General features: G+C 65.5%; 103 protein-coding genes, 1 other RNA gene and 1 pseudogene (1 of these 105 cut by a window edge). 69 read left to right on the forward strand and 36 right to left on the reverse strand.

The features are described from left to right. Nucleotides 1-695, forward strand: a pseudogene (locus PMI15_RS04805) (mannitol dehydrogenase family protein); the annotation flags it as partial. A 22-nt stretch (nt 696-717) separates the two neighbouring features. Then, nucleotides 718-1,473 (forward strand): SDR family NAD(P)-dependent oxidoreductase, encoded by a 756-nt coding sequence (locus PMI15_RS04810; protein WP_007864533.1) that lies wholly within the window; start codon nt 718-720, stop codon nt 1,471-1,473. Here the strand turns inward: PMI15_RS04810 and PMI15_RS04815 are convergent. From PMI15_RS04815 to PMI15_RS04845, 7 genes are all read right to left on the reverse strand, one after another. Then, entirely contained in the window at nt 1,470-2,525 is a 1,056-nt protein-coding gene (locus PMI15_RS04815; RefSeq protein WP_007864534.1) for a malate/lactate/ureidoglycolate dehydrogenase, read from the reverse strand. The two genes, PMI15_RS04810 and PMI15_RS04815, sit on opposite strands and share 4 nt — an antisense overlap. 25 nt (nt 2,526-2,550) lie before the next feature. Further along, on the reverse strand, nt 2,551-4,086 hold the full coding sequence (locus tag PMI15_RS04820; protein WP_007864535.1) for a UxaA family hydrolase: 1,536 nt from the start codon (nt 4,084-4,086) through the stop codon (nt 2,551-2,553). Nucleotides 4,087-4,135: 49 nt separating this feature from the next. Beyond that, the gene (locus PMI15_RS04825) at nt 4,136-5,530 is read right to left on the reverse strand and encodes a TRAP transporter large permease (protein ID WP_007864536.1); all 1,395 of its coding nucleotides are present in this window, start codon (nt 5,528-5,530) and stop codon (nt 4,136-4,138) included. A 21-nt stretch (nt 5,531-5,551) separates the two neighbouring features. Next, the gene (locus tag PMI15_RS04830) at nt 5,552-6,106 is read right to left on the reverse strand and encodes a TRAP transporter small permease (RefSeq protein WP_007864537.1); all 555 of its coding nucleotides are present in this window, start codon (nt 6,104-6,106) and stop codon (nt 5,552-5,554) included. 148 nt (nt 6,107-6,254) lie between these two features. Beyond that, complete coding sequence (locus tag PMI15_RS04835) at nt 6,255-7,259, reverse strand: sialic acid TRAP transporter substrate-binding protein SiaP (RefSeq protein ID WP_007864538.1); 1,005 nt, start codon at nt 7,257-7,259, stop codon at nt 6,255-6,257. Nucleotides 7,260-7,364: 105 nt separating this feature from the next. Continuing rightward, nucleotides 7,365-8,330 carry a tripartite tricarboxylate transporter substrate binding protein gene (locus PMI15_RS04840; RefSeq protein WP_007864539.1) on the reverse strand — a complete coding sequence of 322 codons (966 nt, stop codon included), beginning with the start codon at nt 8,328-8,330 and terminating at the stop codon, nt 7,365-7,367. 74 nt (nt 8,331-8,404) lie between these two features. After that, the gene (locus PMI15_RS04845; RefSeq protein WP_007864541.1) at nt 8,405-9,145 is read right to left on the reverse strand and encodes a FadR/GntR family transcriptional regulator; all 741 of its coding nucleotides are present in this window, start codon (nt 9,143-9,145) and stop codon (nt 8,405-8,407) included. Nucleotides 9,146-9,282: 137 nt separating this feature from the next. Between PMI15_RS04845 and PMI15_RS04850 the strand changes: the two genes are divergently transcribed. The 13 genes from PMI15_RS04850 to PMI15_RS04910 all read left to right on the forward strand — a co-directional run bounded on the left by PMI15_RS04850 (nt 9,283) and on the right by PMI15_RS04910 (nt 23,036). Then, nucleotides 9,283-10,017 (forward strand): SDR family oxidoreductase, encoded by a 735-nt coding sequence (locus PMI15_RS04850; protein ID WP_007864542.1) that lies wholly within the window; start codon nt 9,283-9,285, stop codon nt 10,015-10,017. After that, complete coding sequence (locus PMI15_RS04855) at nt 10,014-10,760, forward strand: SDR family NAD(P)-dependent oxidoreductase (RefSeq protein ID WP_007864544.1); 747 nt, start codon at nt 10,014-10,016, stop codon at nt 10,758-10,760. Before PMI15_RS04850 ends, PMI15_RS04855 begins: the two co-directional genes overlap by 4 nt. A 174-nt stretch (nt 10,761-10,934) precedes the next feature. Next, nucleotides 10,935-11,789, forward strand: coding sequence for a fumarylacetoacetate hydrolase family protein (locus PMI15_RS04860; RefSeq protein ID WP_007864546.1), 855 nt, complete (start codon nt 10,935-10,937; stop codon nt 11,787-11,789). Nucleotides 11,790-12,290: 501 nt separating this feature from the next. Further along, complete coding sequence (locus PMI15_RS04865; RefSeq protein WP_007864547.1) at nt 12,291-13,028, forward strand: TetR/AcrR family transcriptional regulator; 738 nt, start codon at nt 12,291-12,293, stop codon at nt 13,026-13,028. Nucleotides 13,029-13,048: 20 nt separating this feature from the next. Beyond that, nucleotides 13,049-14,845, forward strand: a complete 1,797-nt coding sequence (locus PMI15_RS04870; protein WP_007864549.1) for an acyl-CoA dehydrogenase C-terminal domain-containing protein — start codon at nt 13,049-13,051, stop codon at nt 14,843-14,845. A 29-nt stretch (nt 14,846-14,874) separates the two neighbouring features. Then, nucleotides 14,875-15,309, forward strand: coding sequence for a DUF2147 domain-containing protein (locus PMI15_RS04875; RefSeq protein ID WP_007864551.1), 435 nt, complete (start codon nt 14,875-14,877; stop codon nt 15,307-15,309). Nucleotides 15,310-15,333: 24 nt separating this feature from the next. After that, a complete protein-coding gene (locus PMI15_RS04880; RefSeq protein ID WP_007864554.1) occupies nt 15,334-16,218 on the forward strand; it encodes an alpha/beta hydrolase in 885 nt (294 codons plus the stop codon). A gap of 2 nt (nt 16,219-16,220) precedes the next feature. Then, nucleotides 16,221-18,635 (forward strand): 3-hydroxyacyl-CoA dehydrogenase/enoyl-CoA hydratase family protein, encoded by a 2,415-nt coding sequence (locus PMI15_RS04885; protein WP_007864557.1) that lies wholly within the window; start codon nt 16,221-16,223, stop codon nt 18,633-18,635. Next, nucleotides 18,635-19,141 carry a DUF4442 domain-containing protein gene (locus PMI15_RS04890; protein ID WP_007864559.1) on the forward strand — a complete coding sequence of 169 codons (507 nt, stop codon included), beginning with the start codon at nt 18,635-18,637 and terminating at the stop codon, nt 19,139-19,141. Before PMI15_RS04885 ends, PMI15_RS04890 begins: the two co-directional genes overlap by 1 nt. Before the next feature lie 23 nt (nt 19,142-19,164). After that, nucleotides 19,165-20,364: an acetyl-CoA C-acyltransferase gene (locus PMI15_RS04895; RefSeq protein ID WP_007864561.1), complete on the forward strand. Its 1,200-nt coding sequence runs from the start codon at nt 19,165-19,167 to the stop codon at nt 20,362-20,364. A 101-nt stretch (nt 20,365-20,465) separates the two neighbouring features. Continuing rightward, a complete protein-coding gene (locus PMI15_RS04900; RefSeq protein ID WP_007864563.1) occupies nt 20,466-21,344 on the forward strand; it encodes an alpha/beta fold hydrolase in 879 nt (292 codons plus the stop codon). A gap of 28 nt (nt 21,345-21,372) precedes the next feature. Beyond that, nucleotides 21,373-22,191 (forward strand): acyl-CoA thioesterase II, encoded by an 819-nt coding sequence (locus PMI15_RS04905; protein ID WP_007864565.1) that lies wholly within the window; start codon nt 21,373-21,375, stop codon nt 22,189-22,191. A gap of 47 nt (nt 22,192-22,238) precedes the next feature. After that, nucleotides 22,239-23,036: an enoyl-CoA hydratase gene (locus tag PMI15_RS04910; RefSeq protein ID WP_007864567.1), complete on the forward strand. Its 798-nt coding sequence runs from the start codon at nt 22,239-22,241 to the stop codon at nt 23,034-23,036. Nucleotides 23,037-23,097: 61 nt separating this feature from the next. Here the strand turns inward: PMI15_RS04910 and PMI15_RS04915 are convergent, their stop codons facing one another. Then, nucleotides 23,098-24,099 carry a LysR substrate-binding domain-containing protein gene (locus PMI15_RS04915; RefSeq protein ID WP_007864570.1) on the reverse strand — a complete coding sequence of 334 codons (1,002 nt, stop codon included), beginning with the start codon at nt 24,097-24,099 and terminating at the stop codon, nt 23,098-23,100. Between the two features lie 157 nt (nt 24,100-24,256). Between PMI15_RS04915 and PMI15_RS04920 the strand changes: the two genes are divergently transcribed. The 5 genes from PMI15_RS04920 to hpaI all read left to right on the forward strand — a co-directional run bounded on the left by PMI15_RS04920 (nt 24,257) and on the right by hpaI (nt 29,845). Further along, complete coding sequence (locus PMI15_RS04920) at nt 24,257-25,291, forward strand: tripartite tricarboxylate transporter substrate binding protein (RefSeq protein ID WP_007864573.1); 1,035 nt, start codon at nt 24,257-24,259, stop codon at nt 25,289-25,291. A 29-nt stretch (nt 25,292-25,320) separates the two neighbouring features. Next, a complete protein-coding gene (locus PMI15_RS04925; protein WP_007864576.1) occupies nt 25,321-26,880 on the forward strand; it encodes a UxaA family hydrolase in 1,560 nt (519 codons plus the stop codon). A gap of 154 nt (nt 26,881-27,034) precedes the next feature. Beyond that, nucleotides 27,035-28,036, forward strand: coding sequence for a tripartite tricarboxylate transporter substrate binding protein (locus PMI15_RS04930; RefSeq protein WP_007864579.1), 1,002 nt, complete (start codon nt 27,035-27,037; stop codon nt 28,034-28,036). 4 nt (nt 28,037-28,040) lie between these two features. Next, on the forward strand, nt 28,041-29,000 hold the full coding sequence (locus PMI15_RS04935; RefSeq protein ID WP_007864582.1) for an NAD(P)-dependent oxidoreductase: 960 nt from the start codon (nt 28,041-28,043) through the stop codon (nt 28,998-29,000). A 41-nt stretch (nt 29,001-29,041) separates the two neighbouring features. After that, on the forward strand, nt 29,042-29,845 hold the full coding sequence (gene hpaI, locus PMI15_RS04940; protein ID WP_007864586.1) for a 4-hydroxy-2-oxoheptanedioate aldolase: 804 nt from the start codon (nt 29,042-29,044) through the stop codon (nt 29,843-29,845). Between the two features lie 7 nt (nt 29,846-29,852). Here hpaI and PMI15_RS04945 read toward each other — a convergent pair whose 3' ends face one another. The 3 genes from PMI15_RS04945 to PMI15_RS04955 are packed head-to-tail and all read right to left on the reverse strand — an operon-like array spanning nt 29,853 to nt 33,646. Further along, entirely contained in the window at nt 29,853-31,364 is a 1,512-nt protein-coding gene (locus PMI15_RS04945) for an aldehyde dehydrogenase family protein (protein WP_007864589.1), read from the reverse strand. Between the two features lie 30 nt (nt 31,365-31,394). Beyond that, nucleotides 31,395-32,621: a PLP-dependent aminotransferase family protein gene (locus PMI15_RS04950; RefSeq protein WP_007864592.1), complete on the reverse strand. Its 1,227-nt coding sequence runs from the start codon at nt 32,619-32,621 to the stop codon at nt 31,395-31,397. Then, nucleotides 32,618-33,646: a DUF1338 domain-containing protein gene (locus PMI15_RS04955; RefSeq protein WP_007864595.1), complete on the reverse strand. Its 1,029-nt coding sequence runs from the start codon at nt 33,644-33,646 to the stop codon at nt 32,618-32,620. Before PMI15_RS04955 ends, PMI15_RS04950 begins: the two co-directional genes overlap by 4 nt. Nucleotides 33,647-33,727: 81 nt before the next feature. Between PMI15_RS04955 and PMI15_RS04960 the strand changes: the two genes are divergently transcribed. Continuing rightward, on the forward strand, nt 33,728-34,639 hold the full coding sequence (locus tag PMI15_RS04960) for a LysR family transcriptional regulator (RefSeq protein WP_238541073.1): 912 nt from the start codon (nt 33,728-33,730) through the stop codon (nt 34,637-34,639). Nucleotides 34,640-34,769: 130 nt separating this feature from the next. Here the strand turns inward: PMI15_RS04960 and PMI15_RS04965 are convergent, their stop codons facing one another. Then, entirely contained in the window at nt 34,770-35,591 is an 822-nt protein-coding gene (locus PMI15_RS04965) for an IclR family transcriptional regulator (protein WP_007864601.1), read from the reverse strand. A gap of 208 nt (nt 35,592-35,799) precedes the next feature. On the opposite strand from PMI15_RS04965, the gene PMI15_RS04970 reads away from it, so the two are divergent. From PMI15_RS04970 to PMI15_RS05005, 8 genes are all read left to right on the forward strand, one after another. Beyond that, the gene (locus PMI15_RS04970; RefSeq protein WP_007864604.1) at nt 35,800-36,870 is read left to right on the forward strand and encodes an ABC transporter ATP-binding protein; all 1,071 of its coding nucleotides are present in this window, start codon (nt 35,800-35,802) and stop codon (nt 36,868-36,870) included. Then, entirely contained in the window at nt 36,867-37,748 is an 882-nt protein-coding gene (locus tag PMI15_RS04975) for an ABC transporter permease (protein WP_007864606.1), read from the forward strand. Before PMI15_RS04970 ends, PMI15_RS04975 begins: the two co-directional genes overlap by 4 nt. Before the next feature lie 114 nt (nt 37,749-37,862). Beyond that, nucleotides 37,863-38,657, forward strand: coding sequence for an ABC transporter permease (locus PMI15_RS04980; RefSeq protein WP_007864608.1), 795 nt, complete (start codon nt 37,863-37,865; stop codon nt 38,655-38,657). After that, complete coding sequence (locus PMI15_RS04985; protein ID WP_007864610.1) at nt 38,654-38,992, forward strand: (2Fe-2S)-binding protein; 339 nt, start codon at nt 38,654-38,656, stop codon at nt 38,990-38,992. Before PMI15_RS04980 ends, PMI15_RS04985 begins: the two co-directional genes overlap by 4 nt. Continuing rightward, complete coding sequence (locus PMI15_RS04990; protein ID WP_007864625.1) at nt 38,989-40,371, forward strand: NAD(P)/FAD-dependent oxidoreductase; 1,383 nt, start codon at nt 38,989-38,991, stop codon at nt 40,369-40,371. Before PMI15_RS04985 ends, PMI15_RS04990 begins: the two co-directional genes overlap by 4 nt. Then, nucleotides 40,368-41,525: an FAD-binding oxidoreductase gene (locus PMI15_RS04995; protein WP_007864628.1), complete on the forward strand. Its 1,158-nt coding sequence runs from the start codon at nt 40,368-40,370 to the stop codon at nt 41,523-41,525. Before PMI15_RS04990 ends, PMI15_RS04995 begins: the two co-directional genes overlap by 4 nt. A 33-nt stretch (nt 41,526-41,558) precedes the next feature. Then, nucleotides 41,559-42,632 (forward strand): ABC transporter substrate-binding protein, encoded by a 1,074-nt coding sequence (locus tag PMI15_RS05000; RefSeq protein WP_007864630.1) that lies wholly within the window; start codon nt 41,559-41,561, stop codon nt 42,630-42,632. Nucleotides 42,633-42,948: 316 nt separating this feature from the next. Continuing rightward, entirely contained in the window at nt 42,949-43,671 is a 723-nt protein-coding gene (locus PMI15_RS05005; protein WP_238541074.1) for a Crp/Fnr family transcriptional regulator, read from the forward strand. Nucleotides 43,672-43,730: 59 nt separating this feature from the next. Here PMI15_RS05005 and PMI15_RS05010 read toward each other — a convergent pair whose 3' ends face one another. Continuing rightward, nucleotides 43,731-45,980 (reverse strand): cation-translocating P-type ATPase, encoded by a 2,250-nt coding sequence (locus PMI15_RS05010; RefSeq protein ID WP_081499559.1) that lies wholly within the window; start codon nt 45,978-45,980, stop codon nt 43,731-43,733. A 79-nt stretch (nt 45,981-46,059) separates the two neighbouring features. On the opposite strand from PMI15_RS05010, the gene cadR reads away from it, so the two are divergent. The 9 genes from cadR (at nt 46,060) to PMI15_RS05055 (ending at nt 55,646) form a co-directional block, all read left to right on the forward strand. Further along, on the forward strand, nt 46,060-46,569 hold the full coding sequence (cadR, locus tag PMI15_RS05015; RefSeq protein WP_007864638.1) for a Cd(II)/Pb(II)-responsive transcriptional regulator: 510 nt from the start codon (nt 46,060-46,062) through the stop codon (nt 46,567-46,569). A gap of 82 nt (nt 46,570-46,651) precedes the next feature. Continuing rightward, nucleotides 46,652-47,371, forward strand: coding sequence for a TetR/AcrR family transcriptional regulator (locus tag PMI15_RS05020; RefSeq protein ID WP_007864641.1), 720 nt, complete (start codon nt 46,652-46,654; stop codon nt 47,369-47,371). A gap of 2 nt (nt 47,372-47,373) precedes the next feature. Beyond that, nucleotides 47,374-48,258 carry an SDR family oxidoreductase gene (locus PMI15_RS05025; RefSeq protein ID WP_007864643.1) on the forward strand — a complete coding sequence of 295 codons (885 nt, stop codon included), beginning with the start codon at nt 47,374-47,376 and terminating at the stop codon, nt 48,256-48,258. Then, nucleotides 48,255-49,868 carry an acyl-CoA carboxylase subunit beta gene (locus PMI15_RS05030; protein ID WP_007864648.1) on the forward strand — a complete coding sequence of 538 codons (1,614 nt, stop codon included), beginning with the start codon at nt 48,255-48,257 and terminating at the stop codon, nt 49,866-49,868. Before PMI15_RS05025 ends, PMI15_RS05030 begins: the two co-directional genes overlap by 4 nt. A 35-nt stretch (nt 49,869-49,903) precedes the next feature. Continuing rightward, complete coding sequence (locus tag PMI15_RS05035; RefSeq protein WP_007864651.1) at nt 49,904-51,082, forward strand: acyl-CoA dehydrogenase family protein; 1,179 nt, start codon at nt 49,904-49,906, stop codon at nt 51,080-51,082. A 4-nt stretch (nt 51,083-51,086) separates the two neighbouring features. Beyond that, entirely contained in the window at nt 51,087-51,878 is a 792-nt protein-coding gene (locus PMI15_RS05040; RefSeq protein WP_007864654.1) for an enoyl-CoA hydratase/isomerase family protein, read from the forward strand. Continuing rightward, a complete protein-coding gene (locus tag PMI15_RS25465; protein WP_007864657.1) occupies nt 51,875-53,986 on the forward strand; it encodes a biotin carboxylase N-terminal domain-containing protein in 2,112 nt (703 codons plus the stop codon). Before PMI15_RS05040 ends, PMI15_RS25465 begins: the two co-directional genes overlap by 4 nt. Further along, nucleotides 53,983-55,158, forward strand: coding sequence for an acyl-CoA dehydrogenase family protein (locus tag PMI15_RS05050; protein ID WP_007864660.1), 1,176 nt, complete (start codon nt 53,983-53,985; stop codon nt 55,156-55,158). The genes PMI15_RS25465 and PMI15_RS05050 overlap by 4 nt, the downstream gene beginning before the upstream one ends. Next, nucleotides 55,155-55,646 carry a thioesterase family protein gene (locus tag PMI15_RS05055; protein WP_007864662.1) on the forward strand — a complete coding sequence of 164 codons (492 nt, stop codon included), beginning with the start codon at nt 55,155-55,157 and terminating at the stop codon, nt 55,644-55,646. The genes PMI15_RS05050 and PMI15_RS05055 overlap by 4 nt, the downstream gene beginning before the upstream one ends. A gap of 373 nt (nt 55,647-56,019) precedes the next feature. Here the strand turns inward: PMI15_RS05055 and otsA are convergent, their stop codons facing one another. The 6 genes from otsA to PMI15_RS05085 form a co-directional block, all read right to left on the reverse strand. Then, on the reverse strand, nt 56,020-57,402 hold the full coding sequence (gene otsA / locus PMI15_RS05060) for an alpha,alpha-trehalose-phosphate synthase (UDP-forming) (RefSeq protein WP_007864664.1): 1,383 nt from the start codon (nt 57,400-57,402) through the stop codon (nt 56,020-56,022). A gap of 136 nt (nt 57,403-57,538) precedes the next feature. Beyond that, complete coding sequence (locus PMI15_RS05065) at nt 57,539-59,398, reverse strand: glycoside hydrolase family 15 protein (RefSeq protein WP_007864665.1); 1,860 nt, start codon at nt 59,396-59,398, stop codon at nt 57,539-57,541. Further along, entirely contained in the window at nt 59,395-60,222 is an 828-nt protein-coding gene (gene otsB / locus PMI15_RS05070) for a trehalose-phosphatase (RefSeq protein WP_007864667.1), read from the reverse strand. The genes PMI15_RS05065 and otsB overlap by 4 nt, the downstream gene beginning before the upstream one ends. A 55-nt stretch (nt 60,223-60,277) precedes the next feature. After that, nucleotides 60,278-61,573, reverse strand: coding sequence for a multifunctional CCA addition/repair protein (locus PMI15_RS05075; protein ID WP_007864669.1), 1,296 nt, complete (start codon nt 61,571-61,573; stop codon nt 60,278-60,280). Nucleotides 61,574-61,618: 45 nt separating this feature from the next. Continuing rightward, nucleotides 61,619-61,924, reverse strand: a complete 306-nt coding sequence (locus PMI15_RS05080; RefSeq protein WP_007864673.1) for an NIPSNAP family protein — start codon at nt 61,922-61,924, stop codon at nt 61,619-61,621. 13 nt (nt 61,925-61,937) lie between these two features. Beyond that, nucleotides 61,938-62,621, reverse strand: coding sequence for a glutathione S-transferase family protein (locus tag PMI15_RS05085; RefSeq protein WP_007864675.1), 684 nt, complete (start codon nt 62,619-62,621; stop codon nt 61,938-61,940). Nucleotides 62,622-63,091: 470 nt separating this feature from the next. Between PMI15_RS05085 and PMI15_RS05090 the strand changes: the two genes are divergently transcribed. Then, complete coding sequence (locus tag PMI15_RS05090; protein WP_202948882.1) at nt 63,092-63,835, forward strand: class I SAM-dependent methyltransferase; 744 nt, start codon at nt 63,092-63,094, stop codon at nt 63,833-63,835. Nucleotides 63,836-63,883: 48 nt separating this feature from the next. On the opposite strand, the gene PMI15_RS05095 is transcribed toward PMI15_RS05090, so the two are convergent. Continuing rightward, nucleotides 63,884-64,840, reverse strand: a complete 957-nt coding sequence (locus PMI15_RS05095) for a complex I NDUFA9 subunit family protein (RefSeq protein WP_007864679.1) — start codon at nt 64,838-64,840, stop codon at nt 63,884-63,886. A gap of 91 nt (nt 64,841-64,931) precedes the next feature. Between PMI15_RS05095 and PMI15_RS05100 the strand changes: the two genes are divergently transcribed. After that, a complete protein-coding gene (locus PMI15_RS05100) occupies nt 64,932-65,375 on the forward strand; it encodes a hemerythrin domain-containing protein (RefSeq protein ID WP_007864681.1) in 444 nt (147 codons plus the stop codon). Nucleotides 65,376-65,401: 26 nt separating this feature from the next. On the opposite strand, the gene PMI15_RS05105 is transcribed toward PMI15_RS05100, so the two are convergent. The 8 genes from PMI15_RS05105 to PMI15_RS05140 form a co-directional block, all read right to left on the reverse strand. Continuing rightward, the gene (locus PMI15_RS05105; RefSeq protein ID WP_007864683.1) at nt 65,402-65,950 is read right to left on the reverse strand and encodes an MgtC/SapB family protein; all 549 of its coding nucleotides are present in this window, start codon (nt 65,948-65,950) and stop codon (nt 65,402-65,404) included. Between the two features lie 95 nt (nt 65,951-66,045). Further along, nucleotides 66,046-66,630 carry a YdeI family protein gene (locus PMI15_RS05110; RefSeq protein ID WP_238541075.1) on the reverse strand — a complete coding sequence of 195 codons (585 nt, stop codon included), beginning with the start codon at nt 66,628-66,630 and terminating at the stop codon, nt 66,046-66,048. Between the two features lie 66 nt (nt 66,631-66,696). Beyond that, complete coding sequence (locus tag PMI15_RS05115) at nt 66,697-67,872, reverse strand: ABC transporter substrate-binding protein (RefSeq protein ID WP_007864685.1); 1,176 nt, start codon at nt 67,870-67,872, stop codon at nt 66,697-66,699. A 36-nt stretch (nt 67,873-67,908) separates the two neighbouring features. After that, on the reverse strand, nt 67,909-69,762 hold the full coding sequence (locus PMI15_RS05120; protein WP_007864686.1) for a long-chain fatty acid--CoA ligase: 1,854 nt from the start codon (nt 69,760-69,762) through the stop codon (nt 67,909-67,911). A 127-nt stretch (nt 69,763-69,889) separates the two neighbouring features. Further along, entirely contained in the window at nt 69,890-70,687 is a 798-nt protein-coding gene (locus PMI15_RS05125; protein WP_007864687.1) for an ABC transporter ATP-binding protein, read from the reverse strand. Then, complete coding sequence (locus PMI15_RS05130; RefSeq protein WP_007864688.1) at nt 70,684-71,481, reverse strand: ABC transporter ATP-binding protein; 798 nt, start codon at nt 71,479-71,481, stop codon at nt 70,684-70,686. The genes PMI15_RS05125 and PMI15_RS05130 overlap by 4 nt, the downstream gene beginning before the upstream one ends. Beyond that, nucleotides 71,478-72,554, reverse strand: a complete 1,077-nt coding sequence (locus tag PMI15_RS05135) for a branched-chain amino acid ABC transporter permease (protein ID WP_007864689.1) — start codon at nt 72,552-72,554, stop codon at nt 71,478-71,480. Before PMI15_RS05135 ends, PMI15_RS05130 begins: the two co-directional genes overlap by 4 nt. 5 nt (nt 72,555-72,559) lie before the next feature. After that, nucleotides 72,560-73,435 carry a branched-chain amino acid ABC transporter permease gene (locus PMI15_RS05140; RefSeq protein ID WP_007864690.1) on the reverse strand — a complete coding sequence of 292 codons (876 nt, stop codon included), beginning with the start codon at nt 73,433-73,435 and terminating at the stop codon, nt 72,560-72,562. Nucleotides 73,436-73,543: 108 nt separating this feature from the next. Between PMI15_RS05140 and PMI15_RS05145 the strand changes: the two genes are divergently transcribed. From PMI15_RS05145 to PMI15_RS05155, 3 genes are read left to right on the forward strand one after another with little or no spacing between them, the layout of a single operon-like run. Further along, nucleotides 73,544-74,929, forward strand: coding sequence for an acyclic terpene utilization AtuA family protein (locus PMI15_RS05145; RefSeq protein WP_007864691.1), 1,386 nt, complete (start codon nt 73,544-73,546; stop codon nt 74,927-74,929). After that, a complete protein-coding gene (locus PMI15_RS05150; RefSeq protein ID WP_007864695.1) occupies nt 74,926-75,300 on the forward strand; it encodes a hypothetical protein in 375 nt (124 codons plus the stop codon). Before PMI15_RS05145 ends, PMI15_RS05150 begins: the two co-directional genes overlap by 4 nt. Beyond that, nucleotides 75,297-76,094 carry a crotonase/enoyl-CoA hydratase family protein gene (locus tag PMI15_RS05155; RefSeq protein WP_007864697.1) on the forward strand — a complete coding sequence of 266 codons (798 nt, stop codon included), beginning with the start codon at nt 75,297-75,299 and terminating at the stop codon, nt 76,092-76,094. The genes PMI15_RS05150 and PMI15_RS05155 overlap by 4 nt, the downstream gene beginning before the upstream one ends. Here PMI15_RS05155 and PMI15_RS05160 read toward each other — a convergent pair. Further along, nucleotides 76,091-76,528: an acyl-CoA thioesterase gene (locus tag PMI15_RS05160; RefSeq protein WP_007864700.1), complete on the reverse strand. Its 438-nt coding sequence runs from the start codon at nt 76,526-76,528 to the stop codon at nt 76,091-76,093. The two genes, PMI15_RS05155 and PMI15_RS05160, sit on opposite strands and share 4 nt — an antisense overlap. Before the next feature lie 54 nt (nt 76,529-76,582). Here PMI15_RS05160 and PMI15_RS05165 point away from each other — a divergent pair, with 54 nt between their 5' ends. The 12 genes from PMI15_RS05165 (at nt 76,583) to lepB (ending at nt 89,132) form a co-directional block, all read left to right on the forward strand. After that, nucleotides 76,583-78,427, forward strand: a complete 1,845-nt coding sequence (locus tag PMI15_RS05165; RefSeq protein ID WP_007864702.1) for an ABC transporter ATP-binding protein/permease — start codon at nt 76,583-76,585, stop codon at nt 78,425-78,427. Nucleotides 78,428-78,705: 278 nt separating this feature from the next. Next, a complete protein-coding gene (locus PMI15_RS05170; RefSeq protein ID WP_007864706.1) occupies nt 78,706-79,668 on the forward strand; it encodes a LysR substrate-binding domain-containing protein in 963 nt (320 codons plus the stop codon). A 131-nt stretch (nt 79,669-79,799) separates the two neighbouring features. Further along, nucleotides 79,800-81,257 (forward strand): aspartate ammonia-lyase, encoded by a 1,458-nt coding sequence (locus PMI15_RS05175; protein ID WP_007864709.1) that lies wholly within the window; start codon nt 79,800-79,802, stop codon nt 81,255-81,257. A gap of 226 nt (nt 81,258-81,483) precedes the next feature. Next, nucleotides 81,484-82,374, forward strand: coding sequence for a transporter substrate-binding domain-containing protein (locus PMI15_RS05180; RefSeq protein WP_007864712.1), 891 nt, complete (start codon nt 81,484-81,486; stop codon nt 82,372-82,374). 104 nt (nt 82,375-82,478) lie between these two features. After that, entirely contained in the window at nt 82,479-83,201 is a 723-nt protein-coding gene (locus PMI15_RS05185) for an amino acid ABC transporter permease (RefSeq protein ID WP_007864716.1), read from the forward strand. Nucleotide 83,202: 1 nt separating this feature from the next. Then, nucleotides 83,203-83,889, forward strand: a complete 687-nt coding sequence (locus PMI15_RS05190; protein ID WP_007864719.1) for an amino acid ABC transporter permease — start codon at nt 83,203-83,205, stop codon at nt 83,887-83,889. Nucleotides 83,890-83,941: 52 nt separating this feature from the next. Then, entirely contained in the window at nt 83,942-84,679 is a 738-nt protein-coding gene (locus tag PMI15_RS05195; protein WP_007864722.1) for an amino acid ABC transporter ATP-binding protein, read from the forward strand. Between the two features lie 137 nt (nt 84,680-84,816). Further along, entirely contained in the window at nt 84,817-85,878 is a 1,062-nt protein-coding gene (gene pyrC / locus PMI15_RS05200; protein WP_007864725.1) for a dihydroorotase, read from the forward strand. A 3-nt stretch (nt 85,879-85,881) separates the two neighbouring features. Further along, entirely contained in the window at nt 85,882-86,664 is a 783-nt protein-coding gene (locus tag PMI15_RS05205; protein ID WP_007864727.1) for an NYN domain-containing protein, read from the forward strand. Nucleotides 86,665-86,669: 5 nt separating this feature from the next. After that, nucleotides 86,670-87,419, forward strand: coding sequence for a DUF3025 domain-containing protein (locus PMI15_RS05210; RefSeq protein WP_007864730.1), 750 nt, complete (start codon nt 86,670-86,672; stop codon nt 87,417-87,419). A gap of 108 nt (nt 87,420-87,527) precedes the next feature. Then, nucleotides 87,528-88,403 (forward strand): protease HtpX, encoded by an 876-nt coding sequence (htpX, locus tag PMI15_RS05215; protein WP_007864732.1) that lies wholly within the window; start codon nt 87,528-87,530, stop codon nt 88,401-88,403. Between the two features lie 60 nt (nt 88,404-88,463). Next, on the forward strand, nt 88,464-89,132 hold the full coding sequence (gene lepB / locus PMI15_RS05220; protein ID WP_007864733.1) for a signal peptidase I: 669 nt from the start codon (nt 88,464-88,466) through the stop codon (nt 89,130-89,132). 7 nt (nt 89,133-89,139) lie between these two features. Here lepB and PMI15_RS05225 read toward each other — a convergent pair whose 3' ends face one another. From PMI15_RS05225 to PMI15_RS05235, 3 genes are read right to left on the reverse strand one after another with little or no spacing between them, the layout of a single operon-like run. After that, complete coding sequence (locus PMI15_RS05225) at nt 89,140-89,829, reverse strand: ProQ/FINO family protein (protein ID WP_007864735.1); 690 nt, start codon at nt 89,827-89,829, stop codon at nt 89,140-89,142. Between the two features lie 41 nt (nt 89,830-89,870). After that, on the reverse strand, nt 89,871-90,497 hold the full coding sequence (locus PMI15_RS05230; protein WP_007864739.1) for a flavin reductase family protein: 627 nt from the start codon (nt 90,495-90,497) through the stop codon (nt 89,871-89,873). Beyond that, nucleotides 90,494-92,164 carry an NAD(P)/FAD-dependent oxidoreductase gene (locus PMI15_RS05235; RefSeq protein ID WP_007864742.1) on the reverse strand — a complete coding sequence of 557 codons (1,671 nt, stop codon included), beginning with the start codon at nt 92,162-92,164 and terminating at the stop codon, nt 90,494-90,496. Before PMI15_RS05235 ends, PMI15_RS05230 begins: the two co-directional genes overlap by 4 nt. Before the next feature lie 84 nt (nt 92,165-92,248). On the opposite strand from PMI15_RS05235, the gene rnpB reads away from it, so the two are divergent. After that, nucleotides 92,249-92,589: RNase P RNA component class A (gene rnpB, locus PMI15_RS23955), an RNA gene on the forward strand. Here the strand turns inward: rnpB and PMI15_RS05240 are convergent. The 3 genes from PMI15_RS05240 to PMI15_RS05250 form a co-directional block, all read right to left on the reverse strand. Continuing rightward, complete coding sequence (locus PMI15_RS05240) at nt 92,584-93,093, reverse strand: DUF2127 domain-containing protein (protein WP_007864745.1); 510 nt, start codon at nt 93,091-93,093, stop codon at nt 92,584-92,586. The genes rnpB and PMI15_RS05240 overlap by 6 nt on opposite strands. A 48-nt stretch (nt 93,094-93,141) precedes the next feature. Continuing rightward, a complete protein-coding gene (locus PMI15_RS05245) occupies nt 93,142-94,008 on the reverse strand; it encodes a basic amino acid ABC transporter substrate-binding protein (RefSeq protein WP_007864748.1) in 867 nt (288 codons plus the stop codon). 171 nt (nt 94,009-94,179) lie between these two features. Continuing rightward, complete coding sequence (locus tag PMI15_RS05250) at nt 94,180-95,832, reverse strand: MBL fold metallo-hydrolase (RefSeq protein ID WP_007864749.1); 1,653 nt, start codon at nt 95,830-95,832, stop codon at nt 94,180-94,182. A gap of 56 nt (nt 95,833-95,888) precedes the next feature. On the opposite strand from PMI15_RS05250, the gene dapF reads away from it, so the two are divergent. From dapF to PMI15_RS05265, 3 genes are all read left to right on the forward strand, one after another. Continuing rightward, the gene (dapF, locus tag PMI15_RS05255; protein WP_036837557.1) at nt 95,889-96,767 is read left to right on the forward strand and encodes a diaminopimelate epimerase; all 879 of its coding nucleotides are present in this window, start codon (nt 95,889-95,891) and stop codon (nt 96,765-96,767) included. Nucleotides 96,768-96,848: 81 nt separating this feature from the next. After that, entirely contained in the window at nt 96,849-97,544 is a 696-nt protein-coding gene (locus PMI15_RS05260) for a DUF484 family protein (RefSeq protein WP_007864754.1), read from the forward strand. A gap of 11 nt (nt 97,545-97,555) precedes the next feature. After that, nucleotides 97,556-98,632, forward strand: a complete 1,077-nt coding sequence (locus PMI15_RS05265) for a tyrosine recombinase XerC (RefSeq protein ID WP_007864756.1) — start codon at nt 97,556-97,558, stop codon at nt 98,630-98,632. A gap of 7 nt (nt 98,633-98,639) precedes the next feature. Here the strand turns inward: PMI15_RS05265 and PMI15_RS05270 are convergent, their stop codons facing one another. Next, a complete protein-coding gene (locus PMI15_RS05270) occupies nt 98,640-100,418 on the reverse strand; it encodes a 7TM diverse intracellular signaling domain-containing protein (protein ID WP_238541076.1) in 1,779 nt (592 codons plus the stop codon). Between the two features lie 186 nt (nt 100,419-100,604). Here PMI15_RS05270 and PMI15_RS05275 point away from each other — a divergent pair, with 186 nt between their 5' ends. The 10 genes from PMI15_RS05275 to murF all read left to right on the forward strand — a co-directional run. Then, the gene (locus tag PMI15_RS05275) at nt 100,605-101,795 is read left to right on the forward strand and encodes a class I SAM-dependent rRNA methyltransferase (protein ID WP_007864762.1); all 1,191 of its coding nucleotides are present in this window, start codon (nt 100,605-100,607) and stop codon (nt 101,793-101,795) included. A gap of 160 nt (nt 101,796-101,955) precedes the next feature. Beyond that, entirely contained in the window at nt 101,956-103,017 is a 1,062-nt protein-coding gene (locus PMI15_RS05280; protein WP_007864763.1) for a GTP-binding protein, read from the forward strand. 345 nt (nt 103,018-103,362) lie between these two features. Beyond that, entirely contained in the window at nt 103,363-104,412 is a 1,050-nt protein-coding gene (gene dksA, locus PMI15_RS24300; protein WP_007864765.1) for an RNA polymerase-binding protein DksA, read from the forward strand. Between the two features lie 39 nt (nt 104,413-104,451). Beyond that, entirely contained in the window at nt 104,452-106,320 is a 1,869-nt protein-coding gene (locus PMI15_RS05290; RefSeq protein ID WP_007864766.1) for an STAS domain-containing protein, read from the forward strand. A gap of 433 nt (nt 106,321-106,753) precedes the next feature. Beyond that, the gene (gene mraZ, locus PMI15_RS05295) at nt 106,754-107,182 is read left to right on the forward strand and encodes a division/cell wall cluster transcriptional repressor MraZ (protein WP_036837564.1); all 429 of its coding nucleotides are present in this window, start codon (nt 106,754-106,756) and stop codon (nt 107,180-107,182) included. Between the two features lie 9 nt (nt 107,183-107,191). After that, nucleotides 107,192-108,109, forward strand: coding sequence for a 16S rRNA (cytosine(1402)-N(4))-methyltransferase RsmH (gene rsmH, locus PMI15_RS05300; protein ID WP_007864771.1), 918 nt, complete (start codon nt 107,192-107,194; stop codon nt 108,107-108,109). A gap of 16 nt (nt 108,110-108,125) precedes the next feature. Then, nucleotides 108,126-108,452 carry a cell division protein FtsL gene (gene ftsL / locus PMI15_RS05305; RefSeq protein ID WP_007864773.1) on the forward strand — a complete coding sequence of 109 codons (327 nt, stop codon included), beginning with the start codon at nt 108,126-108,128 and terminating at the stop codon, nt 108,450-108,452. Continuing rightward, a complete protein-coding gene (locus PMI15_RS05310; protein ID WP_007864776.1) occupies nt 108,449-110,182 on the forward strand; it encodes a penicillin-binding protein 2 in 1,734 nt (577 codons plus the stop codon). The genes ftsL and PMI15_RS05310 overlap by 4 nt, the downstream gene beginning before the upstream one ends. Beyond that, nucleotides 110,179-111,672: a UDP-N-acetylmuramoyl-L-alanyl-D-glutamate--2,6-diaminopimelate ligase gene (locus tag PMI15_RS05315; protein WP_007864777.1), complete on the forward strand. Its 1,494-nt coding sequence runs from the start codon at nt 110,179-110,181 to the stop codon at nt 111,670-111,672. Before PMI15_RS05310 ends, PMI15_RS05315 begins: the two co-directional genes overlap by 4 nt. Then, on the forward strand, nt 111,669-112,600 hold the 5' portion of the coding sequence (murF, locus tag PMI15_RS05320) for a UDP-N-acetylmuramoyl-tripeptide--D-alanyl-D-alanine ligase (protein WP_007864779.1). The gene runs 469 nt beyond the window's last position; 932 of the gene's 1,401 nt are visible here — the first part of the coding sequence; it begins with the start codon at nt 111,669-111,671; the stop codon falls past the right edge of the window. The genes PMI15_RS05315 and murF overlap by 4 nt, the downstream gene beginning before the upstream one ends.

Consider the following 112,600-nt stretch of genomic DNA (forward strand, 5'->3'; position numbering starts at 1 on the left):
TTGGGCCCCCAGCCGATGGCGCGGCGCTGGCGGCCGCGGGCGTGCAAGTGGTTGAAGACGTCAAACCTTTTGAAGAAGCCAAGCTGCGCATGCTCAATGGCAGCCACACCGCCATCGCCCTGCTGGGCGCCGTCATGGGCCTGCCCACGGTGGCCGATTGCGTGGCCCACGCCGACATACGCTGGTTTGTGCACCACCTGATGACGGACACCGTGATGCCGCATCTGCAGCGCCCCGGCCTGCCGGCCTACCGCGATGCCTTGCTTGCACGCTTTGCCAACCCGGACCTGCACCACAAGGTGCACCAGATCGCCTCGGACAGCTCGCTGAAAATTCCGCTGCGCTGGCTGCCCACGCTGCAGACCCGGCTGGCCGCCGGCGCCGACGTCGAGCCGTTGGCTTTTGGGGCGGCCGTCTGGATGCGCTACCTGCTGGCCGAAGACGAGCAGGGCCGGCCTTATGCGATTTCAGACCCTGCCGGTGAGCGCCTGCAGGCCATCGCGCGGCAGCACCGCGGCGATGCGCCCGGCACGGTGGCGGCTTTGCTGCAACAGCCTGCCATCTGGGGCGAGGTCCTGCGCGACGACCCCCGCTGGGCTTCGCGCGTGGGCTTCTGGCTGGAGCGCATCCAGGCCCTGGGCCTTGGCGCGGCACTGGCGCAATTCAAGGCCGGGAACGGCCCCAAACCTCAATAAAGAACACGGAAACACCTCAAACATGATCCCTAAACATCCCCCCATCCAGGACCAGGTCGCCCTCGTGACCGGCGCCAATGCCGGCATGGGCCTGGCCACCGTACGTGCGCTGCTCGATGCGGGCTACCGCGTCGCGGCAACCGACCTGCGCACCGAAGCCGTCGCCGGCGAACTCGCACAGCACGGCGACCGGCTGGCCTGCTTTGTCATGGATGTGAGTGACTACGCCCAGGTGCAGTCGGCCTGCGACCAAATTGAAAAACACTTCGGCCGCATCGACGTCTGCGTCAACAACGCGGGCTTTTTGCAATATGCCAATTGCGAGCAGACCACGCCCGAGCTCTGGCACAAGACACTGAGGATCAATCTGGACGGCGTGTTCTATGTGAGCCAGCGCGTGGCCCCGGGCATGAAGGCGCGCGGCTTCGGCCGCATCGTCAACATATCGTCTTTTGGCGCGAAAACCGGCGGCCTGTCGCCGCTGCCCGCCTATGCGGCCAGCAAGGGAGGCGTCACCTCCCTGACATTCAGCTTCGCGCGTGAATACGCGCCCTTCGGCGTGACCTGCAATGCGCTGGCCCCGACCTTTGTCAAAACCCAGATGCTGACCGAGCAGGTCAGCGCCGAGCGGCAGGCCGAGCTGCGGCAAAAAATCCCGGTGGGACGCTTTTGTGAGCTCGAGGAACTGGCGCACAGCGTGCTGTTCCTGGCCCATCCTCTGAGCGGCTTCATCACCGGCGAAGTACTCGACCTCAACGGCGGCCTGCAGTTTGACTAAATGCTGAGCCCCACCTTGCCGGCGGCGCCCACGATTTCTTCCCAAGTACTGGCGTCAATGTCTATGCCGTCACGCTCGCGCTCCACGCGCGCGCGGCGCTCGGGCTCGCCGGCAATCTGCACGCCGTGCTCGCCGTCGGCCGGCGGGCTTTTGCGCAGCCACTCGACAAAGGCCAGGGCCTCGGTTTCCATGGCCGATTGCGTGCCCAGCTTGCCCGGGTCTATCAGGATGGTCAGCATGCTGTTGTAGACCGCGCGCACGTTCACCGTCGGGTGGTGCCAGGTGCCGCCGCCGGTCAGCGCGCCGCCCAGCAACTCGCAGGCCACGGCCAGGCCGTAGCCCTTGTGCTCGCCGAAAGGCATGAGCGCGCCGAAAAAACCATTGGCCTGCGGCACCACCACCACGCCGGGGTCGGTGGTCGGCTGGCCGTGCTCGTCGATCAGCAGGCCGGGCTGCACGGCCTTGCCCTGGTTGTGCGCCACGCGCATCTTGCCCTGGGCCACGCGGCTGGTGGCAAAGTCCAGCACAAAGGGAGGGGCGTCCTTGAGCGGCACCCCTACGCAGCAGGGGTTGGTGCCGTAGCGGCCGTCGGCGCCGCCCCAGGGCGCGACCACGGGCCGGGTCATGACGTTGACGAAGTGCAGCGACACCAGGCCTTGTGCCACCGCCATCTCGGCGAAGTGGCCTATGCGCCCCAGGTGGTGCGACTCGGCCAGCGCCAGGATGCAACTGCCTTGTTCCTTGGCGCGGGCCATGCCCAGCAGCATGGCCTGTTCACCGACCACCTGGCCGTAACCGCGCTGGCCGTTGAGGCTGAGCAGCGCGCCGGCGTCGAGCACGGTCTTGACCTGCGCGTTGGGCGTGAGGCCGCCTTCGAGCACCGCGTCCACATAACGCGGCAGCATGCCCACGCCGTGCGAGTCATGGCCGCTGAGGTTGGCCATGACCAGGTTGGAGGCGACTTTGTCGGCTTCCTGCGCCGAGCTGCCGGCGGCGACGAGGATGCGGGCGCAGTGGGCCCGCAGGGCTGAGGCTTGGATGTTCTTTTGCATGGGCCTTGGAAGAGAAGGGTGAGGTTTACATCACGGCGCCGACTTGCCAGGGCACGAATTCGTTCTGGCCGTAGCCGTGTTTTTCGCTTTTGCTGGGCTCGCCCGAGGCCGTGGCCAGCACCATTTCGAAAATGCGCTGCCCCATTTCCTGCACCGACACGCCGCCGTCGATGATCTCGCCGCAGTTGATGTCCATGTCTTCTTCCTGCCGCTGCCACAGCGCCGAGTTGGTGGCCAGCTTGAGCGAAGGCGAGGGCGCGCAACCGTAGGCCGAGCCGCGGCCGGTGGTGAAGCAGATGATGTTGGCGCCGCCGGCCACCTGGCCCGTGGCGCTGACCGGGTCGTAGCCCGGCGTGTCCATGTAGACGAAGCCGTGCGCGCCCACGGGCTCGGCGTATTCGTACACCGCCTCGAGGTTGGAAGTGCCGCCCTTGGCGACCGCGCCCAGCGATTTTTCGAGGATGGTGGTCAGGCCGCCGGCCTTGTTGCCCGGCGAGGGGTTGTTGTTCATCTCGCCTTCGTTGATCTCGGTGTAGTGCTCCCACCACTTGATGCGCGAGATCAGCTTTTCGGCAATCTCGGGCCGCACGGCGCGCCGCGTGAGCAAATGCTCGGCGCCATAGATTTCGGGCGTCTCGCTGAGGATGGCGGTGCCGCCGTGGGCCACCAGCAAGTCCACCGCCGCACCCAGCGCCGGGTTGGCGCTGATGCCCGAATAACCGTCGGAGCCGCCGCACTGCAGGCCTATGGTGATGTGGGCGGCGCTGCAGGGCTCGCGCTTGACGGCGTTGGCCTGCGGCAGCATTTCCTTGATCATGGCAATGCCCTTGGCCACGGTCTTGGCCGTGCCGCCCGTGTCCTGGATGCTGAAGACGCGCAGGGTTTCACCTTCGCGCAGGCTGCCGTGGGCCAGCCAGGCATTGATCTGGTTGGACTCGCAGCCCAGGCCCACCACCAGCACGCCGGCGAAATTGGGATGGGTGGCATAACCCGTCAGCGTGCGCTGCAGGATCTGCAGGCCCAGGCCGTCGGAGTCCATGCCGCAGCCCGTGCCGTGCGTGAGCGCCACCACGCCGTCCACGTTGGGAAAGTCTTTCAGCGCCGAGGGATTGTTCTGCCGCGAAAAATGGTCGGCAATCGCGCGCGCCGCCGTGGCCGAGCAGTTCACGCTGGAGAGGATGCCGATGTAGTTGCGCGTGGCCACGCGGCCGTCGGGCCGCCTGATGCCCTTGAAGGTCGCCTCGCGTTTGGCGGGCGCCGGTTTCACGTCGGCGCCGAAGGCGTAGTCGCGCGCGAAATCGCCTTTGTCGGGCCCCATGTCCAGGTTGTGCGTGTGCACGTGCTCGCCGGGTGCAATCGGCTTGCTCGCAAAGCCGATGATCTGGTTGTAGCGCCGCACCGGCTCGCCCGCGGCCAGCGCGCGCGTGGCGATCTTGTGGCCGGCCGGGATCAGGCCGCGCACGGTGATGTTTTCGACCTGGGTGCCGCCCACCAGCTGGGCGCGGGCAATCAGGACGTCATCGGCGGGGTGGAGGCGAATAAAGGGCGTGGGGGTCGTCATGGAAGTCATCGTGGAAGTGATGGGGCGTTGTATCCCGGTTGTATCGCATTCAGTAAAACATCTTGGGCAACCAGAGTACTGCCTTGGGGAAGTAGGTGATGATGCCCAGGCTCAGCAGCAGCGGCACCAGCCAGGGCAATATGGCCATGGTGGTGCGCTCCACCGAGAGATTGGCCACACGGGCCAGCACGAAGAGCACCATGCCCATGGGCGGGTGCAAAAGGCCGATCATGAGGTTGAGCACCATCACCAGGCCGAAATGCACCGGGTCTATGCCCAGCTGCGCGGTGATGGGCAACAAGATGGGCACCAGGATGGTGATGGCGGCGGTGGGCTCCAGGAAGCAGCCCACAAACAGCATCAGCAGGTTGGCCAACAGCAGGAACACCCAGGGGCTTTGGGTAAAGCCCAGCACCCAGGCGGCGATCGCCGTTGTTACGCCGGTGGCCGTCAGCATCCAGCCGAAGATGGATGCGGCCGCTACGATGAACAGCACGGTGGAGGTGGTCTCGACGGTGTCCAGGCAGACCTTGACGAACATCTTGAACTTCAGCGCCTTGTACCAGAAGAAGCCCAGCACCATGGCCCAGACGCAGGCCGCGATCGCGCCTTCGGTGGGGGTGAACAGGCCTGTGGTCATGCCGCCTATCAGCAGCACCGGCGTCATGATGGGCAGCACGGCCTCGAACTTGAATATCTTGTCGAGAACGAACAGCGCGACCAGCCCGGCAATCACGGTGACCTGGGCGGGCGCACCGGCCTTGGTGATCAGCAGCCATAGCGCCAGCGGCCAGGCCGCCACCACCGCCAGCTCGACCAGGGCCTTGGCCAGCTTGCTGCCCGAGAACTTGATGTCGGCGCCCCATTTGTTCTTGTGGGCGAAATAGGCCACGGTCAGCATCATCAGCACCGCCATCAACAGGCCTGGCAGCAGTCCGGCCAGGAACAAAGCGCCTATCGACACATTGGCCATCATGCCGTAGATCACAAAAGGCAGGCTGGGCGGGATGATGGGGCCCAGCGTGGCCGACGCGGCCGTCACGCCGACCGCGAATTCCGAGGAGTAGCCGTGCTCCTTCATGGCCTTGATCTCGATGGTGCCCAGGCCGGCGGCATCCGCGATCGCCGTGCCGCTCATGCCGGCGAAGATCACCGAGCCCAGCACGTTGACGTGGCCCAGGCCGCCCTTGAGCCAGCCCACCAGCGCCAGCGCGAAGTTGTAGATGCGGGTGGTGATGCCGGCATTGTTCATCAGGTTGCCGGCCAGGATGAAAAAAGGCACGGCCAGCAAGGGGAAGCTGTCTATGCCCGACACCATGCGGTGGATCACCACAAAGGGCGGCAGGTTGCCGGTGACCAGGATGTAGACCAGCGAGGCGCCCGCCATGGCGATGGCGACCGGGATGCCGGCGCCCATGAAGATCAGGAAAAATATTTTGAGCATGATGGTGAGGGGGCTTCGCGTTCAGCGGTCTTGCATGGTGGATTCGGGGCGTTCCAGCACGCTGTAGCCGCGGCGGTAATGAATCAGGGCGACCTGGATGGCGCGCGCCAGCATGGCGGCAAAACCCAGCAGGCACACGCCGTAGACGATGTTCATGGGCAGGTCCACGATGGTCATGCGGGTCTGGTTGCCGATCTTGGCCATCATCTGCACGGTCATGAATACCGCCGCGCCGTAAAAGGCGATGCGTAGCAGGTCCGTGACCGTCGACATGATGCGGCCCATCTTCGCCGGCATATGGCGGTAGAAAAAATCCACCTGGATATGGTTGTTCTTGGCCACGCCTATGGCCGCGCCTATGAACACCACGGCGATCAGCTCATAACGCGCAATCTCCTCGGTCCACGCGGCGGAGTCGTTGAAGACATAGCGTGTGACGAACTGGTACAGCACCGTGGCGCCCAGCAGCCAGAAAAACGCCAGGGCCACCCAGCCCTCGGTCGTGGTGGTGGACAGGTCCACCGCCTCGTCCTCGGTGTGGAATGAACCATCGTCGCTGATGATTTTTTCGGTCATCGTGTCTCCTTCTGCTTCTAGCTGGCCGTGAAGGCATGCAGCAAGCGTAGCGAGCGGCTCGAGGTCGCGCCGAGGACCGGAACCGTACTCAGGTACGGTGAGGACCGCAGGTGCGAGATCGGGCCGCGCAGTAGCTTGATGCGTGCCTTCACTTGAGGTTGATGATGCGGTCGTAATCTGCCTGGCGGTAGCCTTGATCCGCAGGCGAGGTGTTCTTCAGCACCGCCGCGCGGAAGGCGTTCTTGTCGACCGTGATCACGTTGTTGCCCTTCTTTTTGAACTCATCGACCAGCCGGGCCTCGGAGGCGATGATCTCGCGCCCGGTTTTTTCGGCGGCTTCCAGCATCACGTCGCTGAAGATTTTTTTCTCGTCGGCGCTCAGCCTGCCCCAGAGCTGGCCCGAGACCACGGTCAGCAGTGAATCGACGATATGGCCGGTCAGCGAGATGTTCTTTTGCACCTCATAGAACTTTTTGGCTTCTATGGTGGGCAGCGGGTTCTCCTGCGCGTCCACCGTGCCGTTTTGCAGCGCCAGGTAGACCTCGGCAAAGGCAATCGGCGTGGGGTTGGCGCCCAGGGCCTTGGGGAAAGCCATATAAGCCGGCGCGTCGGGCACACGGATCTTCAGGCCCTTCATGTCTTCCGGTTTGGTAATCGGCCGTGCCGCGCTGGAGGTCACATGGCGCGCGCCGTAGTAATTGAGCGCGGTGATGTGGTTGCCGCTTTTCTGGTCGTAGCCGGCGGCCAGTTCCCTGAACACGTCGCTGTTGGCGAACTTGAGCTGGTGCTCGGCATCGCGGAAGATGAAGGGGAAGTAGCCGATGGCCAGCGGCTGGTAGGTGCGGCCGGCAAAACTCGCGCCGGTGAGGATGATGTCCACCGTGCCCAGGGTCAGGCCCTGGTTGATGTCGGCCTCCTTGCCCAGCGTGGAGGCCGGGAACACCTGGATCTCGTACTTGCCGTTGGTACGCTTCTTGATCTCGTCGCCGGCCCAGACCGACCATTTGTGGAAGGGCTCCGAGGTTTCGTAGACGTGCGCCCATTTCAGTTTTGTCTGCGCCGATGCGAGGCCGGAAAAACCCAGGGCGCCCGCCATCAGCGCGCAGGCGGCAATGGCTTTGATGGCGAATCGTTTTTTGTGGAATGCATTCATGGTGTGTCTCCTCGAAGGTGTTCAAAGGGTTTGCTGGCATGAAGGGAAAAACGGGCTGCGCGCCAGCGCGCAGCCCGTGAAGCCGGGGTCTGTTGCCCCGTTGCCTCAGTTCTTCAGGTTGAGCTTGGTCACGAGTTGCTTGAAGGTGTCGTTGTCGTGCACCATCTGCGCCTTGAAAGCGGGGCCGTCGGCATAGGCATAGCCCAGGTTGAGCTTGTCCATGACCTCTTTCATGATGGGCTCGTCGGCGGCCTTTTTGGTCATCGCGCGTATGTAGTCCACCACTTCCGGCGGCGTGCCCTTGGCCACGCCCAGGCCGCGCCAGGTGCCTATGGACAGGTCTATCTTGCGTTCCTTGAGCGTGGGCACGTTCTCAAAACCCTTGACGCGCTGGTCGGCCATCACGCCCAGGATCTTGAGCTTGCCGGCCGCCACGTGCACCGCGACCTCGGCCGGGCTCACGCCCACGGCATCCACATGGCCGCCCAGCAGGGCCAGAACGGCGGGGCCGGCGCCCTGGTAGGGAATGTGGTTGAACCTGGCGCCGGTTTTTTCTTCCAGCGAGGCGGCGGCCAGGTGCCAGATGGAGCCGTTGCCGGCGTTGCCGACCTTCACGTCGCTGCCGGTTTTTTTGGCGGCGACGAGGAAATCCTCAATCGTGTTGTAGGGCGAATCGGCGCGCACCGTGATGGCGGCCGGGTCGGCATTGAGGCGGGCAATCGGAATGAAATCGTCCTGCGTGATCTTGGTGATGCCCATGTGCGGGAGGATGGTCACCTCGACGAAGAGCATGGCGAGCTTGTAGCCGTCGGGTTTGGCGTTCACCACGTCGGCGAGACCAATGGCGCCGCTGGCGCCGGGTTTGTTGTAGACCACCAGCGACTGGGTGGTGTATTTTTTGGCCGCTTCGGCATAGGCGCGCGCCAGCGAATCGGTGCCGCCGCCGGGCTGGAAGGCCACCATCACTTCGATGGGCTTGTTCGGGTAGGGCTGGGCTGCGGCGATGCCGCAAAGGCCGGTGAACAGCAGCAGGGCCGTGGCCAGCCGCTTGGTGGGGGTCAGGATGTTCATGCTTGTCTCGCTTTCTTTTCTTGTAGTGCCAAGTTGCGGTTGAGGGAAATCTCCGGGTGCGGGAATGCTTCTTCTTATTTTTTGGGTGTCTTCTGTTGCTTGGTGCGGCGCCAGCTCACGCTGAAGCGCTTGTGAGACTGGTCCATGTGTTCGTGCATGGCCGCGCGCGCGGCATCGGGGTCGTGGTTGCGCACCGCCTCAAAAATCGCCTGGTGCTCCGTGATGGCCGAGCGCCAGGAATCCACGGTTTCAAAATGGCCGCCCAGGCGTTCGAACAGCGGGCCGCGCCGTGAATCCCAGAAGCGCTGTATGGTTTCGATCAGCACCACGTTGCCGCAGGACTCGACGATGGCGCTGTGGAAAGCGCGGTCGCCATCGAGCGGCAGCACGCCGCGGTCGGCGTCGGCTTGCATGCTGGCGATGGCCTTGGCCATCGCCTCTATGTGTTTGCGCTTGGCCTGGGTGGCGGCCATGGCGGCGACTTCGCCCTCCACCACGCGGCGCGCGCGTATCAGTTCCAGCGGGCCCCACTCGTCGGGCGAAATCTGTGCGGCCCGGCCGTTGCCGGGGCTGGGCGCGCCGCTACGGTCCAGCACATAAACGCCGGAGCCCGTGCGCACCTCGACCCAGCCCTCGACTTCCATCGCGATCAGCGCCTCGCGCACCGAGGGCCGGCTCACGCCCAGCTGCCGCGCCAGGTCGCGCTCGGCCGGCAGGCGCGCGCCCACGGCCCATTCGCCGGCGGAGATCAGCGTGCGCAGCTGCTCGGCGATCTGGCGGTACAGGCGTTGCGGCTCGACGGTCTGCAGGGGCATGGAAGGCGATGCGGAAGGGGTAAAAAAGAAAGAGCGGGCGGCTTAAGGGTTAGCCAGAATTGGACAAGTGGTCAGACCAATTGATAATCCCATGAAACCCCCGGGCCAACATCCGGCAAAACCCTGTAGGAGCATTGATGAGACTTGAAGGAAAGAAAGCCCTGGTCACCGCGGCCGGCCAGGGCATTGGGCGCGCCAGCGCGCTGGCGCTGGCGGCCGAAGGCGCGCAGGTCTGGGCCACCGACCTGAACCCCAAGCTGCTGGAAAGCTACCAGGGCGTGGCCAACATCACCGCGCTGCCGCTGAATGTGCTCGACAAAGCCGCCATCCACAAGCTGGTGGGCGGCCTGCCGGCGCTGGACGTGCTGTTCAACTGCGCGGGCTTTGTGCACGGCGGCAACGCGCTGCAGGCCACCGACGAAGAGCTCGAGTTCGCCTTTCACCTCAATGTGCGCGCGCAGTTCTGGATGATCCAGGCCGTGCTGCCGAAAATGCAGGCCCAAAAACGCGGCAGCATCATCAACATGGCCAGCGTCTGCGGCAGCATCAAGGGCCTGCCCAACCGTTTTATCTACGGCACGACCAAGGCCGCGGTGATTGGCCTCACCAAAAGCGTGGCGGCCGACTTTGTGGCCGACGGCGTGCGCTGCAACGCGATCTGCCCCGGCACCGTCGACACGCCCTCGCTGCAGGACCGCATCAACGCCAACGCCGACCCGGTGGAAGCGCGCAAGGCTTTTATCGCGCGCCAGCCGTTGGGACGCCTAGCCCAGGCGCATGAAATCGCCCCGCTGGTGCTCTTCCTGGCCAGCGACGAATCCGCCTTTGTGACCGGCCAGGCCTACAACATCGACGGCGGCATCACCATATGAACCAGCTCGACCTGAAAGGTCGGCACGCGGTGATCACGGGCGGCGCGGTCGGCCTGGGCTTTGCGGTTGCCAAGCGCATGCTGGCTTCGGGCGGCACCGTCACCTTGTGGGATATCAAGCCCGAGGCGCTGGAGAAAGCGAAATCCGGCCTGGGCGTCGGCGTGCACACCGTGGCGGTTGACGTCGGCAGCCATGCCAGCGTGGTGGAGGCGGTCAAACAGACGCTTGCCCACAACCCGGTGATAGACGCGCTGGTCAATTCGGCCGGCATCACCGGCCCCAACGTCAAGCTCTGGGACTACCCGCCCGAGCAATGGATGCAGGTGCAGCAGGTCAACCTCAACGGCCTGTTCTTCTGCTGCCGCGAAGTCGTGCCGCACATGCGCGCGCGCAACTACGGGCGCATCGTCAACATCGCCTCGGTGGCCGGCAAGGAGGGCAACCCGAACGCCAGCGCCTACAGCGCCAGCAAGGCGGCGGTGATCGCGCTGACCAAGTCGCTGGGCAAGGAGCTTGCCGATACCGGCGTGCGCGTCAACTGCGTCACGCCGGCCGCGGTGAAAACCCCGATTTTTGAGCAGATGACACCCGAGTTCATCCAGTTCATGCTTTCAAAAATCCCCATGGGCCGCTTCGGCACGCCCGATGAGGTGGCTGCCATGGTCAGCTGGCTGTGCACCGAAGATTGTTCTTTCTCGACCGGCGCCGTGTTTGATCTTTCCGGCGGCCGCTCCACCTATTGATGTAATGTCCATAAATCCGATGATTGGGCGCATGGCGGCGTTGCGCGGTGCTCGGAATCCTCATGCACACGAGTGCATTCCGGTTCCTGCGCTCCGGGCGCCTTGCCCTGCATCCCAAGCATCGAATTTCTGAACACCACATCGCCTCATTTGTTATCTCAAGAAAGGAAAACCATGAAACTCGTTCGTTATGGCAACCCCGGCAAGGAAAAACCCGGCCTCATCGATGCCAATGGCAAGCTGCGCGACCTCAGCAGCGTCATCAAGGACATAGGCCCCGACCAGCTCGGCGACGCCGCGCTGGCCAAGCTGGCCAAGCTCAAGACCGACAAGCTGCCGCTGGTCAAGGGCTCGCCGCGCTACGGCAGCCCCATCACCGGCACGCGCAAATTCATCGCCATAGGCCTGAACTACGCCGACCATGCCGCCGAGTCCGGCTTGCCGATTCCGGCCGAACCCGTCGTCTTCATGAAGGCCACCAGTTGCATCCAGGGCCCCAACGACCCCATCATGCTGCCCAAGAACTCGGTCAAGACCGACTGGGAAGTCGAGCTCGGCGTGATCATCGGCAAGCAGGCCCGCTATGTTTCGCAAAAATCGGCGCTGGACCACGTGGCCGGCTACTGCACCATCAACGACGTCAGCGAACGCGAATTCCAGATCGAGCGCGGCGGCACCTGGGACAAGGGCAAGGGCTGCGACACCTTCGGCCCCCTGGGCCCCTGGCTGGTCACGCGCGACGAAGTACCGAACCCGCAAAAACTGTCGATGTGGCTGGAAGTCAACGGCAAGCGCGTGCAAAACGGCTCTACCCGCACCATGATCTTCAGCGTCGCCAAAATCATCAGCTATGTGAGCCAGTTCATGACTCTGGAGCCCGGCGACGTCATCACCACCGGCACGCCGCCCGGCGTAGGCCTGGGCATGAAGCCGCCGGTCTTCCTGAAAAAGGGCGACACGATGTCGCTGGGGATTGAGGGGCTGGGTGAGCAGCACCAGACGGTGGTGCCGTTCAAGCTGGTGAAATAAGGCCTCCTGGGCTTTTGCCAGAAAACTGCGGCTGACCTTTAAATGTATGAGATGCGGCCACTTAGCCCAGGTTCACCGAAAAGGACGGAGCCTGCGCATGTGCGGACAAATTCATATCCGCAGATGACGCAGATTTACGCAGATAAAGACAAAAGCGATGCAAGTCGTATGGCCGCCCATGGAGACAGTGTGAAGTCTTAAACACAGAACTCTTTGTCTTCAATCTGTGTAAATCTGCGTCATCTGCGGATAAATTCTTATTTCGCAGATGACACGGGGGCGCCAATTAAAAGGCCCTTCGTGGCGTTGCAAAGTCTTACGGAACTCACCCAGCCTGCGTTTTGCGCCTCACTCATGGCATTTTTGCCTCGCAACGTATCCCGTACAAGGGTTAACCCGTGTCAGTCCTAGGCCGAATGCCCTAGAAATTTCTGTGGCCTTTGCGTGGTCATCAAAGTGTTGCAAAATAGAACGACCGTTCGTTTTATTTTGTAGCGCCCCATGCCTGTCACAGAACTCCCCGCCAAAGCCTCCCGCGCCCCCGTTGCGGGCAGCGCCGTGGCCAAAAGCCAGCAAAAAGGCCAGCAGACCAAGGCGGCCATTGTGGACGCGGCCCTCGGCCTGGCCACGCAAATCGGCCTGGAGGGCCTGAGCATAGGCGCGCTGGCCGAGGTCATGCGCATGAGCAAGTCCGGCGTGTTCGCCCATTTCGGCTCGCGCGAGGAACTGCAGATCTCGGTGATCCGCGAATACCACGTGCGTTTCGAGGAAGAAGTCTTCTTCCCGGCCCTGCAGCAACCGCGCGGCCTGCCGCGCCTGGCGGCGCTGTTCCACAACTGGATGAAGCGCACCTCGCTGGAGATCGATTCGGGCTGCCTTTACATCAGCGGCGCCGTTGAGTTTGACGACAGGCCCGGCCCGGTGCGTGATGCGCTCGCGGGCTCGGTGCGCACCTGGCTGGCGGCCATGTACCGCGCGGTGGTGCAGGCCAAGGAGGCCGGCCATCTGCGCCCTGATGCCGATGAACACCAGATGGCGTTTGAGATCCACGGCCTGATCCTGGCTTTGCATTACGAGGCCCGTTTCCTGAAGACGCCGGGCTCCATGGACCGCGCCAACACCGGCTTCGCCAACATCCTGGCGCGCTACGGCGCCGAGGCAGCCCCTTCCAGTTCCTCAACCTCTTTCGCTTTGCCCAAGAAAGCTTCGGGCAAAGCCTCCTCTTCCAAACCGGTTTAACGCTAAAGGACCTACCGACCATGCCCCAGTACAGCCCCCCCTTGCGCGATATGCAATTCGTCATGCACGAAGTGCTCAAGGTCACCGATGAATTCAAGGCCATCCCCAAGCATGCGGAGGTCGATGCGGACACCATCAACGCGGTGCTCGAGGAAGCCGGCAAGTTCGCCGCCGAAGTGACTTTCCCGCTGAACATCAGCGGCGACGAAGAGGGCTGCAAGCTCGACAAGACCACGCACGAAGTCACGCCGCCCAAGGGTTTCAAGGAAGCCTACGCCAAATACGTTGAAGGCGGCTGGGCCGCGCTGAGCTGCGACCCGGAATATGGCGGCCAGGGCCTGCCTTTTGTGGTGAACCAGTGCCTGTACGAGATGCTGAACTCGGCCAACCAGGCCTGGACCATGTACCCGGGCCTGTCGCACGGTGCTTACGAAGCCCTGCACGCCCACGGCACCGAGGAGCAGAAAAAACTTTACCTGCCCAAGCTGACCAGCGGTGAATGGACCGGCACCATGTGCCTGACCGAGCCGCACTGCGGCACCGACCTGGGCCTGCTGCGCACCAAGGCCGAGCCGCAGCCCGACGGCACTTACCGCCTGACCGGCAACAAGATATTCATCAGCGCCGGTGAACACGACATGGCCGCCAACATCGTGCACCTGGTGCTGGCCCGCCTGCCGGACGCGCCCCAGGGCAGCAAGGGCATCAGCCTGTTCGCCGTGCCCAAGTTCAACGTCGGCAAGGACGGCACCATCGGTTCGCGCAACGACATCTACTGCGGCGGCCTGGAGCACAAGATGGGCATACACGGCAACGCCACCGCGCAGATGGTGCTGGAAGGCGCCGTCGGCACCATGGTGGGTGCGCCCAACAAGGGCCTGGCCGCGATGTTCGTGATGATGAACGCCGCCCGCCTGGGCGTGGGCAACCAGTCGCTGGGCCTGACCGAAGTGGCTTACCAGAACGCGCTGGCCTACGCCAAGGACCGCATCCAGATGCGCTCCCTGTCCGGCGTCAAGGCCAAGGACAAGCCGGCCGATCCCATCATCGTGCACCCCGACGTGCGCAAGATGCTGCTGACCGCCAAGGCCTACGCCGAAGGCGGCCGGGCGCTGGCGATCTACTGCACGCTGCTGCTCGACAAGGAACTGAACCACCCCGACGAAAAGGTGCGCAAGGACTCCGGCGAAATCGTCGCGCTGCTGACACCTATCGTTAAGGCCTTCCTGACCGACAACGGCCACATCGCCACCAATGCCTGCATGCAGGTCTTCGGCGGCCACGGCTTCATCAAGGAATGGGGCATGGAGCAGTTCGTGCGCGACAACCGCATCAACATGATTTACGAAGGCACCAACACCATCCAGTCGCTGGACCTGCTGGGCCGCAAGATCCTGGGCAACAACGGCGCCACGCTGAAGAAATTCGGCAAGGTGATCGCCGCGCTGATCGCCGAGGAAGGCGTCAACGAGAAGATGGCCGAGTTCATCAACCCGCTGGCCTACCTGGCCGACCAGATGACCAAGTTCACGACTGAGCTGGGCTTCAAGGGTTTCCAGAATCCCGACGAAGTGGGCGCTGCCGCCGTCGACTACCTGCGCGTGGCCGGTCACCTGGTGTTCGGTTATTTCTGGGCCTTGATGGCGCAGACCGCTTTGCGCGAAATCGCCGCCGGCAACACCGACAAGTTCTACGTCGCCAAGCTGCAGACCGCGCGGTTTTATTTCGCCAAGCTGTTCCCCGAAACCGCGACGCTGATGCGCACGGCGCGCGCCGGCAGCAAGTCGCTGATGGAAACCGACGAAGCGCTGGCTTGATTCTCTTGAACAGATCGATGGGAGAGACCATGAAAAGAAAGTTGTTGATGATCGTTCTGGGCCTGATGGCCATCCCGGCCTTGGCCCAGAACACGCCAGTGGGTCTGTGGCGCGGCTTCGACGAAAAAACCGGCGATCCCAAATTCGAGGTCCGTATCACTGAAGCCGGCGGTGTGCTGAACGGCAAAGTCGAAAAGCGCATGTCCCCCGGCGTCAAGCCCGACGACGTCTGCACCGAATGCACCGATGACCGCAAGGACAAACCCCGGCTGGGCCTTGAAATCATTCGCGGCGCCAAGAAGTCGCCCGACGGCGACGTCTGGGAAGGCGGCAAGATCCTGGATCCGGACAGCGGAAAAAGCTATTCCCTCAAGATGACCCCGATTGAAGGCGGCAAGAAGATGGAAGTCCGCGGATCCATAGGCCCTTTCGGCCGCACCCAGACCTGGACCCGTTTGCAATGAGTGCCACAAAAGCGAGAGGCTGCCATGGGTGAAGCAATTTCCCGTCTGCGTTCGCTGTCCTTTGGTGATGCTGCAAGCACCCGGCCGGCCGCGCGCCGCTGGTATGGGCATTACCTGCTCAAGAAGCCGTTTTTTGGCCGCTTCATGAAACCCTGGCGCTGGCCCGCCGACGTGCCGCAAGAAGGCTGGGAGCGGGTGCGCATCATCAGCCGCAGCACCAGCCGGCTCGAGGCCATCGTCGCGCGCACGCCGCTGCCTCCGCGCGGTGTGGTGGTCTGCGCCCATCCCATGGGTTTTGCCTGCAAAGGTTTCTGGCTGCGCCACGGCCATGCCCAGGCACTGCTCGATGCGGGTTTTCATGTGGTGGCGTTCGACTTCAACGGTTTCGGTGAAAGCCCGTCGACCAATTTCGATTACCCCGGTGACGTGATAGCGGTGGGCTCCTGGGCGCGTGGCGCTTTTGCCGGGCTGCCGGTGCATGCGCTGACGGCGTCTTTCGGCGCGATCAACACGCTGAGCGCGATCGACGAGGTGGAGTTCCCTTACGACAAAGTGGTGGCTGAAGCTTGCGCGCCTTCGCTGCCCGATTTCTGGAAAGCTTATCCTTTTGCCCATGCTGTGCTCAACATCAGCCGGCGCATTAACCCGCAAGGCGAGCTGCGCCTGCGGCCCACCCATCACCTTGCCAATATGCGCGACGTGGATGTGTTGCTGATCCATAGCCGGGGCGACCGCTGGACGCCAGCGCATTTCGGCGACGCCCTGCAGCAGGCCGCTTCGAGGCCCGAGCGCATCCAGCGCGTGATCCTCGACAAGGCCGACCATACCCATGGCATGCGCGATGAACCGCAGCGCTACTGGAGCGCGGTGCTCGAATTTTTCAACCAGTCTTCCCCAACAAGGTCTTAACCATGTCACGATTCCAAGTCAAAAAAGTCGCCGTGCTCGGCGCCGGCGTCATGGGCGCGCAGATCGCCGCCCACCTGGTCAACGTCAAGGTGCCGGTGGTGCTGTTCGACCTGCCCGCCAAGGAAGGCCCGAAGAACGGCATCGTCATCAAGGCGGTCGAAGGCCTCAAGAAACTCAAGCCGGCCCCGCTGGGCGTGCCCGAGGACGCGGCGCTGATCCAGCAGGCCAACTATGAAGAGAACATGGAGCTGCTGCGCGAATGCGACCTCGTCATCGAGGCGATCGCCGAGCGCATGGACTGGAAGACCGATCTGTACCACAAGATCGCGCCCTTTATCGCCGACGGCGCCATCGTCGCCAGCAACACCTCGGGCCTGTCCATCACCAAGCTCAGCGAGGCGCTGCCCGAATCCATCAAGCCGCGATTTTGCGGCATTCACTTCTTCAACCCGCCGCGCTACATGACGCTGGTCGAGCTGATCAACACGCCGACCACCGAACCCAAGGTGCTGGACGACCTGGAAGCCTTCGTCACCAGCGCGCTCGGCAAGGGCGTGATACGCGCCCACGACACACCCAACTTCATCGCCAATCGCGTGGGCATCGCCAGCATGCTGGCCACCATCAAGGAAGCCGAAGCCTTCAAGCTGACCTACGACGTGGTCGACGACCTGACCGGCAAGAAGCTGGGCCGCGCGAGTTCGGGCACCTTCCGCACCGCCGACGTGGTGGGCCTGGACACCATGGCCCACGTCATCAAGACGCTGCAGGACAACCTCGGCCCCGGCAAAGTCGAAGACCCGTTTTCCGACATCTACGGCACGCCGCCGGTGCTGGCCAAGCTGCTGGAATCCAAAAGCCTGGGCCAGAAGACCGGCGCGGGTTTTTACAAAAAGCAGGGTCGTGACATCCTGCGCCTGGACCCGGAAAGCATGGACTACGTGCCGGCCGGTGCCAAGGCCAATGAGGTCGTGGGCCGTATGCTCAAAAAGCCCGCGGGCGAGCGCCTGAAGCTCTTGCGCGAAGCCGAGGGTGCCGAAGCCCGCTTCCTCTGGGCCATACTGCGCGACCAGTTCCATTACGCCGCCGTGCACCTCGAAAGCATTGCCGAAACAGCGCGCGACATCGACTTCGCGATGCGCTGGGGCTTTGGTTCCAAGCAGGGCCCCTTCGAGCTCTGGCAGCAGGCCGGCTGGAAGCAGGTCGCCACCTGGATCCAGGAAGACATTGATGCCGGCAAGGCGCTGTCCAAGGCGCCGCTGCCCGAGTGGGTGTTCAAGGGCCCGGTGGCCGAGGCCGGCGGCGTGCACACGCCAGAAGGCTCCTGGAGCGCTTCGGCTAAAAAATTCATCCCGCGCCGCAAGCTGCCGGTGTACGAACGCCAGTTCTTCCCCGAGGACGTGTTGGGCTCGAATGCGCCCTCGTTCGAGACGGCCGGCACCACCCTGCATGAAGACGACGCGATCCGCCTCTGGACGCTGGGCGGCGCGAATGACGACGTGCTGATCGCCAGCATCAAGACCAAGATGCACGCCATCAGCCCCGACGTGGCCGAGGGCCTGGCCATGGGCGTGGACCTGGCCGAGAAAAGCTACAAGGGTATGGTGATCTGGTCCAACGACGAGATGTTCTCGGCCGGCGCCGACCTGCAGGCCATGCTGCCCGCCTTCATGATGGGCGGCGCCAAGGCAATTGAAGGGGCCGAGGCCGAACTGCAGAACGTGATGCTCAAGCTGCGCTACGCGGCCGTGCCCGTGGTGTCGGCGATTCGCGGCATCGCACTGGGCGGCGGCTGTGAAATGGCGGTCCACTCGGCCAAACGTGTGGCCGCGATGGAAAGCTACATCGGCCTGGTGGAGGTCGGCGTGGGCCTGGTGCCCGGCGCGGGCGGCCTGGCTTACATCGCGCGCCGCGCCGCCGAGAACGCCAGCACCTCGACCAACAAGGACATCCTGCCTTTCCTGACCGAAGGTTTTACGGCCGCGGCCATGGCCAAGGTCGGCACCAGCGCGATTGAAAGCCGCAAGATCGGCTACTTGCTCGACAGCGACGTGATCGTGCCCAACAAGGATGAGCTGTTGTTCGTCGCGCTCAACGAGGCGCGCGCGCTGTTCAACTCGGGCTACCGCGCGCCGCACAAGCGCCAGTTCCCGGTGGTGGGCCGCAACGGCCTGGCCACCATCAAGGGCCAGCTCGTCAATATGCGCGATGGCGGCTTCATCAGCGCCCACGACTTCCACATCGCCGGCCTGATCGCGGGTGTGGTCTGCGGCGGCGACGTGGATGCCGGCACCTTGGTGACCGAGGAGTATTTGATGACGCTGGAGCGCAAGGCCTTCTGCTCGCTGCTCGAACACCCGAAAACGCAGGAACGGATCATGGGAATGATGAGCACCGGAAAACCGGTTCGCAACTGATGAGCGATTACTCACCCAACCGCCTGGCGCGGCAACTGCAGCGGCTCGATGAAGTGCCGGCTTTTGCCCGCCCCTGGTTTCGCAGCGTGGTGCTGCGCCGCGCCGTGCCGTTTACAGGCACCGCCGGCCTGGACTTCCTCGAAATGGGAACGGGCCGCGTCGAGATCGGCATCAGGAATGAGAAGAAGGTGCAGAACCACATAGGCGGCGTGCATGCCTCGGCCATGAACCTGCTGGCGGAGACCGCCACCGGCATGGTGGTGGGCATGAATGTGCGCGACGACTGCATCCCGCTGGCCAAGGAACTCAAGATGGCGTTCAAAAAGCGCGCCACCGGCGCCCTGCGCGCCGTGGCCACGCTGAGCGACGAGCAGCGCGCGGCCATGCAGGCCAGCGACAAGGGTGAAGTCAAGGTATCGGTCACCGTGACCGATGAGGCCGGTGTGAACCCGGTGGAATGCGAATTTGTCTGGGCCTGGATTCCCTCCGGCCCGCGGAAAAGTTAACCGAGAAATTGAAGGAAACCATCATGGCCAAACAAGTCCAGGAAGCCTACATCGTCGCCGCCACGCGCACGCCCATAGGGCGCTCGCACAGGGGCTATTTCCGCAACACGCGGCCCGACGACCTGCTGGTCAAGGCGCTGCAGGCCGCGCTTGCGCAAGTGCCTACGCTGGATCCCAAGGCGATTGAAGACATTATTTGCGGCTGCGCGATCCCCGAAGGCCCGCAGGGCCTGAACGTGGCGCGCATAGGCGCGGTGCTGGCCGGCCTGCCGACCAGTGTGGGCGGCATCACCGTCAACCGTTTTTGCGCCTCGGGCCTGTCGGCCATCCAGATGGCGGCCGACCGCATCCGCGTGGGCGAGGCTGACGTGATGGTTGCCGCCGGCACCGAGAGCATGAGCATGGTGCCCATGTCGGGCAACTCGCCTTCGCTGTCGCCCAATATGTTCATGAACGACGAGAACGTCGGCATCGCCTACGGCATGGGCCTGACGGCCGAGAAGGTGGCCCAGCAATGGAAGGTCTCGCGCGAGGCGCAGGACCAGTTCGCGCTCGAGTCGCACCTGAAAGCCATCAAGGCCCAGCAGGCCGGTGAATTCAGCAACGAGATCACGCCCGTCGAGGTGACCGACCGCACGGCCAACCTGGAAACCGGCGAAGTCGTCGCCAAGACCCGCACCGTCAGCCTGGACGAGGGCCCGCGCCCCGACACCTCGCTCGAAGGCCTGGCCAAGCTCAAGACGGTGTTTGCCGCGCGTGGCTCGGTCACCGCCGGCAACAGTTCGCAGACTTCCGACGGCGCCGGTGCACTGGTGCTGGCCAGCGAAAAAGCCGTCAAGCAGTTCGGCCTCAAGCCGCTCGCGCGTTTTGTGAGCTACGCCGCCAAGGGCGTGCCGCCTGAAATCATGGGCATTGGCCCCATCGAGGCCATCCCTGCCGCCCTGCGTTACGCCGGCCTCAAGCAGGACGACATGGACTGGATCGAGTTGAACGAAGCCTTTGCCGCGCAGTCGCTGGCCGTGATCAACACGCTCAAGCTGGACCCGGCCAAGGTCAACCGCATGGGCGGCGCGATTGCGCTGGGGCATCCGCTGGGGGCTACCGGTGCGATTCGGGCGGCGACCGTGATTCATGCATTGCATCGTCATCAGCTGAAATACGGCATGGTCACGATGTGTGTCGGGATGGGACAAGGCGCAGCTGGAATCTTTGAGCGCGTCTAAAGTTTCAACGAATTTTCTTCGGTGGCTATCAAGACGATAGCGAGCAGTTGTCAGTGATGGGAGCCGGCAGAGACCGGCAAGGGTACCAACAGGAGACCATCATGCAGATCCAGACTCTCAACACCGGCACCTCGCAGCTCTCGCTGCGGGTGTACGACGTCACGCAGGCCGCCCACACCAGTGTGGTGATAGGCGGGGCCATGGGCGTGCGGCAGCACTACTACGCGCCGTTTGCGCAGTGGTTGTCCAGCCAGGGTTTTCGTGTCACGACCTTTGACTACCGCGGCTCGGGCGACTCGCTGCCGGCCACGGCCAGTGGCAGCCTGCGCGGCTTCAAGGCCGATTTGCTGGACTGGGCCGGCGACTACGAGGCCGTGGTCGATACCGCCAAGGCGGCCTTGCCCGATGCGCCGCTTTACCTGCTGGGCCACAGCCTGGGCGCGCAACTGCCGGGTTTCTTCAAGAACCAGCACAAGATTGACGGCCTGGTCAGCATCGCGGCGGGCAGCGGCTACTGGCGCGACAACGCGCCGCAGCTCAGGCGCATGATTTTGTACTTCTGGTACGTGCTGGTGCCGCTGGCGACGCGGCTTTTCGGTTATTTTCCGGGGCGCTCGCTGCGCAAGGTCGGCGACCTGCCGGCCGGCGTGATGATGCAGTGGCGCAAGTGGTGTTTGAACCCGCAGTACAGCGTGGGTGCCGAGGGCGAAAGCGCGCGCCTGAGTTACGGCAAGGTCAGCTTCCCGGTCACGGCGTTGTCCATCGCCGACGATGAACTGATGACCTGGCGCGGCACGCAAAACCTGATCAATCTGTATGCCAATGCGCCGCGCAGCTTTGAGCGCATCGCGCCGGCGGACTTGAAGGTCAAGCGCATAGGGCATTTCGGATTCTTCCGCGAGCAGTTCAACAACACCCTGTGGCCGCGCGCCCAGCAAATCATCGAAGGCATGGCCGGCGTCGCCAGGACGACGGCCTGAGCCGCGAAGCCAGGGCACACTTGACGACATGACCCCCACGCATTCTTTTGACATGGCGCTGCGGCTGACCGCCGCCGACAGGCCCGACACTTGGCTGGGCCACAGCAGCCCCGATTACTGGAACATGGTGGGGCCCTTCGGCGGCACCACGGCGGCCACGGCCCTGCGCGCCATCCTGCTGCACCCGGCCTTGCTGGGCGAGCCGGTGGCGCTGACGGTGAACTACGCGGCGGCCATGGCCGAGGGACCCTTCAGCGTGACGGCCAAACCCGTGCGCACCAACCGCTCCACCCAGCACTGGACGGTGGAGCTGGCGCAGGACGGCGATGCCGCCGGCGCCGTGATGACGGCCACGGCCGTCACGGCCGTACGCCGCGAGACCTGGAGCCTCAACGACACACCCATGCCCGCGGTGACCCTGGCCGATGCGACGGGCCGCTTGCGGTTTTCGACTTCAGCATGGACGAACCGCTACGACATGCGGCCGGTGCGCGGCGTGATCCCCAAGGTGTGGGACGGCAGCGGCGTGGACAGCCTGACCCAGCTCTGGGTGCGCGACGACCCGCCGCGCCCGCTGGACTTCCCGGCGCTGGCGGCCATGTCCGACGTGTTCTACCCGCGCGTCTGGCTGCGCCGCGCCACGCGTGTGCCGGCCGGCACGGTCTCCATCACGACCTACTTCCATGCGGACAGCCGGCAGCTTGCCGAATGCGGCGACGGCTTTTTGCTGGGCCAGGCCAAGGCCCAGGCTTTTCGTAACGGATTTTTTGACCAGACGGCGCAGCTGTGGAGCGAAGCCGGCGTGCTGCTGGCCACCAGCACGCAGGTCGTTTATTACAAGGAATGAGCGCGGCTTCCCAGGCCCCTACACTTGGCGTCTCAACGGAAAACACCATGAACACTCCCACCCCCATTTCCACCGGCAGCATTCCCGAAATCCTGAGCCATGTCGACACCGGCGTGATGACCATCACGCTGAACCGCCTGGACAAGAAAAACTCCATCACCTCCGCCATGTACGGCGCCATGGCCGACGCGCTGGAATCGGCCAACCATGATGCGGCGGTGCGCGCCGTGGTGATCCAGGGCCATGAAACGATTTTTTCGGCCGGCAACGACATCGCCGACTTCCTGAACAAGCCGCCCGCGACGCAGGACTCGCCGGTGTTCCGCTTCCTGCGCGGCATCAGCAGCTTTCCCAAGCCGCTGGTGGCCTCGGTCTGCGGCCCGGCCGTGGGCATAGGCACCACGCTGCTGCTGCACTGTGACCTGGTGTACGCAGGCGACAACGCCGCCTTCTCCATGCCTTTTGTGAACCTGGGCCTGTGCCCCGAGGCGGCCTCCAGCCTGCTGGTGCCCCAACTCATGGGTTACCCGCGCGCGGCCGAGGCGCTGCTGCTGGGCGAGCCCTTCATGGCCGAGACCGCGCTTGAAATCGGCCTGATCAACCGCATCGTGCCGCCCACCGAAGCCAATGCGCTGGCGCAAAGGCAGGCGCAAAAACTGGTGGCCAAGCCGCTGAGCGCGCTGATGGAAACCAAGCGCCTCATGAAAAAGGGCAACGCTACCCTGGTAGCCGAGCGCATGGCCGAAGAGGGCGCGAGTTTCGGTCGCATGCTGGGTGAGCCGGCTGCGCGCGAGGCATTTTCGGCTTTCTTGGGCAAGCGCCGGCCGGATTTCAGCGCAGTCTGAAGTCGGCGTCCGAACACCTGACCTTTCCGCAACCCGAAAGAAGGCGCCCGACTCCTGGGCCTTATGCGGCGCGCCGCCTGGCCGCCGCCGTCTTGCGGCCCTTGGGAACCTTGGCCTGCGGATCGGATTGCCGGATGGATTGCGCCGTCAGGCGCAGGCAAGCCATCAACTGCTCGCTGCTGGGCGTCAAGCGCCGGCCCCGCACGGTGATGAGCCCTATGGGCGGAAGTTCGATCGGAACCTCGATAGCCAGGACGTCGAACAGACCTTCCCGCTGGAAGTGCAGGGCGACCGAGCGTGCCAGGAACCCGGCCGCGTCTCGCTGCTGCACAAAGGTGCTGAGCGCCAGGAAGGACGATGTCTCGATGATGTCGCTGGGCGGGTTCAGGCCGTGGCGAAAAAAAGTCTGTTCGAGCTTCACGCGCAGCGATGCCCAGGGCGGGGGCAACACGCAGGGCATGCCGGCCAGGTCGTTCCAGCCCGGCTTTTTCTGGCGCATGAGCGCATGGCCGTGTTTGACCAGGGCCACCATGGGCTCGTCGAACAGTGCCTCCGTCACCAGGTCGGGGGCGGCATAGCCGGGCTCCAGGCGGCCGACGAACAAGTCCAGTTCGCCCATGCGCAGCCTGGGCAAAAGCCGCGTCAGGTCACCTTCCTCGACCAGCACGGTCGCCAGGGTGGAGCGCTGCTTGAGCAGCTTGACGGCGCCCGCCAGCAGCACGGGCATGGCCACCACCATGGCACCCACGCGCGTGCGCCCGGCCGCACCGCTGGCCACGGCGGAAATCTCGTCGCGTGTGCGTTCGTACTCGGCCAGCACCGAGCGGGCAAACCGGATCAGCGCCTGGCCGCTGGAGGTCGGCTCAGTCCCACGGGTGGAGCGGTCGAACAGGGTGAGCTCGAGCATGCTCTCGACCTCGGAGAGCATTTTCGAGACGGCGGGCTGGCTGACCGACAGGAACTCGGCGGTTCGGCCCAGGTGGCGGAACTGGTCCAGCGCCACCAGCAGCTGCAGGTGGCGCAGCTTGATGTTGGAACGCAGGGCGCGGTCTATCTGGGTCATGAATCATGTTAACCGAAAGGCTATGAAGCGATTCTGAAATTCGATTGGATTGTTATGAGGAAGCCGACAAGAATCGGGGCACAAGAAATGCGGAAAGCCGCAGCCATCGCGGCGGCAAATACCGCGCGCAGCATCCACCCAGAGGCAGACAAACCCCATGAAAATTTCTCCCCAGGATTCCCTTTCCCCTTCCCATTCCTTCTCCCCCTTCAGCGCCCGGCGCCGCAACCTGTTGATCGGCGGCGCCGCGCTCGGCGTCGCGGCGCTGGCCAAACCCTTGCGCGCCGCGGCCCAGGGCTATCCCGAGCGGCCTCTGACCTTCATCTGCCCCTGGCCCGCGGGCGGCACCGCCGACCAGTCCATGCGCGCCCTGTGCCAGGTCGCCGCGCGCGTGCTGGGCCAGGCGATCGCGGTGGAAAACAAGGCGGGTGCTTCCGGCATGATCGGCACCCGGGCCATGGCCTCCGCCAAGCCCGACGGCTACACCATCGGCCAGGTTCCCATTTCCGTCACACGCTTTTCGCAGCTGGGCACCCTGCAACTGGACCCCCTCAAGGATTTGACCTACCTGGCCCGCACCTCGGGCCAGACTTTCGGTATGGCCGTCCCCGCGGAATCGCGCTTCAAGTCGTTGCAGGAACTCGTGGCCTTTGCCAAGGCCAACCCCGGCAAGCTGACTTATGCGCACGCTGGCGTCGGCGGCGCCACGCATGTGGGCATGGAGGAGTTCGCGCTGGCCGCGGGCATCCAGTTCAACCATGTCCCCTACAAGGGCGGCGCCGAGGCGTTGCAGGCCGTGCTCGGCGGGCATGTGGACCTGCTGGCCGATTCCAGTTCCTGGGCACCGCATGTCGAGGCGGGCAAGCTCAGGCTGCTGGCCACCTGGGGCGAACGCCGCGCTTCGCGGTTCAAGGACGCGCCCACGCTCAAGGAGCTGGGCTACAACGTCGTGGTCGATGCGCCCAACGGTATAGGCGCGCCCAAGGGCCTGGACCCGGCCGTTGCCATGAAGCTGCGCGAGGCCTTCCGCGCGGCCGTGGCCAGCCCCGAGTTCAAGCAGGTGGCCGACAGGATCGATGCGCCCGTGCTTTACCTGGACGGCCCTGATTACGAGAAGTACGTGGCCGCCATGTACCAGAAAGAAACCACCCTGATCGACAAGCTCAAGCTCAAGGAATTGATGAAGAGCTAGGAGCCCGGCACTGAACGCCGAAAGAAACCATGACCGCCACCACGACCGCCTCTGTCCCCGGCTCCCCCGCCGCCAGCCCGCTGATACGCCTGCACGCCAACGACAACGTGCTGGTCGCCAAAACCGCGCTGTCGCTGGGCCAGGAGCTGCCGGAGGCCGGCGCGCGCGCGCGCGCGCAGGTGCCGGCGGGGCACAAGGTCGCGGCCCGCCGCATCGCGCGGGGCGAGCGCGTCCTGAAGTACGACACGGTGATCGGTGTGGCCGCCCGCGACATCGAGGCGGGCGACTATGTGCATTCGCACAACATGGCGCTGGTGGATTTTGAGCGCGACCCGGCCTTCGGGCAGGACGTGCGACCGGTGGACTATGTGCCGCAGGGCGAACGCGCCAGCTTCATGGGCTTCGTGCGCCCCGACGGCCGCGTGGGCACCCGCAACTTCATCGGCATCCTGTCCTCGGTCAATTGCTCGGCCACCGTCATCAAGAATATCGCGGCCCACTTCACACCCGAGCGGCTGGCGGCCTTCCCCCACGTGGACGGCGTGGCGGCCTTCGCGCAAACCAGCGGCTGCGGCATGTCGTCCCCCAGCGAGCATTTCGACGTGCTGCGCCGCACCCTGGCCGGCTATGCGCGCCACCCCAACCTCGCGGGTGTTCTGATCGTCGGCCTGGGCTGCGAGCGCAACCAGGTGTCGTCGCTGATGGAGTCGCAAGGCCTGGAGACCAGCAAGCTCATGCGCACGATGGTGATGCAGGAGGTCGGCGGCACCCGCGCCACGATAGAGGCCGGCATCGCCGCCGTTCTGGAGATGCTGCCTGAAGCGAATGCGGCCAGGCGCCAGCCTGTGCCGGCGAGCCACCTGAAGATAGGCCTGGAGTGCGGCGGCTCCGACGGCTTTTCCGGCATCACGGCCAACCCGGCGCTGGGCGCGGCCATGGACATCCTGGTGCGCCACGGCGGCACCGCCATCCTGTCGGAGACCCCTGAAATCCACGGCGTCGAATACATGCTCACCCGCCGCGCCGTCACGCCCGAAGTGGGGCAGAAGCTGCTGGACCGGCTGGCCTGGTGGGAAAAATACACGGCGGGCCACAACGCGCAGTTCAACGGCGTGGTCGGGCACGGCAACCAGGCCGGCGGGCTGGCCAATATTTTCGAGAAGTCGCTCGGCTCGGCCATGAAGGGCGGCACCACGCCGCTGCAGGCGGTCTATGAATATGCCGAGCCCATCACCCAGAACGGCTTTGTCTTCATGGATTCGCCCGGCTACGACCCGGTGGCTTCGACCGGGCAGATTGCCAGCGGCGCCAACCTGATCTGCTTTACCACCGGCCGGGGCTCCATGTTCGGCTCCAAGCCGGCGCCCACGATCAAGCTGGCCAGCAACACGGCCATGTTCAAGCGGCTCGAGGAGGACATGGACATCAACTGCGGCGCCATCCTGGATGGCGAGCTCGATGTCGCGCAGATGGGCCGGCGGATTTTTGAGGAGATCCTGCGCCACGCCTCGGGCGAGCCGACCAAGAGCGAGGCGCTGGGCCTGGGCGACCACGAATTTGTGCCCTGGCATCTGGGCATCGTCAGCTGAGCGGCGCAACAGCTGCCGGCTGTGCATCAAGCATCCCGCCAGGGGCTGCCCGAGGGGCGGTACATGGCAAGCGGCCGGAGGGCGGCCGAGGCATCCGCCTGAAATGCCCTCGAAGCGCCGGACCGTTTGAAAAATACACAAGGAGACAATGACCATGCCAAGCCTTACTCCCGCCATGCGGCGCATCGCCCGCCGCATGCTGCTGCTTGCCGCCCTGGCCGCTTGCGCGCTGGGCCCCGCGGCCCACGCGCAAAGCGACTATCCCAACAAGCCGCTGACCCTGCTGGTGCCTTACCCCGCCGGCGGCGCCAACGATGCCGTGGCACGCCTGGTGGGGCAGAAGATGGGTGAGAGCCTGAAGCAGCCGGTCATCATCGACAACCGCCCCGGCGCCGGCACCACCATCGGTACCGCCGCGGCGGCCAAGGCCGCTCCCGACGGCTACACGCTGGTGCTGGGCTCGCTGGCGAGCCACGCGGTCAGCCCGCACCTCTATGCCAAGCCCGGTTATGACGCCATCGCCGACTTCACCCCCGTGGGCACCATAGGCGTGGTGCCCATGGTGCTGATCGTCGCCAAGGAGTCGCCTTACACCGACCTGCGCTCGCTGGTCGAAGCCGCGCGGCGCCAGCCGAACGCGCTGAACTATGGCTCCGCCGGCAACGGCTCCCCGCTGCACCTGGCGGCCGAGCTGTTCAAGCAGAGCGCGCACATCCAGATCAGCCATGTGCCCTACAAGGGCGGCAATGCCCACACCATGGACCTGATGGGCGGGCGGCTCGACATGATCCTGGATACCTTGACCAGCGCCGCGCCGCTGATCAAGGGCGGCAAGGTCCGGGCCCTGGCCGTCGCGGCGCCGTCCCGCCTGCCTGAGCTGCCGGGTGTCCCCACTTTCTCGGAGGCGGGTTATCCCGGCTTTGAGGTCAATGCCTGGTATGCGCTGTACGCACCCGCCAAGACCAGCAAGGAAGTGGTCGGCCGCCTCAACGCGACGCTGGTGGCCGTGCTCAAGCAGCCCGACGTCCTGGAAAAATTCGGCACCCTGGGCGTGCGGACCCAGCCCGGACCGCCGCAAGACCTGGCCCGCTTTACCCAGGAGGAATGGGACCGCTACGGCAAGCTCATTCAGGCCAGCGGCATCCGCATAGACTGAGCCCATGGACGCCACTTTCCAGGTTCTCGTCACCGCCGCCCACTGGGCCCCGTCCGCGCAGGATATCGTGCGCGGCGCGGGCGGGCAGATCACCTTTTTGCCCGACCCCGTGACCGAAGACGCACTGGTAGCGCAACTGGCCGCCACAGGCGCGCAGGCCCTGGTGTTGCGGGGCTCCAAGCCCATTTCGGAGCGTGTGCTGGCCGCCGCCCCGGCGCTGAAGATCGTGGCCAAGAACGGCGCGGGCGTGGACAGTGTGGACCTGGCCGCCGCCCGCCAACGCGGCGTCGCCGTTGCCGTGGCACCCGCCGCCAATGCCGATGCCGTGGCCGAGCATGCGCTGGCGCTCATGCTTTCACTTACGCGGCAGCTGCCGCTGCTCGACGGCATGGTGCGCGGCGGCCGCTGGGCCGACAGCAGCTGGCAAGGGCGGGATTTTCGCGGCGCCGTGGTCGGCATCGTGGGTTACGGCGGCATAGGCCGCAGCACGGCGCGGCTCGCCGCCGCGCTGGGCGCCCGGGTGCTGGTGCTGCGCCCCGCCGGGCAGGCGGACAGCCATGCCGCGGAGCCCGACCTGGACCGCTTCCTGGCGCAGGTCGACATCCTGAGCCTGCATTGCCCGCTGACCGAACGCACACGCGGCCTGATCGGCCGGCGCGAGTTGTCGCTCATGCGGCGCGGCGGCCTGCTCATCAATACGGCGCGCGGCCCCGTCGTGGACGAAGCGGCGCTGTTGGAGGCCTTGCGATCCGGCCATCTGGACGGCGCCGGGCTGGACACCTTCGACGCAGAGCCCCTGCCGGCCGGCCACCCGCTGCTGGCACTGCCCAATGTGCTGCTCACGCCGCATGTCGCGGGCGTCACCCGCGACGCGGCCCTGCAGGTGGCGAATATCACCGCGCGTAACATCGTGGACTACCTGGCCACCGGCGCCTTGCCCGCCCGTCATCTCGTGGCGGCTTGAGCCGGCCCGGCCGCTCCTTTATTTCCCGACTCGACACTTCCATGCCCGCCAACAATCCCTTCAAAACCGCTCTCGCTGCCCGCCGGCCCCAGGTCGGCCTCTGGCTTTCCATGGCCGATCCCTACCTCGCGGAGGTCAGCGCCACGGCCGGCTTCGACTGGCTGCTGATCGACGGCGAGCATGCGCCCAACGATGTGCGCAGCACGCTGGCTTCGCTCCAGGCCGTGGCGCCCTACCGCGCGCAGCCCGTGGTGCGCGCGGTGGCCGGCGAAGTGCCGCTGGTCAAGCAACTGCTGGACATAGGCGCGCACAACCTGCTGATCCCCATGGTCGACACGGCCGAGCAGGCGCGCGCCATGGTCAGCGCCACACGCTATCCGCCGCTGGGTATCCGTGGCGTCGGCAGTGCCGTGGGGCGTGCTTCGCGATGGAGCGCGCGCACCGACTACCTCGACACGGCGGATGACGAAGTCTGCCTGCTGGTGCAGGCGGAAACCGTGACCGCCCTGGGCAACCTGGAGGCCATTTGCGCGGTGGAGGGCGTGGACGGCGTTTTTATAGGCCCGGCCGACCTGGCTGCTTCCATGGGCCACCGCGGCAAACCCGGCCACCCCGAGGTGCAGGCCGCGATCGAAGGCGCCATGAAAACCATCATCGCTTCGGGCAAGGCGGCCGGCACGCTGACCTCGGACACGGCGCTGGCCAGGCGTTACCTCGCGCTGGGCTGCACGTTTGTGGCCGTCGGCGTCGACGTCCTGGTCTATGCCAATGCCGCCAGGCGCCTGGCGGCTGACCTTGTGCCCTCAGGCGCCGTGCAGCCGGCCGCACCCGGCGCGGCCTACTGACCAGGGCCTAGATATCAAAGCGTATGCCCTGGGCCAGCGGCAGGCTTGAGCCGTAGTTGACGGTATTCGTCGCGCGGCGCATATAGGCCTTCCAGGAATCCGATCCCGACTCGCGGCCGCCGCCGGTTTCTTTTTCGCCGCCGAAGGCACCGCCTATCTCCGCGCCGCTGGTGCCGATGTTGACGTTGGCGATGCCGCAGTCCGAACCGCGTGCCGAGGTGAAGATTTCGGCCTCGCGCAGGTCCTGCGTGAAGACGGCCGATGACAGGCCGTGCGCCACGGCGTTGTTCATCGCGATCGCCTCCTCAAAATTGTCATAGGGCACGACGTAGAGGATGGGCGCGAAGGTCTCGTGCAGCATGGGGCCGGCCTGCTCCTTCAGTTCCACGATGGCGGGGCGCACGTAGTGGGCCGTGCCATCGCCGGGCTGTTTGTCGCCGAAGTGCACTTTGGCGCCCAGCTTTTTGGCCTCGGCGAGCGCCGACTGCATGGCGTCAAACGCGCGGCCGTCTATCAGCGGGCCGACCAGCGTGCCGTCTTTCAGCGGGTTGCCGATAGGCAGGCGCTCAAACACGGCGACCAGGCGCTTGACCAGCTCCGGATAAATCGAGCGATGCACGATCAGGCGGCGCAGGCTGGTGCAACGCTGGCCGGCGGTGCCGGCGGCCGCAAAGGCCGCGCCGCGCACCACGAGTTCCAGGTTGGCCGAAGGGCAGACGATGGCAGCGTTGTTGCCCCCCAGTTCCAGCAGCGAGCGCTTGAACAGGCTCGCGCAGGCGATTGCAACGTTCTTGCCCATGGCGGTGGAGCCGGTGGCGCTGACCAGCTTGACGTGCGGGTGCTTGACCAGCGCTTCGCCGGTGGCGCGTTCGCCGATCAGCAGCTCGCTCAGGCCTTGCGTCTCCAGGCCCAGGTTCTTGGCGGTCTGCAGCAGCAGGCCGTTGAGTGCGATGGCTGACAGCGGGGTTTTCTCCGAAGGCTTCCAGGCCAGGGTGTTGCCGCAGACCAGCGCCAGTGCGGCATTCCAGGCGAACACCGCCATCGGGAAGTTAAAGGCCGAGATGATGCCGACCACGCCCACGGGATGCCAGGTTTCCAGCAGCTTGTGGTCGGGGCGCTCGCTGGCGATCGTCAGGCCGTAAAGCTGGCGCGACAGGCCGACCGTGAATTCGCAGATGTCTATGACCTCCTGCACCTCGCCCAGGCCTTCCTGCAGGATCTTGCCGGTTTCCAGCGAGATCAATCGGCCCAATTCGGCCTTGTGGCGGCGCACGGTTTCGCCGAAGGCGCGCACCAGTTCGCCGCGCTTGGGCGCGGGCACATTGCGCCATTCGGTAAAGCGCTGGTGGGCGGCATTGAGCGCGCTGTCCACCTCGGCGGCGCTGTGCATGGCCACGCGGGCCAGCTGGCTGCCGTCTATGGGCGTGGCCACGGTGATGGCCGAGGCCGCCTTGCTGGCCAGGTCGGCGCCCAGGCCCAGGGCCTTGAAGAGGGATGAAACGTCGTTGGCGTGACTCATGATGAAGTCCTTTCTTGGTGTGTCTTGAAATCAGTGCTTCGCGGCTTTGGCGGCGAGCTCGCGCAGGCCGCGGCCCAGGCGTTCGGCACCTTGCCGCAGCGCCTCGGGCGCGGGGTTGGCAAAACTCAGGCGCAGCCAGGGCTGGGCGTTGTTGCTGATGCTGAAGGCCGCGCCCGGCACCACCAGCACCTGGTTGGCCAGGCCGAAGTCGACCCAGGCCTGGGTGGGCAGCAGGGGCAGCGCGCTGGAGAGCTTTGCCCATATGAACATGCCGCCCTGCGGCCTGTCAAATTCAAGCAGGCCGCCGCAATGCGCGTGCAGCGCATCGGCCAGCACCCTGCCTTTGGCGGCATAGGCCGGGCGCAGCAAGTCCAGGTGCGGGCCCAGGCGGTCCGAGACCAGCATGGCCGCCAGGGTCAGTTGCTCCAGCGAGCCACTGTGCACGTCGGCCGCCTGCTTGGCCAGCACCACGCCGCGCGCGATGTCGGCCGGCGCGAGCAGCACGCCCAGGCGCAGGGCCGGGGCGACGACCTTGGAATAGCTGGTCATATAGGCGACCTGCGCGGGCGAACCGGCCTGCTGGTTGAGCTGCGCAAGCGATGGCGGCGGCGCGGCGTCAAACCAGAGTTCGCCGTAGGGGTCGTCCTCGAGCAGCGTGACGCCGTACTGCGCGGCCAGTTCCAGCAGGCGCAGGCGGCGCGCCAGCGGCATCACGGCGCCGGTCGGGTTCGCGAAATTGGGAACGACGTAAAGCACACGCGGGCTTTCGGCCCGCAGCAGGGCTTCGAGCTTTTCGACGTCCATGCCCTGCGCATCGGTCGGCACTTCGACGAGGCGCGCGCCCGCGAAGCGAAAGGCCTGCAGCGCTGCCGGGTAGTTAAAGGATTCCACCGCCACGCCTTCGCCGGGCTCGACCAGCACGCGCGCGAGCAGGTCTATGGCCTGTTGCGAGCCGGTGGTGATCAGCAGGTTTTCAGCCTGTGCCGCCAGGCCGCGTTGCTGCAGCAGCGCGGCGCTGGCTTCGCGCAGCACGGGCAGGCCTTCGGTGGCGCCGTATTGCAGGTTGCGGCCTTGCAGCGAGCCGGCCACTTCCAGCAGCGATTCGCGCAGCCACGCGGCCGGCAGCAACGCGGGGTCGGGGTGGCCGCCGGCCAATGACACCATGCCCTCGCGGCCGGCCAGCGCCAGCATGGCGCGTATCGGCGAGCCGCTGGCCTGCGCGTAGAGCGGGCGCAGCGGCCCGCGCGCGGCCGTCATGCGCGGGCGGCCGTCATGCCAAAAATGCCGGTGGCGTTGCCGGCGTCAAACGCCAGGTCCAGGCGCGGCTGCACCGGGTCGTTGGCCGCGCTGTTGCTTTGCAACGCGTCGCGTGTGATGAATTCGTAGAACGAGCCGGGCACCTCACGCCAGACGCGGCCCTGGTCGGTTATGAAGTCGCGCTGCACGCTCGCGGCGCGAAAGGCCGTCTGGCGCACGCGGCCGCTGGCCGAGACTTCGACCTTGTCCTTGATGGGCCGGCCAAGGGCGCGCTGGCGTGCCGCCACCGCGTCCACATCGTCCACGCGGTCGGTCGCGTGGTTGAAGGCATTGCCCTCGGTGGAAATCCAGGCCATCTCGGCGGATTCGGCCAGCAGCAGTTCGTAGTCGTCCATCGCGAACACGCCGTGCTGGCGGTCAAAGCAACGCAGCAGCTGCGGCAGCAGGCGCAGCGCCTGCGCCAGCGGCAGCACGCCGTCGCGCGTGAGCTGCTCCAGGTCGGCAATGTCCTGCGGGCCCAGCGGGTCGCGCGAAGTCGACAGCACGCGCGTGACGGCGGACTGGAAGGGCGCGGAGAACTGCTCGGGATGCAGCTCGGAGACAAAAAACTGCGCGATCTCTTCGGGGAAATCGCGGTGGCTGTAGGCGCGGCCCGTCATCTTCAGGCGCGGCAGCGGGTAGGTGCCCTGCAGCTCAAAACCCAGCGGGCGCAGCACGCGCGTAAAGGCCGCCTCGCCGGCCGGCAGCGCACCGCTGGGCCAGCGCACGGTGCGCAGCGCGCCGTGGTCGAACACCACCTTACGCTGCTGGCCCAGCACGTCGCTGGCGATGTAGTCCTGCCCGGCCGGCACACGCTGCACCAGGCCGTGGAACAGCGCCATATTGAGTGCCTGGGCCAGCTCCGCGCGGCTTACGCTGCCCGAGGCGGCTTGCTGCAGGCCGGGATGGACGTACATCTGTTCATGGATGGTTTTGACGGCTTCGGGTGGAAGGCAGGCGGCGAGCAGCTTCTGGAGGTGGGTCATGTCAGGCGTGTTCTTGGCGGGTGAAAGCCGGATTTTCGGTAATTTGGGCTACAGGTACAAAGGATCAATTTCGATGGATTCATGAGATATATTCATGCGATGCGCCGAAAAATCCCCTCCACCCAGGCCTTGCTGGCCTTTGAGGCGGCCGCCCACCGCGGCAGCTTTACCCTGGCGGCGCAGGACCTGTCGGTCAGCCAGAGTGCCGTCAGCCACCAGATCCTGGGGCTGGAGCAGGAGCTGGACGTGAGCCTGTTCCGCCGCCTGCCGCGCCAGCTGGAACTGACCGACGCCGGCCGTTCGCTGCTGGCGCGGGTCAGCCCGGCGCTGGACGCGCTGGAAGCCGCGATGCTGGATTTGGTCTCGTCCAAAGGCGAGGGCGGCACGCTGGAGCTGGGCGTGGTGCCCACCTTTGCCACCAAGTGGCTGATTCCGCGCATGCCGTCTTTCCTGAAGGCGCACCCGCATGTGACCCTGAACCTGGCCACGCGACTGCAGCCTTTTGACTTTTCACTGACGGGGCTGGACGCCGCCATCCACTACGGCCGGCCCGACTGGCCGGGCACGGAATCGGAATACCTGATGGGCGAGGACAGCGTGGTGGTTTGCAGCCCGGCATTGATCAAGGAGCGCCGGCTGTGCAGCCCGGCCGACGTGCTGAACTTCACCCTGATCCACCAGAGCACGCGCCCGCACGCCTGGCGCGACTGGTTCCAGCTGGCCGGCATTGACGACGCGCAGGGCGCGGGCAGCGGCCCCAAGTACGAGCTGTTTTCCATGATCGCGCAGGCCGTCAAGGCCGGCCTGGGCCTGGCCGTGCTGCCGCGCTTCCTGGTGGCCGACGACATCACCGACGGCACGCTGGCTGTGCCTTTTGAACTCTCGTTGAGTTCGGACTTCGCCTATTACCTGGTCTGGCCTTCGCAGAAAACCAGCTGGCGGCCGCTGGTGCAGTTGCGTGAGTGGTTGCGCGAGCAGGCGGCTGCGCCCTGATCATCCACGGATTCCGCAGATAAAACGGCCGTGATGAAGGCTTATGGCCGGTGCACGGCGACAAAGCGAAGTCTCGAGGACAAAGATCCTGTTTTCAATCTGCGTTCATCTGCGAAATCTGCGGATAAATTCAGATCTTGTCCGCCGGCGCCAGGCTTTGCGCCGGCCGGCGCAGCGTACTGTCAAACGGATTGATCTGCGCGCCTATGGCCGTGGCCTCGCGCTTGAGCAGTTCCACCACCGTGGGCAGGCGGTCCGGGCTCAGGCGTGAGGAAATCGTGCCCACGCTGAGCGCGGCGACGGCGCGGCCGTCGCGGTCCAGCACCGGCACGCCGACGCCGGCCATGCCGTCCAGCAGGTTGGTGTTGCGCCCGGCGTAGCCGAGCTCGCGTACGCGCTCGATCTCGGTGCGCAGGTAGACCTCGTCATACACGCCGAACTCGCGCACGCGCGGCAGGTTGTAGCGGATCACTTCCTCGCGCTCGGTCTCCGGCAGGAAGGCCAGGATGGCCAGACTGCCCTGGCCCATGCCCAGCGCCACGCGCCCGCCTATGTCGCCGGTGAAGGAGCGTATCGGGAAGGGCCCCTCGCTGCGGTCCAGGCAGACCGCGTCAAAGCCGCTGCGCACCAGCAAAAAGATGGTGTCGCCCAGGCTGGCGCACAGGCGCAGCATGGACGGCCGGCACAGGCCGCGCAGGTCCATGCTGTTGCCGGCCTGGGCGGCCAGCGCGAAAAACTCAATGCTCAAACGGTAGAGCTTGGAGCCGGCTTCCTGCTCCACCACGCGCTCGGCCACCAGGCTTTGCAGGATGCGGTGGGTGGTGGCCTGGGTCAGCCCCGTGGCTTTGGCGATGTGGGTGATGCGCCCGCCCTTGGCCTGTGTCGCGGCCAGCGCCCGGATGATGGAAAAGGCGCGCTGCACGCTGCTGGAGCTATTGTCTTCGTCTTTCATAGCCTCTCCTTTGGCGGAATCAGTATTGACTTAAGTGTATATAAATTCCGTTAAACGGAATAAATCAAATAAAGATATCTGTATACGGAATAACCTATTGACGATTTTTTCGTACATGCCCTAGCATGAAGTCATCAAGGTGTCACCGTTTTGTATGTCGTTTGCTATGTGCGGCGCCGGCCACCCCCTTGTTGCAGAGGTGCTCCCCATGTCCTTTTTGACCCTGGCAAATGTGAACAAGTCCTATGGCGCGACGCGTGCCGTGGCCGACATGAACCTGTCGGTGGACAAGGGCGAATTCGTCTCGCTGCTGGGCCCCTCGGGCTGCGGCAAGACCACCACCTTGCAGATGATTGCGGGCTTTTGCGAGGTGACGTCCGGCCAGGTCACTCTGGACGGCCGCGACATCACCCATGCCAAACCCAATTCGCGCGGCCTGGGCATCGTGTTCCAGAGTTATGCGCTGTTCCCGCACATGAGCGTGTACGACAACGTGAGCTTCGGCCTGGAGATGCGGCGCGTGCCCAGGGAAGAACGCGCCGAACGCGTGAAGGCCGCGCTGGCCCTGGTGCACCTGGAGGCCCACGCCGGCCGCTACCCGCGCGAGCTCTCGGGCGGGCAGCGCCAGCGCGTGGCCTTGGCCCGCGCCCTGGTGATTGAGCCGCCTGTGCTGCTGCTGGACGAGCCGCTGTCCAACCTGGACGCCAAGCTGCGCGAGGAAATGCAGTTCGAGCTGCGCCAGATCCAGCGCAAGGTCGGCACCACCACCATCATGGTCACGCACGACCAGACCGAGGCCATGTCCATCAGCGACCGGGTGGTCGTCATGGAGGCCGGCCGCGTCACGCAGATCGACCAGCCGCACCGGCTGTACGAACATCCGCAGACCCGCTTCATCTCGAATTTTGTCGGCAAGGCCAATTTGCTCGAGGGCCGCGTGGCGGCCACCGGCCCCTGGGCCACGGTGAATGTGGGCGGCAATGTGCCGGTCGAAGTCGAGGCCGCCGGCGTGTCGCAGGGCGACGCGGTGGTGCTGAGCCTGCGCCCCGAAAAAATCCGCCTGGTGCACGAGGCCCAGGGCCGCATAGGCGGCACGGTCACGGAGCGTTTCTTCCTGGGCAGCCAGTGGCTCTACCAGGTGTCGACCGCGGCCGGCCAGCTTGCGGTGGTCTGCCCCAACGACGGCACGGTGCCGGCCGAAGAGGGCGCCAACGTGGGTCTGGACTGGGCCGCGCAACAGGTGCGCCTGCTGCCCGGCGCGCAAGGAGTGCCGGCATGAGCAGCGCCGCCGCGGCCGCCCCGCCCCGGCCAAGCGCCTCGCGCGCGCCCTGGCTGCTGTCGGCGCCGGCCTTCACGCTGTTCGCCTGCCTGCTGCTGGTGCCGCTGGCGCTCACCGCCGTGCTGTCCTTCCAGGTCTTCGACCACGCCACCGGCGTCAAGAACAGCTTCACGCTGGCGCATTACGCCGCCGTGCTGACGGACGACTACTACCACGGCATCTTCTGGCGCACGCTGTGGATCTCGGCGCTGACCACGCTGATCTGCGTGCTGGTAGGCGCACCTGAAGCCTATGTGCTGAGCCGCATGCGCAGCCCCTGGCGCTCGATTTTGCTGCTGGTGGTGCTGGCGCCGCTGCTGGTCTCGGTGGTGGTGCGCGCCTTCGGCTGGAGCATGCTGCTGGGCCCCGAGGGCGTGGTCAACCAGGCCATGCGCGCCGTCGGCCTGCCGTCCATGCGCATTCTCTACACCGAGGCGGCGGTGGTCATCGCGCTGGTGCACGTCATGCTGCCCTTCATGGTGATCCCGGTATGGACCTCGCTGCAAAAGCTGGATCCGGGCGTGGAGGACGCGGCGCTGTCGCTGCAGGCCTCGCACTTCACCACCTTGCGCCGCATCATTTTTCCGCAGGTGCTGCCGGGCGTGCTCTCGGGCAGCCTGATCGTTTTCGGCCTGAGCGCCAGCGCCTTCGCGATTCCGGGCCTGCTGGGCGGCCGGCGCCTGAAGATGGTCGCCACCGTGGTCTACGACGAATACCTGCACGAACTCAACTGGCCGCTGGGCGCGGCCATCGCGCTGACCCTGCTGCTGGCCAACCTGGCCATCATGCTCAGCTACAACCGCGTGCTCGAGCGCTCCTACAAAAAGTCTTTGGGGTAATTCCATGCCTACTTCAGTCCGATACGTCGTTGCCCCGCCTTGCCGTGCTACAGCACTGTCTGCGGCGGTGCGCCTAGTCTCGAACTGAATTAGGCACGGAATAGAAAGCTAGCCATGTCAAAAAACGGCCCTCTCGCGCTGCTTTTCAACGCGCTGGTCATCACCTTCATGCTGGCGCCGCTGGTCATCGTCTGCGTGGTGGCTTTCACGCCCGGCAACACGCTGGCCATCCCGACCACGGAGTTTTCCCTGCGCTGGTTCCGCGCGGTGTTCGCGCATTCGGACTTTGTGCAGTCCTTCAAGAACAGCCTCTGGCTGGCCTCGATTTCGGCCACGCTGGCCACGGTGCTGGCCGTGCCGGCCGGGCTGGCGATCGCGCGCCACAGCTTCCCGGGCCGCGATTTCCTCAACGGCCTGTTCCTCTCGCCGCTCATCATTCCGCACCTGGTGCTGGGCGTGGCGCTGCTGCGCACCTTCTCATTGATAGGCGCGACCGGCAGCTTCTTCTGGCTGGCGCTGGCGCATGTGGTCATCATCACGCCCTATGTGCTGCGCCTGGTGCTGGCCTCGGTGGAGGGCAGCGACCGCAGCGCCGAGCAGGCCGCCCTCTCGCTGGGCGCCAGCCAGGCCACGGTGTTCACCCGCGTCACCCTGCCGATGATTTTGCCCGGCGTCACCGGCGGCTGGCTGCTGGCCTTTATCAACAGCTTTGACGAGGTGACCATGTCCATCTTTGTCACCGCGCCGTCCACCGTGACGCTTCCGGTGCGCATGTATATGTACGCGACCGAGTCCATAGACCCGCTGATGGCGGCGGTTTCCGCGCTCATGGTGGCGTTGACCGCAGTGGCCATGCTGGTGCTGGACCGCATCTACGGCCTTGACAAGATTCTGGTGGGACACAAATGACTTCCTCCGTCGACAGGCCCGGCACTGCCGGAAACACCCGAAGCACGGCCCTGCTGCAGCGCGTGGCCGAAAGCGGCCGCAAGCCCGTGGGTTTTGTGCTCAACGGCCAGCCGCTCACGGCGCTGGCCGGCGACACCGTGCTGACGGCGGTGCTCACCCATAGCGCGCGGCTGCGTTTCAGCGAATTCAGCGGCGAGCCGCGTGCCGGCTTTTGCCTGATGGGCGCCTGCCAGGACTGCTGGGTCGCCACCGAGTCGGGCAAGCGCCTGCGCGCCTGCGGCACCTTCATCGAAGAAGGCATGCGGCTGGTGACCGGCGCGGAGGGCGTGGCATGAGTCTGCGGCCCGTCATTGTGGGCGCCGGACCGGCCGGCGTGCGCGCTGCCCAGGCGCTGGTGGCGCACGGCCTGCGGCCGGTGGTGGTGGACGAAGCGCCGCGCTGGGGCGGGCAGATCTACCGCCAGCCGCCCGAGGGTTTCACGCGGCCCAAAGAGGCGCTTTATGGTTTTGAGGCCGGGCGCGCCGATGCGCTGCACGGCGCCATGGCGGCCATCCTGGACAAGGTCGACTACCGGCCCGATACCCTGGTCTGGAGCGCCGAGGGCGGCAAGCTGGATTTGTTGCATCACGGCGCCATGAGCACGCTGGCTTACAGCCACCTCATCGTCGCCACCGGCGCGACGGACCGCGTGCTGCCCTTTCCGGGCTGGACACTGCCCGGCGTCTACACGCTGGGTGCCGCGCAGGTGGCGCTCAAGTTCCAGGGCTGCGCCATCGGCTCGCGCGTGGTGTTTGCCGGCACCGGGCCGCTGCTGTACCTGATCGCCTACCAATATGCCAAGGCCGGCGCCAAGGTCGCGGCGGTGCTCGATACGGCCAGCTTTGCGGGCAAGGCCGCCGCCGTGCCCGCCATGCTGCGCCAGCCGGCGTTGCTGGCCAAGGGCCTGTATTACCTGGGCTGGCTGCGCGCGCACGGCGTCGCGGTGCACCAGGGCGTGGAGCTGGCCGCTGCCGAAGGCGGCGAACGCGTGCAGGCCATGCACTGGCGCAAGGCCGGCCGCGAACACCGCATCGACTGCGACGCCGTGGGCTTTGGCTACGCGCTGCGCTCCGAGACGCAGCTGGCCGACTTGCTGGGCTGCCGCTTTGCCTATGACGGCCTGCAGCGCGGCGCGCTGCCCGAGCGCGATGCGGCCGGGCGTTCCAGCGTGGCGGGTGTCTACCTGGCCGGCGATGGCGCCGGCATCATGGGCGCCGATGCGGCCGAGTGGGCCGGCGAGCGCGCGGCACTGGCCCTGCTGGCCGACACCGGGCAGCTGACAGACAGCTTGCGCGCCTTGTGGCTGGAGCAGCGCCTGGCGCGCGTCGCCGCGTTTCGCCGGGGGCTGGAACGCGCCTTTCCTTTTCCGGACGGCTGGGCCGCGGCCGCGCCGAACGAGCTGGTGGTGTGCCGCTGCGAGGAAATCACCGCGGGCGAACTGCGCCGCTGCGTGGCCGACACCGGCGCGCGCGAGATGAACCGCCTCAAGGCGCTGACGCGTGTCGGCATGGGCCGCTGCCAGGGCCGCACCTGCGGCGTTGCGGCGGCCGAGATTCTTGCGCAGGCCTGCGCCGCACAGCCCGATGCGGTGGGCCGCCTGCGTGGCCAGTCGCCGATCAAGCCGCTGCCGTTCTCGGCCATGCTGGCCCCGGCGGCGAAGCAGGAGGCCGCATGATGGAGCGCATCACGGCCGACGTGGCGATTGTGGGCGGCGGCATCATGGGCGCGTCGGCCGCGCTGTTCTTGCGCCGCATGGGTTTTTCGGTGGTGCTGCTCGAACGCGACCTTTGCGGCTCGCGCTCCAGCGGCGTGAACTACGGCGGCGTGCGCCGCCAGGGCCGGCCGGTCAGCCAGTTGCCGCTGTCGCAGCGCGCGCAAGGCCTGTGGGCGCGCCTGCCCGAACTGATAGGCACGGACGGCGAATACGTCCAGTCCGGCCATTTGAAGATCGCGCGCAGCGAGGCCGACCTGGCCTCGCTGGAAAGCTACCGCGAGCGCACGCAGCAGTTCGGCATGGATTTGCGCATGCTGTCCACGCGCGCCCTGCGTGAGCGTTGCCCCTGGCTGGGCAGGGCCGCTGTCGGTGCCTCGCTGTGCCCCGGCGACGGCCAGGCGAACCCGCGCCTGGTATCGCCGGCCTTCGCGCTGGCCGCGCACAGGCTGGGCGCCCACATCCGCGAGCAGACCCGTGTGGACGAGGTCGCGCGCGACGGGGACGTTTTTGTGCTGCGCTCGGGCGATGCGCTGGAAGTGCGCGCCAAACATCTGCTCAATTGCGCCGGCGCCTGGGCGGACCGCATCGCCGCGCAATTCGGCGAGACCGTGCCCATGGAGTCCGGCCATCCCGAGATGGCGGTGACCGAGCCGCTGCCCGTCTTCATGGACCTGAGCCTGGGCGTGGAAGGCGGCGGCGTTTACGCCCGCCAGGTGGCGCGCGGCAATTGCGTCATAGGCGGCGGCCGGGGGTATGCGCTGGACGACCAGCGCGCCCGCGTGCAGCGTAGCGGCCTGGCCGGCCTGATGCAGCAGACCGTCGAGCTGTTGCCGGCGCTGAAGAACGCCCACATCATCCGCACCTGGAGCGGCACCGAGGGTTACCTGCCGGACCGCCTGCCGGTGCTGGGCCCCAGCGCCACCACACCGGGCCTGATTCATGCGTTCGGTTTTGCCGGCGGCGGCTTCCAGTTGGGGCCGGGGGTTGGCGCGGTGCTGGCCGACCTGGTCTGCGAAGGCCGCAGCACTACGCCGATAGATGCTTTTTCGATTCAACGCTTTTCCGCAAGTCCGCGTGTGACAACCACCGGGCCTGCCTCTGCCACTGTTGTCTAGTTTTTTCTTCACCCACGCCACCAGGAGCTTTCCATGAACATCTCCCCACGATTCCCGTCCGCCCGCGCCGCCGCCGTGTCGCTTGCCGTTCTTGCCGACCTGGCCGGCTTGACTGGCGGTAACGCCATGGCCCAGACCAAGACGCTGTACATAGGCATGAACGGCGGCACCATGGAAAAAACCTATACCGAACATGTGTTCGGCGCCTTCGAGAAAGCCAACAACGTCAAGGTTGTGGTCGTGCCCGGCACCTCCTCGGACATCCTGGCCAAGGCCCAGGCCAACAAGGACAACCCGCAGATGCATGTGATGTTCCTGGACGACGGCATCATGTACCGCGCCATCGGCATGGGCCTGTGCGAAAAAATGCAGGCCAGCCCGGCACTGAACGACTTGTTCCCGACCGCGCGCTTCAAGGGCGACATGGCCGCCGGCGTCAACATCGGCATGACCGGCATCGCCTACAACAAGAAGATGTTCACCGAAAAAGGCTGGACACCGCCCACCTCCTGGATGGACATGGCCAACCCCAAGTACAAGGGCAAGGTGGTGTTCCAGTCGCTGTCCTCGTCGACCTTCGGCCTGCACGGCTTTTTGCTGTTCAACCGCATCCAGGGCGGCAACGACAAGAACGTGGAGCCCGGCTTCAAGGCCTGGCCCACCACCATAGGCCCGAATGTGCTGGAGTACATCCCGAGCTCGGCCAAGCTCGCTGAAATGGTGCAGACCGGCGAGGCCGCGATGTTCCCGCTCACGCCCACCGCCGTCGGCGTGCTCAAGGACAAGGGCTTGCCCGTGGAATACGTGCAGCCCAAGGAAGGCTCGGCCGTGCTGACCGTCGGTGAATGCGTGATCGCCAAGAACAGCGAACCCGCGCTGGCCCACAAGCTGGCCCAGTACCTGCTGTCGCCCGAGGCGCAGGCCGCCGCCCTCGAGCACGGCGACCAGATCCCGTCCAACCCCAAGACCAAGGCCAGCGGCAAGGCCGGCGCGCTGGTGGCGCAGATGAACGAGTACATGAAGACCGCGACCACGGTGGACTGGGACGCGATCAATGAAAACCGCCCGGCCTGGAACGCGCGCTGGAACAAGACGGTCGAGCGCTGAGATTTTCCGCACCGGCCCGCATACTTCGCGGCCGGCCTGAAACCCGGAGCCGCTTCATGCGCTTCGGGTTTTTCTTTGGGCGGCCTTTGAAGGCCGCCGGCGCGCGCTCATCGTGATCGAGCGGCATGGACCTTGTTGCCGCGATATCCCGCTTATGCAAGCCGCCGTATATCCCTGGGCAACAAGCGCTCCTAGAATCGGACCCGGTCAGATGGCGCCAACGACGGCGCCAACACGCCGACGGAGGCGCCAGCCGCTTATTGCCTTGTCCTATTTTTCTGCCCATACCCTGCTGAAGGCCGGAGTTTCCGAGCCCGTGGCGCGTAGCGTTGCTGCCCAGCTCGCTTTTCGAGGCTACGACACGCAGCAGGTCATTTGGGCCAGGGGCGCGGAAGTGCAGTCCTGGCAATTCATCATCTCGGGCCTGGTGGCGGCCACCACCCCGACGCAGGAGGAACGCTCGGTTCCCATCACCATCTATGGCGCCGACTCCTGGTTTGGCGAAAAGCCCATCCTCAACCGCATGTCGGCACGTTTCGAATATGTGTGCCTGTCGGAGACCCAGGTTCTGGTGATGCCGGTGGCCGTGTTCCAGAAACTTTTTGACACGGAACCCGGGTTCTCGCGCTACCTCGCGAAGCTGACCACCTGGCGCGCGCAAAGGAGCGCGGAAATGCTGACCTTGATGAAGCTAGGCAATCCCCCCTTGCGTGTAGTCATGGGCATCGCGCAATTCGCCGAGGCCCTGGCCTCCCGCTCGGAGCGGCCGCCCACGGTCGGCCTGGATGGCGGCATTGCCATTCCGGCCTCCCAGGCGGTCATTGCCCAGCTGTGCGGGGTTTCGCGGGCGGTGTTCTCCGAGTATGTGCAGCCGCTGGCGCTCGATGGCTGGCTGGCCATCCGCTATGGAAGCATCGAGCTGCTCTCCATCGCGACCTGGCAGCGCTTTTCCAGCGCCCGGCGCGCGCTGCCCACGGACCACATCAACCCGACGATGGCCGAACTGCTGGCGGAGCTGCATCGCGCCTCCGGCATGTAAACACGGCTGTTGGGGGAAATGGCCCGAAGAATGCTCCCCGGCCCGTCTTTATGCGGCTCTCAAGGCCGTTGCCGGTGCCGGCGCAGCAGCCGTAAGCCGTTGCCCACCACCAGCAGGCTGGCGCCCATGTCGGCGAACACCGCCATCCACATCGTGGCCGTGCCGAAGACGGCCAGCACCAGGAAGACGCTTTTGATGCCCAGCGCCAGGCTGATGTTCTGCCACAGGATGGCGTGCGTGCGTTGCGACAGGCGCACCGTTTCCGCCACGCGCTGCAGGTTGTCGTTCATGATGACCACGTCGGCCGCTTCCATGGCGGTGTCGGCCCCGGCCCCGCCCATGGCAAAACCGATGTCGGCCTGGGCCAGCGCGGGCGCGTCATTGATGCCGTCGCCCGCCATGCCGGTGGCGCCGTAGCGCTGCTGCATATCGCGGATCGCGTCCAGCTTGGCCTCGGGCAGCAGGTCGCCGCGGGCGTCTTCAATGCCGGCCTGGGCCGCAATCGCGCGCGCCGTGGCGCTGTTGTCGCCGGTCAGCATCACGGGCGTGACACCCAGGGCCTTGAGGTCGGCAATCGCCTGGCGCGAGCTTTCCTTGAGGGTGTCGGCCACCGCGAACAAGGCCAGCACACGGCTTTCATCGGCCAGCAGGGTCACGGTGCGACCTTGCTGTTCGTGGCGGGCCAGTTCGGCTTCCAGCGCCACGCCGCACAAACCCATTTCATGGATCAGGCGGTGGTTGCCCATCACCAGGCGCATGCCGCCGGCCACACCCGAGGTGCCGCGGCCCGGCAGGGCCTTGAAGTCCTGTACCTCGATGGTCTCGCTCTTCAAGCCGGCCGCGATGGCTTTGGACACCGGGTGGTCGGAGCGCGCGGCCATGCCGGCGGCCAGCTGCGTGAGGTTCGCGGGGCCGGCGCTGCCCCAGGCGCGCCAGTCCACCAGCTGTGGTTTGCCTTCGGTGATGGTGCCGGTCTTGTCGAGCGCGACGGCCTTGAGCAGGCGCGCCTGCTCAAGATAGGTGCCGCCCTTGACCAGGATGCCGCGCCGCGCGGCGGCCGACAGGCCGCTGACCACGGTGACCGGTGTGGAAATCACCAGCGCGCAGGGGCAGGCGATCACCAGCAGCACCAGTGCTTTGTAGAGCGACTCCTGCCAGCTGATGCCAGTGAGCAGCGGCATCAGCACGGCGACCGCGACAGCGATGGCAAACACCGCGGGTGTGTAAACGGCTGCAAAGCGATCGACGAAACGTTGCGTGGGCGCGCGGCTACCCTGCGCCTGTTCGACGGCATGGATGATGCGCGACAGCGTGGTGTTGCCGGCCGCCGCGGTGACGCGGATGCTGATCTCGCCAGTTTCATTGATGGTGCCGGCGAACACCGCGTCGCTGGCCTCCTTGTCGACCGGAATGCTTTCGCCGGTGATGGGTGCCTGGTTGATGGCGCTGCTGCCCTGCGTGACGACACCGTCCAGCGGCACGCGCTCGCCGGGGCGTATGCGCAGCACAGCCTGCAGCGGCACGGCGGCCACCGGCGTGACGGCCCACGTGCCGTCCTCGCTTTGCATCAGCGCCTGTTCGGGCGCCATGTCCAGCAGGCCTTTGATGGCGTTGCGGGCGCGGTCCACGGCGCGGGCTTCGATCAGTTCGGCAATGGCATAGAGCGCCATCACCATGGCGGCTTCCGGCCACTGGCCTATCAGGAAGGCGCCGGTGACGGCCACAGCCATCAGCGCGTTGATGTTGAGCTTGCCGCGCAGCAGGGCGGCCAGGCCTTTTTGGTAAGTGTCCAGGCCGGCCAGGGCAATGGCCAGGGCCGCCACTGCCATGCCGGCGACTTTCCAGGCCAGCAGGTCCGGGGCAAAAAAGGACAGGGCCTCGGCGCCCGCGGCCAGCACCAGCGCCGCGACCAGCCGGGTGGCACCGCCAAAACTGCTGCCGTGGCTGTGGTCATGGCTGTGGTCGTGCCCCTCATGACCATGCCCTTGCGGGATGGCGGTCTCGGCCGGCTGCGGGTCAAAACCGGCTTTGCGGATCGCGTCCAGGGCAGGCGCGTAGGCTTCCTCGCCGGCGTCTATGCGCAGCGTGCGCGCGCCCAGCTGGAAGCCCAGCGAGCGTATGCCGGCGATGGGCTCCAGCGCGCGGCGTATGTCCGATTCCTCGGCGCTGCAATCCATGGTGGCGATGCGAAATGTCCGCCCCGCGGCGCCGGTTGTTACAGGTGTTGGCGTGTGTACGCCGTGCGCGCCGCCGCAGCAGTTGCCGGTAGGGGCATCCAGGGTGGAAACAAGGTGTTTTTCAGATTTCATGGCTTAATTGGAAACCCTGTAGCGGCCTTAGAGTCAAGTGACCCTGATGCCGTGTGGGACGGTATTGAAGGAGGTCGCCATGAAAATCGGAGAACTGGCCAAAACCGCGCAAACCCAGACGGAAACGATACGCTACTACGAGCGTGAGGGCTTGTTGCCCGAAGCGGCGCGCACCGGCTCGAATTACCGCATTTACGACGAAAGCCATGTGCAGCGCCTGGCCTTCATACGCCACTGCCGCTCGCTGGACATGACGCTGGCCGAAATCCGCACGCTGCTGAACTTCAAGGACGCACCGGCCGGCAGCTGCACCGACGTCAACACCTTGCTCGATGAGCACATCCACCACGTCGCCACGCGCATACGCGAGCTCAAGGCGCTGGAAAAAGACCTCAAGCTGCTGCGCGAACAATGCGCCAGCGGCCAGGCCGCCGGCGACTGCGGCATCCTCAGCGGCCTGGAAAAAGCCGCGCTGCAGCAAAGCCGGAACCGCACACCGGCCGAACGCGGCCATGCGGCGCACATCCACGGCGCGCACCCGCAGGTGGGAGCCCCGGCCGGCGGCAAGGCGGGCGGCCCACACAAGTGACCCGGTGAGGAAAACCGGCCTTTGGTATTTTTACAAAGCGCTTGCTTGCTAAAAATAACGGATTTTGCTATGGTCCGTCCTTATGGACAAACCCGCCGCGCGTTCGCGTACCGCCGCACGCGCCCCTCGCCCCTCAAAAACGCCCGCCGCCGCCGCTGAAAAACGCCCGCGCGGCCGCCCGCGCAAGACCCTGGACGAGCGCGACGACGGCAACCGCCGCCTCGAACTCATCACGGCCGCCGCCCGGTTGTTCCGCAAAAAAGGCTTTGACGCCACCAGCACGCGTGACATCGCGGCCGCCGTCGGCATGCACAGCGGCTCGCCCTTCTACCACTTCAAAAGCAAGGGCGCGCTGCTCCATGCGGTGATGGAGGAGGGCATGCGCTCGGCCCTGCAGCGCCAGGCCCAGGCGCTGCAATCGGCCGGGCTTCCCGACGGCGACGCCCCCGCGTTGCTGCGGCTGCTGGTGCGCAACCACTTCGGCGTGCTGCTGGGCCCCGGCAGCGATTTCATCCCGGTGATGCTCTATGAGTCGCGTTCCATCACGGCCCGCCAGCGCGCCGTGCTGACCAAGCTGCAAGGCGACTATGAAGCCGTCTGGGAGCCCGTGCTCCAGGCGCTGGCGCGGGCGGGGCAGCTCAAGGGCCCGGTGAAGCTGGCGCGCCTCTTGATGTTCGGCGCGCTCAACTGGTCGGTGCAGTGGTTTGACGCCAGGCAGTCCGCCACGCTGGACGACCTCACCGACGCGGCCATGGCGCTTTTTATCCACGCTCCCGCGCAGGGAAAATCTTCAAAGGCTTAGGCATGGGCTACCAATCCGTTTTCCGGCCGGGCCTGTTTGCCGGCCAGGTCATCGTCGTCACCGGCGGCGGTTCGGGCATAGGGCGCTGCATCGCGCACGAACTCGCCGCGCTGGGCGCGCATGTGGTGTTGATAGGCCGAAAAATAGACAAGCTGCACGGCGTGGCCGGCGAAATCGTGGCGCAGGGCGGGCGGGTCAGCTTCCACCCCTGCGACATACGCCAGGAAGAAGCCGTCAGGACCTGCATCACCGCCATCGTGGCGGCCCAGGGCCGCATCGACGGCCTGGTCAACAACGCCGGCGGCCAGTACATCACGCCGCTGGAAGCCATCAGCGCCAAGGGCTGGGAAGCCGTCATCAGCACCAACCTCACGGGCGGTTTCCTGATGGCGCGCGAATGCTATGTGCAGGCCATGCGGGACAAGGGCGGCAGCATCGTCAACATCGTGGCCGACATGTGGGGTTCCATGCCCAGCATGGGCCACAGCGGCGCGGCGCGCGCCGGCATGGTGAGCTTCACCGAAACCGCCGCCGCCGAATGGGCCAAAAGCGGCGTGCGCGTGAACGCGGTGGCGCCGGGCTATATCGCCTCCAGCGGCATGGACCACTACCCGCCCGAGGCCGGCCCCATGCTGCGCGAGATGCGAAACACCGTGCCGCTGGGCCGCTTTGGCACCGAAAGCGAAACCTCGGCGGCCGTGGTGTTTTTGCTTAGCAAGGCCGCCAGTTTCATCAGCGGCACGACGCTGCGCGTGGACGGTGCCAGGCCGCAGGTGCGCATGGGCTGGCCTATGCGGCAGCCCGGTGCCGAGGCCTTGCAGCGGGACGCCATCAAGGCTTTTGAGGGCTTTCACCTGGCCGAAACGCCGAAAGTGTTCCAGTCATGACACTGTTCCGGTCGGCCTGGAGTGCGCAGTCGCCGCAGGCCTTGCAGCGGCGTGAAGCCATGCTCGCGCGCATAGACGCGCTGCGCGCGCTGGAAGAGCGCAGCGCCGCCGCCTCGGCCAGATCGCGGCCCGCCTTCGACAAGCGCGGCCAGCTTTTGCCGCGCGAGCGCGTGGCGCTGCTGCTGGACGCCGGCGCGCCCTGGTTGCCGCTGTGCTCGCTCGCCGGTTATCTGCAGGACAGCAAGGACGCCGACCAGTCGGTGCCGGGCGGCGGCGTGGTGGCCGGCATCGGTTTTGTCAGCGGTGTGCGCTGCATGGTGGTGGCCAGCGACTCGGGCATAGAGGCCGGCGCCGTGCAGGCCATGGGCCTGGAAAAAATCCTGCGTGTTCAGGAGATCGCCCTGCAGGGCAAGCTGCCCTTTGTCCACCTGGTGGAAAGCGCGGGCGCCAACCTCATGCGCTACCGGGTCGAGGGTTTTGTGCAGGGCGGTGCGCTGTTTCGCAACCTGGCGCGCCTGTCGGCGGCCGGCATTCCCGTCATCACCGTGCAGCACGGCTCGGGCACGGCCGGCGGCGCCTACATGCCGGGCCTGAGCGACGTCGTCATCATGGTGCGCAACCGTTCGCGCGCTTTCCTGGCCGGCCCGCCGCTGCTGATGGCCGCCACCGGCGAAGTGGCGACAGAGGAGGAGCTGGGCGGCGCGCTGATGCACAGCGCCGTGTCCGGCCTGGGCGAGCAACTCGCCGGGGATGACCGCGAGGCGCTGGGCCTGGCGCGCGAAGTCGTGGCGCGCACCGGGTGGGCGCAGGCCGCCGCCAGGGACAGGGCGCAAGACCCGCTGTACCCGGCGGAAGAATTGCTGGGCCTGGTGCCGGACGACTTGCGCCAGCCGCTGGACATGCATGAGGTGATCGCGCGGCTGGTCGACGGCTCGGATTTTTTGCCTTTCAAGGCGCTTTACGGCGCGGCCACGGTCTGTGTGCAGGCTTGCATAAACGGGCATGCCGTCGGCATCCTCAGCAACAACGGCCCGATCGACGTGGCCGGCGCCAACAAGGCCGCGCATTTCATCCAGCTGATGTGCCAGCTGGGCCACCCCATCCTCTACCTGCAGAACACCACAGGCTATATGGTGGGCAAGGAAAGCGAGCAGGCCGGCATGATCAAGCACGGCTCCAAGATGATCCAGGCCGTCGCCAACGCCACGGTGCCGCAGATCACCCTCCAGTGCGGCGCCTCCTTCGGCGCGGGCAACTACGGCATGTGCGGCCGCGGCTACGCGCCGCGTTTTCTCTTCAGCTGGCCTGGCGCCAAAACGGCCGTGATGGGCGGCGAGCAGGCCGCGCGCACCATGCAGATCGTCAGCGAGGCGGCGATGGCGCGCAAGGGCATCGCAGCCGACCCGGCCCAGTCGCAGGCCCAGTACGACAAGATCGTCGCCATGTTCGAGGCCCAGGCCGATGTGTTCTACACCTCGGGCCTGGTGCTGGATGACGGCGTGATAGACCCGCGAGACACGCGCGCCGTGCTGGCGCAATGCCTGGACATCTGCGCCCAGGCCGAGGCGCGGCAGCCCAGGCCCATGCAGTTCGGCGTGGCGCGCATGTAAGGCGCGCGAAACAAAAAAAGAAACGGAGACAAAAGATGCAATACAGCCACGAACACCTGGAAATCCAGAAAACCCTCAAACGTTTTATAGACGCCGAAATCAACCCGCATGTCGATGAATGGGAGGCGGCCGAAATATTTCCCGCGCACGAGGTCTTCAAAAAACTCGGAAACCTGGGCCTGCTGGGCCTGACCAAACCTGAGGAATACGGCGGCGCGAGCCTGGACTATTCCTACGGCATGGCCATGGCCGAGGCGCTGGGCCACATCGACTGCGGCGGCGTGCCCATGGCAATCGGCGTGCAGACGGACATGTGCACGCCGGCGCTGGCGCGCTTCGGCAGCGACGAGCTCAAACGCGAGTTCCTCGCCCCCGCGATTGCCGGCGACACCGTGGGCTGCATAGGGGTGAGCGAGCCCGGCGCGGGCAGCGACGTGGCCTCCATCAGAAGCCAGGCGCGCAAGGACGGCGGCGACTATGTGATCAGCGGCCAGAAGATGTGGATCACCAACAGCCTGCAGGCCGACTGGATGTGCATGCTGGTCAATACCGGCGAGGGTCCCGCGCACAAGAACAAAAGCCTGGTGATGGTGCCCATGCGCGAGAACGGAAAACTGCGAAAAGGCATTGAAGCGGCGAAGAAGATCAAAAAAATCGGCATGAATTCGTCCGACACCGGCCTGATTTATTTCGACGAGGTGCGCGTGCCGCAGCGCAACCTGATAGGCAGCGAAGGCTCGGGCTTTGTCTACCAGATGATGCAGTTCCAGGAGGAGCGCCTGTGGTGCGCGGCCAGCTGCATACAGTCGCTCTCCAACTGCATCGAGTGGACGGTCGAATGGGCGCATGAGCGCAAGCTCTTCGGCGCCGCGCTGGCCGACCAGCAATGGGTGCAGTTCAAGCTGGCCGAGATGAAGACCGAGGTCGAAAGCCTGCGCGCCATGACTTACCGCGCCTGCGAGCTCTATGTGCAGGGCCAGGACGTGACCGAACTGGCCTCCATGGCCAAGCTCAAGGCCGGGCGGCTCAACCGCCTGGTGCCCGACACCTGTTTGCAGTTCTGGGGCGGCATGGGCTACACCTGGGAGAACAAGGTGGCGCGCATGTTCCGCGACGGGCGGCTGGCCTCCATAGGCGGCGGCGCCGACGAAGTCATGATGGGCATCATTGCCAGGATCATGGGTGTGGCCAAGTCCGCCAAGAAAGCCGCGTGATCTTATGACCCTGCTGGATGTGGTGCGCGAAGGCGCCACCGAGACCTGGACCCTGAACGATCCCGCCACCCGCAATGCCTTGAGCGATGCGCTGGTGCGGGACCTGCAGGCCGCCTGCGAGCGCGCGGCGCAAGACAGCTCGCTGCGCTTTGTCGTGCTGGCCGGGGCCGGCGGGGCATTTTGCGCGGGCGGCAGCCTGGGCGGCTTTGCCGAGGCTATAGGCCGGGCCGTTCCGCCGGGCACGCCTGACCCGCTGGCGGCGATGAACCGGCGTTTTGGCGCGTTGCTCCAATCCCTGTGCGACCTGCCGCAGGTGATGGTGGCTGTCGTCAACGGGTCCGCCATGGGCGGCGGCCTGGGCCTGGTGTGCTGCGCCGACTTTGTGCTGGCCGGCTACCGCGCGGTGCTGGCCGCGCCCGAGGTCACGCTGGGCGTGGTGCCCGCGCAGATCGCGCCCTTTGTGCTCAGGCGCCTGGGCGACCGGGCGGCGCGCCAGTGCCTGCTCACCGGTCGCAAGTGGACGGCGTGGGAAGCGCTGCAGCTGGGCCTGGTGGATGAGGTGCATGCGGCCGACGAGCTGCCGGCGGCCTTGCAGGCGGTGCTGGCGCGCCTGGGCCAGGCCGGGCCGCGTGCGCTGGCCGCGACCAAGGAACTGCTGGCGGCATCGCAGGGCCAGGGCTTGCCCGACGTGCTGGACCAGGCGGCGATCTTGTTTGCCGGCAGCCTGCGCGGCGCCGAAGCCGCTGAAGGCCTGCGGGCGTTCTCGAGCAAGGCCACGCCCGGTTGGAGCCTATGACAAGCATCACAAGCCTGCTGGTGGCCAACCGCGGCGAGATTGCCCGCCGCGTCATTCGCACGGCCCATGCCATGGGCATCAACACAGTGGCTGTGTATTCGGACGCCGATGCCGACGCCCTGCATGTGCGCGAGGCCGGTATGGCCTGTGCGCTGGGTGGCGACAGCCCGGCGGACTCTTATTTGCGGATTGACAAGCTCATTGCCGCGGCGCAAGCCAGCGGCGCAGACGCGGTTCATCCCGGCTACGGGTTTCTCAGCGAGAACGCGGCCTTTGCCGAAGCGGTGATCGCGGCGGGGCTGGCCTGGGTGGGGCCGCCGCCGGCCGCGATCCGGCAACTGGGCAGCAAGTCGGCCGCCAAGCAGCTGGCGCAGGCGCAAGGTGTGCCTTGCCTGCCGGGTTACCAGGGGGCGGACCAGTCCGACGCGCGTTTTGAGGCCGAGGCCGGCCGCATAGGCTATCCCGTCATGGTCAAGGCCGTGGCGGGCGGCGGCGGGCGGGGCATGCGGCTGGTGGAGGCTGCGGGGTATTTGCGCGCGGCTTTGCACAGCGCACGCTCGGAAGCCGCCTCGGCCTTCGGCAGTGAAGAGCTGCTGATCGAAAAAGCCCTGCTCAACCCCCGCCACGTCGAGGTGCAGGTGTTCGCCGATACACACGGCCATTGCATCCACCTGGGTGAGCGCGATTGTTCAGTGCAGCGGCGCCACCAGAAGCTCATTGAAGAGACGCCAAGCCCTGCCGTCGACGCGGCCCTGCGCGCGCGCATGTGCGGCGCTGCCGTGGCGCTGGCCAAGGCGGCCGGCTATGTGGGCGCCGGAACGGTGGAGTTTCTTGTGGAGGGGGATGACTTGAGCGCCGCCGGGCCGCCCCAAGGCGCGAGGGCCCCTGAGGGGCTGGAGCCTGCGGCTCCAAACCTGCTTGAGCAGGTTTGGACAGGCGACAGAGGCGAAGCGTCTCGCGAGCTGCGGCCTGCAAGGCCTCGCGCAGCACACGAAGTGGCAAGCGTGGGGGTCAATTTCTTTTTGATGGAGATGAACACCCGCCTGCAGGTTGAGCATCCCGTGACCGAAGCGGTGACAGGCCTGGACCTGGTCGAGTGGCAGCTGCGTGTTGCGCGGGGCGAGGCCTTGCCGCTGGCGCAGGACGAGGTGGTGTTGACCGGCCATGCCATCGAGGTGCGCCTGTGCGCCGAAGACGAGGACTTCAGGCCCCACGCCGGCCTGGTCCAGCATTTTCGCGAGCCGGGCGGTGTTCGCTTTGACCATGCGCTGTTTGAAGGCCTGGTGGTGCCGCCTCACTACGACTCCATGCTGGGCAAGCTGATCGCGCATGCCGCGACGCGGAGCGAGGCCGTGGACATGCTCATCGCGGCGTTGGGCCGCACCGAGGTGCTGGGCCTGCCGACCAACCGGGGCTTTTTGGCCCGCTGCCTGGGCCATCCGGTATTTGGTGCCGGGGAGGCGCTGATTCCTTTTCTGGCCGAGCAGGGCGCCGGCTTGCGGGAGGCGCTGCAGAAGGAAGAGGCGAAGACGACTGTGCCGCTGGGGCTGGCGGCGCTTTTCCACGGGGTTGCCTCCGATTTGCCCTGCCCCTTCCCCAAACCGCTCAGGCTGCGGCATCGCGGCGAACTGCTGGACCTGCGCGTGCGAGAGCAGGGCCGCGGGCAGTTCGAGGTCGAGGCCGATGGCCGGACCCGGCAGGCGGCGCTGACGACGGCGCCTGGCGAGGCTGCCACGGTGCGTATCGGCGAAACGCGGTGGCGCGTGGCGGCCGTGCGCCTTCAGGGCGCCGTGGGCCAGTCCGCCAGCCGCTGGCATGTGCAGGCGGGCGGTGTCGACCTGTTTATGGAAGACGCGAGCTTTGAAGCGGTGTCCTCGGGCGGCGCAGCCGCCTCGCAGGAGCTGCGTGCGCCCTTTAACGGCAAGGTCATCACGGTGCATGCGCTGCCCGGCCAGGCCGTGCGGCGCGGCGACACCTTGCTGGTGATCGAGTCCATGAAACTCGAACATGCGATCAACGCGCCGCACGATGCGGTGCTGGCGGCCGTGATGGTGGAGTCCGGCCAGCAGGCCGCGTCCGGCCAGGTCTTGCTGAGGTTTGAGGCATGAGCGCGTCTTACGCCGTCCACGGCGAAGATGATGAGGCTGTCGCCGCCATGGCCGATGCCGTGCGGCGTTTTGCTGAACGTGAGATCGCGCCGCATGCCGCGGCATGGGACGAGGCCGGCGAGTTTCCGCGCGCGCTCTACACGCGGGCGGCCAGTCTGGGTTTGCTGGGCCTGGGCTATCCCGAGGCCTTGGGCGGCACACCGGCCTCGTGGCGGCTGCGCAATGCAGTCACGTTGGCCCTGTGCCGCTATGGCGGCAGTGGTGGCGTCATGGCCAGCCTGTTTTCCCACAACATCGCCTTGCCGCCCGTGCTGCACCATGGCACCCCTGCGCTGCAGCAGGAAGTCATCACACCCGTGCTGCGTGGCGAAAAAATCGCCGCCCTGGCGATTACCGAACCCGGGGGCGGCTCGGATGTGGCCGCGCTGCGCACCACGGCGCGGCGGGACGGCGGCGACTATGTGATCGACGGCGAGAAAGTTTTTATTACCTCGGGCATGCGGGCCGACTTCCTGACCGTGGCCGTGCGCACCGGTGAGGCCCAAGGCCCCGCCGGCATTTCCCTGCTGGTGGTGCCGGGCGATGCGGCGGGCCTGTCGCGCAGCCCCTTGAAAAAAATGGGCTGGTGGTGTTCGGACACGGCGCAGCTGCGTTTTGACCATGTGCGCGTGCCGGCCCGTTACCTGATCGGCGAAGAAGGCGGGGGCTTTCGCATGGTCATGGGCAACTTCAATGGCGAGCGCCTGGCGCTGGCCGTGGCCGCGCTGGGTTTTGCCGAAGCTTGTTATGACGAGGCGCTGGACTGGGCGCGCCAGCGCAAGACTTTTGGCGCGGCGCTGGTCGAACGCCAGGTGATACGCCACAAGCTCGTGGACATGCAGATGCACATCGCCTCCACTCAAGCCTGGGCCGACGCGCTGGCGCTGCGCGCCGATGCGGGTGATGAGGCTTCAGGCAACGCCGACTGGGTGGCCCAGGTCTGCCTCCTGAAGAACCACGCCACACAAACCATGCAGTTCTGCGCCGACCAGGCGGTGCAGATCCTGGGCGGCATGGGCTATATGCGCGGCACCAAAAGCGAGCGGATTTATCGTGAGGTCAAGGTCATGATGATAGGCGGCGGCGCCGAAGAAATCATGAAGGACCTCGCTGCACGACAATTGGGACTATGACCAAAGCACATCCTGACTCTCCCGGCGCGATTGAGTTTGAGCCGGAATTCGTCGCCGGCCTCAAAGGCCTGTTCGAGGAAAAAATCGTTTTTAACAAACTGCTGGGGCTGAAGATCACCTCGGTGACGGCCGAACGGGTGAGCGCCCGCATAGACATGCGCAATGAGCTCATAGGCCACTACGCCCACAACCGCATCCACGGCGGCGTGATCAGTGCCGGGCTGGACGCCATGGGCGGCCTGGCGGTGATGGCGGCCATAGGCGCGCGCCACATGGACGAGGCTCCCTTGCTGCGCCTGCATCGCTTCACCAAGCTGGGGACGATTGATTTGCGGATTGACTATTTGCGGCCGGGAATCAGCGAATTCTTTGAGTTGCGGGCCGAGGTGATGCGGCTGGGGTCGCGGGTGGCGAGTACGAGGATGGAGTTCCTCGGAGCTGATGGGAAGCTTTTTTCGACTGGCGCCGGGGCTTATATAGTTTCTTAAAGAATTTTTCTTTGAAGTGAGCTTTGGCGCCAAACAAGGACACGCCTTGGTGTGTCCTTGTGGTTTTCGATATTTGGTATTTGTCTCCCACCCCCTTGTGTATGCGCCGAGGAGCGGAGGTCCAGACGGATAAGGGCTGGCGTTGTCTGAGCGTAGCGAGTTTAGCCAGACCCCGGCTGGACCGAGCACCGCAGGTTGCCCCGCAGCGAAGCGGAGGGGACGCAGACACCAGGGTCGCCTTTCTTTTGGGTACTTTTCTTTGGCGACGCAAAGAAAAGTATCTCGCCCGCCGGGGCGAGACCCGGCCAACAGTCCTTAGCAGAGGGCAAGGCGCGCAAGCCGGAGCAAGACCCGGCTCAAGCCCCGGCCTCAACTAAGCCGGACCTTCGAAGCCCAAGGCATTCAAAAACTCCCTCCGCCACCAATGCACATCATGCTCACGAATGTGCTTGAGCAGTTTCTGGTGCCGCGCCTGTCGTTCCTCCAGCGGCATCTGCAGCGCCCGCTGTATGGTGTCGGCCGTGCCGTCGATGTCGTAGGGATTCACCAGCAGCGCGTCTTCGAGCTGCTCGGCCGAGCCCGCGAAGCGTGAGAGCACCAGGACCCCGGGGTCGGCGGGGTTTTGTGCGGCGATGAATTCCTTGGCCACCAGGTTCATGCCGTCGCGCAGCGGTGTGACCAGCGCCACCCGCGCCACGCGGTACAGGCCCGGCAGGCGTTTGCGCGCCACGTTGCGGTGGATGTAGCGTATCGGCATCCAGTCGAGCTCGCCGAAATTGCCGTTGGTGGCGCCGCACAGGCTTTCGAGTTCCTGCAGCAAATCGGTGTAGGTTCCCATGTCTTCCCGGCTGGGCGCGGCGATCTGGATCAGTGTGGCGCTGCGAATGTTTTCGGGATACTTTTTCAGCAAGGTTTCAAACGCCTTCAGGCGTTGCGGCAAGCCCTTGGAGTAATCGAGCCGCTCCACGCCCAGCAGCAGCTTGCGGCGCGAATACTCTTCCTTCATGCGCTCGTACATGTCGCGCGCATCCTGCGCATGCGTGAGCGCGGCGAATTCATCCACGTCTATGCCGATCGGGAAGGCGCCCGCGCGCACGGTGCGGTGAAAAGCCCTGAAGCGGTTGCCGCCCAGCGCCACGGCACCGGCCTCAGCCTGCACATAGCGCGAAAAATGCAGCAAATCGTTTTCGCCCTGGAAGCCCACCAGGTCGTAGGCGAACAGCGCACGTATCAGCCACTCATGCTGGGGAATGGCGGCCAGTATCTGCTGCGGCGGCAGCGGGATGTGCAGGAAAAAACCGATGCGGTTGTTGCAGCCCATGGCGCGCAGCTCGGCGGCCATGGGGATCAGGTGGTAGTCGTGGATCCAGATGATGTCGTCGGGCTTGAGCAGGGGCATCAGCTTGTGCGCGAACAGCCGGTTCACGCGGCGGTAGGCCTCGATGAAACCCGTGTCGAAGCGCGCCAGGTCCAGCCGGTAATGAAACACCGGCCAGAGCACGCCGTTGCTGTAGCCCAGGTAATAGCCCGCATGGTCTTCGGCCGACAGGTCCACCGTCGCCAGCTTGACGTTGCCGGCCTGCTGCACATGCAGCTCGCCTTCACCTGGCGCGCCGCCTTCGATGACGTTGCCGCTCCAGCCGAACCACAAGCCCCCGGTGGCATTGAGCGCATCACCCAAGGCCACTGCCAGCCCGCCGGCTGCGGCTTTGCGGGGATCTGCGACGCGATTCGAGACGACAACAAGCCGACTCATAACGCGTACCCCTGACTACCAGCAGGGGCCGCGGAACCGGCTTCGCCGGGCCGCAGGCGCCGCCCCCTGGAAGGGGGGAAGGGGTTACACGAAGTGAGCCGCCGACGGGGGTGAGCCAATACTCCGGCGGGGGTGTTCATACTTGCGATTCCCAGGGGGTTGAGAGGCGGACTGCCGCATTGATGATGCCGACCATCGAATAAGTCTGCGGAAAGTTTCCCCACATCTCGCCGGTCAGGGGATGTGTGTCTTCCGACAGCAGGCCCACGTGGTTGCGCGCGGCCAGCATGGTGTTGAAGATCTCGCGGGCCTGTTCCTTGCGGCCTATGCGGGCCAGTGCGTCTATGCGCCAGAAGGTGCAGATGTTGAAGGCGGTTTCGGGCTTGCCGAAGTCGTCGGGCGCCTCGTAGCGGCGCATATAGGGGCCGTCGCACAAATGGGTTTCCAGCGCGTCCACCGTGGCGACAAAGCGCGGGTCCTTGGGGTCGATAAAACCGACTTCAATCATCAGCAGAACGCTGGCGTCCAGGTCGCGCCCGCCGAAGCTTTCGGCAAAGGACTGGCGCTCTTCGCTCCAGGCTTCGCGCAGTATGCGTTCCTGCATCACCGCTGCATGACCGCGCCAGTAGTCGGCGCGGTCCTGCAGCTTGAGCACCAGCGCGATCTTGGCCAGCCGGTCGCAGGCGGCCCAGCACATCAGGGCCGACGAGGTGTGGATGCGCGCGCGTGTGCGCAGCTCCCACATGCCGGCGTCGGGTTTGTCGTAGTTGCGCACGGCCTGCTCGCCGACGTCTTCCAGCCGCTTGAATTCGGCAAGGCCCGCGCGGTGCAGCAGGCGGTGGTCGTGAAAGGACTGGGCGGCGCCCAGTATCACGTTGCCGTAGACGTCGTGCTGGAAGTGCTCCTGCGCCTGGTTGCCGACGCGCACCGGGCCCATGCCGCGGTAGCCGCCCAGGTGCACCATGATGGATTCGGGCAGCTCGCGCTCCAGGCCTATGCCGTAGAGCGGCTGGATATGCCCGCCCTTGGACTGCACCACCACGTTGCTGAGCCAGCGCAGGTAGTCCTCCATGGTGCCGACCTCCGAGAGGCTGTTGAGCGCGCGCACCACAAAAAAGGCGTCGCGCAGCCAGCAGTAGCGGTAGTCCCAGTTGCGCTGGCTGCCGGGCGCCTCGGGAATGCTGGTGGTCATGGCGGCGACGATGGCGCCCGTGTCTTCAAACAGCGAGAGCTTGAGCGTGATGGCCGCGCGTATCACGGCCTCCTGCCACTCCAGCGGGATGTGCAGGCGCTGGCTCCACTTCTTCCAGTAGGAAATGGTCTCCTGCTCGAACAGGCGCGCGGTGTCGGCAATGCCTTCCGGCAGCGACTCGTCGGCGCCCAACAGGAAATTGTGCTCGCGCGTCAGCACAAAAGGCTGCTTGGACAGCAGGTGCGAAAGCGAGGCATCGGTGTTCAGGCGTAGCGTGAGTTCATCGCCCACATAGCGCAGGTGGTTGCTGCCCTGGGTGATCACCGGCTTGCGCCGGCCCCAGTCGAAACGGATGTCCAGCGCCACGCGTATGCGCGGCGCGCCGTGGATGGGTTTGATCCGGCGCACCAGCGTCATGGGCCTGAAAAAGCGTGAGCGGCTGAAAAAACGCGGCGCGAAGTCGGTGATCTCTATGCCCTGGCCGCGCGTGTCGAAGAGCTGGGTGCGCAGCACGGCGGTATTGGGCTCGTACCACTGCCTGGCCTCGGCGAAGTCCTCGATCTCGATGGCGAAGGCGCTGGACTGCGAGTCCTGGATGCCGGGCATGGTGGTTTCGCCTTGCTCCGGCTGGGGCTCGAGCAGCGCGTTGAAGACCGGGTCGCTGTCAAAGCGCGGCAGGCAACACCAGACGATGCGCCCGCGCGCGTCGATCAGGGCGCTGAAGCCGCAGTTGCCGATCACCCCCATGGCCAGGGAGGGCTTGGCGGGCGACGTGAAGTGCAGGGAATCGGCGGCCACGTTCATGGGCGGCTCCCCGGCGCGGCGGCCGGCGCATCGTCAACCTCCAGCGACCTGCCGCCAAAGGCCGCGTGCAGCCATTCGCGCAGCGCGTCGGGCGATGCGCAGCGGTGGCGCGCCACGGTCGCGCCTTCGCCGACCTTGATGCCTTCACCACCCAGCGACTGCACGGCGGCAAAGCCGGCTTCGTCGGTGGTGTCGTCGCCGGCGAACAGAGGCAGGCGGCCGGCAAACGGGGCTTCGCGCATAAAGGCCTTGATTGCCGATCCCTTGCTGACATTCGCTGGTTTGACTTCAAACACATACTTGCCGCACAGCAGCTCGACGCCGGGCGTGCGGTCGGCGGCTTCCTGCATGACCCGCAGGCACAGCGACTCCAACTGAGGCGCATGGCGGTAGTGCAGCGCGACGGCGGCCTGCTTGATTTCCACACGCAACCCGTCGTGCTGGGCGGCAAACTCGGCGACGCTGCGCGCGAGTTCGCTCAGGTCGGGCTCCGCGAGGCTGAGGACACGGCCCCGCGCGTCGCGGCGCTGCGCGCCGTGTTCGCTGGCCAGTGGGAGCTCCAAAGGCGCAAGAAAGCCATCCAGGTCGGCCAGTCTGCGGCCCGACACAATCGCCAGGGCGCCCTCCAGCTGGCCCGACAGCCTGAGCAGGGCCGGGATCACGCCCGACACCAGCTGAACCGCGTCGGGCTCGGGCGCCAGGTCGGCCAGTGTTCCGTCAAAGTCCAGGAAGAGGGCGGTCCGCGCACCTATGGCCGGCAACTGCCCGGGAGGCGCCGAACGCGATGAAGGTGGCGGCGGCGATGGGGAAGGTGATAACTGCATCGCCATTCACCTTAGCAGGGCCCCTGTCAAATCGCTGTAGGCCGGTTTCGCTTTTTCACATCCTGTCGGGTGGTGGTTGCCCTGCCGCGGTTCCGGGCAGGCTGTCCTGCACCGCTTTGACGCGCGCCTGGTGGATCACGTCGCCGATCTGCTTGCCGCCACGCCCCGCCGCCTGCGCCGCTTGCGCCAGCGGCTGCGTTTGCACCGCCTGGGCCGCGGCCAGGGCCGCCAGCAGGCGCGGGCGCTGCGGGTAGGGCGAATCGTGCAGGCCCAGGCGGCCGCGCGCGTCGCATTCGCAGGCCAGCAGGATATCGGCAAAGCGCTGGGGTTTGCGAAACGCATCGCAGCGCTCCAGCAGCCGCACCAGGGCCGCGGCACCCAGGCTTTCGCTGCGGTGCACGTTGCCGTGCTCGCGCGCCACCACGTCGGCGATCTCGCGGCAGTCCACCGGGACGCGCAGGCGCTCGCACACGTCCTTGAGCAGTTCGGCGCTGCGGTCTTCATGGCCGATGTGGCGCGGCAAGGCCTCGGCCGGCGTGGTGCCCTTGCCCAGGTCGTGGCACAGGCAGGCAAAGCGCGCTGCCAGGGGCGCCTTGAGCTGCGCCGACATGTCCAGCACCATCATCAGATGGACGCCGGTGTCGACCTCGGGATGGTGGGCGGCGGGCTGGGGCACGCCCCAAAGGCGCGCCACCTCGGGCAGCAGTCTGTCCAGCGCGCCGCTGTCACGCAGCACCTCGAACATGCGCGAGGGCTTGTCCTCCATCAGCCCGCGCGCGAGCTCCTGCCACACGCGTTCGGGCACCAGCGCATCGACCTCGCCCTCGGCCACCATGTCCCGCATCAGCGCCAGGGTCTCGGGCGCCACCGAAAAATCGGAAAAGCGGGCGGCGAAGCGGGCCAGCCGCAAAATGCGCACAGGGTCTTCGCGGAAGGCGCCGGTCACATGGCGCAAGACTTTGGCCTGCAGGTCTTTTTGCCCGCCGAAGGGGTCTATCAGCGCGGCAAAGTCGGGCTCGAAGCGGCCGGGCGCGTCGTCGCCGCGGGCCGGGGCCGCGATGGCATTGATGGTCAGGTCGCGCCGCGCCAGGTCCTGCTCCAGCGTCACGTCGGGATCGGCATGCACCGCAAAGCCGCGATAGCCGCGCGCCGTCTTGCGCTCGGTGCGGGCCAGCGCGTACTCCTCGCGGGTCTCGGGATGCAGGAAGACCGGGAAGTCCTTGCCCACGGGCAGGTAGCCCTGGGCTGCCAGCGCCTCGGGCGTGGCGCCCACGACCACCCAGTCGTGGTCCTGCACGGGCAGGCCCAGCAAGGCATCGCGCACCGCGCCACCAACCATGAAAATCTGCATGGAGGAAGTTTAGGCTACTTCCTCCGCGCTACCGGTATCCGGCAGTCAGGAGAACACCGGCCGGAAGAAGCTGCGCTCGTAACTGATGATGCAGCCTGTGGTTTCGGCGTACTTGAAGGCCGCCAGGCACTCCTGGTCCGCAAACGAACGCTGGCGGTAGCTCTCGTACGCCGCCAGGCTGTCGAAGGTGAACAGGGCCAGCGCGATGTTGTTGGCACCCTCGCTGGGCATGAAGTAGCCGTGGTGCTTGCCGCCGAATTTTTCGACCAATGGAATCCACAGCTTGCCGTAGTGCTCGAACTCCTTGAGTTTTGCGGTGTTGAGCACGTAGCGCAGGTAAATCGTGACCATGGGTGCTCCTGCTTCAGCGTTTCACGCGGTAAGGCTCTTCAAACTCGCGGAAGTCGTTTTCGGCGAGTGCGTCGTCTATCCAGGCCTTGACGCCGGGCAGGGCGCTGACACGCTGGATGTAGGCGCTGATTTCCGCGGGAACGGGCAGGGCGTAGCGGCTCAGGCGCATGCAGACAGGCGCGAAGAAGGCATCGGCAATGCTGAATTCGCCAAACAGCATGGGGCCTTTGTATTGCGCGAGCAGCTCGATCCACATGTCGACGATGCGCTGAACGTCGGCGCGCACGGCCGATTTGTCGCGCCAGATCAGCTGACCCATATCGGACAGGTCGGCCTCGATGTTCATGGGGCAGGCCGAACGCAGGGCGCCGAAGCCGCTGTGCATCTCGGCGCAGATGCTGCGCGCGCGGGCGCGGGCCTTCACATCCTGCGGCCAGAGTTTTTTGTCGGGAAAGCGCTCGGCCAGGTATTCAGCAATGGCCAGTGTGTCCCAGACCACAAAACCATCGTCATCCAGCGCCGGTACCCGGCCGGTCGGGTTTACGCCACCAATTTTTTCCTTGAAGCTCGAATTGGCATCGAAGGAGTCAAAGCGCAGCTTGACCTCTTCAAAAGGAATGCCGGCCTGCTTGAGCAGCACCCAGGGGCGCATGGACCAGGAGGAATAATTTTTGTTGCCGATGTAGAGCTTGAGCATGGGAACCCCGTCTGCTGGTGGTGAAGAAAGAAATCAAAGTGAAACGACTTGCGATGCTACCGCCGAGCCGGCGCGCCATTGATGCAAAAAAACCGAAAAATTGATGCCACACAACCTCACCCCCGTCCAGGCTCACTGCGTGTAGTCTGTTCCCCCCTCGAGGGGGCGGCGCCTGCGGTCTGGCGAAGCCAGTCCCGCGGCCCCTGCTGGGATGGCACTGGGTGCGGCAGCTGATGCCGGGGAAAAGGCTTTTGGCGGGCGAAATCACGCTACAGTAAGCGCACCGTCAACACCGTCGGCAGCCTGCTGCGCCGGTAAAAAAATGAGGTTGAACCATGATTCTGGGTGATGTATTGCGTGCGCTGCTGGGTGGCTTGTTTCGGGGCCGCCCTCGGGGCGCATCCTCGAAGCCGGCCGTTTCGGGTGCGCCTGCCTTTCTTCCCAAGCTTTCGGCACCTGAGAAAAGCAAGGTGCCCAGCTTCTTTTTCCCCGTGTTCTGGGGGACGACGGACGACAAGGCGGTGACCGAGAGCATGAAGTCGGTGACCCAAAAGCTGGAGGGCGGCTATTACTTCGCCGACAACCTGCTGACCTGGGTGCGCAACCTGTCCATGTTCGATGACGGCCCGTTTCTGGAGGCCTGGAAGGACAACGTCGAGAGCGACTCCGACAAAGCCATCGTATGGCGGCGCTACGTGCTGGCCTGCGCGGCCTACCACTGCGTGCAGCTGGAAGGGGATTTCGTCGAGTGCGGCGCCTACACCGGGGTGGGTGTCAAAACGATCGTCGACTACCTCGGGGGGCCCGCGTTTCCAAAGACCTTCTGGTGCTATGACCTCTTTGAACACGATGTCGGCATGGCCAACCATGCCATGCCGGAGCATGGCGAAGGCTTGTATGCGCGGGTCTGCGAGAAGTTCATGCCCTATCCCCAGGTCCAGGTCATGAGAGGGAAAATCCCCGAAGTGTTTGCAAGCGGCTGCCCGGAGCGCATCGCCTACCTGCACATCGACCTGAACCAGGCGCCCGCCGAGATCGCGGCCCTGGAACACCTGTTTGACCGCATGGTTCCGGGCGGCATCCTGATCCTCGACGACTACGAATGGGCCGGCGCCTACCGCGGGCAGAAGATCGCCGAGGATGCCTGGTTCGATGCGCGGCAGTACCGCGTGATGCCGCTTCCCACGGGGCAGGGGCTGGTCATCAAACGCTAGTCGACGCGGCAGGCACTTCGTCGCCGCGGGTGTCGTTCCGGGAACTGCTTAAAACCGGCCCGCCGTCTTGCGTTTGGCCGTCAGCCCGCTGCGCAGGCCCTGCGCGCCCAGGTAGGACGGCCCGATGGCGTCCAGCGACGCCGGGTGTATGCCCAGTGCCTGCAGGCCGGGCAGCTTGCCGGTGGCCACGTTGTCGCTGGCCATGGCATCGAGGTTGTCTCGGCTCAGGATGGGTTCGCCGGGGGCCAGTTCCATGAGGCCGGCCTGCAGGCGGGCCAGCGGCGCGGGTAGCGCGATCACGGGCCGGCCCTTGCCGCCGTTGACGCCGGCGTAGCGGCCCGCCAGCTTCACGAGCTGCCGCAGCGTGAACACCTCGGGCCCGCAGATTTCGTAAATCTGCCCCACGGTGTCGGCATCCCGCAGGCAGTGCACGATGGCGTCAGCCACGTCCTCCACCCAGACGGGCTGGAAGCGCGCATCGGCGGCAGCCAGCGGAATCACCGGGAATATCTGCTGCAGCCGTGCGAAGGTGTTGAGGAATTTATCTTCGGCGCCGAAGATCACGCTGGGCCGCAACACGGTCACGTCCAGGCCGGTGCTCAGCATCACGGCCTCGCCGCGCGCCTTGCTGCGCTGGTACATGGACGGCGAGCCGGGCGAAGCGCCCAGCGCGCTGATGTGGACGATGCGCCTGAGGCCGCTGGCCTCGCAGGCACGGGCCAGTTCCAGCGGCAGCTGCACATGCGCCTTGTCGAAGGCGGCCTGCGAGCCGTGCAGGATGGCGACCAGGTTGACAACGGCATCGTGGCCGGCCAGCAGCGGCGCCAGCGAACTGCTGTCGTGGGCGTCGGCCTCGACCACGTCGACCAGCGGCAGCATCTGCAGGTGGCGCGCGTTGGCCTGCCGGCGCGTGACCACGGTGACGCGGCATTGCAGCCGCGCCAGCTTTTCACACACATGGCGTCCGACAAAGCCGGTGCCGCCCAGAAGAAGGATTTTGTTCATAGGCCCCTAATTTAGCGCTTTTGCCCTGCCTTGCGCTGGAATCCGGTCTTGGCCTACACGCCGGGGACGCCTGGCTTCGCATACTTTGCGGATGAATATCTTTGAAGCACTGCGAATCAGCCACGACACCCAGCGTGCCCTGGCCGACCATTTGGTGAAGACGCAAGGCGACAGCCCGGACCGGGATTCCCTGTTCAAGGAGCTCAAGCGCGAACTGGCGGCGCATGCGGCGGCCGAGGAGCGGTTTTTTTATGTCCCGCTGATCGCGCACGACATGACGCAGGAGCCCTCACGGCACGGCATCGCGGAACACCACCAGATGGACAAGCTGGTCGAAACGCTGGAAAACACCGACTTCAGCTCGCCGGCCTGGCTGGCCGCGGCCAGGGAGCTGCACCACAAGATCCACCATCATCTCGAGGATGAGGAGCAGGGCATCTTCCAGCTCGCGGGCAAGGTGCTCAGCGAGGCCGAGAAGCTGTCGCTGGCCAAGGGCTACGAAGGCGAGTTCGTCTCGCAGCGCACCAAGGACTGAACCGCCACGGTTCGCCTCGGCGGGGCTTACGAGCCGTCCCCGCGGGTATCGCGGTCAGGCTTGAGCAGTGGCTCGGGCTTTTCCAGCAGCCGCACCAGCCGGGGAACCAGCGCCAGGATTCCCAGCGCCAGCAGGGTGCTGAGCACGGCGGTCGCCTCGCGCCCCATGCCGGCCGCCACGCCTATGGCCGCGGTGAGCCAGATACCGGCGGCCGTCGTGAGGCCTTTAACCTGTTCCTCATCGCTATGGCCTTTGACATGGCCCTTCAGGATGGTGCCCGCGCCCAGAAAACCTATGCCGGCGACGACGCCCTGGACCACACGGCTCAGGTCGGCGCTGAGCATGCCGGACTGCTGCGACACCAGCACGAACAGCGCGGCGCCCATGGCCACCAGCATGTGGGTACGCACGCCGGCCGCCTTGCCTTTCTGCTCACGCTCTATGCCCAGCAGGCCGCCCAGCAAGGCCGCCAGCACCAGGCGCACCATGACACGCGTGGCCTGTTCGGCGTCGGGCAGGTCCGAAAACTCCGAGGCGATGGTTTCGCCGATCTGCTGCCACCAGCTGGACGCCATGCGGACTCCTTGTCACTTGTTCATTGTGTGGATGGGCTTGTCCAGTCCAATGTACCTTCTCCACTCCGGAACGTCAGCAGAAGCCCTGCCCGTTTTCAGGGATGAATTTTTTCCCCGCGCTGCAGCATGGCGAAAAACTGTGCGAGCCGGCGTTCGCGCGTCTCGGCTTTTTTGGCCGTCTGCAGCCTGAACAGGATGGCGAAGCGGTTGCGCGAGTCCAGGGATTCAAAAAAAGCCTTGGCCTTGGGCTTTTTCGCCAGCAGGGCCGCCAGGTCCTCGGGCACGGTGATCTTGCTCTGCGCGTCGTAGGCCGCATCCCAGCGGCCGTCGGCCTTGGCGCGTTCGACTTCGGCCAGGCCCGCGGGCTGCATGCGGCCCGACGCGATCAGCGCCAGGGCCTTGTCGCAGTTGATCTTGGACCAGGTGCTGCGTGCGCGGCGGGGCGTGAATTTCTGCAGGAAGAACTGGGCGTCCATCGCGTTGCGCTGGCCGTCTATCCAGCCCTGGCAGAGCGCGGCCTCCAGGGCTTCGGCATGCGTGGTGGAAGCGATGCCCGAATCCTTTTTGGCGATCTGCAGCCAGATGCCGGGACTGCTGGCATGGTGCCTGGCCAGCCAGGCCTCCCAGCTCTTCGTGGTTTTGCAATGAAGGGTCGCGAGGGTGTCGGGTGAGGCGGGCATGCGGCATTGTGCCCGGCCCATGAAAAAACCGCCCGAAGGCGGTTTGTCGGTGAGGGGCCGAGGCGCTCAGTGCGTGATGTAGTCCGACACCACTTTCCAGCGCCCATCCTGCAGCAGGGACAGGCGCGACTGGTTGTTGCCCAGGCGTTTTTGCGGCCCGAACTTGCCTTCGGCGCTGCCGAAGATGTCGGCCGGGATCACCATGGTGTCCATGGCCTTGATGAAGCTGTCGGTGCTCAGGTTGGCGCCGGCTTTTTGCGAGGCGCGGATAAAGCTGTCAACCACCGTATAGCCGTAGACCGAGAACACCGTGGGGTCTTCATTGAAGGCGGTCTTGTATTTGTTGGCCCAGAAGCGGATGGGCTGCGAGGCCTCGTCCAGGTAGGGGTTTTGCACCGTCATGGTGGCGTAGAGCCCGTCCATGGCCTTGCCGCCCAGCTTGTGGATCAGGTCGGTGTAGGCGGCGCTGGAGCCCAGGAAGACCGGGTTGTAGCCCAGCTTGCGCGCCGTGCCTATGCCGCCTATGGTTTCGCGGATGATGGTGCCCAGCACCACCAGGTCGCACTCGGAGGCCTTGAGCTTGGCGACCTGCGACGAAAAATCGGTGGCGCCGCGCTTGAAGGAGGTTTTCTCGACCATGGTCATGCCCAGGGTCTTGAGGCCGTCGTCGGCGCCGCGCTGCACTTCCAGGCCGAACTCGTCGTCCTGGTACATGGAGCAGACCTTTTTGGCGTTCTTTTCCTTGACCAGCTTGGGCACGGCGGCCTTCATCTGGTCGTAGTAGGTGGCGGCAAACGAGTACTTGAGCTTGTGGAAGGGTTCGTACATCTCACGGGCGGCCGTCACCGGGAAGAAGTTGATGACGTTTTTCTCGAACTGCACCGGCATGGCCGCCAGGTTCTGCGCCGTGCCCAAATGGCCCACCATGGCGAAAATCTTGTCCTGGTTCACCAGCTTTTGCGCCGCCAGCACCGCCTTCTTGGGGTCGTAGCCCGAGTCCTCGACGATGAGCTTGACCTTGCGGCCGTTGATACCACCCTGCTCGTTGAGCTCGTCCACGCGCAAGGTCATGCCGTTGCGTATCTGCTTGCCGAAGCCTGCCAGCGGCCCTGACAGGTCCTGGATGGAGCCCAGCGTGATTTCGGCCTTGCTGACGCCCTGGCTTTGCGCCTGCGCCGGCGCGGCCGACAGGGCGGCGGCACAGGCCAGCGCGGAAAGTACGGCGGTTGATCTCAGTTTCATGGTTTGTCTCCTTAAAGGTTTTTTATCCACTCGTGCTCAGTACATGGCCTCGATGTGCGGGGCGTATTTTTGTTCTACGAGCTTGCGCTTGAGCTTCATGGTCGGCGTGAGTTCTTCGTCCTCCGCCGTGAGCTGCGTGTCGAGCAGGAAAAATTTCTTGATCTGCTCGACCCGCGCAAACTTCCTGTTGACCCGGTCGATTTCCGACTGGATCAATTCTTGCACTTCAAGCGCCCGCGTCAAGCTGGCGTAATTACTGAAGGGTATGTCCGCATCCTGGGCGAATTTCTCGACGTTTTCCTGGTCGATCATGATGATGCAGGTGAGGTAAGGCCGCTTGTCGCCTATGACCACGGCATCTGTAACATAGGGCGAGAACTTGAGTTCGTTTTCGAGTTCGCTGGGCGTCACGTTCTTGCCGCCGGCCGTGATGATGATGTCCTTCATGCGGTCGGTGATCCTGAAATAGCCGTCCTCGTCCACCACGCCGACGTCGCCGGTGTGCAGCCAGCCGTCCGCATCCAGCGTTTCGGCGGTTTTTTCAGGCTGGTTCAGGTAGCCCATGAAGATATTGGCGCCGCGCACCAGGATCTCGCCGCTGGCCGGGTCCAGGCGCATCTCGTTGTAGCCGGCCGCCGGGCCAATGGAGCCGGGCTTCATGCGGCTGGCCGGCACGCCGCTGGCCGCGCCGCAGGTTTCCGTCATGCCCCAGACCTCCAGCATGGGCACGCCCAAGGCCATGTACCACTTGACCAGGTCGGGCGAAATCGGCGCCGCGCCCGTCACGCAAAAGCGCGCACGGTGTATGCCGATCAGCTTGCGCGTGTTGTTGAGCGCCAGCCAGCGCGCCAGCGTGAACTGCAGCTTGAGCCCGGTGCCCACCGGCCGGCCGGCCAGCACGGTGTCGGTGATGCGCATGCCCACGCCTATGCTCCAGGCGTAAGCTGCCTGCTGCAGCCAGCTGGCTTCCTTGAGCGCGATCATCACGCCGGAATAAAACTTTTCCCACACGCGCGGCACGGCGGTGAACACCGTGGGCGCGATCTCGCGCACGTTCTCGGGAATGGTCTCGGGGTTCTCGACGAAATTGAGTTTGGCGCCCGCATACAGCGAAAAATACTCGCCGCCCATGCGCTCGGCGATGTGGCATAGCGGCAGAAAGCACATGCGCTCGTCGTCCTCGTCCTGCGCCACCAGCGTGTTGTAGCCGCGCGCGGTGAACACCAGGCCGCGCTGGCTGTGCATGGCGCCCTTGGGCTTGCCGGTGGTGCCCGAGGTGTAGACCAGGATGGCGAGGTCCTCGGGCTGGCACTCGTCGGCGCGTTCTTCCACCGCGTCGGGGTGTTCTGCCAGGTAGGCGCGGCCCAGCGCGCGCAGCGCGTCCAGGCTCATCACGCCCGGGTCGTCCAGCTCGCGCAGGCCTTCCATGTCGAACACGATCACCTGGCGCAGCAGCGGCAGTTGCGGCCTCACTTCAAGTGCCTTGTCGAGCTGTTCGTCGTCTTCGACAAACAGCAGCGTGCTGCGCGAGTCCTCGCACAGGTAATGCACCTGGGAAGCCGCATCGGTCGGGTAGATGCCGCTGCAGACGCCGCCGCAGCTCAGCACGGCCAGGTCGGCCAGCACCCATTCGATGACGGTGTTTGAGAGGATAGAGGCGCATTCGCCGCGCGCAAAGCCCAGGCTCAGCAGGCCGGCCGCGATCTCGCGCACCGCGTCGCCGGTTTGTGCCCAACTCCAGCTGCGCCAGATACCCAGCTTTTTCTGCCGCATCCAGGTCTTGGCGCCGCGCTGCGCCACCGCGTTCCAGAACACGGCGGGAATGGTCTCGCCTGGCATGACGACGTCATATTCAGGCTGAATGTGGCCCAAGTTCCAAAGATTACTCATTCAGAGCTCCAATGCCACGACCCAACCGAGCCAACGCAAGGACGCCGCGGAACCGGCTTTGCCGGGCCGCTAGCGTCGTCCCCCAGTGGGGGGAGGCGGCCGAAGGCCGCTAGGGGGGGCGTCTTAATCATCTCCAGGTCTTTTTCTTCTTCCAGCGCCGCTCGCCGCGCACGCCGTCTTCTTTCATGCCGAGGTAGAACTCCTTGATGTCGTCCTTCTCGCGCAGGCGGGCGCAGGTGTCCTCCATCACGATGCGGCCGTTTTCGAGCACATAGCCGTAGTCGGAGGCGTTGAGCGCCATGTTGGCGTTCTGCTCGACCAGCAGGATGGTGGTGCCGCGCTCGCGGTTGATGCGCACCACGATCTCGAAGATCTCCCTGGTGAGCTTGGGCGACAGGCCCAGGCTGGGCTCGTCGAGCAATATCAGATCGGGCGAGGCCATGAGCGCGCGCGAGATCGCCAGCATCTGCTGCTGGCCGCCCGAGAGCAGGCCGGCGTCCTGCAGCGCGCGCTCCCTGAGGATGGGGAAGTAGCCGTAGACCGCCTCCATGTCCAGCGCCACGCCGTCGCGGTCCTTGCGGGTATAGGCGCCCATCAGCAGGTTGTCGCGCACGCTGAGCAGGGGGAACACCTCGCGGCCCTCGGGCACATGGCTCAGGCCCTGCTGCACGATGAAAGCCGGGTCTTGCGCCGTGATGTCCTGGCCCTTGAAGTCGATGGAGCCCTTGCGCGGATCCAGAATGCCCGAGATGGTTTTGAGGATGGTGGACTTGCCCGCACCGTTGGAGCCCAGCACGGTGGCGATCTCGCTGCGCCGCACCTGCAGGCTCACGCCGCGTATGGCCTTGATCGGGCCGTAGGCGCTCTCGACGTTGAGCAGCTTGAGGACCGGCTGGTCGCTGACGGGCGGCGGAACCGCACTCATGCTGTTCTCCTCAGGGAAGACACTTCATCCACCGAACCGAGGTAGGCCTCAATCACGCCGGGGTTGGTCTGCACCTCGCGCGGTGTGCCCACGGCCAGCACCTCGCCCTGGTTCATGGCCAGCACGCGGTCCGACACGCGCGAGACCAGCGTCATGTCATGCTCGACCATCAGCACCGTGATGCCCAGCTCGTGCTGGATATCCTGTATCCAGAAGGCCATGTCGCCGGTTTCCTCCACATTCAGGCCCGATGAGGGCTCGTCGAGCAGCAACAAGCGCGGTTCGGTGCACAGCGCGCGCGCCAGTTCCACGACCTTGCGCACGCCGTAGGGCAGGCCCGCCACCATGGAATCGCGGTGGTGCTGCAGGTCCAGGAAGTCGATCACCTGCTCGGCTTTCTCACGTGCCTGCAGTTCGGCTTCGCGCGCCTTGGTGGTGAAAAAGAGGTCGTGCAGCAGGCCGGTCTGGCGGTGCGTGTGCCGGCCTATCAGCAGGTTGTGCAGCACGGTCGCGTGCTCGAACAGCTCGATGTTCTGGAAGGTGCGGGCGATGCCCAGCGCGGCGATCTTGTGCGGCGGCTGCGCCGTGAGTTTTTCGCCGCGGTATTCGATCTCGCCGCTGGTCGGCGTGTAGATGCGGCTGATCAGGTTGAATACCGTGGTCTTGCCCGCGCCGTTGGGGCCTATCAGCGTGAAGACCTCGCCCTCTTTCACGTCAAAGCTCACCTTGTTGACGGCCAGCACGCCGCCGAAGCGCACGCTGAGGTCTTTGGCTGAAAGAAGAATGTCAGTCATTTGAGTCGATCCGACTTCTGGAAGGATTTCTGCCGCTTGAACAGCCCTTTGCGGTAGAAGGGAAAGAGCTGGAAGTAGGTGCGCACCTTGAGCCAGCGGCCGTAGAGCCCCAGTGGCTCGAACAGCACAAAGGCGATCAGCACGATGCCGTAAACGGCCGCCTGCAGGCCGGGCGCCTGGCCTATGGCGGCGGGCAGCTGGTCCTTGCTGAGGGCGATCACCTGCGGCATGGAGATCAGGAAGATGGCGCCCAGGAAGGCGCCGTGCACCGAGCCCACGCCGCCTATGACGATCATGAGCAGCAGGTCTATGGACTGCAGGATGTTGAACTGGTCGGGCGAGATGAATTGCAGCTTGTGCGCATACAGGGCGCCGGCAATGCCGGCCAGCGCCGCCGACAGCGCGAAGGACAAGGTCTTGTAGCGCGCCAGGTGTATGCCCATGCTTTGCGCCGAGATTTCGGAATCGCGTATGGCCACAAAAGCCCGGCCCGTGGGTGAGCGCAGCAGGTTGAGGATGGCCAGCGTGGCGGCCACGGTGATGAAGAGGCAGAGGAAATAAAAGGACTCACCGCTGGCGAGCTTCCAGCCGAACATGTCGGGCACCTTGATGTGGATGCCGGCATTGCCGCCGGTCACGCTTTCCCAGCGCGCGAACACCTCTTCGACGATAAAACCGAAGGACAGCGTGGCCATGCCCAGGTAGATGCCCTTGACGCGCAGCGCCGGCAGGCCCACGACCAGGCCCACGGCGGCCGAGAGCCCGGCTGCGCAGGCCAGCGCGATGGGAAAGGGCAGGCCCGCGTTCGTCAGCACGGCCTGGGTATAGGCGCCTACGCCCAGAAAGGCCGCGTGGCCCAGCGAGAACAGGCCGGTAAAACCCGCCAGCAGCATCAGGCCCAGGCCGGCAATCGCGTAAATCATCACAAAGGTCAGCTGCGCGAGCCAGTACTCGGCGACCAGCCAGGGCGCGGCCAGCAGCGCCAGCATGAGCGTGCCGTACCAGAACACATGGCCAGAGTGTTTGGCGAGTTTGAGGTCCTGCGCGTAATCGGTCTTAAAAATGAAACGCATGACGGTTAGACCTTCTTCCGGAGCTTCTCGCCGAACAGGCCGCTGGGCTTGACCATCAGCATGATGAGCACCACCACATAAGCGGCGATGTCCTTGAAGCCATCGGGCAGGTAAAAGCCCGAGAACGATTCGACAAGGCCTATGACCAGGCCGCCGACGATGGCGCCCGGCAGGCTGCCGAAGCCGCCGACCACCGCGGCCGGGAAGGCCTTGAGCCCGATAAAACCCATATTGGCGTGCACAAAGGTAATGGGCGCCAGCAGCAGGCCGGCAATCGCCGCCACGGCGGAAGCCAGGCCCCAGACCAGGCCGTTGAGCCGCTTGACGGGAATGCCCATGTAGTAGGCGGCCAGCTGGTTTTGCGACGAGGCCTGCATGGCGATGCCCAGCTTGCTGTACTTGAAGAGGGTGAACAGTGCCAGGCAGAGCACCGCCGTGCTGCCGATGATGGCGACCTGCTCGACGTTGATGACCAGTGCGCCGGCCGTCCAGATCTGGTCCTTGTAAGGCACGGGCAGCACATAGGTTTCGGTGCCAATGCCGGGGATCATGGTGATCAGGCCGCGCGCCGTGTAGCCAACGCCTATGGTCAGCATGACGATGGAAAAAGCGGGCTGGCCGAGGATGGGGCGTATCACGAGGCGCTCCAGCAGCATGCCGAACAGCGCCATGCCGGCAATCGCACTGAGCACGGCGAGCCAGAAGGGAAAGCCTAGCAAGCTCATGCAGGCCAGGCCGGCGAAGGCGCCCAGCATCATCAGCTCGCCCTGCGCAAAACTGACCGTCTCGGTGGCCTTGTAGATGAGTACAAAGCCCAGCGCGATCAGCCCATAGATGCAGCCTTGGGCGATACCGCTGATGAGCAGCTGCAGGAATTGCACGTAGCAGTCTCCCCTGTGATGAGACTTGGTTATAGCTGTCGCGTACAGGTCTGTCGCTAGGGGTTGTTCCGAATAGGTGTCGCATTGGCGATCAAGCCAAATGAAGCCATGCAAGCAAATGTGCGAATCGGCGCGGGCCTGGGTTTTTACGGCGACGCGTGGGAACCCGTGGCCGCGAGCATAGAGCGCGGCGGCGTGCATTACATCGCCAGCGACCATCTCGCGGAGCTGACGCTGGCCATCCTGCAGAAAGACCGGCAGCGCGATGCGGCGCTGGGCTATGCGCGCGACGTGGTCCCCATGCTGATGAGGCTGTGGCCCTTGATGCAGGCGCGCGGCGTCAAATTCATCTGCAATGCCGGCGGCCTGAATCCGGCCGGCGCTGCGGCCGCCTTGCGTGCGGCTTTCGCGGCCAAAGGCTGGAAGGCGCGCATCGCGGTTGTCACGGGCGATGAAGTCCTGTCGCGGCTGGCAGCGCTGGCACCGCCACATATGTTCAATGCGCAGCCTTTCGAGTCCGTGCGCGAGCGCATGGTATTTGCCAATGCATATTTGGGCGCGCGGCCCATCGTGTCGGCGCTGCAGCAGGGTGCCGACATCGTGGTCACCGGCCGCGTGGCCGACGCGGCGTTGTTTCTCGCGCCGCTGGTGCATGAATTCGGCTGGAAGCTTGAAGACGCCGCCACGCCGCTCGAGCTGGACCGGCTGGCCCAGGGCCTGGCGGTCGGGCATTTGCTCGAATGCTCGGGCCAAGGCAGCGGCGGCAACTTCGGCAGCCAGGGCGCATGGAAGGCGATTCCGGACCTGGCCCACATCGGCTACCCGATCGCCGAGGTCGGCGAGGACGGCACGGCCTTGATCACCAAGGCCCCGGGCACGGGCGGGCGCATCAACTTCGACACCGTGCGCCAGCAGCTGCTCTATGAGGTGCACGACCCGACGCGCTATGTCTCGCCCGACGTGGTGCTGGACCTGTCGGCGCTGAAGCTCGAAGACCTGGGTGACGACCGGGTACGCTTGACGGGCGCGCGCGGCCATCCGCGGCCCGCCCAGCTCAAGCTCGTGGGCGGCTTTCGCGACGGCTACAAGGCCGAGGTCACCTGGGGTTTCAGCTGGCCCGATGCGTACGACAAGGCGCAGGCGGCGGTTGCCATGGTGAAGGCCCAACTGGCCGACAGGCGCATGGCGCATGACGAGCTCTTCGTCGAATATCCGGGACTCAACTCCGCCCACGGCCCGCTGGCACCGCTGCCAGTGCCCGAGGCGCTGGCTGAGCTCAACGAGGTCTGGGTGCGCCTGGTGGTGCGTACGCGGGACAAGGCGGTGGCCGACGGTTTCGGCCGGCTGTTTCCGTGGATGGCGTTGAGTGGGCCGGCCTATACCTGCGGCTTTCACGGCCTGAACAACAGCAGCGAGCTGCTGGGCATCTGGCCCGCGCTGCTGGACCGCGAGGCGGTCGAGGCGGAGGTGCGTGTGGAGCTTTTGTCCGCATGAAAACGCAGCTGGTCAAGCTCGCGCATGCACGCAGCGGCGACAAGGCCGACTGGGTGGACTTTGGCCTCTTTGCCTGGAACGAGGCGGGCTACCGCCTGATCGCGCGCGAAGTCACGGCCGAACGTGTGCAGGCACACTTCGCGCCCTGGCTGGCCGGCACGGTGCAGTGCTGGGCCCTGCCCAACATCCTGGCGCTCAAGCTGGTGCTGCAGGGGGCTCTGCAGGGCGGCGGGGCGCGCAACCTGCGCATGGACAACCTCGGCAAGGCCATGGCGGCGGCCCTGCTGCGCATGGAGATCGAGGTCAGCGCCGCCGAATTCGCCGAAGCCTGCGCCGCGCCGCGCGTGGGCTGGTGGCCGGAGGCTCCATGAGCATTCACATATCAAGGGAAGGGCCCGTCACCGTGGTCACGCTGGACCGGCCCGAGGTGCGCAACGCGGTGGATGCCGAAACGGCGCGCGCGCTGCACGAGGCCTTTATCGCCTTTGACGACGACGAGGAGGCGCGCGTGGCGGTGTTCCACGGCGCCCACGGCCATTTCTGCGCGGGCTGGGACCTGCAGGCCGGCGCGCGCCTGGCCGGGCAAGCCGGTGGCGACCAGCTGCTGGGACAACTCGATTTTTCGCCCGGCGACAACAAGCCGCCGGCGCCCATGGGTCCGTCGCGGCTGCTGCTGTCCAAGCCGGTGATTGCCGCCGTCAGCGGCGCGGCGGTGGCCGGCGGCATGGAGCTGGCGCTGTGGTGCGACATGCGCGTGATGGAGGAGGACGCCTGCTTCGGCGTCTATTGCCGCCGCTTCGGCGTGCCGCTGATAGACGGCGGCACGGTGCGCCTGCCGCGCCTGGTCGGCATGGGCCATGCGATGGATTTGATCCTGACCGGGCGCAAGGTGGAGGCGGCCGAGGCCTTGCAAATCGGGCTGGCCAACCGCGTTGTGCCTTCAGGTGGTGCGCGTGAGGCCGCGCTGGCGCTGGCGCAGCAGCTCAGCCGCTTCCCGCAGGCCACGATGCGGGCCGACCGCCTGAGTGCCTACCGGCAGTGGGACTTGCCCCTGGAGGAGGCCTTGCACCAGGAGTGGGAGCACGGCAAGCAGTGCCTGCCGGACGCTTTTGCCGGCGCCGCCCGTTTTGCCGCAGGGCAGGGCAGGCATGGGGAGTTTGACTAGTCCTTGGCGATTTTTCGCGGCTTCCCGAAGTCGTCAATCGCCACATAAGTCAGGCTGGCCTCGGTGACCTTGATGTAGCGGCCCTGGGCCCGGAAGCGCTCGGCATAGACCTCGACCTGCACCGTGATCGAGGTGGTGCCAATGCGGGTGAGACTGGAGAAAAACGACAGGATGTCGCCTACACGCACCGGCTGCTTGAAGATGAACTGGTTGACCGCCACCGTGGCCAGCCGGCCGTCGACATGGCGGGCCGGCACCACGGAGCCGGCCAGGTCGACCTGGGCCATGACCCAGCCGCCGAAGATGTCGCCGTTGGCGTTGCAGTCGGCCGGCATGGGGATGACCTTGAGCACCAGCTCCTTGTCGGTGGGCAACTGGACGTTCAGGGCGTCCTCGGCGTGAATGTCCGTATGGGTGCTTGATTCGGTAGACATAGGCACAATCTGAAAAGTCAAAAGTTATTACAACAACCCTCACGATTGTCCCTCATGCGCTCCCGAGCTTCCGCCGCCGATTCTTCCCTTGCCCTGCCCGCGGCCCCAGCGGCGCCCGGTAAGGTGCCGGCGCCTCAGCGCTCCGACCTGGACACCCTCAAACGCCTTTTTCCCTATCTGTGGGACTACAAATGGCGGGTGCTGGCGGCACTGAGCTTCATGGTGGGCGCCAAGCTGGCCAATGTGGGTGTGCCGCTGCTGCTGAAAAACCTGGTTGATGCCATGAGCTTCAAGCCCGGCGACGTGCAGGCCGTGCTGGTGGTGCCGGTGGCGCTGCTGCTGGCCTATGGCCTGCTGCGCCTGTCGACCACGCTGTTCACCGAATTGCGCGAGCTGGTGTTCGCCAAGGCCACTGAAGGCGCGGCGCGGCGGATCTCGCTGGAGGTGTTCCGCCACTTGCACGCGCTCAGCCTGCGCTTTCACCTGGAGCGGCAGACCGGCGGCATGACGCGCGACATCGAGCGCGGCACGCGCGGCGTGCATTCCCTGATTTCGTACTCGCTCTACAGCATCATCCCGACGCTGATCGAAGTAACGCTGGTACTGAGCCTGCTGGCCGTCAAGTTCGACGTCTGGTTCGCCGCGATCACCGGCATCGCGCTGGTGTTCTATATCTTCTTCACCGTCACGGTGACCGAGTGGCGCACGCAGTTCCGAAAGACCATGAACGAGCTGGACTCGTCGGCCCACAGCCGGGCCATCGACTCGCTGCTCAATTATGAAACCGTCAAGTATTTCAACAACGAGGAGTTCGAGGCCGCCCGCTACGACGAAAACCTGCTGCGCTACCGGCGCGCCGCCATCAAGAGCCAGAACACCCTGAGCCTGCTCAACGCCGGGCAGCAGCTGATCATCGCCATCGGGCTGGTCGCCATGCTGTGGCGCGCCACGCAAGGCGTGGTCGACGGCCGCATGACGCTGGGCGACCTGGTCATGGTCAATGCCTTCATGATCCAGCTCTACATCCCGCTGGGCTTTCTGGGCGTGATCTACCGCGAGATCAAGCAAAGCCTGACCGACCTCGACAAGATGTTCGTGCTGATGGAAAAAGAGCGCGAAATCGCCGACCTGCCGAACGCCCGGCCCATCGCCATCGAGGGTTCGCCGGCGGTGCGCTTCGAGAACGTGAACTTCGCCTACGACCCGGCGCGCCCCATCCTGCACAACGTGAGTTTTGAGATTCCGCCGGGCAAGACCGTGGCGGTAGTGGGCTCCTCGGGCGCCGGCAAGTCCACGCTGGCGCGGCTGCTTTACCGGTTTTACGACGTGCAGCAGGGCCGCATCACCATCGCCGGCCAGGACATCAAGCAGGTCACGCAGTCCAGCGTGCGCCAGGCGATCGGCATCGTGCCGCAGGACACGGTGCTGTTCAACGACACGGTGGAATACAACATCGCCTACGGCAAGCCGGGCGCCACCCACGAAGAGGTCGAGGAGGCCGCGCGCTCGGCCCGCATCCACGGCTTCATCGCCTCCACGCCGCTGGGCTACCAGACCATGGTGGGCGAGCGCGGGCTCAAGCTTTCGGGCGGCGAGAAGCAGCGCGTGGCGATCGCCCGCACCCTGCTGAAAAACCCGCCGGTGGTGATTTTTGACGAGGCCACCTCGGCGCTGGACTCGGCCAACGAGCGCGCCATCCAGACCGAGCTGCGCGCCGCCGCGCAGAACAAGACCACGCTGGTGATCGCGCACCGGCTTTCCACCGTGGTCGACGCGCATGAAATCCTGGTGATGGACGGCGGGCGCATCGTTGAGCGCGGCACGCATGCACAGCTGCTCGAAACCGAAGGCGCTTATGCGCGCATGTGGGCGCTGCAGCAGAGTTCGCCCGAGGCCTGAGCGGTCCGGCGCGAGCGGGTTTGTATTTTTGAGGACATTTCGTGCCGGGTATTTGCGGCGAATGCCGCTCCATCGCCCGGCCATGGGATTCCCCGTAGGCCTAAATGCCTCACGGGCTCGCATAATCGGAGGACCCGGCGGCCGATGTTGACCGCTTGGTTTGCCTTTTGGAGCCTGCATGAGCCTTCACGCCAGTGACTTTGAACGCCCGAGCCCCGTTTTGCCGGCGCGCGCCATGACGACCCGTCCGGGCGCGTCCAACCGCGGTCGCTAGGTCTATGGAAACCAAATGGCTGGAAGATTTCGTCAGTCTGGCTGAAACCCGCAGTTTCAGCCGCTCTGCCCAACTGCGCCACGTCACCCAGCCGGCGTTTTCGCGGCGCATCCAGGCCCTCGAGGCCTGGGCCGGCACCGATCTGGTGGACCGAAGCTCTTATCCCACGCGCCTGACGCCGGCCGGCGAAACCCTGTACAGCCAGTCGCTGGAAATGCTGCAGGGCCTGCAGTCCACCCGCGCCATGCTGCGCGGCCACACCTCGGCCGGGCAGGATGTCATCGAGTTCGCCGTGCCGCACACGCTGGCTTTCACCTTTTTTCCGGCCTGGGTCAGCAGCCTGCGCGAGAAATTCGGCCCCATCAAGAGCCGGCTGATCGCGCTCAATGTGCACGACGCGGTGCTGCGCCTGGTTGAGGGCAGCTGCGACCTGCTGATCGCCTACCACCACGATTCCCAGCCCTTCCAGCTGGATCCGGACCGCTACGAGATGGTGTCGCTGGGCCAGGAAGTGCTGGCGCCCTTTGTGCGGGCCACCGCCTCGGGCGACCCCGAATACAGCCTGCCGGGGCGCGCCGGCCAGCCCCTGCCCTACCTGGGCTATGCGCCCGGCGCCTACCTGGGACGCATGGTGGACATGCTTCTGAAGCAGTCCAGTACGGCCATCCACCTGGACCGCGTCTACGAGACCGACATGGCCGAGGGCCTCAAGGCCATGGCCCTGGAAGGCCACGGCATCGCGTTTTTGCCGCTCAGCGCCGTCAAAAAGGAGCTGCGGGCCAAAAAACTCGTGAGTGCCGGCGGCAACCTCGAGATGACCATGGACGTGCGCGTTTATCGCGAGCGGCCCACCTCCCGGGAATCCGCCAAAAGCCATGCCCAGGCCTTGTGGAGCTACCTGCAGGCGCAAACCAGCAGCCGGGAAAAAGCCGCGTCGCGCGGGGGCGCCGGCCCGGCCGCGCGATAACGATGGATACATACACTAGTAGTAACCCTAGGTGGTTATAAGAAAAATGCATGGAAGATCGTTGAAACAGCATTGGTGTTTTGAGACCCGCAAATTTACAGTTCGTGACGTTCAAAATTTGATGGTTGCCCGTGCCCCCAGACTCCTCCTTCACCCCGCTTGCCGAGCCCGCTCCCACCCCTGCGGCGGCCACGCGCACCGAGCACGACTTTCTCGGTGAAAAGCAGATCCCCCTAAGCGCCTACTGGGGCGTGCACACGGCCCGCGCGGTCGAAAACTTCCCCATCTCCGGCACCCGCATCTCGGCCATGCCCGACCTGATACGCGCGCTGGGCTTTGTCAAGAAGGCCGCCGCGCGCACCAACCAGCAGCTGGGCACGCTGGACGCCAGGCGGGCCGCCGCCATCATGAGCGCCTGTGAAAAGCTCATTGCCGGCCAGTACCACGACCAGTTCGTGGTCGACGTGATCCAGGGCGGCGCCGGCACGTCCACCAACATGAACGCCAACGAGGTCATCGCCAACCTCGCGCTCGAAAAGCTGGGCCTGGAAAAGGGCCGCTACGACGTGCTCCACCCCAATGACCACGTCAACGCCTCGCAAAGCACCAATGACGTCTATCCCACGGCGGTGCGCATCGCCCTGTGGTTTGCCATCGAGCGCCTGCTGGCCTCCATGGCCGTCCTGCGCGGCGGCTTCGAGGCCAAGGCGCATGAGTTCCGGGACGTGCTCAAGATCGGCCGCACCCAGTTGCAGGATGCCGTGCCCATGACGCTGGGCCAGGAGTTCCTCACCTATGCGGTGATGATTGGCGAGGACGAGGCCCGCCTGCGCGAAGCGCGCGCGCTGATCCAGGAAATCAACCTGGGCGCCACGGCCATAGGTACCGGCATCAATGCGCCGGCCGGCTACGCCGACATCGTCTGCCGCCATCTCGCCGAAGAGTGCGGCGTGCCGGTCGAAAAGGCCGCCAACCTGATCGAGGCCACGCAGGACACAGGCGCCTTCGTGCAGCTTTCCGGCGTGCTCAAGCGGGTCGCCACCAAGCTCAGCAAGATCTGCAACGACTTGCGCCTGCTCTCCAGCGGCCCGCAGGCCGGCTTCGGCGACATCCGGCTGCCGCCGCGCCAGGCGGGCTCGTCCATCATGCCCGGCAAGGTCAACCCGGTGATCCCCGAGGTCATGAACCAGGTCGCCTTCGAAGTGATCGGCAACGACATGACCGTGACCATGGCCTCCGAGGCCGGCCAGCTGCAGCTCAACGCCTTCGAGCCCATCATGGGATGGAGCCTTTTCAAGAGCATCGAACACCTGAGCCAGGCCTGCCTGACGCTGCAGACCCATTGCGTGGCCGGCATAGAGGCCAACCGCGAACTGCTGGCCAAACGCGTGCGCGAATCGGTGACCCTCGTCACGGCGCTCAATCCCCTCATCGGCTACGAAAAGGCCGCGCTTATTGCCAAGACGGCCATCGCCACAGGCGCGCCGATTGCCGAGATCGCGGAATCGCTGGGCATCATGACGCAGGCCGAGGTCGAGGCCCTGCTGGTGCCCGACAAACTCACGCAGCCCCTTCCGCTGGTCGCCTGACGGGCTGGCACAAAGACTGCTTGTATCTGCCGTATAGTTCCGGACTTCTTATGCGCGCACCACTTTGGAAAAACCCGGGAATCGCCGCTTCGCACGGTTTTACCGCCAGACACCGCCCGCGCAGTCCGCTTTCCCCCGTGTGAGAGGCCGGGTAAACCTAGGCCAGTCCCGGGTACCATCTCTCTAGAATAGTTCGCTAACCGTTTCATTCATTACAGGAGATTCCATGAAACTCAAGCTTGTCGCTCTGTCCGTCGCCTTGCTCGCCACCGGCGCCGCATTTGCCGACACCCTTTCCAAAGTCAAGGCTTCCGGCGTTGTCACCATGGGCGTTCGCGATTCCTCCGGCGCGCTGTCCTATACCCTGGGTGACGGCAAATACACCGGTTACCACGTCGAGATCTGCCAGCGCATCCTGGCCAACCTCGAGAAGGCCGCCGAACGCAAGCTGGAAGTCAAATACCAGCCCGTGACCTCGCAGAACCGCATCCCCCTCGTGCAAAACGGCACGGTCGACATCGAATGCGGCTCCACCACCAACAACGCGACCCGCCAGAAAGACGTGGCTTTCGTCGTGACCACCTTCGTCGAGGAAGTCCGCATCGCCGTGAAGGCCAACTCCGGCATCACCTCGGTGGCCCAGCTCAGCGGCAAGACCGTGGCGACCACCACCGGCACCACCTCCGTGCAGACGCTGCGCAAGAACAAGCGCGCCACCGGCGTCGAGTTCAAGGAAATCTTCGGCAAGGACCACTCCGACAGCTTCCTGCTGCTCGAGTCGGGCCGCGCCGATGCCTTCGTGATGGACGGCTCCATCCTGGCCGGCAACATCGCCACCGCCAAGAAGCCTTCGGACTTCAAGATCGTCGGTGAAGTGCTGAGCGTCGAGCCCATCGCCATCATGATCCGCAAGGACGACCCGTTGCTCAAGCGCCTGGCCGACGACACCGTCAAGGGCATGATCAAGTCGGGTGAAATGAACAAGCTGTGGACCAAGTGGTTCCTGTCGCCGATTCCTCCGAAGAACACCAAGGTTGGCCTGGCCCTGAGCGCCAGCACCAAGGCGGCTTGGGACAACCCGAACGACAAGCCCATGGAAGAATACGCACAGAAGTAATTCTGGCCAGGTAAGGAACAACCCCGCCGGTCGCCTTGCACTGGCGGGGTTTCCCGTTTACCGTCGCAGGGAAAACAACACAACAACCATTTGCTGGAGCCGTGATGACTTGGGATTGGCAGGTATTTTTGAATGATGACGGTAGCGGTCGAACCTACCTGCAGTGGATGTTTGATGCCTGGGGCTGGACACTGTCCGTCGCCGGCGCATCCTGGGTGATCGCCATGCTGTTTGGGGCGCTCATCGGCACGCTGCGCACTTTGCCCAACAGTCCCTGGCTTGTGCGTTTCGCCAATGCCTGGGTCGAGCTGTTTCGCAACGTTCCCCTGCTGGTCCAGATTTTCATCTGGTATTTCGTGGTTCCCAAGGTTTTCCCCGCCATGAAGGAGCTGCCCAGCTTCATCCTGGTGGTGTTTGCCCTGGGCTTTTTCACGTCGGCGCGTATTGCCGAGCAGGTCAGGGCGGGCGTGCAGGCGCTGCCGCGCGGCCAGCGTTACGCCGGCATGGCCATGGGTTTCACGACCCTGCAGACCTACCGCTACGTGATCCTGCCGATGGCTTTTCGCATCATCATTCCGCCGCTTACCAGCGAGTCGATGAACCTGTTGAAGAATTCCTCCGTGGCTTTCGCGGTGTCCATCGCGGAACTCACCATGTTCGCCATGCAGGCGCAGGAAGAAACCTCGCGCGGCATTGAAATCTACCTGGCGGTGACGGCGCTGTACGCCGTTTCGGCCTTCGCGGTCAACCGGGTCATGGCCTTTGTCGAGAAGCGGGTGCAAATCCCGGGCTTCGTCGTCGCCGGCTCAACAGGCGGAGGTCACTGACATGCTTGGACTCGACATGAGCTTCCTGAACTGGGACATGATCTCCCAGTTCGTCGTCAAGGGCTTTATTTTCAGCATTGAATTGACCGTGATCGCCACCATAGGCGGCATCATCTTCGGTACCGTGCTGGCCCTGATGCGCCTTTCCGGCAAAAAATTTCTGACCATCCCCGCGACCTTTTACGTCAACGGCATGCGCTCGATTCCGCTGGTCATGGTGATCCTGTGGTTCTTCCTGCTGGTACCGGCATCGTTTTACAGCCTGATTCCCGGCGGCAGCAACTACCGCGCCGAAATTTCGGCCATCATCACCTTCGTCGCTTTCGAGGCCGCTTATTTCAGCGAAATCATGCGCGCGGGCATACAGTCCATCTCGCGCGGCCAGGTCAACGCCGGGCGCGCCCTGGGCATGACTTACGCGCAGAACATGAAGCTGATCATCCTGCCGCAGGCCTTTCGCAACATGGTGCCCATCCTGCTGACGCAGACCATCATCCTGTTCCAGGACACCTCGCTGGTTTACGCGATCGGCGCTTACGACCTGCTCAAGGGTTTCAGCACCGCCGGCAAGATTTACGGCCGTCCTGAAGAGGCCTACCTGCTGGCCGCCGTGATTTATTTCGTGATCTGCTTCGGGCTGTCCTATATGGTCAAGCGCCTGAACAGCAGAATCGCCATCATTCGCTGAGACCGCGCTTCGTCAAGACACGCAAATCTCAAAGAGCACACTGGAGAAGAACATGATTGAGTTGAAAGAAGTTTCCAAATGGTACGGCGACGTGCAGGTTCTCAACAGCTGCACCACCAGCATCAAGAAGGGTGAAGTGGTTGTGGTCTGCGGGCCTTCGGGTTCGGGCAAGTCCACCCTGATCAAGACCATCAACGCGCTGGAACCCTTCCAGAAGGGCCAGATCTTCGTCGACGGCAAGGCCGTGCACGATCCCAAGACCGACCTGCCCAAGCTGCGCAGCCGCGTCGGCATGGTGTTCCAGAACTTCGAGCTGTTCCCGCACCTGAGCGTCACCGAAAACCTGACGCTGGCGCAGGTCAAGGTGCTGGGCCGCAAGGCCGACGAGGCCAAAAAACACGGCCTCAAGTACCTGGACCGCGTGGGCCTGATGGCGCACAAGGACAAATTCCCCGGCCAGCTCTCGGGCGGCCAGCAGCAGCGCGTGGCGATTGCCCGCGCGCTCAGCATGGACCCGATTGCCATGCTGTTTGACGAACCCACTTCCGCGCTGGACCCCGAAATGGTCGGCGAGGTGCTGGACTGCATGATGGGCCTGGCCGTCGAAGGCATGACCATGATGGTGGTGACCCATGAAATGGGTTTTGCCCGCAAGGTCGGCAGCCGCGTGATTTTCATGGACGTGGGCGGCAAGATCCTGGAAGACTGCTCCAAGGACGAGTTCTTCAACCATCCCGAAAACCGCAAGGCGCGCACCAAGGACTTCCTCAACAAGATCCTGTCCCACTGAAAAAGCACTGAGCGCGCTGAAAGATCACCGCAACTGCCAAAAAAGAAGAAAAAACCGAAAAAGCCCCGCATGCGGGGCTTTTTTCATGGCGCGCCTTGCCCGCTTTGGCGGCCCCGGGCGGTGCGACAATTCAGGCCATGACCTCCGCCACCCGCCCCCCTGTTTCAACCCTGACCCTGACCCGCCCCGACGACTGGCACCTGCATGTGCGCGACGGAGAGGCCTTGCTGACCGTGGTGCCGCACACTGCCGCGCAATTCGGCCGCGCCATCATCATGCCCAACCTGCGCCCGCCGGTGACCACCGCCGCCCAGGCCGTGGCCTACCGCGAGCGCATCCGGGCGGCCGTGCCGGCCGGAGTGAAGTTCGAGCCGCTGATGACGCTCTACCTCACCGACAACCTGCCGCCCGAGGAGGTTGCCCGCGCCAGGGATGCCGGCGTGGTTGCGGCCAAACTCTACCCGGCCGGCGCCACCACCAACAGCGACGCCGGCGTGACCGATCTGCGCAAGACCTACAAAACGCTGGAAGCCATGCAAAAAGCCGGCATGCTGCTGCTGGTGCACGGCGAGGTGACCTCGTCCGACATCGACCTGTTTGACCGCGAGGCCGTGTTCATAGATACCCAGCTGATCCCGCTGCGCCGCGACTTCCCCGAACTCAAGATCGTGTTCGAGCACATCACCACCCGGGAAGCGGCGCATTATGTGCGCGATGCGGGCCAGTTCACGGGGGCGACCGTCACGGCCCACCACCTGCTTTACAACCGCAACGCGATCTTCACCGGCGGCATACGCCCGCACTACTACTGCCTGCCGGTGCTCAAGCGCGAAACCCACCGCCTGGCGCTGGTCGAAGCCGCCACCAGCGGCAACCCGCGCTTCTTCCTGGGGACCGACAGCGCGCCGCATCCGGCCCACCTCAAGGAGCACGCCACCGGCTGCGCGGGCTGCTACACCGCCCATGCCGCGATGGAGCTGTATGCCGAGGCCTTCGACGCGGCGGGCGCGCTGGACAAGCTCGAGGCCTTCGCGAGTTTCAACGGCGCCGACTTCTACGGCCTGCCGCGCAACACCGGCAGCATTACGCTCAAGAAGGAGAGCTGGCACCCGCCCGAAAGCTATGCCTTCGGTGAAGCCGAACTCAAGCCCTTGCGCTCGGGGGAAAGCCTGCCCTGGAAACTGGATACCGGGAGCTGAACCATGGACCACAAGCCGCGCGTTGCCCTGCTCATAGACGCCGACAACTCGCCGGCGTCCAAAATCGACCTGATCCTCAATGAGCTGTCGACCTTCGGCGAAACCAACATCCGGCGCGCCTACGGCAACTGGAAAAAGAACGAACTCAAAGGCTGGGAAGAGGTGCTGCACGAGCACGCCATACGCCCCATGCAGCAGTTCGACTACACCAAGGGCAAGAACGCCAGCGACATGGCCATGGTGATTGACGCGCTGGAGCTGCTTTACACCGACCGGCCCGACGCTTTCGGCATCGTCTCCTCGGACGCCGATTTCACGCCGCTGGTCATGCACCTGCGCGCCAAGGGTGCGGCCGTCTACGGCTTCGGCGCGCAAAAAACGCCCGAGCCCTTCGTCAACGCCTGCTCCCGCTTCCTGTTCCTCGACAAGCTGCGCCCCATCGCGGTCACCGACGCTGCCGGCAGCGCCCATGGCGACCACAAGGACGACGGGGAAGCCGTCTCCGCCGCGCCCTTGCGGGCCACACCGGCGCAACTGCGCCAGGACGCCAAGCTGGTCATGCTGCTGCGCAACGCGGTGCAGGCCGCGGCCGACGACGAGGGCTGGGCGCGTGTGGGGGCGGTCGGCACGCAGATCGCCAACCAGGCCTCTTTCGACCACCGCAACTACGGCTATGCCACGCTGACCAAGCTGCTGGTGGCCACCCAGCTTTTCGACATCGCCGACGAAGGCAAGTCCACGGTCATGGTGCGCGACAGAAAGCAAGCCAAACCGGCGAAGGCCTGAGTCCCATGGCAAGCCCGGCACCCCTGCCCCCCATAGACTGGGAACGGCCCTGGTTGCAGGCCTGGCGTGAACCCGGCCAGCGCGCGGCCTGCGCGGTCACGGCGGGCGTTGCGCTGCACCAGGCGCTTAATGCTGTCCAGCCGGCGCCGGTGTGTTTCGCGCCCCAGTGCACCTTGCCCTCCGGCGAGGCCTATGAGAGTTTTATTGCCAGGACCCGTTTGTGCCCGACGCGCGAGGGCGCGCACGATTTTTTCAACGGCCTGTGCTGGATGCGCTTTCCGGACACCAAACGAAAACTCAACCAGCTGCAGGCCGCCGAGATCGACGCCGCGGGCATCGCGCCCGTGCGCGGCCCGGTGCGCGACGCCCTCACCGTGTTCGACGAAAACGCCGCCTTCCTGTCGGCGCCGCAGCTCCTGTGGGACGCGCTGCTCGCCCGCGACTGGGGCAGTCTCTTCATCACCCACAGGGCGCTGTGGCAGCAGGCCAGGCTGGTGCTGTTCGGCCATGCCCTGCTTGAAAAACTGCTGACCCCACGCAAAGCCATCACCGCCCACGTCTACCTGGCGCAGCCCCCCATGGGCACCCTCGCCGAACTGGACGCCTGGGTGGCGGCCGACCTCAGCGCGGCCAGGCTCGCCGCCAAGCCTTTTGTGCCTTTGCCGGTGCTGGGCGTGCCTGGCTGGTGGCCCGAGAACGAGAACTTTTCCTTTTATGATGACTCCCTTGTATTCCGACCGCCGCGGCTGTCATAAATAACAGATAAAAATCAGCGACTCAGGCACGGGCGCCGCTTGAACCGGACCCGCGGGCCCTCATATCCTGCGCAAGGCGGGCTTTTTTACCGACCCCACGGAGAACCCATGAAACGTATTTTCCTGTTTGTCCTGACCAATATTGCCGTTGTGGCGGTGCTGGGCATCGTCGCCAGCCTGCTGGGTGTGAACCGCTACCTCACGGCCAACGGCCTGAACCTGACGGCGCTGCTCGGCTTCGCGCTGGTCATGGGCTTTGGCGGCGCCATCATCTCGCTGCTGATCAGCAAGCCGGTCGCCAAATGGAGCGCCGGCGTGCGCCTCATCAACGAGCCGCAGAACGCCGATGAGGCCTGGATCGTCGAGACCGTGCGCAAGCTGGCCGACAAGGCCCAGATTGGCATGCCCGAAGTCGGCATTTTTGAAGGCGAGCCCAACGCCTTTGCCACCGGCGCCTTCAAGAACTCCTCGCTGGTGGCCGTGTCCACCGGCCTGCTGCAAGGCATGACCAAGGAAGAAGTCGAAGCCGTGCTGGGCCATGAGATCGCCCACGTCGCCAACGGCGACATGGTCACCATGACCCTGATCCAGGGCGTGATGAACACCTTTGTGGTCTTCCTCTCGCGCGTGATCGGCTACGCCGTGGACAGCTTTTTGCGCCGCGGCAGCGACAACAACTCCGGCCCCGGCATCGGCTACTACGTCAGCACCATCGTGCTCGACATCGTGCTGGGTTTTGCCGCCGCCATCGTCGTGGCCTGGTTCTCGCGCCAGCGCGAGTTCCGCGCCGACGCCGGCGCCGCGCAGCTGATGGGCCGGCGCCAGCCCATGATGAACGCTCTGGCCCGCCTGGGCGGCATGCAGCCCGGCGAGCTGCCCAAGGCCGTGGCGGCCATGGGCATCACCGGTAGCATAGGCAAGCTGTTTGCCACGCACCCGCCGATCGAAGAGCGCATCGCGGCCTTGCAAAACAGCCAGGCCTGACTATCAAATGAAAGGGCGCCCCGCACAGGGCGCCCTTTTTTTCTTCGCAGGAGTGAAAGCATGAAAAGCTGGATCAAACAGAATCGTGGTTTCCTGGTGGCGCTGCTGCTGTTGGGACTGTTCCGCACCGCGATCGCGGACTGGAACCCCATTCCCTCGGGGTCCATGCGACCCAATCTGCTTGAAGGCGACGTGGTCTTCGTCAACCGGCTGGCCTACAACGTCAAGATCCCGCTGACCGACACGGTGTTGGCGCGCACCGCCGACCCGCAGCGCGGCGACGTCGTCACTTTTTCATCCCCGGTGGACGGCGTGCGCCTGATCAAGCGGCTGGTGGCCGTGCCGGGCGACGTTGTGGAAATGCGCGCCAAGGTGCTCATCATCAACGGCCAGGCGGCACGCTATGAGGCGCTGGACACGGCGCTGGAGCCGGCGGGCCCGGTGGGCGTGCTGGTGGCCACGCACCTCAAGGAAACCACGGCCCAGGGGCAACATGAAATCCAGTGGCTGGCCGGCGTGAAAGCCAAGGACGACTGGGGCCCTATCACCATACCCCCCGACCAGTTCCTGATGCTGGGCGACAACCGCGACAACAGCGCCGACTCCCGCTACATAGGCCTGGTACCGCGCCAGTTGCTGATAGGCCGGGCCGAACGCATCCTGGTGTCGGCCGACATCCTTGAGAAATGGCAGCCCCGCTTCGAGCGCTTCGGCCGCTCGCTTTATTGACTGGGCCTTATTGAGGCTGTGCCGCGACGGCCTGCCGCGTGCGCTCCACGGCCTGGGCGACGTCAGCCGGGTTCATGCCGTACATCTCGGCAAACTGCTCCACGGTTTTGCCGCTGGCCTCAAAGGCGCGCATCAGGGCTTCGCGTTTGGCGGTCTGCACCGCGATCTCGGCAAAAGCCTCATCCAGCAGCGCATTGGCGGCCTCGTCCTGGGTGCGGGTGCGCTCGGCATACGCCTCGCGGCTCAGGCCCGAGGCCTCGATGGCGGCGACCAGGCGGGCGCGGACCTTGGGGCGCAAATCCTCCTTGGAGCGCGCCTGGCGGCGCCGGAACACCTCCATGATGGCATGGTGCACATGCTCGGGCGCCACCGGCTCCACGGGCTCGCCCTGCAGGTTGTGGCGCGGAAGGCCGGCCGCCACGCATTCGAGGTAGCGGGTGGAACGCGCGTGCAGGCCTAGCGCGACCTTGAGTTCGTCGCGTTTGAAGGTGTCCGGGTTCTCGGCCAGCAGGTCCTGAAAGGCGCCCAGCTTGAGCGGCAGGAACTGCGCGCCGAACATTTTCGGATAGAGCTCGAACAGCTTTTCCAGCACCGGATGCACTTCGCGCGTGCGCTGCGACGGCGTGGCGGCCGGCCGCGAACGCTGCTGGGTGCGGGGGCGCTTGGCGCGCGGGGTGGGTGTGGTGGTATCGGTCATGGGGGTGGGGTGAAAAGGTGGAATGCCGGGTGTTCAGACCACTAGCGCGGCCTGAACATCCGAAAGAGGTTGTCGGGGGTGACGGCGAAATAATCGGCCGGCCCGCCGCCGCGAAGAATGGGCTGGGCGGCCGCCGTGTCGTAAATGCCGTCCTTGAGCAGATGCCTTGCAATGTACACGCCGACGACTTCGCCCAGGACCAGCCAGGTGGGCACGGGCACGCCGTCGGCGCCCTGCAACTGCAGGATCTGGGTCAATTTGCACTCGAAGGACACCGGGCTTTCCAGCACGCGCGGCGCAGCGATGCGTTGTGAGGCTGTGGGCGTGAGGCCGGCCAGCTCAAATTCATTGACTTCGGGCGGCACCATCGCGCAGGACTGGTTCATGGCCTCGGCCAGCGGCCGGGTCGCCAGGTTCCAGCCGAACTCGCCGGTCTCGCGGATGTTGTGCAGGCTGTCCTTGGCGCCGATGCTGGCAAAACCGATGATGGGCGGCGTGTAGTTGAAGGCGTTGAAAAAACTGTAGGGCGCCAGGTTGAGCTGTCCCTTGGAGTCCCGCGAGGAAATCCAGCCTATGGGCCGCGGCCCCACCATGGCGTTGAAGGGGTCGTGCGGCAGGCCGTGGCCTTTGGCGGGCTCGTAATAGTGAAAATCGTCGTTGGACATCATGCGGCCATCCGCTGGCGTTCGTTATCCTGGAGCACGTTGCGCGCCAGCGCCTCGGCGACCTTGATGCCGTCCACGCCGGCCGACAGGATGCCGCCCGCGTAGCTGGCGCCTTCGCCGGCCGGGTAGAGGCCGCGCACGTTGAGGCTTTGCAGGTCTTCGCCGCGGCTGATGCGGATCGGCGAAGAGGTGCGTGTTTCCACGCCGGTCAGCACCGCGTCGTGGGTGTCAAAGCCCTTGATCTTTTTGCCGAACATCGGAAAAGCCTCGCGCATGGCGGTGATCGCATAGTCGGGCAGCGCCGACGACAGATCGCCCAGGGTCACGCCCGGCTTGTACGACGGCGTGATGCTGCCCAGCGCGGTCGAGGGGCGGCCGGCCAGGAAGTCGCCGACCAGTTGCCCCGGGGCGCGGTAGTCGCCGCCGCCCAGCACAAAGGCGTGGGATTCGAGCCGGCGCTGCAGCGCGATGCCGGCCAGCGCGTCGCCGGCTTCAAAGCCGGGGTAGTCGCGCGGGTCTATGCCGACCACGATACCGGCGTTGGCGTTGCGCTCGTTGCGCGAGTACTGGCTCATGCCGTTGGTCACCACGCGGCCGGGCTCCGAGGTCGCGGCCACCACCGTGCCGCCCGGGCACATGCAAAAGCTGTAGACCGAGCGGCCGTTGCTCGCGTGATGCACCAGCTTGTATTCGGCCGCGCCCAGCGAGGGGTGGCCGGCATGGCGGCCCCAGCGCGCGCGGTCGATGATGCCCTGCGGGTGTTCGACCCGAAAGCCGATGGAAAAGGGCTTGGCCTCGATGTACACGCCGCGCGCATACAGCATGGCGAAGGTGTCGCGCGAGCTGTGGCCCAGCGCCATCACCACCTGGTCGGCGCGCATCTCGTGGCTCTGGCCCGTGGCCTGGTCCAGCACCGTGAGGCCTCGCAACTGCCTGCCCTCGGGGCCGTCCTCGATCAGCACGTCGGTCACGCGCTGCTCGAAGCGGATCTCGCCGCCCAGCGCGACGATCTGCGCGCGCATGTTTTCGACCACCTTCACCAGCTTGAAAGTGCCTATGTGCGGATGCGCCTCGAACAGGATGTCGGCAGGCGCGCCGGCTTTGACGAACTCGTTCATCACCTTGCGGCCCAGGTGGCGCGGGTCCTTGATCTGGCTGTAGAGCTTGCCGTCGGAAAAAGTGCCGGCGCCGCCTTCGCCGAACTGCACATTGGACTCCGGGTTGAGCACGTTCTTGCGCCACAGGCCCCAGGTGTCGCGGGTGCGCTGGCGCACCGTCTTGCCGCGCTCCAGCACGATGGGCTTGAAACCCATTTGCGCCAGCAGTAGCGCAGCGAACATGCCGCAGGGGCCGAAACCGACGACGACCGGACGCAGCGGCAGGCCGGCGGGCGCCTGGCCGACGGTGCGATAAGCCATGTCGGGTGTGGGCAGGATGTGCGGGTTGCCGGCGAATTGGGCGAGCAGGGCGCTTTCGCGGCCGGCATCGACCAGCGTGACGTCAACGATGTAAACCTTGAGCAGGTCGGCCTTGCGCGCGTCAAAGCTGCGTTTGTGGATGTGGACGTTCTGCAGCTCGGCCGCGGCGATGCCCAGGGTCTGGGCCACCAGGGCGGGCAGGGCATCTTCCGCGTGCTCCAGCGGAAGTTTGAGTTCGGTCAGGCGAATCATGGCAAGGGGCTCGTGTTGATCAAGCAACTTGTATTTTAAGGTGCGGCTCGCAGCGGCGAGGCACTGGCGGATAATAGGCCCCGTGAAGCACGCCAGACCGCCGCTGGTGCAATCTGGGAAACCAGGCACTGGAGGAACGTCCGGACTGCACAGGACAGCGTAGGAGGTAACACCTCTCCACCGTGAGGTGAGGATCAGAGCAACAGAGACGAGTCGGCCTTGGGGTAACCCCGGACCGGGTGAAACGGGCAATCTCTACGCGCAGCAATACCAAGTAGGCCAGCGTTGATGTGGTTCCGCAGAGCTGGCGGGTAGGTAGCATTGAGCCGTGGGGGCGACCCCCGGCCCAGATTAATGGCGGTCACGCCGGGCTTTCTCCAAGGGGGCCCGGTGCACAGAATCCGGCTTATCGGCGGGCTTCACACTTTATTCGCGGGTTTGCCCCGGCGGGCCCATAGCTGGAACGCCAGGAAAGCCACCACGCCCACATTGAGCAGCAACACACCGGTATTGATGGCGCCGGGCCGGTGCGCCAGGTGGGCCAGCTCCAGCGGGATGTAAAGCGCTCCCGACAGCGCGCCCAGCCATTCGGCCCAGGTTTTTTCCTTCCACAGTCCCCAGGCTTCCAGGAAGCGTACGGCGATGTAAGCCAGCGCCAGCGGCGCAAGCGTGCGCAGGTCGATGGCGCCCAGCAGGTCGGCATAGTGCAGCAGGAGTGTGGGGTAGTGCCGGGCCGGATCGAGGTGAAAGCGCCACAGCAACGCGACGGCCAGCCGGTGGATGTCGTGGTGCAGCAGCTCCAGCAGGCCTATGCCGGCCGCCAGCGCGGCCAGGCCTTTGGCGGCCTCAAAAACGGCAATGGCGCGCAGGGCACGCCTGCGGCCGGCGGGTGTGGCGCCGGCGAGCGGAATCGTCTTGTCGGGAGTCATGCAGGCGCCGCGCAGGGATGAAACCGGCGGCGCCTGAGGCGAGTGGCCTTATTTCGAGGCTGCTGCTGCGGGTGCCTTGGCGGCTGTGGCGCTCGGTGCGCCGAAGTACTGGGTGTAGATCTTGTCGTAGGTGCCGTCGGTCTTGATGTCGGCCAGGCCCTTGTTGAGTTTTTCCAGCAGTTCGGTGTTGCCCTTCTTGACGGCCAGGCCATACTGCTCGGCGACGAAGCTGGCGTCGGTGACGGTTTTGAAGTTCGCGCCGCTGTTGTTGTTGACGTAGTGCACCACCACGCCATTGTCGGCCACCACGGCGTCCACGCCGCCGGCTTCGAGCTCTTTCAGTGCCAGCGGCGTCGACTCAAAACGCTTGATGTTGGCGCTGTCCTTGCCTTGCAGCTTGGACACCACTTCATCACCCGTGGTGCCGTTCTGCACGCCGACCTTGAGTTTTTTCAGGTCGTTGAACTTGGCGATCTTCGAGTCCTTTTTCACGGCGATCAGCTGCTGTGCGTCGAAGTAAGGCGTCGAGAAATCCATGGTCTGCTTGCGCTCGGCCGTGATGGTGATAGACGACACCAGCAGGTCGCGGTCGCCCTGGGCGAGGGTGTTGAAGATGCCTTCCCACGGCGTGTTCACGAATTTCACTTCGATGCCGGCCTTTTGCGCCACGGCCTTGACGACCTCGATGTCGAAACCGACGATTTCGCCTTTTTCGTTCTGCGATTCAAAGGGTGCGTAAGCGGCATCGGTGCCCACCAGGTAGACCTTGGCGGCCGGCGCGGGCGCGGAGGCTGCGGGCGCCGATGCGCCGGCGGCGGGCGCTGGGGGTTCCTGCTTGCCGCAGGCTGCCAGAACCAGGCCGGCCAGCAGAATGCCGGCGCTTTGAAGGAAATGTCGGGTCGAAATGGAAGACATGAAAACCTCGCTGAGTATTGAGATATGTGAGTTCAGAATCCCGCGGAAAGGCGGGCTGGTGGCCCGGTTCCCGGCAGGTATGAGAAAAAAAGTATAAACCGTGACCGCCAAAAGCCAAGCAATTGGTGTGCCTGAGGCGACTGGCAGGCTTGCGCTAGCGGGCGCGCAGCTCTACAGATTGGCAAAACCCTGCGACTCAATGCGTTCCACATGCGCGAGCAGCGAGCGTTTGGCCACCGGCCAGATGCGCGGGTCCACGTCGTCGTAGGCGGCCGCGACCCAGTCGTCCATCGTGCCGTCCGGTTTGGCCCGCATCACGCCGATGATCTTGGCCTCGCGCTTGAGGCGGTGCGCCTTGAGCTGGGCAATCGCGGTTTTGGCCGCGCCTATCACATAACCGTGCGCCGGGGCGATGAATTCGATCCGGTGTTCGTCGCAGGCCGCGCTGAGCGCATCCAGCGACTCGAGGTAGGCGTTCATGTCGCCGTCCGGCGGGTCGATCACGGTAGTGCTGCCGTTGAGGATGTGGTCGCCGCTGAACAGCAGGCCGTCTTCCTCCAGCACCAGACAGACATGGTTGGCTGCATGGCCGGGCGTATGAAGCGCCTTCAGCGTGTGGGTGGTGGTTTCGCCGTCCGGCCCTTGTCCTGAAAGCGTGAGGCGTTCCCGGTGCTGCAGCGCCCGGTCCGGCGTGAAGGTGCTGGCGCTGCGCGCGGTGGGCGCCGAAGGCAGGCCCAGGATGGGCGGCGCCGTCCGGCACAGGGCCTGCAGCGGTTTGGCCCCGGGGGAATGGTCGGGGTGCGAGTGCGTGCAGACAATCATGCGGATATCGCCGCCGGCCGCCTGCCAGAGGCGCTGCAGGTGTTCCTGGTCGGCCGGGCCCGGGTCGATCACGATGTAGCCGCTGCCCGCGTCGCCGACGAGGTAGCTGTTGGTGCCCGGCCCGGTCATCACACCCGGGTTGGGGGCGGTCAGGCGGCTCACATTGCGCAGCAGCGCCACGGGCTGCGCGCTTTGCCAGTCCAGCGTGTGCACGATTTGCCCGTCGGGACAGGTCAGCGCGAGTTCGCCATAGGGCGCTTCGTGCTCCATATAGCGTGCCTCCCTGCCGCCCAGCAGCCCGGCGCGCGGGCAGGAGGTCCACAGCGGGGTTTCAGATGCGCAGGCGGCCAGCACCGCGTCGACGTCGGCATAGTGCCGCAGCTTTTCCAGTGTGCGTATGGTGGGGAAGATGATGAAAAAATCGCCCGCCGCGTGCCGCGCCAATGCCTCGGCCGGCCGCACCCAGACCGGCTCGAACTGCTCGGCCTCGTCGGCCACCGGGCTCTGGCCCTCGGGCATGCGCGCCACCAGGAAGGGCACGTCAAAACGTCGCGGCAGGTCGCGGTCGGTGATCCAGTGCGCCAGCACAAAGACCTCGTCGCCCGCCAGCGTGAGGCCGCGCTCGCGGCATTGCGCGGCGAACGGCGCCTTGCGGTCCAGCGAGGCGATGTCGGCCGTGGTCGCATGGCTGCCATCCGCATGGCGCGCCAGCAGCACGCCGAGTTCCTCAAAACTTTCACGGATCGCGGCGATGGCCTGGGTCAGATGCAGATCGCCTTGCGTGGCCCGCCGCGTGGACTGGGCGTGCGCCTGCGCATCCGCCGCGTCGATGCCGCCGCCGGGGAACACATACGCGCCCGGCGCGAAGCTGGCCGTCATGGAGCGGCGCGTCATCAGTACCTCGATGCCTTGCGTCGTGTCGCGCAGCAGCAGGACGGTGGCGGCCGGACGTAGCGGGGCGGGGTCGCGGTGGGGGTGGAGTTGTTGGGAAGGGCGGGGCATTTTTGGATTATGGCTTTGGGGCCAGCCGGATAGAAAGAACCACAGATAATCCCCTGATGCGAATCCGATTCACCAAAATGCAAGGCGCGGGCAACGATTTCGTCATGCTCGACGAAACCCGGGGCCCGTTGGGCCTGAGCACCGCCCAGTACCGTTTCCTCGCCGACCGCCATTTCGGCGTGGGCGCCGACCAGATCCTCACGGTGCGGCCTTCGCCCGCGGAAGGTATTGATTTCGAGTACGTGATCCACAACGCCGACGGCGGCGAGGTGGAGCAATGCGGCAATGGCGCGCGTTGTTTTGTGCGTTTTGTGCGCGAGCGGGGGCTGACGAGCAAGGACGTCGTGAGGGTCAAGACCCTGAGCGGCATCATCGAGCCGCGCATGCAGGCCGATGGGCGCGTCACGGTCGACATGGGCGCGCCGGTATTTGAGCCGGCGCGTATCCCGTTTGATGCGGCCGGCCTTGAGTCCGTACCCGAGGGGTCGTGGGAGAAATGGCCGCTGGCACTTCCGGGGCAGGCACAGGCGACGCCCCTTTTCATAGGCGCACTGTCCATGGGCAATCCGCATGCGGTGCAACTGGTGGATGAGGTCGATACCGCGCCGGTGCTGCAAACCGGCCCGCTGATCGAAAACCATGCGCGCTTTCCGCGCCGCGTGAACGCCGGCTTCATGCAAGTGGTCTCGCGCGGGCAGATCCGCCTGCGCGTCTACGAGCGCGGCGTGGGCGAGACGCTGGCCTGCGGCACGGGCGCCTGCGCGGCGGTGGCGGCCGGCATACGCTGGGGCCTGCTGGACGCGCGGGTGGACGTGGCGACGCGCGGCGGCCGGCTCACCATCGAATGGACCGGCAAGCTGGATGCGCCGGTCATGATGACCGGGCCGGCTACGACGGTGTTTGAATCCGAGATCAACATTCCCGACGGGATCTGAAAACCGCCTTTCGACGAAAGCGGATGTAACGCGGGCAAAGGATGCCTTTGCGCCCGCCACAAAACTGAGGACAATGCCGAGATGAACCCAACCGAACATCCCATCACCGAAGACGACATCGCCAATTTCCTGGCCAACACGCCCGACTTCTTTGAGCGCCATGCCGAGTTGCTGGCTTCGGTGCAGCTGTCCAGCGGCCACGGCAACCGCGCGGTCAGCCTGCAGGAGCGCCAGGCGCTCATGCTGCGCGAAAAAATCAAGGGCCTGGAAACACGCATGGTCGAGATGATCCGCCACGGCCAGGACAACGTCGGCATCGCCGACAAGATGCAGCGCTGGACGCGCAAGCTGCTGCAGGCGGCGCAGGCGCGCGACCTGCCGGGCGCCGTGGTCGAGGGCATCACCACCGAGTTCCTGATCCCGCAGGCCGCGATCAAGGTCTGGGACGTGAACGGTATTTTTTCGGACGAAAGTTTCGCCACCGGCGTGAGCGAGGACGCCAAGGCCTTTGCCTCCTCGCTGGGCGCGCCTTATTGCGGCGTCAATTCGGGCTTTGAAGCCGCCGGCTGGCTGCCCGAGCCCGCGGTGGCGCTGTCGATGGCGATGATCCCGCTGCGCGCCGCCCCGGGTGCGGACGCCTCGGGCCTGCTGGTGCTGGCCTCGCCCGACCCCGAACGCTTTCACAGCGGCATGGGCACCGACTTCCTCGAGCGCCTGGGCGAGCTCGCCAGCGCGGCGCTGACGCGCCTGCGGCCCCAGCCGGTGGCCGCCGAATAAACACCACGGCCATGGCGCAGGCATCCCCTCCCGCGCCGGACATTGCGCCCGAAGCCGGCGGCCCGGTGCCGCCCTCGCACCCGCTGGTCGAGCGCTACCTCGAGCATGTGCGCGTGGAAAAACGCCTGGCTTCGCGCACCGTGGAGCTGTATGCGCTGGACCTGCAAAAACTCGAGGCCAACGCCGGCCAGGCCGGCGTGGCGCTGACCGAGGTGCAAAACATCCACATGCGGCGCTGGGTGGCGCAGATGCACGGCGCCGGGCGCAGCGGCCGCGGCATCGCGCTCATCCTCTCGGGTTGGCGCGGGTTTTACACCTGGCTGGGCCGCGAGGGCCTGATCAAGGGCAACCCGGTGCAGGACGTGCGCGCCCCCAAGGCCGCCAAGCCCCTGCCCAAGGCGCTGAGCGTGGACGAGGCCGTGCAACTGGCCGCCTATAACGCCGACGCCGCTGAAGGCGACCCGGTGCTGGCGCTGCGCGACCAGTGCATCACCGAGCTGCTGTACGGCTGCGGGCTGCGCATCGCCGAACTCGTGGGGCTGGACGTGCGGGCCAGTGCCCAGGCGCGCGGCTGGATAGACCTAGATGCGGCCGAGGCCCATGTGCTGGGCAAGGGTTCCAAGCGGCGCAGCGTGCCGGTGGGCCATGCGGCTTTGCTGGTGCTGCGGCAGTGGCTGGCGGCGCGCAGCGGCTGGGCGCGTGAGGACAATGCCCTGTTCATCAACCAGCGCGGCACGCGCCTGACGCCGCAGCACATACGCGTGCGCCTGAAGCAGCGCTCGCTGAAGGCCGGGCTGGCCACGCCGGTACACCCGCACATGCTGCGCCATTCCTTCGCCAGCCACGTGCTGCAGTCCAGCGGCGACCTGCGCGCGGTGCAGGAATTGCTGGGCCACGCCAACATCACGACCACGCAGGTCTACACGCGGCTGGATTTCCAGCACCTGGCCAAGGTGTACGACGCGGCCCATCCGCGGGCGGTGTCCAGGGCCGGCACGGGCTTGCCGGCGCCGGCGCTGCCTGTTGAAGCCGGCCATGCCCCGAACGCGGTCCCAAAAGCCGCGGGCCCGGCCAAGGGCAAAACCTGAGCGGGATTCAGGCTGCCTTGGGCCGGTCGCGACGCACCGGCCGCAGGGGCTGCGGCTCTCCGAGCATGAACACCGCGCGCTTGCCTTCGGCGGGCGCGGAGGCCAGGCGTTCTTCGAGCTGCGTCAGCAGGCCCTGCGCATTGGAGCCCTGGTAGGGCACCAGCGCATAGGCCACGTGCACCTGCGCCACGCAGTCCACATGCAGGCCCTTGTAGGGCATCAGGCAGCGCGCCACGATGCGCGGGCCCAGCGTGCCGGCGTCTTCGGCGTTGAACGGGCCCTCCACCAGCATGCCGAAGCGCCGCTCCGACAGCCGCGCGGCGCTGTCGATTTCGCGCGCGGTGGACAACAGGCGCTCGGCCACACGCAGCGGCAGCTCGTCGGCCGCCTTGCGCCCGAAGTCGCGCTGGATTTGCTCGGAGTTGACCAGGTCGATGATCATCACCGCGCTCTGGTGGCGCAGCCGTTCGGAGCGCGCGATCATGCGGATCAGGCGTTCGGCGAACACATGGCCGTTGATCAGGCCGGTGGCCGGGTCCACCCGGTCCAGGCCCTGGATGCGGCGTATGTTTTCGCGGCGCTGCTGGCTGCGCAGCATCAGCACCAGCATGACGATGGGCAGGTGCAGCGCCACGCCCAGCTGCATCCCGTGCTGGGTCAGAAAGCCTATGGGCACCAGTTCGGCGTTGCGCGCCATGGTCCAGCCGGCGGCGACCAGCACGGGCACATAGGCCAGCATCAGCCAGGGCGCGAAGCGGTCGCCGCGCCGCCAGGCCCAGCCCATGACCAGCATGCCGCTGAACTGCAGGATCAGCATGATGGGGATGAACACGTCCATGCGGGAGGCGGCTGGCAGCAGCGCCAGCAGCACCGCCACCAGTGCGCCCAGCGCGGCCTGGCCCACCATCAGCCAGTGCAGGCGCGGCGAGCGTTCGGGCAGGGCCACGGCCGCGGAAATGAAGAGCAGCGTGGCCGAGACCGTCAGCATGGGCAGCACCGAGGTCGCGACGTCGCTCCAGCCGGGCCAGGCCGGCCACAGGTGCAGGCCGGCGATGCCGGTGACGGTGGCCTGGGTCAGCGCCAGCAAGGTCACACACAAGGCATAAAAGCCGTAGGCGGTGTCGCGCAGCGACACGGCGCCCAGCGCCGAGATCAGCGCGGCCAGGCCGGCCAGGCCGAAGAAAATGCCCAGGATCAGCGAGACGCGCTGCTCGGAGTAGCTGAGCCGCCCTTCGCTGATGAACTGCAGCGGCGCGCTGAAGGCATGGCCGTTTTCCAGGCGCAGCAGGTAATTGGAGGGGGTTTCGGCCGACAGCGCGATGGGCAGCAGCGGGTGGCGGTGCGGCACCGGCCATGTGTTGACCGCCACGAGGTCGCCGGCACGCTGCTCGTTCCACTGGCCGGCACCGTCCAGCGTGTACAGCGACGCCCGATCTATGGACGGGTAGGGCACCTCGAGGTACCAGCGCTCGCTGTCGGGCGCGGGCGGCACGTTGAAGCGCACCCACATCGAGGAACCGCTGGTGACCGGGTAGATCGCGTCGGCGCGCGTCGGCTTCCAGGGGATGTCGGGCGTGGCGGCGACCTGCTCGGGCGTGAACTTGCCGGTGGTGTCTATCCAGTAGTCGCCCCAGTCCTGCAGCGCCACCGGCTGTATCTGGGCGTCCAGGTCCAGCACCGTGCGCGAGCGGGCGTCCAGGCTGGTGAGCGCCAGCAGCGAACCCATCAGCAGGCTTATCGCCAAGCCCAGCAACAGGGTGCGTATGGCCGCGGGCCTGCGAACCACCGCGCCCGTCAATGGCCTGGTTTTCTTTAGTCGCAGGAAAAAGTAATCAAAAATCATTAATTTACGATTGTCGCAAACTTTCTGGAAAGTGACCGCCACGAGTTTAGAGGGCTGTCTCGGTGGCTGTTTGTGCGAGGGATGGCGCGGTCGGGCAGGGTTTGTACGACCTGCCGCGACAATAGCACCATGAAAACAATTCGATTGCGGGATGGCAAGGAGCGCTCCCTGTTGCGGCGCCACCCCTGGATTTTTGACGGCGCCATCGCCAAGGGCGGCGGCGATGCCGGCGAAACGGTGCGGGTGGAAAGCCACGGCGGCCAGTTCCTGGGCTGGGCGGCTTTCAGCCCGGCCTCCAAGATCCGCGCGCGGGTCTGGAGTTTTGACGAGGCCCAGCGCATAGACGCGGCTTTTTTCGCGGCCCGCATCGCCCAGGCCCTGAAGGCCAGGGAGCTGTTCGATATCCAGAGCGACGGCCGGCGCCTGGTCCACGGCGAATCCGACGGCCTGCCGGGCCTGGTGGTGGACCGCTACGGCGACACCCTGGTGGCCCAGTTTTCCAGTTGCGGCGCCGAAAAATGGAAAAGCGTGATCGTCGACGCCTTGCTGGCGCAGACCGGGCTGACCCGTCTTTATGAGCGTTCCGACGCGAGTTCCCGTGCGCTGGAAGGCCTGCCGGAAGTCACCGGCTGGCTCAAAGGCTCGGGCGACACCGGCATCACCATCACCGAACATGGCTGGAAACTCAGCCTGGACATCGCCGAAGGCCACAAAACCGGCTTTTACCTGGACCAGCGCGACAGCCGGCAGAAGTTCGCCGCCTACACGCGGCGGTTGCAGTTCGGCCAGGTCCTCAACTGTTACTGCTATACCGGCGGCTTCACCGTGGCCGCGCTGGCCGGCGGCGCCGGGCACGTCACCTCCATCGATTCGTCGGCTCCGGCGATTGAGCGGGCCCGGGCCAATGTGGCGCTCAACGGCTTTGACGCCGGCCGCACCACCTTGCTCGACGCCGACGTGAACGCCTCGCTGCGCCAGTATCAGAAGGAGGGCCGGACCTTCGACGCCATCGTGCTGGATCCGCCCAAGTTCGCGCCGACCGTGACGCACGCCGAACGCGCCGCCCGCGCCTACAAGGACATAAACCGCCTGGCGCTGTCCATCCTGTCGCCGGGCGGCGTGCTGTTCACCTATTCATGCTCGGGCGGCATCAGCGCCGACCTGTTCCACAAGATCGTGGCCTCGGCCGGCATCGATGCCGGTGTGGACGCCTTCATCTCCGAGCGCATGGGGGGTGCCCCCGACCACCCCATGACGGTGGCCTTCCCGGAAGGCGAATACCTCAAGGGGCTGGTGTTGGTCAAACGGGTAGGGGGCTGACGGGCAGGCCGGGGCTTGACAGCGTCTGTATAAAGTAACTGTTGGCCGAGGTGGTATTCACCAGAGCCCATAGCCGGGCTTGAACCCGCCGCTAAACTCCCCAGCTTGGGTTCTCGCGGCCCGCCCGCATTCCTGCAACCCCCGTTTTTAGGTAGATACCATGAGCTTGATCCCCGTCACCATCCTCACCGGCTTTCTGGGCTCCGGCAAGACCACGCTGCTCAAGCGCGTGCTGACCGAGGCGCACGGCCAGAAGATCGCCGTCATCGAGAATGAATTCGGCGAGGAAAACATCGACAACGACATCCTGGTCAACGACACCACGGAAAACATCATCCAGATGAACAACGGCTGCATCTGCTGCTCGATCCGCGAGGACTTGCGGGAGACGCTGCAGTTGCTGGCCGCCAAGAAACGCAAGGGTCTGCTCGACTTCGACCGCGTGGTGATAGAAACCACGGGCCTGGCCGATCCCGGCCCGGTGGCCCAGACCTTTTTCATGGACGAGGAAGTCGCCGAGCAGTACCTGCTGGATTCCATCCTGACCCTGGTGGACGCCAAGCACGCCGCCGGCCAGCTCAATGATCGCCAGGAGGCGCGCCGCCAGGTCGGTTTCGCCGACCAGATCTTCATCAGCAAATCGGACCTGGTGGCCAAGGACGAAGTCGACGCGTTGATGCACCGGCTCAAGCACATGAACCCGCGCGCCCCGCAGACCGCCGTGCATTTCGGCGAAGTGGCGATCAAGGACGTGTTCGACCTGCGCGGCTTCAACCTTAATGCCAAGCTGGACATCGACCCCGATTTCCTCAAGGAAGACGAGCACGCCGGCCACGACCACGACCATGAACACGGCGAGCATTGCGACCACCCCTCCCATGCCCATGACGGGCATGAGGGCCACGGCCACCATCACCACCATGACGACGACGTCAAAAGTTTTGTCTTCCGCTCCGACAAGGCCTTCAGTCCGGCCAAGCTCGAGGACTTCCTGGGTGCGGTGGTCAATATCTACGGCCCCCGCATGCTGCGCTACAAGGGCGTGCTGAACATGGAAGGCACCGACCGCAAGGTGATTTTCCAGGGTGTGCACCAGCTCATGGGCAGCGACCTGGGCCCCGCCTGGGCCGAGGGCGAGAAGAAAAACAGCAAGATGGTGTTCATCGGCATAGACCTGCCCAAAGATATTTTTGTGCAGGGCCTGGAGCAATGCCTGGTTTGAGGTAGGCTGTCCGCCTGTAGCCTAATAAAAGGCGGAGGGCTTCATGTTTGTCTCGATTCTCCAACGATTTGTTTTTTGGGTGTCACAGGGCGCTGGCGAGCCGCTACAATCGCGCGCCGACCAAAATACCCGAAATATCGAATCGGGAGGCCAGTCAGGTATAAAACCGGTTAAAAAGCGGGTTGAGGGCCGCTATTTAGCGGTTTTCAGGACTGGCGGGCGGCAGACAAACCAGGAAATCTGGCTACAGCTAGGGTTGGATTGCCGCACAGCGGCAGTCTGGCCAGGAAGCCGCCGCAGAGGCCTCAGGGCCGTTCCAAGGCTGCTTTCCAGAGGAGACACATTGTGAAAGCCCCAGCGAAGAAGACCAAGACACCCGCCAAGGCTGCAGCCAAACCGGCCGCCAAGACAGCCGTGAAAGCCAAGCCGGCGCCCAAAGCCGCCGCCAAGGCCGTGAAAAAAGTTGCCAAGCCTGTCGCCAAAGCCAAGCCGGCGCCCAAACCCGCCGCGAAAAAGGCCGTCAAGCCGGCGCCCAAGGCTGCAGCTCCCAAAAAACCTGCCGCAGCCGTCAAGAAAACCGCCGCCAAGCCTGTGCCTCCCAAGGCCAAGGCCGTCGCCAAACCCGCAAAGCCAGTGCTCAAATCCCCACCGAAACCCGCCGCAAAACCGGCTGCCAAACCCCCTGTGGTGAAAGCTGCCGCAAAACCCGCGGCCAAGCCAGCTGTGGTTGCCGTCGCGCCAGCGCCGGCTCCCGCTCCCGTGGTGTCCGGGCTCATGGCTCCGCCGCCCCTGAAACCCGGGCGGCGCAGTTCGGCCCGGGTCGCCACCCAATCACCCCCTCCCGCACCCATGGTGCCAACCCATGCGCCCGACGCAGCCAAAGCCAGTTACTCCACAATGACCGAACGCGTGATCGCGCCGCCACCCCAGGCGGCGGCCAAAAAAGACCCCAAGCTTGCCAACAACTGGAAGACCAAATCCGCCGAGCAGCTGACGGACGACGAAGTCAAGGCCATGCCCGACTCCGAGTACATGAACGAAAAGCAGCTGGCTTTCTTCCGCCACAAGCTGTCGGTGCTCAAGCAGGACATCCACAACAGCGCCGGCGAAACCACCGAACACCTGCGTGAAGACACCGTCGTGGTGCCCGATCCGGCCGACCGCGCCACCATCGAGGAAGAACACGCCCTTGAGTTGCGCACCCGCGACCGTGAGCGCAAACTGCTCAAGAAAATCGAGCAATCGATTGCCCGCATCGACTCCGGCGACTACGGCTACTGCGACGAGACCGGCGAGCCCATCGGTGTGGGCCGGCTGATCGCCCGCCCCACGGCGAATCTGTCCCTGGAAGCCCAGCAGCGCCGGGAGCTCAAGCAAAAAATGTTTGGCGATTGACGCCAGGCTGCCGTTGATGTTTATTTGAGTCGTTCTGCCATGTCCAAAGAAGATACCGCTTCAGGCCTGCTGTCCAAGATGGTGAAGTTCGTCCGGAATCCGGCCACGAACTGGGCCGACCTGGACGCGGCAGCAACGGACAGGGACGAAGCCATGAGCAAGCAGTTGCTCAAGGAAATGATAGAGCGCAAGCGGCAGAACGATTTTGTGCGCAAACGCGAATTCGACATGCTGCGCAAGATGCGCAAGCGCGAGGCCATGGTGGGCGTGGGCCAGGATCCGACCGGGCGGCCCTCCTTCTTCCAGAGCAGCATGCCGTCCAAGCCGGACGACAGGGCCACCACGCTCAAGAAGATCGACGAGATCGAAGCGCAGATGTCCATGCAGTGGTGGAAAACCAAGAATGGCGGGATTCCCGACAGCACCCCTCCGCATGCCTCGCCCACGGGCGCCAGGAATCCCTCGGTGCAAGCGCCGCTGCTGGACAACGCCTTGCCAACCGCCTACCGGGCCACGGCCCCGGCGGGCCTGCAAACCCCGGGCTTTAAAAAACCCGAGCCAACGGAGGCCGCGCCGCTGGACGCCTCGCCCACCGCGCCCGACTCCTTGTCCATCGCACTTGCGGAAGCGCGTGCCGGCGGTGCGCCGGCGGCCAGACCTCCCGCTCCAAGCTCCGTTCCTGCCCCCGCCGCTCCCGCGCCCGTTGGTTTGCCCGGTGGGCTGGCGGGGATCAGCGCTCGCAGCGACGACGGTAGCTCCGGTTTTTCGCATTCCAAATTCAGCGCCGTCGATGTCGATGAAGGGGTCGAGCATGACGCCGAACTCGAAGAAGCGGCCATCCGCTTTGCCAACGGTGACGACGCAGGGGCCGAAGCCGGCCTGCTCGAAATCCTGGCTCCTAACGGTTCGCGCGCCGGCCATGCCGATACCTGGCTGACGCTGTTCGACCTGTACCGCGCCACGGCCCAGCAAGACAAGTTTGAAACGGCCGCCATCCAGTTCGTCGAGCGCTTTGACCGGTCGGCGCCTCAGTGGTTTTCCATGCCCGACATGGTGAAAAAACTCACCGAACCGGCGGGCAGTAAGGCCAGCAACGGTCCCGCTGCCGACTGGGTATGCCCTTCAACGCTGGGCATACAGACGGTGGCCACGCTCAAGGCGGCCATGGCCAAGGCGCCCATGCCGTGGCGGCTGGACTGGAAAAACCTCAAGACCATTGAGGCCGCCGCGGTGGAGCCGCTGTACAAGGTTTTCAGCAGCTGGGCAGCCCAGCCCGTCCAGTTGCGCTTCATGGGCGACGCGCAGCTGCAGAAGGTGTTGCAGGACGCCACGCCCTCGGGCAGCCGCGACACGGTCCAGACCTGGTGGCTTTTGCGCATGGAGGCGCTGCGTGTCACGCACCGGCCCGACGACTTTGAACTCGCGGCGCTCGACTTCTGCGTCACCTATGAGGTCTCTCCGCCGGCCTGGGACAGCGCGCGCTGCGAGTACAAGCCCATAGACGCCCAGGGCGGCGTTTTGAGCAGCCAGGCCATCATCGGCGACGTCTACCGCGATTCGGTGTCCTCCAGCCTCAGCGCCATCGAGGGCGATACCCAGATGGATGCGCCGAGTTCGCAGATGAGCAATCTGCTGTCGGTAGAGCTGTCCGGGCAGGTGCAGGGCGACGCCATCGCGGTGCTCGACAAGCTCGAGGCCAAGCTGATGGGCGCGGACATGATGCTGATCTCCTGCTCCAAGCTGATCCGCGTGGATTTTTCCGCGGCGGGGACGCTGCTGAACTGGGTGTCGGCCCGCGAAGCCGAGAACCGCGCCGTGCAGTTTTCCGACGTCAACCGCCTCGTGGCCGCTTTCTTCAATGTGATCGGCATCACCGAGCACGCCAGGGTCATGGTCCGCGTCGACTGACGCAGTCCACCCAGTCTGGGGCCCCTGCGCAGGGGCTGTTCAACCGGCTTTTACGGCCTGAGCCACCGGCGGCGGGCGTACCGTTGCCCGGACATTGCCTCTTTCACCCCTGATGGCGCGCTTCGCGCCGTGTTTTTTGCGCTTGCGTGCGGCCGCCGCATCCTGATGCAGCCCCGAAAAAGGGAAATAGTCCCGCTTTGCGCACGGCTGCCTCCGCCTGGAGACTTTTGCCTTAAAGCAATACTTTCATTGCATCGGCTAAGTGCTTAATTTAGAACACTTTTTAATTTTGGCGTCGCATCCAAAGACGCTTCTAAGTCCTTGATTTCATTGAAAAAAATTGTTTCAAATCCCTTGTTTGCAAATGGTTTCCTGCTAAAGTGGGAAGAAGTGCAATTTAGTGGTGAAAAGTGTTTTCCAAAGGTTTGTAGCAGTGTTTCAAGGTGCCTCATCGTTAGCTCTCGATACCAAGGGTCGGCTCTCCGTGCCGACCCGGCATCGTGACGTGCTGAGCGCCACCGCTTCAAGTCAGCTCACCATCACCAAACATCCGCACGGCTGCCTCATGATTTTCCCTCGCAACGAGTGGGAAAAATTCCGCGAGCGCATCGCCTCGCTGCCGATGCAGGCACAGTGGTGGAAGCGAATCTTTCTCGGCAACGCCATGGACGTGGACATGGACGCCACCGGCCGCGTGCTGGTGTCGCCCGAATTGCGCGCGGCGGCGGGCATCAGCAAGGACACGGTGCTGCTGGGCATGGGCAGCTACTTCGAGCTCTGGGATGCCGCCACCTACGCGGCCCAGGAGGCCGAGCAGATGAAGGGCGAAATGCCCGATGTCTTCAGAGACTTTTCGTTCTGAAAGAAGACGGTGAACGGCACATGGATACACCGTACCGTCCTGTTGAACGAAGCCATAGCGGCGCTTCTTGTCAACCCGGACGGCCACTACGTCGACGCGACCTTCGGGCGCGGCGGCCATTCGCGGCTGTTGCTGTCGCAACTCTCGCCCCAAGGGCGGCTCACCGCCTTCGACAAAGACCTCGACGCCATCGCCGAGGCGCAGACCATCACCGACCCGCGCTTTTCCATCCGCCACGAGGGTTTCATGCAACTAGGCCAGCTGCCCGCCGCCAGCGCGGACGGCGTGCTGATGGACCTGGGCGTGAGCTCGCCGCAGATCGACAACCCGGTGCGCGGATTTTCGTTTCGGCAGGAGGGGCCGCTGGACATGCGCATGGACACCACGCGTGGCCAGAGCGTAGCCGAGTGGCTGGCGGATGCATCCATAGAAACCATGGCGGAGGTGATTCGTGAATATGGCGAAGAACGGTTTGCTCAACAGATTGCAAAGGCGATTGATCGTCGCCGACAGGAACGGGGCCCTCTTCGAACCACCGCTGAGCTGGCCGAAGTCGTGGCTGGCGCGGTCAAAACCCGCGAGCCGGGCAAGGACCCTGCAACGCGCACATTTCAGGCTCTTCGGATTTTCATCAACGCCGAGCTTGAAGAGCTGCAACAGGCGCTAGCCGCGTCGCTGAAAGTTCTCCGACCGGGAGGCCGTCTGGTGGTGATCAGTTTTCATTCGCTCGAAGACCGCATCGTCAAGCAGTTCATCGCCGCGCATTCGCGCGAGGTGTTCGACCGCCGCGCGCCTTTCGCCGAACCCAAGGCCATGCAGCTCAAGGCCCTGGGCCGCACCAAGCCCAGCGAGCAAGAGGTGGAAGGCAACCCGCGCTCGCGCAGCGCCGTGATGCGCGTTGCCGAACGCACCGAGGTGGCCGCATGAAGGCCGGAGCACAGTCATGGCCAGGCTGAACCTCGTGCTGCTCCTGGCCGTGCTGGCCAGCGCGCTTTACCTCGTGCGCACCCAGTACGAGTCGCGCCGACTCTATGTCGAGCTTGAGAAAGCGACGGCCGAGGCGCGGAAAATCGAAATGGACAACGAGCGCCTGCAGGTGGAAAAGCGCGCCCAGGCCACGCCCCTGAAGGTCGAGAAGCTGGCCAAGGAGCGCCTGCAGATGCGCACGGTGACACCGGCCATCACCCAGTACGTGACCTACAAGGACGCTCCGCCCACTGCGGCCACTGCGGCCACTGCCGCTTCCGCACCGGAAGGCGCCAAGCCATGAGCCGCAGCGTGCTTTATTCGTCCAGCCCCTTGCTGGCCAGCAAGACGCCGGTCTGGCGCAGCAAGTTCATCGTGGCCGGCATCGCGCTGGCCTTTGCCGGGCTGGCCGGCCGGGCGGCCTACATCCAGATTTTCGGCAATGAGTTCTTCCAGAAGCAGGGCGAGGTGCGCTTTGCCCGCACGCTGGAGCTGCCCGCCAACCGCGGCCGCATCCTGGACCGCAACGGCCTGATCCTCGCGTCCAGCGTGCCGGCCTCCAGCATCTGGGCCATTCCCGAGGACGTGCAGGCCAGCAAGGCGCAACTTGCCGAGCTGGCCACGCTGCTGGAAATGCCGCTGGCCGATCTCAACAAGAAGCTGGGCGATGAGGACAAGACTTTTGTTTGGCTCAAGCGCCAGGTCGACGAGCCGGTGGCGCAAAAAATCCATGCGATAGGCATCAAGGGCATTTACCAGCGCAAGGAGTACAAGCGCCAGTATCCCGAAGGCGAAACCACGGCCCACGTGGTGGGCTTTACCAATGTCGAAGACCGCGGCCAGGAGGGCATCGAGCTGGCCTTCAACAAGGACCTGGCGGGCAAGGCCGGTTCGCGCCGCGTGATCAAGGACCGCCTGGGCCGCGTCGTCGAGGACGTCGGTGAGCAGATGCCACCCGTCGAAGGCAAGGACATCCAGCTGAGCATAGACAGCAAGGTGCAGTTCTTCGCCTACCAGAAGCTGCGCGACGCGGTCATCGCGCGCAAGGCCAAGGCCGGCAGCGTTGTTGTGCTGGACTCCACCACCGGTGAAGTGCTGGCGCTGGTGAACTATCCTAGTTACGTGCCCGACAGGCGAAAAAACCTGACCGGCGAGCAGTTGCGCAACCGGGCCCTCACCGACACCTTTGAACCCGGCTCCACGATGAAGCCGATCACGGTGGCCATGGCGCTGGAGGCCGGGCGCATCAAGCCGCAAACCATCATCGAAACCGGTCCCGGCCGCTACAACCTGGGCGGCTTCACCATCAGCGACACCCACAACTACGGGACGCTGACGGTTGAAGGCGTCATCCAGAAATCCAGCAACGTCGGGGCGCTGAAGATCGCCCAGAAGATGAGCCCGCAGGAAATGTGGGAAACCTATATGGCGCTGGGGTATGGGCAAAAACCGCAGATCCAGTTTCCCGGTGCAGTCACGGGGCGTGTGCGGCCCTGGAAAACCTGGCGTCCCGTCGAGCAGGCGACCATGGCCTACGGCTATGGATTGTCGGCCTCGCTGTTCCAGATGGCGCATTCCTACACCGCTTTCGCGCATGACGGCCAGATCATTCCCGTCACCATGCTCAAGAGCAGCGAGCCCGCGGTGGGTGTGCAGGTTTTCTCCGCGGCGAACGCGCATGCCGTTCGCCGCATGCTGCAGATGGCCGCCGCTCCCGGCGGCACCGGCCCGCTGGCGCAAACCGTGGGCTATTCGGTGGGGGGCAAGTCGGGAACGGCGCACAAGCAGGTCGGCAAAGGTTATGCCACCAACAAATACCGCGCCTGGTTCACCGGCATGGCGCCCATAGAGGCCCCGCGCATCATCGTCGGCGTGATGATCGACGAGCCCAGCGATGGCAACTACTTCGGCGGCGTGGCCGCCGCGCCTGTTTTCAGCGAGGTCGTGCAGCAGACTCTGCGCATGATGGGCGTGCAGCCCGACATGAGCGTCAAGCCGCAAATCACCACCCAGGCCGTGGAGGAGTCGTTTTGAGCACGCAGCTCCACACCCCTGAGCAGGCCGCCGGCTGGTTGCGCGAGCGCGTGACGGGCAGCTTGCGCACGGACAGCCGCAAGCTCGCCAAGGGCGACGGCTTTATCGCCTGGCCAGGCGCGGCGACCGACGGGCGCAAGTTTGTGGGCGCAGCGCTGGGCGCGGGCGCCACGGCCTGTCTGGTCGAACAGGACGGCGCGTCCGCTTATGGCTTCGAGGACGAAAAAGTCGCGGAATATGCCGGCCTCAAGGCCGCCACCGGCCCCATCGCCGCGGCTTACTTCAACCAGCCCAGCCGGCAGCTGCGCATTTGCGCCGTCACCGGCACCAACGGCAAAACCTCGACCGCCTGGTGGCTGGCGCAGGCCCTGGGCCGGCTGGGACGCAAATGCGGCCTCATCGGCACGCTGGGCACGGGCGAGCCCGGCGCCATGGTTTCCAACGGCCTGACCACGCCCGATCCGGTGCTGCTGCAGCAGGAGTTGCGGCGTTTCGCCGACCAGGGTTTTGCCGCCTGCGCGCTGGAGGCTTCCTCCATAGGCGTGGTCGAGCACCGCCTGGACGCGACCGCCATCGAGGTCGCCATCTTCACCAACTTCACGCAGGACCATCTCGACTACCACGCGTCGATGCAGGCCTACTGGGAGGCCAAGGCCGCGTTGTTCGGCTGGCCCGGCCTGAAGGCGGCGGTCATCAACATCGACGACGCCAAGGGCGATGAGCTCAAGGATTCCCTGGCCGGCAGCGGCCTTGATATCTGGACGGTCTCCTGCACGGAGCCGGCCCGCCTGCAGGCACGCGAGATAACGCACGGCAGCGACGGCCTGAGCTTTGAAGTGGCCGAGGGCGCCGAAAGCCACAGGCTGGCCACGCGACTGGTGGGGCAGTACAACGTGTCCAACCTGCTGGGCGTGTTGGGAGCCTTGCGCGCCATGGGGGTGCCGCTGGCCGACGCGGTGAAGGCCTGCACCGACCTGCTGCCCGTGCCCGGCCGCACCGAGACCCTGGCCGTACCGGGCCGGCCGCTGGTGGTCATCGATTACGCCCATACACCCGACGCGCTGGAAAAAGTGCTGCTTGCGCTGCGGCCGGCGGCGGCGCGCCGCGGCGGCCAGCTCTGGTGCGTGTTCGGCTGCGGCGGCGATCGCGACGCCACCAAGCGCCCGCTGATGGCGGCCGTGGCCGAAAAAAATGCCGACCAGGTGGTGGTCACCAGCGACAATCCGCGCAGCGAGAATCCGCTGGCCATCATCTGCCAGGTGCTGCTGGGCCTGAGCCACCGCGACGCCGTGCATGTGCAGGCCGACCGGGCGGCGGCCATCACGCACGCCTTGAGCCTGGCCGGTCCTGACGACGTGGTGCTGCTGGCGGGCAAGGGCCACGAAAGTTTCCAGGAAATCGGCGGCGTGAAGCTTCCTTTCTCCGACCGTGAACATGCGCAGGCGGCGCTCGATGCCCTGGCCGCGGCGCTGCAAGGAGGCCGGCCATGATGCGCCTGCAGCAAGCCCTGGATTGGCTGCCCGGTGCCCGGCTGGTGGGCGATGCCGGCGTGCAGGCCTTGCGCGTCAACACCGACACCCGCAGCCTGCAGGCCGGCGACCTGTTTGTGGCGCTCAAGGGCGAGCGTTTCGACGCGCATGACTTCCTCGCCCAGGCCAAGGCGCAAGGCGCCATCGCGGCGATTGCCCACCATGGGCTGGCAGAGGCCGGCCTGCCGGGGCTTGAAGTGGCCGACACGCGCCTGGCGCTGGGGCAACTGGCGGCTGGTTGGCGCTCGCAGTTCCGCCTGCCGCTGGTGGCGGTCACCGGCAGCAACGGCAAGACCACCGTCACGCAGATGATCGCCTCGATACTGCGCGCCTGGAAAGCCGACAAGGCCTTCGCCACCGAAGGCAACCTCAACAACGACATCGGCGTGCCGCTCACGCTGTTGCGCCTGTCGGCCGCGCACGAGGCGGGCGTGGTCGAGCTCGGCATGAACCATCCCGGCGAGATCGCCTACCTGGCCGAACTCAGCAAGCCCACCGTCGCGCTGGTCAACAATGCCCAGCGCGAACACCTGGAATTCATGGCCACGGTGGAAGCGGTGGCGCGCGAAAACGGTTCGGTGTTCCAGTCGCTGGACGCGGCCGGCACGGCGGTCTTTCCGGCGGACGACGAATACACCCCGCTGTGGCGCGAGCTCGTGGGCAAGCGCAAGGTGCTGACCTTCGCGCTCTCGGGCCCGGCCGACGTCACCGGCAGCGCGCAATGGGCGGACGGCTGCTGGAAGGTGGCCGCCGCCACGCCGGCAGGCGCGGCGGAATTTTCGCTGCACATCGCCGGCCGGCACAACGTCAAGAACGCGCTGGCCGCCACGGCCTGCGCGCTGGCGGCCGGTGTGCCCCTGGCCGCCATCCGCGCGGGCCTTTCGGCCTT

The organism is Polaromonas sp. CF318 (genome assembly GCF_000282655.1).
In the GTDB taxonomy this organism is placed as follows: domain Bacteria; phylum Pseudomonadota; class Gammaproteobacteria; order Burkholderiales; family Burkholderiaceae_C; genus Polaromonas.

Bases quoted from the DNA above. Each gene is read 5' to 3' on its own strand.
- PMI15_RS04810 (WP_007864533.1), top strand. From the start codon at position 718: ATGATCCCTAAACATCCCCCCATCCAGGACCAGGTCGCCCTCGTGACC.
- PMI15_RS04815 (WP_007864534.1), bottom strand. From the start codon at position 2,525: ATGCAAAAGAACATCCAAGCCTCAGCCCTGCGGGCCCACTGCGCCCGC.
- PMI15_RS04820 (WP_007864535.1), bottom strand. From the start codon at position 4,086: ATGACGACCCCCACGCCCTTTATTCGCCTCCACCCCGCCGATGACGTC.
- PMI15_RS04825 (WP_007864536.1), bottom strand. From the start codon at position 5,530: ATGCTCAAAATATTTTTCCTGATCTTCATGGGCGCCGGCATCCCGGTC.
- PMI15_RS04830 (WP_007864537.1), bottom strand. From the start codon at position 6,106: ATGACCGAAAAAATCATCAGCGACGATGGTTCATTCCACACCGAGGAC.
- PMI15_RS04835 (WP_007864538.1), bottom strand. From the start codon at position 7,259: ATGAATGCATTCCACAAAAAACGATTCGCCATCAAAGCCATTGCCGCC.
- PMI15_RS04840 (WP_007864539.1), bottom strand. From the start codon at position 8,330: ATGAACATCCTGACCCCCACCAAGCGGCTGGCCACGGCCCTGCTGCTG.
- PMI15_RS04845 (WP_007864541.1), bottom strand. From the start codon at position 9,145: ATGCCCCTGCAGACCGTCGAGCCGCAACGCCTGTACCGCCAGATCGCC.
- PMI15_RS04850 (WP_007864542.1), top strand. From the start codon at position 9,283: ATGAGACTTGAAGGAAAGAAAGCCCTGGTCACCGCGGCCGGCCAGGGC.
- PMI15_RS04855 (WP_007864544.1), top strand. From the start codon at position 10,014: ATGAACCAGCTCGACCTGAAAGGTCGGCACGCGGTGATCACGGGCGGC.
- PMI15_RS04860 (WP_007864546.1), top strand. From the start codon at position 10,935: ATGAAACTCGTTCGTTATGGCAACCCCGGCAAGGAAAAACCCGGCCTC.
- PMI15_RS04865 (WP_007864547.1), top strand. From the start codon at position 12,291: ATGCCTGTCACAGAACTCCCCGCCAAAGCCTCCCGCGCCCCCGTTGCG.
- PMI15_RS04870 (WP_007864549.1), top strand. From the start codon at position 13,049: ATGCCCCAGTACAGCCCCCCCTTGCGCGATATGCAATTCGTCATGCAC.
- PMI15_RS04875 (WP_007864551.1), top strand. From the start codon at position 14,875: ATGAAAAGAAAGTTGTTGATGATCGTTCTGGGCCTGATGGCCATCCCG.
- PMI15_RS04880 (WP_007864554.1), top strand. From the start codon at position 15,334: ATGGGTGAAGCAATTTCCCGTCTGCGTTCGCTGTCCTTTGGTGATGCT.
- PMI15_RS04885 (WP_007864557.1), top strand. From the start codon at position 16,221: ATGTCACGATTCCAAGTCAAAAAAGTCGCCGTGCTCGGCGCCGGCGTC.
- PMI15_RS04890 (WP_007864559.1), top strand. From the start codon at position 18,635: ATGAGCGATTACTCACCCAACCGCCTGGCGCGGCAACTGCAGCGGCTC.
- PMI15_RS04895 (WP_007864561.1), top strand. From the start codon at position 19,165: ATGGCCAAACAAGTCCAGGAAGCCTACATCGTCGCCGCCACGCGCACG.
- PMI15_RS04900 (WP_007864563.1), top strand. From the start codon at position 20,466: ATGCAGATCCAGACTCTCAACACCGGCACCTCGCAGCTCTCGCTGCGG.
- PMI15_RS04905 (WP_007864565.1), top strand. From the start codon at position 21,373: ATGACCCCCACGCATTCTTTTGACATGGCGCTGCGGCTGACCGCCGCC.
- PMI15_RS04910 (WP_007864567.1), top strand. From the start codon at position 22,239: ATGAACACTCCCACCCCCATTTCCACCGGCAGCATTCCCGAAATCCTG.
- PMI15_RS04915 (WP_007864570.1), bottom strand. From the start codon at position 24,099: ATGACCCAGATAGACCGCGCCCTGCGTTCCAACATCAAGCTGCGCCAC.
- PMI15_RS04920 (WP_007864573.1), top strand. From the start codon at position 24,257: ATGAAAATTTCTCCCCAGGATTCCCTTTCCCCTTCCCATTCCTTCTCC.
- PMI15_RS04925 (WP_007864576.1), top strand. From the start codon at position 25,321: ATGACCGCCACCACGACCGCCTCTGTCCCCGGCTCCCCCGCCGCCAGC.
- PMI15_RS04930 (WP_007864579.1), top strand. From the start codon at position 27,035: ATGCCAAGCCTTACTCCCGCCATGCGGCGCATCGCCCGCCGCATGCTG.
- PMI15_RS04935 (WP_007864582.1), top strand. From the start codon at position 28,041: ATGGACGCCACTTTCCAGGTTCTCGTCACCGCCGCCCACTGGGCCCCG.
- hpaI (WP_007864586.1), top strand. From the start codon at position 29,042: ATGCCCGCCAACAATCCCTTCAAAACCGCTCTCGCTGCCCGCCGGCCC.
- PMI15_RS04945 (WP_007864589.1), bottom strand. From the start codon at position 31,364: ATGAGTCACGCCAACGACGTTTCATCCCTCTTCAAGGCCCTGGGCCTG.
- PMI15_RS04950 (WP_007864592.1), bottom strand. From the start codon at position 32,621: ATGACGGCCGCGCGCGGGCCGCTGCGCCCGCTCTACGCGCAGGCCAGC.
- PMI15_RS04955 (WP_007864595.1), bottom strand. From the start codon at position 33,646: ATGACCCACCTCCAGAAGCTGCTCGCCGCCTGCCTTCCACCCGAAGCC.
- PMI15_RS04960 (WP_238541073.1), top strand. From the start codon at position 33,728: ATGAGATATATTCATGCGATGCGCCGAAAAATCCCCTCCACCCAGGCC.
- PMI15_RS04965 (WP_007864601.1), bottom strand. From the start codon at position 35,591: ATGAAAGACGAAGACAATAGCTCCAGCAGCGTGCAGCGCGCCTTTTCC.
- PMI15_RS04970 (WP_007864604.1), top strand. From the start codon at position 35,800: ATGTCCTTTTTGACCCTGGCAAATGTGAACAAGTCCTATGGCGCGACG.
- PMI15_RS04975 (WP_007864606.1), top strand. From the start codon at position 36,867: ATGAGCAGCGCCGCCGCGGCCGCCCCGCCCCGGCCAAGCGCCTCGCGC.
- PMI15_RS04980 (WP_007864608.1), top strand. From the start codon at position 37,863: ATGTCAAAAAACGGCCCTCTCGCGCTGCTTTTCAACGCGCTGGTCATC.
- PMI15_RS04985 (WP_007864610.1), top strand. From the start codon at position 38,654: ATGACTTCCTCCGTCGACAGGCCCGGCACTGCCGGAAACACCCGAAGC.
- PMI15_RS04990 (WP_007864625.1), top strand. From the start codon at position 38,989: ATGAGTCTGCGGCCCGTCATTGTGGGCGCCGGACCGGCCGGCGTGCGC.
- PMI15_RS04995 (WP_007864628.1), top strand. From the start codon at position 40,368: ATGATGGAGCGCATCACGGCCGACGTGGCGATTGTGGGCGGCGGCATC.
- PMI15_RS05000 (WP_007864630.1), top strand. From the start codon at position 41,559: ATGAACATCTCCCCACGATTCCCGTCCGCCCGCGCCGCCGCCGTGTCG.
- PMI15_RS05010 (WP_081499559.1), bottom strand. From the start codon at position 45,980: ATGAAATCTGAAAAACACCTTGTTTCCACCCTGGATGCCCCTACCGGC.
- cadR (WP_007864638.1), top strand. From the start codon at position 46,060: ATGAAAATCGGAGAACTGGCCAAAACCGCGCAAACCCAGACGGAAACG.
- PMI15_RS05020 (WP_007864641.1), top strand. From the start codon at position 46,652: ATGGACAAACCCGCCGCGCGTTCGCGTACCGCCGCACGCGCCCCTCGC.
- PMI15_RS05025 (WP_007864643.1), top strand. From the start codon at position 47,374: ATGGGCTACCAATCCGTTTTCCGGCCGGGCCTGTTTGCCGGCCAGGTC.
- PMI15_RS05030 (WP_007864648.1), top strand. From the start codon at position 48,255: ATGACACTGTTCCGGTCGGCCTGGAGTGCGCAGTCGCCGCAGGCCTTG.
- PMI15_RS05035 (WP_007864651.1), top strand. From the start codon at position 49,904: ATGCAATACAGCCACGAACACCTGGAAATCCAGAAAACCCTCAAACGT.
- PMI15_RS05040 (WP_007864654.1), top strand. From the start codon at position 51,087: ATGACCCTGCTGGATGTGGTGCGCGAAGGCGCCACCGAGACCTGGACC.
- PMI15_RS25465 (WP_007864657.1), top strand. From the start codon at position 51,875: ATGACAAGCATCACAAGCCTGCTGGTGGCCAACCGCGGCGAGATTGCC.
- PMI15_RS05050 (WP_007864660.1), top strand. From the start codon at position 53,983: ATGAGCGCGTCTTACGCCGTCCACGGCGAAGATGATGAGGCTGTCGCC.
- PMI15_RS05055 (WP_007864662.1), top strand. From the start codon at position 55,155: ATGACCAAAGCACATCCTGACTCTCCCGGCGCGATTGAGTTTGAGCCG.
- otsA (WP_007864664.1), bottom strand. From the start codon at position 57,402: ATGAGTCGGCTTGTTGTCGTCTCGAATCGCGTCGCAGATCCCCGCAAA.
- PMI15_RS05065 (WP_007864665.1), bottom strand. From the start codon at position 59,398: ATGAACGTGGCCGCCGATTCCCTGCACTTCACGTCGCCCGCCAAGCCC.
- otsB (WP_007864667.1), bottom strand. From the start codon at position 60,222: ATGCAGTTATCACCTTCCCCATCGCCGCCGCCACCTTCATCGCGTTCG.
- PMI15_RS05075 (WP_007864669.1), bottom strand. From the start codon at position 61,573: ATGCAGATTTTCATGGTTGGTGGCGCGGTGCGCGATGCCTTGCTGGGC.
- PMI15_RS05080 (WP_007864673.1), bottom strand. From the start codon at position 61,924: ATGGTCACGATTTACCTGCGCTACGTGCTCAACACCGCAAAACTCAAG.
- PMI15_RS05085 (WP_007864675.1), bottom strand. From the start codon at position 62,621: ATGCTCAAGCTCTACATCGGCAACAAAAATTATTCCTCCTGGTCCATG.
- PMI15_RS05095 (WP_007864679.1), bottom strand. From the start codon at position 64,840: ATGAACAAAATCCTTCTTCTGGGCGGCACCGGCTTTGTCGGACGCCAT.
- PMI15_RS05100 (WP_007864681.1), top strand. From the start codon at position 64,932: ATGAATATCTTTGAAGCACTGCGAATCAGCCACGACACCCAGCGTGCC.
- PMI15_RS05105 (WP_007864683.1), bottom strand. From the start codon at position 65,950: ATGGCGTCCAGCTGGTGGCAGCAGATCGGCGAAACCATCGCCTCGGAG.
- PMI15_RS05110 (WP_238541075.1), bottom strand. From the start codon at position 66,630: ATGCCCGCCTCACCCGACACCCTCGCGACCCTTCATTGCAAAACCACG.
- PMI15_RS05115 (WP_007864685.1), bottom strand. From the start codon at position 67,872: ATGAAACTGAGATCAACCGCCGTACTTTCCGCGCTGGCCTGTGCCGCC.
- PMI15_RS05120 (WP_007864686.1), bottom strand. From the start codon at position 69,762: ATGAGTAATCTTTGGAACTTGGGCCACATTCAGCCTGAATATGACGTC.
- PMI15_RS05125 (WP_007864687.1), bottom strand. From the start codon at position 70,687: ATGAGTGCGGTTCCGCCGCCCGTCAGCGACCAGCCGGTCCTCAAGCTG.
- PMI15_RS05130 (WP_007864688.1), bottom strand. From the start codon at position 71,481: ATGACTGACATTCTTCTTTCAGCCAAAGACCTCAGCGTGCGCTTCGGC.
- PMI15_RS05135 (WP_007864689.1), bottom strand. From the start codon at position 72,554: ATGCGTTTCATTTTTAAGACCGATTACGCGCAGGACCTCAAACTCGCC.
- PMI15_RS05145 (WP_007864691.1), top strand. From the start codon at position 73,544: ATGCAAGCAAATGTGCGAATCGGCGCGGGCCTGGGTTTTTACGGCGAC.
- PMI15_RS05150 (WP_007864695.1), top strand. From the start codon at position 74,926: ATGAAAACGCAGCTGGTCAAGCTCGCGCATGCACGCAGCGGCGACAAG.
- PMI15_RS05155 (WP_007864697.1), top strand. From the start codon at position 75,297: ATGAGCATTCACATATCAAGGGAAGGGCCCGTCACCGTGGTCACGCTG.
- PMI15_RS05160 (WP_007864700.1), bottom strand. From the start codon at position 76,528: ATGTCTACCGAATCAAGCACCCATACGGACATTCACGCCGAGGACGCC.
- PMI15_RS05165 (WP_007864702.1), top strand. From the start codon at position 76,583: ATGCGCTCCCGAGCTTCCGCCGCCGATTCTTCCCTTGCCCTGCCCGCG.
- PMI15_RS05170 (WP_007864706.1), top strand. From the start codon at position 78,706: ATGGAAACCAAATGGCTGGAAGATTTCGTCAGTCTGGCTGAAACCCGC.
- PMI15_RS05180 (WP_007864712.1), top strand. From the start codon at position 81,484: ATGAAACTCAAGCTTGTCGCTCTGTCCGTCGCCTTGCTCGCCACCGGC.
- PMI15_RS05185 (WP_007864716.1), top strand. From the start codon at position 82,479: ATGACTTGGGATTGGCAGGTATTTTTGAATGATGACGGTAGCGGTCGA.
- PMI15_RS05190 (WP_007864719.1), top strand. From the start codon at position 83,203: ATGCTTGGACTCGACATGAGCTTCCTGAACTGGGACATGATCTCCCAG.
- PMI15_RS05195 (WP_007864722.1), top strand. From the start codon at position 83,942: ATGATTGAGTTGAAAGAAGTTTCCAAATGGTACGGCGACGTGCAGGTT.
- pyrC (WP_007864725.1), top strand. From the start codon at position 84,817: ATGACCTCCGCCACCCGCCCCCCTGTTTCAACCCTGACCCTGACCCGC.
- PMI15_RS05205 (WP_007864727.1), top strand. From the start codon at position 85,882: ATGGACCACAAGCCGCGCGTTGCCCTGCTCATAGACGCCGACAACTCG.
- PMI15_RS05210 (WP_007864730.1), top strand. From the start codon at position 86,670: ATGGCAAGCCCGGCACCCCTGCCCCCCATAGACTGGGAACGGCCCTGG.
- htpX (WP_007864732.1), top strand. From the start codon at position 87,528: ATGAAACGTATTTTCCTGTTTGTCCTGACCAATATTGCCGTTGTGGCG.
- lepB (WP_007864733.1), top strand. From the start codon at position 88,464: ATGAAAAGCTGGATCAAACAGAATCGTGGTTTCCTGGTGGCGCTGCTG.
- PMI15_RS05225 (WP_007864735.1), bottom strand. From the start codon at position 89,829: ATGACCGATACCACCACACCCACCCCGCGCGCCAAGCGCCCCCGCACC.
- PMI15_RS05230 (WP_007864739.1), bottom strand. From the start codon at position 90,497: ATGATGTCCAACGACGATTTTCACTATTACGAGCCCGCCAAAGGCCAC.
- PMI15_RS05235 (WP_007864742.1), bottom strand. From the start codon at position 92,164: ATGATTCGCCTGACCGAACTCAAACTTCCGCTGGAGCACGCGGAAGAT.
- PMI15_RS05240 (WP_007864745.1), bottom strand. From the start codon at position 93,093: ATGACTCCCGACAAGACGATTCCGCTCGCCGGCGCCACACCCGCCGGC.
- PMI15_RS05245 (WP_007864748.1), bottom strand. From the start codon at position 94,008: ATGTCTTCCATTTCGACCCGACATTTCCTTCAAAGCGCCGGCATTCTG.
- PMI15_RS05250 (WP_007864749.1), bottom strand. From the start codon at position 95,832: ATGCCCCGCCCTTCCCAACAACTCCACCCCCACCGCGACCCCGCCCCG.
- dapF (WP_036837557.1), top strand. From the start codon at position 95,889: ATGCGAATCCGATTCACCAAAATGCAAGGCGCGGGCAACGATTTCGTC.
- PMI15_RS05260 (WP_007864754.1), top strand. From the start codon at position 96,849: ATGAACCCAACCGAACATCCCATCACCGAAGACGACATCGCCAATTTC.
- PMI15_RS05265 (WP_007864756.1), top strand. From the start codon at position 97,556: ATGGCGCAGGCATCCCCTCCCGCGCCGGACATTGCGCCCGAAGCCGGC.
- PMI15_RS05275 (WP_007864762.1), top strand. From the start codon at position 100,605: ATGAAAACAATTCGATTGCGGGATGGCAAGGAGCGCTCCCTGTTGCGG.
- PMI15_RS05280 (WP_007864763.1), top strand. From the start codon at position 101,956: ATGAGCTTGATCCCCGTCACCATCCTCACCGGCTTTCTGGGCTCCGGC.
- PMI15_RS05290 (WP_007864766.1), top strand. From the start codon at position 104,452: ATGTCCAAAGAAGATACCGCTTCAGGCCTGCTGTCCAAGATGGTGAAG.
- ftsL (WP_007864773.1), top strand. From the start codon at position 108,126: ATGGCCAGGCTGAACCTCGTGCTGCTCCTGGCCGTGCTGGCCAGCGCG.
- PMI15_RS05310 (WP_007864776.1), top strand. From the start codon at position 108,449: ATGAGCCGCAGCGTGCTTTATTCGTCCAGCCCCTTGCTGGCCAGCAAG.